Raw genomic sequence first — 111,433 nt, forward strand, 5'->3', positions numbered from 1 at the left:
CTCGTGACCTTCGGAGGCGTCTTCGAGTTCCTGCGCCTCCTCCTCGAGCCGGGCGATGGTTTCGCCGGCGTCGCGGTTGAGGCTCTCCTCGCGCTCGATATCGCGGGCGAGCTGGGTGATGCGGGATTCCAGCGTCTCGATGCGGGTACGGGCGGTGGCCTCCTGCTCGTCGAGCGAATCGATGGCGACCTGCACGCGCTGCATGATGGCGGCGGCGATGGCCTCCTCTTCGCGCAGGGGCGGCAGTGCGGCCTCGGCCGTGGCGCGGAGGCGGTCGGCCTCGCGCGCGGCGGCCTCGGCGCGGGAGGTGTCGGCGGTGCGCTCGCGAAGCTGCGCCTCGGCGGCGGCGCGGGCCTCGTCGGCCTCCTTCCAGCGACGGTAGAGGAGGAGACCCTCGGCATGGCGCAGCTCCTCGCCGATCTTGCGGTAGCGGGCGGCCTGCCGGGCCTGACGTTCCAGCTGGGCGAGCTGCGCGGCGAGCTGTTCGATGACGTCGTCGACGCGGGTCAGATTCTGCTCGGCGCCGTTCAGCTTCAGCTCGGCCTCGTGACGGCGCTGGTAGAGGCCGGAGATGCCCGCGGCCTCCTCGAGGATGCGGCGGCGGGCCTTGGGCTTGGCGTTGATCAGCTCGGAAATCTGGCCCTGGCGGACGAGCGCCGGGGAATGGGCGCCGGTCGAGGCGTCGGCGAAGAGCATCTGCACGTCGCGGGCGCGAACATCCTTGCCGTTGACCTTGTAGGCGGAGCCCACGTCGCGGGTGATGCGGCGGACGATCTCGAGGTGATCGGCCTCGTTGAAGCCGGCGGGCGCGAGGCGGTCGGAATTGTCGATATGGATCGACACTTCGGCGAAGTTGCGGGCCGGGCGGGTGGCGGCGCCGGCGAAAATCACGTCCTCCATCCCCGAGCCGCGCATCGAGGTGGGGCGGTTCTCGCCCATGACCCAGCGCAGCGCCTCCAGCAGGTTCGACTTGCCGCAGCCATTGGGGCCGACCACGCCGGTCAGCCCGTTCTGGATATAGAGGTCGGTCGGGTCGACGAAGCTCTTGAAGCCGGTCAGCCTGAGTTTTGAGAACTGCACTGTGCTTGCCCCTTGTGGCCGGTGACGCGCCGGTGATTCCGGTCTTGGGGGTCAATGAGAGAGACGCGAACGCCACCTGTCAACGGGGTTTGCCCCGGATATGGGTCATTCTGCACCGTTATCCACAAGATATTGCGATTTGCGCGGCCGGATCGGCGGCGTTCGGCCCATCATCGCGGCGCCCGGCGCACAGGCCCGCCATGCCGCCGGCCCGCGCCGCGATGTCGCAATCGGCCTTGACGCAACGGCGGCCGGGCCTCATACCGGAGGGTGCAAGGGTCCCCATATGGGTGCAAAGCACTCGGGGATAAATCGGGAATGACGTGACGGCGGACCCACTTCGGGAGCCCAGGCGTCAGCCGCCCCCGCGACTGTAAGCGGTGAGCCCCCTGCCACATGCCACCGGGCCGGAAACGGCCTCGGGAAGGCGGCAGGACAGGCTATGACCCGCGAGCCAGGAGACCAGCCTTTGCGTGATGCAATCCACGCCTCGGGTGAGAGGCAAGGAAGGAGAATAGACTATGACCGCACTGGTTCAATCCGCCTCGAAATCGGCCGTTCTGCCGGCTGTTGCCGCCATCGTTCTGGGTTTCGGGATCATCACGCTGGCCGGCCACGTGCAGGCCGCGGCGCTGCATGACGCCGCCCACGACGTGCGCCACGCCACCGGCTTTCCCTGCCACTGAGCCATGTTTCAGCGTATCCTGACCAGCGCGCTGTTCGCTGGGTTCTGCGCGGGGCTGATCGCCGCCGCGCTGCAGTTCGCGTTCGTCCAGCCGGTGCTTCTGCATGCGGAGCTGTACGAGGGCGGTGAGCTTGTCCATTTCGGCGCCGAAGCGGTGTCGGCCCATCCCGAGCTGCCCGGCTTCGACCCGGTGCGCGACGGGATGAGCGTGCTTTTCTCGGCGTTGATCTACGTGGGCTATGCCTTCGTCCTCGTCGCCGGAATGGCGATGGCGGCCGAGCGCGGCGTGCGGATCGACGCCCGCACCGGGCTGATCTGGGGCATCGCGGGCTTCATCGCGTTCCACTTCGCGCCGGCCTTCTCGCTGCCGCCGGAAGTGCCGGGCGTGGCCGCGGCCGATCTGGCCGCGCGGCAGGTCTGGTGGTGGGGTACCGTCGCCGCCACCGGGATCGGCCTTGCGCTGATCGGGCTGGCGCGCGGGCTGGCCGCGACGGGCGCGGGCATCGTGCTGATCCTCGCCCCGCACGTGATCGGCGCGCCGCATCCCGCCAGCTTTGCCGGGCCGGTGCCGCCGGAGATCGCCGCGCTGTTTGCCAGCCGGGCGCTGGGGACGGGTTTTGCCGTCTGGGCGGTGATGGGTTGCCTTGCCGGGTATTTCTGGCAGCGCGAAGGCGCGGGCGAAACTACCACCGCGTGATCGCTCACAATGTCATCCTGTCCGGGCGGCCATCGCGCCGCCCGGCCGTACGACAGGGGATTACCGCATGCCGAAGACCTTCATATTCCTGATCATCGGCCTGTTCTTCGGAACCGGCGCGGGGTTCCTTCTGGCGGCCAGCACCGGTGCGCAGGTCGAAGGGCACGCGCACGGGGCCGAGGTGCACGACCATTCCGCGCACGATCATGGCGAGGGGACAGAGGGACACGACCATTCGCAGCTGACCGAGGCGGAGGGCCCGGCGCCGGAGTTGTCGATCGCGCTGCACCCCGACGGGCGGCAAAGCCGCAACCTCGAGATCATCGCGCGGAACTTCATCTTCGACCCGGAGGCGGTGAACGGGGAGCACATACCGGGCCACGGCCACGCCCATGTCTACGTGAACGGCGTCAAGATCGCCCGCGCCTACGCGCCGTGGTTCCACCTCTCGGCGCTGCCGGTGGGCGAGCACGAGGTGCGGGTGACGCTCAATGCCAACGACCACACGCAACTGGCCGTCGAGGGGGAGCCGATCGAGGTGACCGAGACGCTGGTGATCGAATGATGGCGCTTGTGGCTGGCGTGGGTTTGGGGGGCGCTGCCCCCGACGTTGAAACCCCTTGGGTTTCAACGCCTCCCCCGGGATATTTCCGGCCAGAAGAAGCGCCAGTGGTGCGCCCTGTTTCAGGCCGGGACTCGGCCGATCAGGCAGAAGCGCAGGCGGCCGGCGGGCCGGGCGTCATCGATCCAGCCGTCGGGCGTATCGGCGTAGAGCGCCGCGAAGGCCAGGGTGTCGGCGAGGTCGCTCTCGGGCGCGATATCGCCGAACAGATAGGTGGCCTTGCCCGGCGCGGTGAAGGCCATCGACAGGGGCCGGGCGCAGTTCGACATGCAGTCATGCGCCTGCACCTCGAATTCCATCGCGCGCGTCGCAAGTGCCGCGCGCAAGGTGGCGGCAAAGCCCTTGCCGTCACTTCCCTCGCATGTTGAACAGACCACGATCCGGTGCATGGGGTTCGCCTAGGCGATCGCCGCACCGCTGACAAGCTTTTCGGAAGGAGCTTCACGAATGCCCGCCAAGATCCCCGCAACCGTGGTGACCGGTTTCCTCGGCGCCGGGAAGACCACGCTGATCCGGCACATGCTGGAGAATGCCAACGGCAAGCGCATCGCGCTCATCATCAACGAGTTCGGCGACCTGGGCGTCGATGGCGGCATCCTGAAGGGCTGCGGCATCGAGAACTGTGCCGAGGATGACGTGATGGAGCTGTCGAACGGCTGTATCTGCTGCACCGTGGCCGAGGATTTCGTGCCGACGATGCAGAAGCTGCTCGACCGGCCGGACGCGCCCGATCATATCGTGATCGAGACCTCGGGGCTGGCGTTGCCGCAGCCGTTGGTCCGCGCCTTCAACTGGCCCGAGATTTCCACCCGGGTGACGGTGGATGGCGTGGTGACCGTGGTCGACGGCAAGGCCGTGGCCGAGGGGCGCTTTGCCCATGACGTGGCCGCCGTGGATGCACAGCGGGCGCTGGATGAGAACCTCGACCACGAAACACCGCTGTCGGAGCTGTTCGAGGACCAGATCGCCTGTGCCGACATGATCGTGGTGAACAAGGCCGACCTGCTGGGCGAGGAGGAGGCCGGCGCGCTGGTGGGCCGCCTGCGCTCGGACAGCCGGGCGGGCGTGCAGGTGGTCAAGGCCACGATGGGCGCGCTGCCGGTCGACGTGCTGCTGGGACAGGGGATCGGCGCCGAGGCGGATATGGAGGCGCGGCACGAGGTGCATCACCACCATCACCACGACGATGACGAGGATCACGACCATCACCACGAGCATGACCATGACGAGTTCGAAAGCTTCGTGGTGGCGCGCGACGAGATTGCAGACCCGGCCGCCTTTGCCGAGCAGGTGGCGGGCATCATCCGCCAGCATGACATCCTGCGCCTGAAGGGGTTCGCCGCCGTCTCCGGCAAGCCCATGCGCCTGACGCTCCAGGCGGTGGGGCCGCGGATCGACACCTATTTCGACCGGCCCTTCGGCGCGGACGCCCGCGAGACGCGGCTGGTGGTGATCGGGCAGGCAGGTCTCGACCGGGCGGCGATCGAAGCCGCGCTGCAGGCGTGATGCTCATCGTCGAGCGGGCCGATCCGCTGGCGCCGGGGCCGAAGGCGCTGCTGGAGGCGAGCCACGCGCTGATGCGCGAGATGTTCGAGCCCGAGGAGAACTATTTCCTCGATTTCGAGGCGCTGCGCGGCGACGATATCCGCTTCTTCGCCGCGCGCGAGGGCGGCGAGACGCTGGGCACCGGGGCGCTGGCGCTGAAGGACGGCTATGGCGAGGTGAAGAGCATGTTCACCGCCCCGCAAGCGCGCGGCCGGGGCGTGGCCGCCGCGATCCTGCGGGCGCTGGAGGACGAGGCGCGAACCCTCGGCCTGCCGCTTCTGCGGCTGGAGACGGGCGACCCGCTGGACAGCGCCGTGCGGCTGTATGAACGCGCCGGCTTCACCCGCTGCGGCATCTTCGGCGACTACCGCCCGAACGACAGCTCGGTTTACATGGAAAAGCCGCTGGAAGAGGCGTGACCCCCATGCTTCTTCTTGGCACAAATATCCAAGATCCCGACGCCCGCCACGGGCGGAAAGGCCCGATGTAATGCACCTGCTCGCCGCCACCCCCGGCACGATCGACGACGGCAAGGAACCGGTCGACCTTGGCCAGAGCCCGTCCGACCTCGTCTTCATTTCCGCCGCCGATACGGAGCTGGCGAGCCTGAGCGCCGCACGGGCGGATATGGGCGCGCCGCCGGGATTGCGGCTGGCGAACCTGACGCATCTGCAGCACCCGATGTCGGTGGACCTGCACCTTGATAACTGCGCCACGAAATCGCGGATGGTGGTGGCCCGGGTGCTGGGCGGCGTGGGCTACTGGAAATATGGGGCCGAGCAGTTTGCCGCGCGCTGTCACGAGGCGGGCGTGCCGCTGGCGCTGTTGCCCGGCGATGACAAGCCGGATGCGGAGCTGCGGGAGCTGTCGACGGTGCCGGACGAGGATTACGACGCGCTTTGGGCCTATCTCGTCGAGGGCGGGCCGGAGAACGCGGTGAATTTCCTCGCCTACGCGCAGGCGATGCTGGAGGGGGGCGAGAAGCCCGCCGCCGCCGCGCCGCTGTTGCGGGCGGGCGTTTACTGGCCGGGCGCGGGCGTGGCCGACCTGGCCGCCGCCCAGGGTGCGTGGACCGAGGGCCAGCCGGTGGTGCCGCTGATCTTCTACCGCGCGCTGGTGCAGGGGGCCGGGCTGAACCCCGTGAACCGGCTGGTGAAGGCGCTGCTCAGGGCCGGGCTGAACCCGTTGCCGGTCTTCGTGGCCTCGCTGAAGGATCCGGTGTCGGTGGCGACGCTGGAGCATCTCTTCACCGCCGCGCCGCCTTCGGTGATCCTCAACGCCACCTCCTTCGCCGTGGGCTCGCCCCATGCCGGTGACCAGAGCCCCGACAACCCGCTGACGATGAGCGCGGCGGCGCAGGCGCCGGTGATGCAGGTCGTGCTGGCCGGCTCGTCCGAGGAGGCGTGGAAGGAGGGGCTGACCGGCCTTTCCGCCCGCGATATCGCCATGAACGTGGCCCTGCCGGAGGTGGATGGCCGCGTGCTCTCCCGCGCGGTCAGCTTCAAGGGCGAGGCGTTCTTCGACGAGGCGACGGAATGCCCGGTCGCCACCTACCGGGCGCAGGGCGATCGGATCGATTTCGTGGCGCAGCTTGCGGCGAACTGGGCGCGTCTGAGGCAAACGCCGGAGGCCGAGCGCAAGGTCGCGCTGGTGATGGCAAACTATCCCAACAAGGACGGGCGGCTGGCCAATGGCGTGGGGCTCGATACGCCCGCCGGCACGGTGCATGTGCTGGGCCTGCTGGAACAGGCCGGGTACCGCGTGACCGGCGCGCCCGAGGACAGCGATGCGCTGATGCAGGCGGTGATGGCAGGGCCGACCAACTGGCTGACAGACCGGGCAGAGCGTGGCGGCGGGGTGGAGATGAGCCTCGCCGACTACATGATCGATTACGGCCAGCTTCCGTGGGAGCTGCGCGAGGCGATGGAACGGCGCTGGGGTCCGCCGGAGGCCGACCCTTTCTTCACCCCCGGCGAGGTGGATTGCGGCCGGTTCAGCCTGTCGGTCCTGCAGTTCGGCAACGTGGTCGTCGGCGTGCAGCCCGCGCGCGGCTACAATATCGACCCGACCGATACCTACCATTCCCCCGACCTCGTGCCGCCGCACAATTACCTCGCCTTCTATTTCTGGCTGCGGCACCAGTTTCGGGCGCAGGCGATCGTGCATATGGGCAAGCACGGCAACCTCGAATGGCTGCCGGGCAAGGCGCTGGCGTTGAGCCAGGACTGCTGGCCCGAGGCCGTCTTTGGCCCCACGCCGCATGTCTACCCGTTCATCGTCAACGACCCCGGCGAGGGCACGCAGGCCAAGCGGCGGGCACAGGCGGTGATCATCGACCACCTGACGCCGCCGCTCACGCGGGCCGAGACCTATGGCCCGCTGAAGGATCTCGAGGCGCTGGTCGACGAGTATTACGAGGCGGCTGGGGTCGATCCGCGGCGGATCGACCATTTGCGGCGCGAGATCCTGACGCTGGCCTCGGCCACGGGGCTCGACCGCGATGTCGGCATGGGCGGCGCGGACGAGGAGACCGATCTGGCCAAGCTCGACGCCTATCTCTGCGAGTTGAAGGAGGCGCAGATCCGCGACGGGCTGCATATCTTCGGGCAATCGCCGGAGGGGCGGCAGGCGCTGGACCTGACAATCGCGCTGGCCCGCGTGCCGCGCGGTCAGGGAAAGGGCGGCGACGCCTCGATCATCCGGGCGCTGGCCGATGACCTGAAGCTCGGCTTCGACCCGCTCGATTGCGAGATGGCGGCGGCGTGGGAGGGCCCGAGGCCGGAAGCGCTGGCGCAGGTCGCGGACGATCCGTGGCGCAGCACCGGCGACACGGTGGAGCGGCTGGAACTGCTGGCCGTCGCGATGGTCGAGGGCGCCACCCCGCCCGGCCCCGCGTCGCAGGCGGTGATGGAGGAGATCGGCGGCGCGATCACCCCGACGCTGGCCCGGTGCGGGCCGGAGGAGGGACGCGGGTTGCTCGACGCGCTGGCGGGAAGGTTCGTGCCCCCTGCCCCCTCGGGTGCGCCGACGCGCGGGCGGCTCGACGTGCTGCCCACGGGGCGGAATTTCTTCTCGGTCGACAGCCGGGCGGTGCCGACGCCGACCGCCTGGGCGCTGGGGTGGAAATCGGCCAACCTGCTGATCGAGAAGCATTTGCAGACCCATGGCGACTGGCCGCGCACCATGCTTCTGACGGCCTGGGGCACCGCCAACATGCGCACCGGTGGAGACGATATCGCCCAGGCGATGGCGCTGATGGGGGTGAAACCGAAATGGGACGCGGCGAACCGGCGCGTCACCGGGTTCGAGGTTTTGCCGCAGGGGGTTCTGGGGCGGCCACGGGTGGACGTGACGCTCCGGATCTCGGGCTTCTTCCGCGATGCCTTCCCGCAGCTGATTGCCTTGTTCGACAGCGCCGCGCGGGCGGTGCAGGCGATGGACGAGCCCGAAGATCTCAACCCCGCCGCCGCGCGGGCGAAGGCCGAGGGCACCGGCGCGCGCATCTACGGGGCAAAGCCGGGCGCCTATGGCGCCGGGTTGCAGGCGCTGATCGACGAGCGGCTGTGGTCGGGCAAGGCGGACCTCGCCGAGGCCTATCTCACCTGGGGCAGCTATGCCTATGGCGCCAAGGACGAGGGCACGCCCGACCGGGCGGGGTTCGAGGCGCGGCTGAAGCAGACCGAGGCAATCGTCCAGAACCAGGACAACCGCGAGCACGATATACTCGACAGCGACGATTACTACCAGTTCGAGGGCGGCGCGGCGGCGGCGGTTTCCACCCTTCAGGGCAAGGACCGACCGATCTATCACAACGACCATTCCCGCCCCGAACGCCCCGTCATCCGGACGCTGGAGGACGAGATCGGGCGCGTGGTGCGCAGCCGCGTGGTGAACCCCAAGTGGATCGAGGGCGTGAAGCGCCACGGCTACAAGGGCGCGTTCGAGATCGCGGCGACCGTGGATTACCTCTTTGCCTTCTCGGCCACCACGGGCGCGGTGAGGGATCATCATTTCGACATGGTCGAGGCGGCCTTCCTCGAGGATGACGAGACGCGCGACTTCATCGCCGAGCACAACGCCCCCGCCCTGCGCGAGATGGCCGAGCGGTTGCAGGAAGCCATCGACCGGGGGCTCTGGATGCCGCGCTCGAACTCGGCGCGGGCTCGGATCGAGGCGGCACGGCAGGGAGTGGCCGTGCCCTGACGAAGGGAGACGGAAACGATGACGCTGAAGGGACATTGCCTGTGTGGCGCGGTGCGGTTCGAGCTGGACGGCCCGCATAACTGGGTCGGGCATTGCCATTGCGACAGTTGCCGGCGGGGCAGCGGGGCGCCGCTCGTCACGTTCGTGGGGCATCCGGACGGGAAGTGGCGCTGGACGGGGCAAGAGCCTGCCGTCTACGCCTCCTCGCCCGGGGCCCGGAGGACGTTCTGCCCCACCTGCGGGGCGTCGGTGAGTTACGCCACCGACAGCGCGCCCGGCGAGACGCATTTCCACGCCGCCCTGCTCGACGATCCGGCGGCGGTGCAGCCCACCGAGATCGACCACGCCGACGAGCGCCTGCGCTGGATGCCGGCGGATTACCCCGGCTGCGGGAAGGTCTGATCGGCGGGGACGCAGTAGAGGCTGCCGGTGTCGCCGTTGTCGTGCAGGTCCATCTCGCAGAAGAGCTCCCCGCTGGGCGGGCGCGGCGGCGGCGGGCCGGAACCGCAATCGAGCCGCGCCTCGACCAGCGCGGCATCGCCCTTGAGGCGCGCCACCTCGCAGCCGCTGACCTTCTCGATGGCCAGTACCGCCTTTTCCCCCACCGAGGATAGCCGCGGCGCCCATTCCATGTTGAGGCGGATCGCCTCGGCCCGCCGGCCCTTCACGCGGATGTCGAAGGTGCTGCCGCCAATATGTATCCGCACCGGCTCGACCCCGTAGAATCCGGGGCTGGGCGTGTTGCAGGCCGCGAGCAACAGGAGAAGGGGGAAACAGCGCATGACCCCGAGCGTGGGCGCGGGTTGGTTAATGTCGGGTTAACGGGGCTCTGCCCCACGTCGAATGCCTTGCAGGCATTCGACGTTCCCCGGGATATTGCCGGCCAGAAGAAGCCGGCCGCGCGCGTGACGGCCGGCCGGCGAAAAACCCCGCTTGCACCCTGCGCCCCGCTCGCCCAAAGTCGGACGCCAAAGGGAGAGCCAAGATGACCGACGATCCAGACCGCCACGCGATGAAGATGGCCAAGAAGAAGGCCGCGCGCGACAAGATCATGGCCACCAAGACCGACGAGAAGGGCCTGATCATCATCCATACCGGCAAGGGCAAGGGCAAATCCTCGGCCGCGTTCGGGATGATCTTCCGCTGTATCGCGCACGAGATGCCCTGCGCCGTGGTGCAGTTCATCAAGGGCGGCATGAGCACCGGCGAGCGTGACCTGATCCTGTCGAAATTCTCCGACGCCTGCGCGTTTCACACCATGGGCGAGGGATTCACCTGGGAAACCCAGGACCGCGAGCGCGACACCGAGATGGCGCAGGCCGCGTGGGAGAAGGCGAAGGCGCTGATCCGGGACGAGACAAACCGGATGGTGCTGCTCGACGAGATCAACATCGCGCTGCGCTACGATTATCTTGACGTGAACGAGGTGGTGGAATTCCTGGTGGAGGAAAAGCCCGACATGACGCACGTGGTGCTGACCGGGCGGAACGCCAAGGACGAGCTGATCGAGATCGCCGACCTGGTGACCGAGATGGAGCTGGTGAAGCACCCGTTCCGCTCGGGCGTGAAGGCGCAGATCGGGGTGGAGTTCTAGGCCCCCCGCTCGCCGCATTGACCGCCGGCACCGGCGGGGCCATCATGCGCCATCGCCTGCCCTGCCGCCGCCCGGAGCGCCCGAATGCCGTTTCACCGTGTCACGCCCGAGAAGCTGTCGACCGCCGTCACCCGGCAGGTCGAGAAGCTGATCCTGCGCGGCATCCTGCGCCCCGGCGAGCGCCTGCCGGCCGAGCGGGAGCTGGCCGACCGGCTGGGCGTCTCCCGCCCCAGCCTGCGCGAGGCGATCGGCGAGTTGCAGGAGAAGGGGCTGCTGAAGACGCGGGCGGGGGCCGGGATCTACGTGGCCGACGTGCTGGGCAGTGCCTTTTCCGATGCACTGATCCAGCTGTTTTCCGAGCATGACGAGGCGGTCTTCGACTACATCGCCTTCCGCCGTGACCTCGAGGGGCTGGCGGCGGAGCGGGCCGCCAGGCTGGCCTCGGATACCGACCTGAAGGTGGTGGGCGAGGTCTTTGCCAAGATGGAGGCGGCGCATCGCAAGACAAACCCCGAGGACGAGGCCCGGCTCGATGCCGAGTTCCACATGTCGATCATCGAGGCCAGCCACAACGTGGTGATGCTGCACATGATGCGGTCGATGTTCCAGCTTCTGCGCGAAGGCGTGTTCTACAACCGGCAGGTCATGTTCAAGCAGCGCACCACGCGGGGCGCGCTGCTGGATCAGCACCGGGCGATGAATTCCGCCCTCCAGGCCCGCGACCCCGAAGCGGCGCGGGCGGCGGTCGAGACACATCTGAGCTATGTCGAGACCTGTCTCGAAGACCAAAAGAAGGCCGACCGCAACGAGGAGATCGCCCGCCAGCGGCTGGCGCACGAACAGTCGCGCTAAACCGCGCGACCGTCGCCTTCACTTACTGTTTCTGCTTTTCCGCCGCCACTTTTTCCGCGGCGCGCGCCTCGGCCCATTTGGCTTCCTCGGCCTCGCGGATCTTGCGGTAATAGGCTTCGGCCGCCTCCTGGATGCCGGCCTGCGGCACGGCGAAATCGACGTAGACCGGGTTCGGCACGTGATCGAGCGTCGCGCCGGAACCGGCATCGACCGCCACCCCGATAATCCCGCCGGCGATAAAGTTGCCGGCCGTCGCCGCGGTACCGTCGGAGGAGGATTTCACCGTCACGTGCACCTTGCGCACGTCGCGCCCGTGCTTGAACGTGGCCCAGAAGGATTCCTTTCGGTCGATCCGCATGGCGCAGGGGGTCTGGCAGCTTTTGCCAAGGCCGGTGGTCACCACGGCGCCCGCGGGCTTCGAGGTGAAGGTCACCGCTTCGGTGCTGCCGCGGGTCACGGTGGCGCAGCCGCCGAGGGCGAGGATGCTCGCCGCAAGCAGCGGCGCGACAAGTCTGGAGGACATTTTCCGTTATTCCTTCGTCATATTCTTTTGCTTTTGGGCCAAAACGCCGAGGCGGGGCCTGCCGGGAGGTAAATGGCTGGGGCCACCGCTCGCAAGCCGAAGGCCGCACAATCCTGACGTGCGTGCCGTTTGTTGCCGGCAAGTCACACGTGCCGGAGGCACTGGCTTCGCCCCGTGCCGAAAAGCCGGGCCCGCGTGCTGAAATTTTACCATTTGATAAAAAATAATCCTGTGTCATACTCCTCCGAAAAACACGGCCAACACGTGGAGGACATCTTGACCCACAACGCCCTTTCGCCGGGGATCGTCTCCGGCAGGCTGCAGGCACAGGATTACGAAGAGAACTTCGCCGACCTGCATGAACCTCTCGACGATCACGAAGCGCTGGTGGCGGCGGATCGCTGCTATTTCTGCCATGATGCGCCCTGCATCACCGCCTGCCCCACCGATATCGACATTCCCCTCTTCATCCGGCAGATCGCCACCGGCACGCCCGAAGCGGCGGCCGAGACGATCCTGGGCCAGAATATCCTCGGCGGCATGTGCGCCCGGGTCTGCCCCACCGAGACGCTGTGCGAAGAGGTCTGCGTGCGCGAGGTGGCCGAGGGCAAACCGGTGCTGATCGGCCAGTTACAGCGCTACGCCACCGACACGCTGATGGCGGCGGGCAAGCATCCGTTCCAACGCGCCGAACCCACCGGCAAGCGCGTCGCCGTCGTCGGCGCCGGCCCTGCCGGCCTGTCCTGCGCGCACCGGCTGGCCATGCACGGCCATGACGTGACGCTTTTTGACGGGCGCGAGAAGCCCGGCGGGCTGAACGAATACGGCATCGCCGCCTACAAGACCGTCGGCGGTTTTGCCCAGGCCGAGGTCGACTGGCTGCTGAAGATCGGCGGCATCACGGTGCAGACCGGCAAGCGGCTGGGCCGTGAGCTGTCGCTCGACGCCTTGCGCGACGAGTACGACGCGGTGTTCCTCGGCGTGGGGCTTGGCGGCGTGAACGCGCTCGGGCTCGAGGCCGAGGACAAGGACGGCATCGCCGACGCCGTCGATTTCATCGCCGAGCTGCGGCAGGCCAGCGACCTGTCGGCCCTGCCCGTGGGCCGCGACGTGGTTGTCATCGGTGGCGGCATGACCGCCGTCGACGCCGCCGTGCAGGCCAAGCTGCTGGGTGCGCTCAACGTCAGCCTCGTCTACCGCCGGGGCCGCGACCGGATGAACGCCAGCGTTTTCGAACAGGATCTGGCCGCCTCCAAGGGCGTGCGGATCATCACCAACGCCACCCCCGTCGCCATTCACGGCAACGGCGCGGTGCGCGAGGTCGAGTTCGAGTATACCGACGACGACCTGAAGCCCACCGGCGAACGCTTCCGCCTGCCCGCCGACCAGCTGTTCAAGGCCATCGGCCAGGCGCTGGAGGGCGACGGCCTGCCGAAACTCGACGGCCGCAAGATCGCCGTCACCGGTTCCGGCCGCACCAGTGTCGAGCGCGTCTGGGCCGGGGGCGACTGTGCCGCGGGCGGCGACGACCTGACGGTGACCGCCGTGGCCGAGGGGCGCGACGCCGCCGAAGATATCCACGCAAGCCTCGTTTCGTGATAGGTTTGGCCGACATGGTCATGACCCGCGAAAGGGATACCGCGATGGAGAGCCTCGAAACCCGTGTGGCCGATCACTACGCGGTCGACCGGATCGTCGACGTGATCAGAACGGCGCTGGAACGGGCGGGCGTCGACCCCGAGGCGCCCACGCCGGACGACCTCAAGCCGGTGGACGAGTTCCACACCGGCGGGCAGGAGGCGACGGACGAGCTGTTGAACCAGCTCGACATCACGAAGGACACGCGCGTGCTCGATATCGGCTGCGGCATCGGCGGCACTGCCCGGCACGTGGCGGCGCGGGCGGGCTGCCATGTCACCGGGGTCGACCTGACGCCGGATTACGTGACCGCCGCCAAGACTCTGAGCACGCTGGTCGGGCTCGACGGGCTGACGACGTTCAAGACCGGCAGCGCGCTCGACCTGCCGGTGCCGGACAAGGCCTTCGACCTGGTGCTGATGTTCCATGTCGGCATGAATATCGACGACAAGAAGGGTCTGTTCGCCGAGGTGGCAAGGGTACTCGCCCCCGGTGGCACATTCGCCCTCTTCGATGTGATGCGGCTTTCCGATGCGCCATTGAACTTCCCCTTCCCGTGGGCCGAAACCTCGGGCTTTTCCTTCGTCGACCCGCCCGAGATGTACCGCGAGGCCGCCGCGAAGGCCGGGCTCGGCCAGCTCGAGGAACGCAACCGGCTCGACTTCGCGCTCGACTTCTTCAACCGGGTCTTCGCACGCATGGAAAAGGCCGGCGGCCCGCCGCCGCTGGGCATCCACCTTCTGATGGGCGGCACCGCGAAGGAAAAGCTGCAGAACTACGTCACCCATATATCCGCCGGCGACATCGCCCCGGTCGAAATGATCTTCCGCGCGCCGAACTAGGGCGTGCAGGCAACAGGGAAAGGACCAGACAACATGGCCGATCTGACATCCAACTTCATCGGGATCAAATCCCCCAACCCGTTCTGGCTGGCCTCGGCCCCGCCGACCGACAAGGAATACAACGTCCGCCGCGCCTTCGAGGCCGGCTGGGGCGGCGTGGTCTGGAAGACGCTGGGCGAGGAAGGCCCGCCCATCGTCAACGTGAACGGCCCACGCTACGGCGCGATCTGGGGCGCCGACCGGCGGCTTCTGGGGCTCAACAATATTGAACTCATCACCGACCGCCCGCTGCAGACCAACCTCGACGAAATGACGCGCGTGAAGAAGGATTACCCCGACCGTGCGATCATCGCCTCGCTGATGGTCCCGGTGGAGGAGGAGAGCTGGAAGGCCATCCTCGAAAAGGTCGCGGCCACCGGCTGTGACGGGGTCGAGCTGAACTTCGGCTGCCCCCACGGGATGAGCGAGCGCGGCATGGGCTCGGCCGTGGGCCAGGTGCCGGAATACGTCCAGCAGGTGGCCGAATGGTGCAAGAAGCACACCGACCTGCCGGTGATCGTCAAGCTAACGCCCAACATCACCGATATCCGCAAGCCCGCGCAGGCGGCCAAGGATGGCGGCGCCGATGCGGTGAGCCTCATCAATACGATCAACTCGATCACCGGGGTCGACCTCGACATCTTCGCCCCCGAGCCCACGATCGACGGCAAGGGCGCCCATGGCGGCTATTGCGGCCCGGCGGTCAAGCCCATCGCGCTCAACATGGTGGCCGAGATCGCCCGCACGCCCGACCTTCAGGGCCTGCCCATCTCGGGCATCGGCGGGGTGACCACGTGGAAGGACGCGGCCGAGTTCATGGCGCTTGGTGCCGGCAACGTGCAGGTCTGCACCGCCGCGATGACCTACGGTTTCAAGATCGTGCAGGAGATGATCTCGGGCCTCTCGCATTACATGGACGAGAAGGGCTTCACCTCGGTCGATCAGCTCGTGGGCCGTGCCGTGCCGAACCTTTCCGACTGGCAGCACCTCAACCTCAACTACGTCACCAAGGCCCGCATCGACCAGGACGCCTGCATCAAGTGCGGCCGCTGCTACGCAGCCTGCGAGGATACCAGCCACCAGGCCATCTCGATGTCCGAAGACCGGGTGTTCGAGGTGATCGACGAAGAATGCGTGGCCTGCAACCTGTGTGTCAATGTCTGCCCGGTCGAGGATTGCATCACCATGGAGCGGCTCGCCCCGGGCGAGGTGGACAAGCGCACCGGCAAGGTCGTCGAGGAGGAATACGCCAACTGGACGATGCACCCCAACAACCCCGGCGCCTGCGCGGCGGAGTGATCCGTCAGCCCAGACGCGAGAGCAGAAAATCGGCGCGCGCCCGCACGCCGATTTTCGGCAGGATGACGGTGTCGTAGCCCAGCGCCTCGTAAGCGGCGAGCAGCCTGCGGTATTCGCCCTCCGCCTCGGCGATGCCATGCCGCCGCTCGGCATCGGCGGCGTAGATCTCCGGCCATGGCGGGGTCAGGAACACCTGGCGGTGAAAGCGGGGCACATCGCCCAGCGTCTCCGCCACCGGCACCCCCGCCGCATGCTCCAGCGCCACCGCCGCGTCGATCAGGCCGCGGTCGAAGACCACCCAGCCCGTTTGATGCGCGACTGTCGCCCGGTCCTGCGTCGCAAGGTCGAGGGCGCGGCGGGCGAATGCTTCCATGTCCACCCAAGGCAGGGCTTTTCCCTCGCCCCGGCTCTCCTCGGCCACGATGCGGCGACCGGGTTCGGGAACGGTCGCGACGCCCCGCCGCGCCAACTCATCGAGCAACGTGGATTTCCCGCCGCCGGAGCAGCCGGACAGGATGACGTGGTTGGAGGGATTGGGCATGGGAAGCTCCTTAACGGTCAGGCCCTAACATCAAGCGGCAACAGAAAGTGGGCGGGCCAACATTAACACGCCAGTTGCCCACCCGCGCGGGATCAAGACCTGCACGAGCAAGCCGGGCCCTTCCCGCCCCGGGCTTGACCCGGGGCCTCTGTTTCTCGGCCAACAGGCCCCGGGTCAAGCCCGGGGCGCGACGATCTCATATTGCCCGCCACTCGCAAAACTCCACCGCCCGACCTTGATCCCACCCCCAATCGGATCACTTCCCCTTGAATGAAACACCTGATCCTCCTCTCCCTCCTCCTCCTCCTCGCCGCCTGCGGGCGCGGCGTTCCCGATCAGGCCCGCATCGTCGTCGCCGGCGACTCGGTCATGGCGTGGAACCGCTCCGCCGGGGCGTCGGTGGCGGATCGGCTCGAGGCACGGCTGGGCGAGCCGGTTGGCGATGTCTCTCTCCCGCTGGCCAGGGTGACGGGCGGCGCCGGCCCCCTCAACATCCCCAACCAGCTCGAGGGCATCACCGTCAGCCACGTCGTCCTGAACGGTGGCGCCAATGACCTGACCAGCTGTGAATGCGGCCGGTGCGGCGCCGTGCTCGACCGGCTGATTTCCGAGGACGGTACGCAAGGCGCGATCCCCGCGCTGGTGGCCGATCTGCGGCGGCGCGGGTCACGGGTGATCTGGGCCGATTACTATACCTCGCCCAAATATGCCGGCACGGTTTGCGAGCCGCGCTACAAGGTGCTCGAGGCGCGGCTCGGCCGGATGGCGGCACGCGATGCCGGGGTGACTCTGGCCGATATGGATGACGCGTTGCGGCCTGACGACCTGACCTTCTTCGCTTCCGACAGGACCCACCCCTCGCAGAAGGGCTCGGCCCGCATCGCCGGCCTGATCGCCCCGCTGCTGGCGCGATGACGAATTTTTGACCGCCCCCCTTGACCCTCCAGTGACTGGAACCCCTATCTGGGGGGCATGACCCAGACCCAACACCTCCGAATCGAGATCGACGGGATGACCTGTGCCGGCTGTGCCGGGCGGGCGGAACGTGCGATCTCAGCCGTGCCGGGCGTGGAAAACGCCACGGTGAATTTTGCCAACCGCAGTGCCGAGCTGGATGCAGCGCGCGGCGCCGAGGGGGCGATCGTCGAGGCGCTCGACCGGGCCGGATACCCGGCCCGCCTCGACACGGTGACGCTCGAGGTGTCGGAGATGACCTGCGCCTCCTGCGCCTCGCGCGTCGAGAAAGCCCTGACGGCGCTGCCCGGCGTGGTCGATGCCGCGGTGAACTTCGCCGCCGGGACGGCGACGGTGCAGATCCTCGCCGATGCGGTCACGCCCGCGGAACTGGCCCGCGCCGCATCCGATGCAGGCTACCCGACCGTGCCCGCCGAGGACGGCCCGCGCGCCGACCGCGAGGACGAGGCCACCCCGGCCCTCCGCCGCACGCTCATCGCCGGCGCCCTCACCCTGCCGGTCTTCATCGTCGAGATGGGCGGCCACCTCGTCCCGGCCTTCCACCATTTCGTGCACCAGACCATCGGGCAACAGGCATCGTGGCTCCTGCAATTCGTGCTGGCAACCGTTGTGCTGCTGTGGCCCGGCCGCGAATTCTTCCTCAAGGGCGTGCCCGCCCTCCTGCGCGGCGCGCCCGAGATGAACTCGCTCGTGGCCCTCGGCGCCTCCGCCGCCTGGGCCTTCTCCACCGTCGCCCTCTTCGCCCCGTCGCTCCTCCCCGAAGGCACCCGCGCCGTCTATTTCGAGGCGGCGGCGGTGATCGTGACCCTGATCCTCCTCGGCCGCTGGCTCGAGGCGCGCGCCCGCGGACAGGCCGGTGAAGCGATCCGCAAGCTGGTGGGCCTCCAGCCCAAGACGGCGCGTGTCGAACGGAATGGAGGTTACGAGGATATCCCGCTGGAGAACGTCCAGCCCGGTGACATCCTCCTCGTCCGCCCCGGCGAGAAGATCGCGGTGGATGGCGAGGTGACGAAGGGCGGATCCTACGTCGACGAAAGCATGATCTCGGGCGAGCCCGTCCCCGTCGCCAAATCCCCCGGCGACCGGGTGATCGGCGGCACCGTCAACGGCGACAGCGCCCTCACCTTCCGCGCCACCCATGTGGGCCGCGACACCATGCTCTCGCAGATCGTGGCCGAGGTGCAGCGGGCCCAAGGCACCCGCCTGCCGATCCAGTCGCTGGCCGACCGCGTCGTCGCCGTCTTCGTACCCATCGTCATCGCCATCGCCGTGCTGACGGTGCTTGTGTGGCTGGCCGTCGGCCTCAGCCCCGCCCTCGGCCTCGCGCTGGTCGCGGGCGTCTCGGTGCTGATCATCGCCTGCCCCTGCGCCATGGGCCTCGCGACACCCACCTCGATCATGGTCGGCACCGGCCGCGCCGCCGAACTGGGCGTGCTCTTCCGCAAGGGCGACGCCCTGCAACGGCTCGACGAGGCGCGCGTGGTGGCCTTCGACAAGACCGGCACCCTGACCGAGGGGCGGCCCCGCCTGACCCGGCTGGAAACGGTCGAGGGGCAGGACGAGGACACCGTGCTGCGCCTCGTCGCGGCGGCAGAGGCGCAATCCGAACACCCCATCGCCCGCGCCATCGTCGAGGCCGCCAGCGAACGCGGCCTGACACTCCCACAGGCCGAGCAGATGCGCGCCATAGGCGGCCACGGGCTCTCGGCACAGGTCGACGGGCATGACATGCTGATCGGTACGGCGCGGCTCATGGAGCGTGAAGGCGTCGCGTTCGACACGCTGAACGAAACCGCTGCAGACGTTTCCGACAACGGCCAAAGCCCCGTCTTCATCGCCATCGACGGACAACTCGCCGGCCTCATCGGCGTCGCCGACCGGGTCAAGCCCACCACCCGCGCCGCGCTCGACGCGCTGCGGCGGGAGGGCCTGAAGATCGCCATGATCACCGGTGACACCCCGGCCACCGCCCATGCCATCGCCGCCGATCTGGGCATCGACCATGTCGAGGCCGGCGTCCTGCCCGCCGACAAGCGCCGCACGGTGCAGGCGCTGCGCGACACTCATGGCGCCGTGGCTTTCGTTGGCGACGGCATCAACGACGCCCCCGCCCTGGCCGAGGCCGATATCGGCATCGCCGTGGGCACCGGTACCGACGTGGCCATCGAATCCGCCGACGTGGTGCTGATGTCGGGCGACCTGACCGGCGTGGCCACCGCCCGCCACCTGTCGCACCGCACCATGCGCAACATCCGGCAGAACCTGTTCTGGGCCTTCGCCTACAACGCCGCGCTGATCCCGGTGGCGGCAGGCGTGCTCTACCCGCTGACCGGCACGCTTCTGTCACCGATGCTGGCCGCCGGCGCCATGGCGCTCAGCTCGGTCTTCGTGGTCACCAACGCGCTGCGCCTGCGGCGCGTGGGCAGGGGCGTGACGAAACAGGGGGCCGGGCCCGCCCCGGCGCTGCACCCGGCAGCAGCAGAATGAGGAGATCGCGATGAATATCGGCGACGTATCGGAACGCACAGGCCTCCCGGCCAAGACCATCCGCTATTACGAGGATATCGGCCTTGTCCGCCCGGCGCGCGACACCAATGGCTACCGCGTCTTCCGCGACACCGACGCGCACAAGCTGGCTTTCCTCGGGCGCGCCCGCGCGCTGGGGTTCTCCATCGAGGATTGCCGCACCCTTCTGGCGCTCTACGAGGATGACGACCGCGCCAGCGCCGACGTCAAGGCCGTGGCGACCGAACACCTGCACCAGATCGAGGAGAAGATCGCCCAGCTTCAGGCGATGCGCGACACGCTCAACGAGCTGGTGCGCTGCTGCGCCGGCGACAACCGGCCCGAATGCCCGATCCTGAAGGACCTCGCGCGGCAGTAGTCCTCACATCTCCCGCCCGGCCTTCATCTCGCCCCAGCGGATCACCGCGTTGGCCCCGAGAAACGTCACCGGCCCCGGCGGCAGCCGCTTCGGCGGATCGAGCGCCAGCACCTCGGCCAGCAGCTCCGTCCGGTGACCCGCCGCCAGATCGGCCGTCACCATCCCCAGCATCGTGCCCTTCGCCGTGCCCAGCCCGTTCTGGCAGCACGCGGAATAAAGCCCGGTCTCGACTTCCCCCGTCGCCGGCACGCTGTTCCAGCTCAGGCACAGCCGCCCGCCCCAGCGATATTCCATCCCGACACCCTTCAGCATCGGGAACCGCGCCGCGAAGGCCCCGTCGTGATCCCGCCCCACCCGCGCGATCCGCGCGGCGCTCACCTCCATCGAGGGGTCACAGGTAAACCGGTTGCGGATCACCAGCCGGTCGCCCCCGGTGCCCGAAATCCGCCGCACCGTGGTGCCCATCGGATCGGCCGGCGTCACCCCCCAGCGCGGGCTGCCGCCCAGCCTTTGCGCCTCCTCTCCGGTCAGGGCCCGGGTCATCGAGGCATAGGTGAACACGTGCAGCAACTGGCGTTTGAAATACCCGAAACTGTTGGCGTGCCCGTTCACCGCCAGGATCACTTTCGGCGCCACCACCCGGCCCTTCGGCGTGCTGGCATTCCACGCCCCGTTGCGCTTCAGCTCGGTCACCGGCGAGTTCTCGAAGATCCGCACCCGGTTCGACCGCAACCCCCGTGCCACGCCCCGCACGAACAGCGCCGGCTGGATCATCGCCGCGCCGGGGGTGAACAGCCCGCTCCGGTAATATTCCGTCCCGGTCAGCTCCCGCATCTGCGCGGCATCCAGCATCTCGTGCGCCTCACCCATCGCCGTCAGGTGCTTCGCGTAATCGAGGTTGTGCCGGTGCCCCTTGTCGCTCGCCGCCGCGTTGATCTTGCCCGACCGCGCGAACGCCTCTTCGCCCAGCCCGAACGCCTCGGCCATCTGGCCGGCAAAGTCGATTCCGGCCCGGTTGGCGCGGGTCTGTGCCTTGTCGGCCTCCACCGCCCCACCGTAATCGTCGGAGGCAAGGTCATGCGGCAGGTCGATCATGAAACCACTGTTGCGCCCCGCCGGCCCCTCGCCGATCCGCCGCGCTTCCAGCAGGACGATCCGCGCGTCGGGGTGCAACTGCGAAAGCCGCCGCGTTGCCGCCAGCCCCGCGTACCCCCCGCCGATGACAAGGAAATCCGCCGTCGTCCGCTCCTCCAGCACGTCCGCCGCCGCCGGGTCGGGCAGGATCTCGTTCCAGCCGGACAGGCCGGGATCGACAGGCAGGCGCGTCACCTTCATGGCAGGCTCAACTGGGCGGTGCGGCCGCCGTCGATGGTGTAGATTTGCCCGGTCACGAAACTCGCCTCGTCCGACGCCAGCCAGCAGATCAGCTGGGCCACCTCCTCCGGCGCCCCGGTGCGGCGCAACGGGTGGATGCGCCCGATCCCCTTTCGAAATGCCTCCGGGTCGCCAAGGCTCTCGATGAACGCCTCGTTCAGCGGCGTGTCGATCCAGCCCGGCGCCACGGCGTTGCAGCGTACCCCGTGCTGGCCCTCGTCCACCGCCACCGCCCGGGTCAGCCCGTGCAACCCGGCCTTCGACGCGCCATAGGCCGGGTGGCGGGGGTTGTTGCCCAAGCCTTCGATCGACCCGGTATTGACGATGGCGCCCCGCGCCGCCTTCAGAAGCGGCATCGCGGCGCGGATCATCAGGAAGGGAATGGTCAGGTTCAGGTGAAGCTGCGCGTCCCAGTCTTCCTCGCTGGTCTCCTCCACCGTCCCCTCGCGCATCATGCCCGCGTTGTTCACCAGGATATCGAGCCGCCCCGCCGCCTGCCGCACATGCTCCACGACCCGCGCCGGCGTGGCCCGGTCCGAGAAATCCGCCGCGATGCTCTCATGCGCCGTGCCCCCACGCTGCGCGGTGAACACCCGCGCGCCACCCTCGGCCAAAAGGTCCACCGTCGCCGCCCCCATGCCCGAGGACGCGCCGGTCACCAGCGCCACCTTGCCCGCGAACCGTGTCATATGACGGGCTTGCCTCCATGCACTTCCAAAAGCGCCCCGGTCATGTACCGCGCCGCATCCGAGGCCAGGAACAGGATCACGTCGGCAATCTCCTCCGGCTCGGCAATCCGGCCGATCGGCACGGTCGCGTTCAGCTCGGCAACCGCTTTGTCGGGGTCGAACCCCCGCGCCGCGAAGCCGCTGCGCAGCATCGGCGTGTTCACCTCGTTCGGGCAGACGGCGTTGACCCGGATCCCCTCATGCGCGTGATCCCGGCCAAGGCATTGCGTCAACGAGGCCAGCGCCGCCTTCGACATCACGTAAAGCGGATGGTTCGGCCCCGGCCGCAGACCCCAGCAGGACGCGGTGTTGACGATGGCACCACCGCCCTGCCCCGCCATGATCGGGATCGCCGCCCTGCACAGGCGAAAGGGCGCGGCCACGTTCACCGCCATGGTCAGCGCGTAATCGGCATCCGTCACCTGCGTGATCGGCCCCCGCGTGATCACGCCGGCATTGTTGCACAGCAGGTCGATACCGCCCAGCGCCTCCGCCACCCGCCCGGGCAAGGCATCACAGAACGCGCCATCGCACAGGTCGCCGTCGAAATGCGCCTCGGCCGCCAGATGTGCGGTCTGCCGGTCGGTCACCGCCACGCGCGCCCCCTCGGCCTGCAGCATCGCGACCACCGCCGCGCCGATCCCGCCGGCGGCCCCCGTCACCAGCGCCCGCTGCCCCTCGAACCGCATCAGCCGACCTCGTACCTGATGGGCAGCCGCCGGGCGCCCGTGTTGCCGCTATCGGGCAGCCATTCCGGTGCCCCGTCATAGTCCACCGTCACAAAGGTCTGCCGCAGGGCATCCAGCGCGCAGGCCGTATCGGTGCGGGCCACGAAATGCCCGATGCAATGATGCGCCCCGCCGCCGAACCCGAAATGCTTCCGCCGCTTGGCGGTGATGTCGAACGCCGGGTCGTCGCAATACTCCGGATCGCGGGCCGAGGCATGCACGAAGAGATGCAGGATCGTGTCCTTCGGGATCACCTGCCCGTTCATCTCCACATCCTCCACCGCCTCGCGCGTGGCCCATGTCGTCGTCGGCCGCGCACGGATGAATTCGTCCACCGCGGCAGGGATGAGCGAGGGGTCTTTCCGCAGCAACTGCCATTGCTCTGGGTGCTCGATGAACAACGACAGGCCCAGCCCCAGCAACGCCCGGGTCGTATCGACCCCGCCGAAAATGGAAATCACGATGGTGTTCAGCAGCTCCTCATGACTGCAATCGCCATTGGCGTCGAACTCGGCCACCATCCGCGCCACGTAACTCTCGCCATCCTCCCCCCGCCGCACCCGCGACACCAGCTCGTCGGCAAGGTTGAAGAGCCGCGTGCAGGCCGCGTTGAACCGCTCCTGATGCTGCGGCGCCTCGATCCCCATCGCCAGGCCGAGGTCGCTGGCATCATGCGCCACCTCGGGCCAGCGTTCCCGCGACAGGCCCAGCAGGGTGGTAATGGCCTGCCCGGCAAACGGCTCGCAAAAGGCGCTCTGGAACTCGCAACTCCGCGTCTGCCGCAACCCGTCGCACAGGTCCCGCGCGATCTCGTCGAACGCCGGCTTCAACCCCAGAACGTAGTCATCCGACAGCGCCGGCACCGCCAGCGCCCGCAGCTTGCGATGGTCATCCCCCTCGCGCCCGATCACCGAATCCCGCCAGAAATCCGCGAACCGCCCCTCGATCCCCACCGTGTCGGGCCAGGCGTGGCTGCCCTGCCGGAACCGACGGTCGCGCAGGATGCGCCCCACCTCCATGTAACGCAGCACCGCCAGCCCATAGGGCGTCTCGGCACACCAATGCGCGTCGCGCGCCGCCATCACCTCCGGCCCCCGGGTGGAAAACCCCGGATCGGTCAGGTCGAGATAGGGCAGCGCGGACATGGATCAGTACTCCTGGTTCAGCGCGTCGGCGGCCGGAATCTCCCTCTCGCGGCGCGCGATGTAATCGAGCAGCGCCTCGTTGACGCCTGCGTCGAGTGTCGGCTCTTCATAGGCTTTCAGCAAGTCCCGCGCGTGGTTGATGGCGCGGATGTTCGTATCGATCCCGCCTTCGGCCACCCATTGCTCATAGGCGTTGTTGTCGAAGAGGTCCGGCATGAAGAACGCCCGCTGGAAATTCGCCAGCGTGTGCGCATGGCCAAGGTAATGCCCCCCCGGCCCGATATCGGCGACGGCCGCAACCGCCTCGTCGAAATCGTCCCAGCGGATGCCCTCGGCCATCCGGTAGGCCATGGCGCATTGCTCGGCATCCACCACGAACTTGGCCATCGAACAATGCATCCCCGCCTCGTTCCAGCCGGCGGCGTGCCACATGTAATTCGTGCCCGCCATCTGCAGCGCCATCAGCGTGGTCGCACTTTCATACCCCGACTGCGCGTCCAGCACCTTGGCCCCGCCAAGGTTGGTCGAGGACCGCCACGGCACGCCATAGAACCGCGCCATCTGGCCGATCATCAGGTTCATCAGGGAAATCTCCGGCGTCCCCGCCATCGGCGCCCCGGATTTCATGCTGACGGTCGACAGGTAATGACCGTAAATCGCCGGGCACCCCTTGCGGATGACTTGGCTGTAGGCCAGCGCCGACAGCGCCTCGGCATTGAGTTGCGCCACCGACGGTGCCACCGACGCGGGCGTGTTCGCCCCGCCCAGCACGAAGGGAGAGCACAGCACCGGCTGGTTCTTCCGGCAGAACGCCCGCATCGCCCCCAGCATCGTCTCGTCCCACACCAGGGGCGAGTTGCCGTTGCAATTCCCGGTCGCGACCGGGTGATCCTCCATGAACGCCTCCCCGAACAGGATCGCGCACATCTCCATCACGTCCTCGGCGTTCTTCGGGCTGGTGGTCATGCCCATGAACGTCTTGTCCGAATGCTTCATCGACGAATAGGTGATCCGCAGATGCCGCTGGCTGATCGGGTGGTCATAGGGCTCCACGATATGATGCGCCGAGCTGTGCAGCGCCGGCAGCATATGCGCCAGCTTGTGGAAATTCGCGAGATCCTCCAGCGTCGGGTTCCGCCGCACGTCATCGAGGTCGCGCAGATAGGGCGCGCCCGTCATCGGCACGAAGATCGCGTGATCCTTCCCGAACGGCAGGTTATTGGCCGGGTTCCGCGCGTGGTAGGTGAAGGTCTCCGGGATCGTCTTGATGAGTTCCCGTACCAGCCCGCGGTCAAGGTACACGGTCTCGCCATCCACCTTGGCACCCGCCTTGCGCCAGTCCGCCAGCGCAATCTCGTCGCGGAACACCACGCCCACGTTCTCGAGGATATGCATCGAGGCTTCGTCGATCCGCTCGACCTGCTCCCGGTCCATCGGCTCGGTCAGCGGTATCCCCCGCTTCAGCGCCGGCAGCATCGTGAAATCCCGCTTCTGCCGCGCCGAGGTCCGCGCCCCGCGGCCCCGCCGGGCCGCCCGTTTCTCTGCCACTTCAGTCATCATGCGCCCTCTTGTAGGGTGGGTGCCAACCCACCGTTGCGCGAAAGGTGGGTTCACACCCACCCTACCCCACGTTGTCCCCGTCCTTCGGATCGGTCAGGTCGATCCAGATCGTCTTCATCTCGGTGAACTGGTCATGGGCATGGATGGAATTGTCCCGCCCGCCGAAGCCCGATTGCTTGTACCCGCCGAAGGGCGTGGAAATATCGCCCTCGCCGTAGCAATTGACCGTCACCGTCCCCGCCCGGATTTCCCGCGCGGCACGGATCGCCCGGCGCACGTTCCCGGTAAACACCGACGCGGCCAGCCCGTACTCGGTATCGTTGGCAAGCTGGATCGCCTCCTCCGTGCTGGCCACCTCCACAACCGACAGGATCGGACCAAAAATCTCCTCCTTCGCCTTCGCGTCGGTCTTCTTCACCTCGTAAACGGTCGGCTCCACGAAGTTCCCCTTGGGCTTGCCACCGCCCGCGACGGCCTTGCCCTTCAGGTACTTGGAAACCTTCTTGCAGTGCTCGCCGTCGATCAGCGCCCCCAGGTGCATTGCCGGGTCCAGCGGATCGCCCGTCTTCCAGTCGCGCATCCGCGCCACGACCCGCTCCAGCAGCGCGTCCTTCACCGCCTTGTGCACGATCAGCCGGCTGGTCGCCGAGCAGTTCTCGCCCATGTTCCAGAACGCCGCGTTCACCACGTGGCTTGCCACATGATCGAGGTTCTCGGCATCCTCCAGCACCACCGCCGGGTTCTTGCCGCCGCATTCCAGCGTCACCTTCTTCATGTTGCTGTCAGCCGCATAGCGCAGGAACCGCTTGCCGGTCTCGGTCGAGCCGGTAAAGCTCACCATGTCGACGCCCATGTGCAGCCCCAAGGGCTCGCCCACGCCCGGCCCGTCGCCCGGCAGCACCTGCAGCACACCGCGCGGAATGCCCGCCATGTGCGCCACCTCGGCCAGCCGCAGCGCGGTCAGGCTGGTCTGCTCGGCCGGCTTCACGATCACCGAGTTCCCGGCGGCCAGCGCCGGTCCGATCTTCCACGCCATCATCAGCATGGGGAAGTTCCACGGCAGCACGGCGGCCACCACGCCCAAAGGCTCGCGCACGATCATCGAAATCGCGTCATCGCCGGACGGCCCGGCCTGGTCATAGATCTTGTCGATCAGCTCGCCATGCCACTTGATCGTGTGAATGGTCTCCGGCACGTCGATCATCTCGCAATCCCGGATCGGCTTGCCGCTGTCGAGGCTCTCCATCACCGCCAGCTCGTGCCGCCGCCGGGTGATCAGCTTGCAGAACCGGATCAGCACGTCCTTCCGCTCCGACGGGTGCGCGCGCGACCACTCGCCCCGGTCAAACGCCTCCCGCGCCTTCCTGACGGCAAAATCCACGTCCTCGGCATTGGCGGTCGAGATTTTCTTCAGCACTTCGCCGGTGGCCGGGTTCACCGTCTCCATCACCGGGCCGTTCCCCTTGCGGAACTTGCCGTCGATGAAGGGCGCGGCGGGCAGGTCGAGGTCGGCGGCGATGGCGGCATATTCCTCGCGGGTCAGTAACTCGGTCATTTTGCCTCTCCCGTGATGGCGGCGATGGAGGTGTCGAGCGTGCGGATCACCTCTTCCAGCGCGCGCTTGTCGTCCTTGTTGAGCGGTTGCAGCGGCTTGCGGGGCGGCCCGCATTCGATGCCGCGCATGGTGACGCCGTGCTTGATGCACTGGATGAACTTGCCGCCCTGTTCCAACACGCTCATCAGCGGCATCATCGCCGACATGATCCTGCGGCCCTTGGTGAAATCGCCCTCCACCACGCAGGCCCGGTAAAGCGCCACATGCGCCTGCGGTGCAAAATTCGACCCGGCACAGACCCAGCCCTTCGCGCCCCAGGCAAAGAACTCCAGCGCCTGGTCATCCATCCCGCACAGAAGGCCCAGGTGCGGATATTCCCGCGCGATCATATGCAGCCGGTTGATATCCCCGCTGCTCTCCTTGATCCCGCAGAAATTCGGGCTCCGGCCCAGCCGGTCGAGCGTTTCCTCGTCCATGTTCACGCCCATCCGGCCGGGGTAGTTGTAAAGCATCACCGGCATGTCGACCGCCCGGTCGATCGCCAGCGCATGCAGCGCGATCTCGCGCCCCGTCGGCACCGAATAGGGCGGCGTCGCGACAAGAATGGCCTCGGCCCCCACATCCTTCGCCATCTTCGCGAACGCGATGCTGTCCTCCGTGCGCAGCGCGCCGGTGCCCACCACCAGCTGCACCCGCCCGCCGATCATCTCCTTCGTGAGCTTCGCCAGGTGCGCCCGCTCCTCGAAACTCTGGGCGTAATACTCCCCCGTGGTCCCGGCCGAGATGATCCCGTTCACGCCACCGGCGATCAGGTACTCCACCACTTCGGCCAGCGCCGCCTCGTCGACCGAGAAGTCCTCCTTCATCGGCGTCACGATGGGCGTCCAGATCCCTTCAAACTGCATTGGTGCGATCCTCTTTGGAAAGCACGTCCAGCGGCAGCGGGTCAGGGGTGACAAACCGCTCCAGCCGGTCGCGCGACAGGTTCCAGTGTTCGATGGTCAGGTCGACGATGCCTTCGGCGTCATGCGCCTCGATGGCGGCGATCATCGCGTCGTGATGGTCGATGGCCGCCCGCACCCGCGCCGTCTCGTCCTCCGAGGCCGGGCGATAGAAGGTCTGGCTCAGCCTCGTATGGTCGATCAGCATCCGGTTGAGACTGGCCAGCAGATAGGGGTTATGCGCCATCTCGCCGATCTGCCGGTGAAACCGGTGATTGAGCAGCGCGGCCTGGCCTGCATCCCCCGCCTCGGCCGCCGCGCGAAACTCTTCCTGCGTGGCCTTCAGCGGCCCGATCTCGTCCGCCCGCCGGTTCTCGGCCGCCAGCCTTGCCACGTTCGCATAGATCATCGGCGCGGTCTGGAAGAACATCCGCATCACCGGAAGGTCCATCGACGCCACCTTGGGCCCGCGGTTCTGGCCCTGCGTCAGGTACCCCTCGCCCGCCAGCCGCTGGAAAATCTCCCGCACCGGCGTGCGCGACAGCCCGTACTCTGCACAGATCGCCGCCTCGTCGAGGTCGGCGCCGGGCGCAATCTCCTGCCGCAGGATGCGCATCCGCAGGTCTTCGAGGCACTGGGTCTTCCGGTCGGGGGCCATGGCGAATCCTTTCTGAATACGCAATGTATACATTCTGTATTCACGTGTCGAGAAGATTCAAACGACGCGCCCGACCGCAGGGCCGGACGCCTTCGGCGAGAGTATTTTCGGAACAGTGAAAGCACAGGAGCCACGCCCCTGCTTCTTCTGGCTGGAAGTATCCCGGGGAGTTTGAGGGGCTGGCCCCTCAAGGCCTGCGTGGCCCGAACGCAAACCAACCGGCCGCGCCGCACGGGCGCGCCCGTCAGGTCAGGCGATCTTCGGATCGGAAGTGCAGTTTTCCCAGTCCGGCTCGAAGCCCAGAACCACCGTGTCCCCCGGAATGCCGGGGTTGAACAGCCGGTTATGCGCCATCGTCGCCTTGTGCAGAAGGTTGTGCGGCGCCAGCCGCCAGACCTTGCAGTCAAGCTCGAACCGCTGGGAATAGGCCTCGAAGACCAGCGTACAGCGCCCGGCCTCGTGGATCTGCGCCGCGCCGGGCGACTCCGGCGGGAAAGTGGCGGTCAGGATGTCCGAGAACTCCGCCGCCTGCTGGTAATACCCCGCCGCGAGGAACCGGATCGCCTGCTCGCGCCGCTGCGCCGGGTCGTTGGTCTTGGCCGCCATGTGCTCCAGCTCCGGCGTCACCGAGTAGCCCGGCGTCTTGCTCATCACCGTGATCACCGCGCCCAGCGGCTCGCTTTCCCCCGGCAGGAACACCTCAGGCATGATCGCGTCATCCGGCCGCCCGTCCTTGTCGCGCATCGCCATCTGCCGCACCCGGCATTGCCAGCGCAGGAACCCCATGCGCAGCGGGTGGTCGGAAAAGCTCTGCCCGAATTGCGAGGCCAGCGAACTCATGCAACGCTCCTGTGCGAGGAATTGGAAAGGGTGAAGGGCCGGTCGTTCATCAGACTGGGCACGCGCCCCTCGGCCTCGGCCACGGCGTCGAGGTCGATCCGCGCCTGCACCACGCCCGGCAGGGTGCCGCCATCGCAGATCACCTCGCCCCAGGGGCTGATCACCAGCGAATGACCGTAACTCTCCCCCCCGCCCGGCACCGGGCCGATGGCACAGGCGGAAATGACGAACCGCGTCGTCTCGATCGCCCGCGCCCGGTTCAGCACGTGCCAATGCGCCTCGCCCGTCTTCTTCGTGAACGCCGCCGGACAGATCAATATCTCCGCCCCCGCCTGCGCCAGCGTCCGGAACAGCTCCGGAAAGCGCAGGTCGTAACAGATCGTGTGCCCGATCCGGGCATAGGGCGTGTCATGGATCACCGCCTTCGACCCGGGGCTCACCCTTGCGCTTTCGCGATAGACCTCGGTCTCCGACAACTGGATGTCGAACATGTTGATCTTGTCGTACCGCCCGCGGATCTCGCCAGCGTCGTCCAGCATGAAACCGCGGTTGATGATCCGCCCGTCCGGCCCGTCGACGGCGATGGACCCGAGGTTGACCCATTTCTTCCGGTCCCGCGCGAACCCCTGCATCTCCTGCAGGAACGGGTGTTTCTCCTCCGGCGCGGAGGGCGGCGCCACCGCCGCCCCCTCGGTCGCCAGCCCGCCGCAATATTCCGGCAGGAAAAGGATATCCGCGCCCGCCCGTGCCGCCGTGTCGGCCAGCGGCAAGGCCTCGTCCAGCGCCGAACGGAAATCGGGCCGGGGCCGTGTCTGCAGACAGGCGATATCGAGCGGGCGCGGCATCAGGGCTTCAGAACTTCATGTACGCCTTGCGCAGCGCCACCAGCGGGTGCCGGTCGGACATCTGGAACTTCAGAAGAAGCTCCCGCGCGATCATGTCACGGTCCTGCTGGTTGTCGGGCAGCTCGAGCGTGTCGGGCACGCGGATCCAGCCATTGTTGTTCCGGTCGAACACGGCAGGGGCGCCTTCCTCATAGCCCATGTGCACGTCTTCCAGCCAGTTCAGGTCGTCCCAGCCCATGACCTCCATGTATTTCTGAAGATAGGGCGTGATCCGGTCGTAATCAGGCACGAGGTTCACGTCGTAGCGATAGCCGATATGCTGGCCGATTTCCTTCTCACGCTCCGAGCCGAGCCCGTCGGCGTCTTTCAGGAACTGGTCGACATCGGTGATCTCCGAGCCGCGGTACTGTGTTCCAGCCATTGTCTGTCTCCTTGTCGGAAAGGTGGGCCTGCCCACCCCCACGGTCAACCCGCGGGGTGGGCGATACCCCGCTTAGAAGTGGTGATAATCCGCGATGCCCACGGTATGGTTGGTGCCCGCAAGCGGCACACCGGCCATGGCCGAGGCTTCCATCGTCAGCGCGGCAATATCCTCCGGCTCCAGCGAGTGGATGTAGGTCTTGCCACAGGCACGGGCGAAGAGCTGCGCCTCGATGGTCAGCGTATGAAGGAAGTTGTAGACCCGCTCCGCCGCCGCATCCGGGTCGAGCCGTTCGCGCAGCTTGGGATCCTGCGTCGCCACGCCGACCGGGCAGCGGCCCGTGTGGCAGTGGTAGCAGTAACCGGGCTCCGCGCCGATCTCTTCCGGGTAGTTGGCCTCGGGGATGTCCTTGTTGCAGTTCAGCGCCATCATCGCCGAGTGGCCGATGGCGATGGCATCCGCGCCCAGCGCGATGGCCTTGGCCACGTCGGCCCCGTTCCGGATACCGCCCGCGTAGACAAGGCTGATCTCGCCCCGCTTGCCAAGGTCGTCGATCGCCTTCCGCGCCTGGCGGATGGCGGCCATGCCCGGCACGCCGGTATCCTCGGTGGCAAGGTGCGGGCCGGCGCCGGTGCCGCCTTCCATCCCGTCGATATAGATCGAATCCGGGTCGCATTTCACCGCCATGCGCACATCGTCATATACCCGCGCCGCCCCCAGCTTGAGCTGGATCGGGATCTGCCAGTCGGTCGCTTCGCGGATCTCCTGGATCTTCAGCGCAAGGTCGTCCGGGCCCAGCCAGTCGGGGTGACGCGCCGGCGAGCGTTGGTCGATGCCCGCGGGAAGCGAGCGCATCTCGGCCACTTGGTCGGTCACTTTCTGACCCATCAGGTGCCCGCCAAGGCCAACCTTGCAGCCCTGCCCGATGAAGAACTCGCAGCCATCGGCCAGCACCAGGTGGTTCGGGTTGAAGCCATAGCGCGACTGGATGCACTGGTAGAACCATTTCGAGCTGAAGCGCCGCTCGTCGGGGATCATCCCGCCCTCGCCCGAACAGGTCGCCGTGCCTGCCATCGTGGCGCCCCGCGCCAGCGCGGTCTTGGCCTCGTAGCTGAGCGCGCCAAAGGACATGCCGGTGATGTAGACCGGAATATCCAGCTCCAGCGGCTTCTTGGCGCGCGGGCCGATCACCGTCTTGGTCTCGCATTTCTCGCGATAGCCCTCGATCACGAACCGCGTCAGCGTGCCGGGAAGGAAGGTCAGGTCATCCCAGTGCGGGATCTTCTTGAACAGCGAGAACCCCCGCATCCGGTAGCGGCCAAGCTCCGACTTGATGTGGATGTCGTCCATCACGTTGGGCGGGAAGATGAAACTGTCGCCCAGCCGGTAATTGTCGCGGCCCAGGGGCTTTTTCTGTGGCAGATCGCCGTCAGCCATTGTCGTGTCTCCTTATCCGTGTGCGGCGGTTGGCGCCCTTGACCCTGCCGTAGGGTGGGTGCCAACCCACCTTGTTACAGGATCAATTTCTTCTCGGTCGGTTCGAGGTTGTCGTAGTTCCACAGCTGCTTGCCGGCCACGACCTTGGTGAAGTGATCCACCCCCTTCTCGGGCATCAGCCCGTACTGGGTCAGCTTCCGCTTCAGCCATTTCCTGTCGAGATCTGTCAGCTCGGCGGTAACGGCATCGACCCCCAGCGAGCGGATTTCGCCACCCACGTAGATCGTCCCGTCATACATCGAGTCGCCGAGGTTCTTGCCGGCATTGCCACAGACAACCATCCGCCCGCGCTGCATCATGAAGCCCGACAGCGCGCCGGTGTCGCCACCAACGATGATCGTGCCGCCCTTCTGGTCGATCCCCGTGCGCGAGCCCACCGAGCCCTTGCAGACAAGGTCACCGCCCCGCATCGCCGCCCCGAAGGTCGAGCCCGCGTTCTTCTCGATCACCACGGTGCCCGCCATCATGTTCTCGGCGCAGGACCAGCCGACCCGGCCGGTGATCCGCACGTTGGGCCCGTCGATCAGGCCGACACCGAAATACCCCGTGGAGCCTTCGATGATCAGGTTCAGCTTGCTCAGGATCCCCACGCCAAGGCTGTGCTTGCCGCGCGGGTTCTGCAGCACGATCGTGCCATAGCCCTCGCGCATCAGCTCGCGGATGCGGCTGTTCACCTCGGTGGTGGTCATCTTGTCGGTATCAAGCTCGGTGCGCTTGTTGAAATCGACATCCGGCGCCCAGGGATAGGTGAACCGCTCCTCGGCATCGGGGTCGAACTCGACATACAGCGACTTGCCCGTCAGCTGTTCGGTGCGCATGCCCAGGGCGGTCACCCGCTCCTCCTGGGTCATCTGCTTGAGGTCTTCGTCGCTTACCGCCATGTCTGCACTCCCTTTACGACTGTTGTGCTGCCCGCCCCGGACTTGATCCGGGGCCTCTGGCCTACGAGGTCCCGGGTCAGGCCCGGGACGGGGACACCCGTTACGCCTGCCATACCCGAACCTCCTCGTCATAAGGGTCTGTCGTATCGATTTCCTGCGGAAGGATCGCCCGGATCGCCACCTCTTCCGAGGCCATGGCGATCAGGTCGTCGGATTCGTAGAGAACCAGCGGTTTCGCCGCCATCGTGTCCTTGGCCATGCCAAGCTGGTCCTTGGTCGCCACGAGATAGGTGAACACCCCGTCGATCTCCTCGATCGACTGCCGCAGGCTGTCCTCGAGCGAGACACCATTGGCCAGGTTGTGCGCGGTGTAGACCGCCAGCAGCTCGCTGTCGCAGTTCGACATGAACCGGTGGCCCTTGCGCTCCATCTGGCGGCGCATGATCCAGTAGTTGGTGATCTGGCCGTTATGCACCACGCTCACATCGTTATAGGGGAAGGCCCAGTAGGGGTGCGCCGACTTGATGTCGACATCCGACTCGGTTGCCATCCGCGTGTGGCCGATGCCGTGCGTGCCCTTGAACTCGTTCAGGCCGTACTGGTTCGACACGACCGTGGCATCGCCCAGGTCCTTGATCAGCTCCAGCCCGTTGCCGAAGGACAGGATCTCGACGCCCTCGGTCTCCTCGATCCGCTCGGCCAGCTTGCCGGTGTCGTCGATATCGCTCAGCACGTAGCGCAGGGCGTACTCGGTCGCCGCGTCCTTCGACTTCACGGTGACATTGTGTTCGGCCAGGATCTCGTCGACCGAAGCGATCCGGTCGGCGATCAGCTTGTGAACGCTATGGCCGCGCGCCCGGTCTTCGGCCTCGGCGACCTTGAGGCGCATGATAAACTCGCCTTCCTTGGGCTCGCCATAGACCGCGTAACCGGTGCTGTCCGGGCCGCGATGTTTCAGGGCCTGCAACATCGCGGTCATTTCCGACCCGACGTTTGCGCTCTTGCCCTTGTGGATCAATCCAGCAATTCCGCACATCTGGATGCGCCTCCTTTGGTTGTCTGGTTGTCGCGTTGCTGTTCAAGAAAGGCGGCAGGCAAGAGGGTCACCTGCCGCCCTGAGAATGGAATGCCTCAGGGCAGACACTCCATGTACATTTCGTTGTCCCACTCGGTGACGGTCGACATGAAGCGGGCGAACTCGTCCCGCTTGTACTCGTCGTAGAGGCGGTACATCTCGCCCGGCAGGCCGCGCTGGACGACCTCGCTCGCCGCCAGCTTGTCGAGCGCCTCGCCAAGGCTCATCGGAAGCTTCTTCACTTCCTTGCCCTGCTCCATCGCCTCGTAGATGTTGCGCTCCTCCGGCTTGCCGGGGTCGAGATTGTTCTCAAGCCCGTCATCCATCGCCGCCAGCAGGGTCGAGCCCATCAGGTAGGGGTTCACCATCGAGTCGACCGAGCGGTACTCGAACCGCCCCGGCGCCGAGACGCGCAGGCCCGTCGTCCGGTTCTGGAAGCCCCAGTCAGAGAAGACCGGCGCCCAGAAGCCCGTATCCCAAAGCCGGCGATACGAGTTCACCGTCGAACAGCCGATCGCCGTCAGCGCCTGCAGGTGATGCACCACGCCGCCGATCGCCTTCAGCCCTTCCTTGCCCGGCATCTGCGGGTCATCCGTGTCGGGCATGAAGGTGTTCTCGCCGCCTTTCACGTACATGTAGTTCTCGGCCATCCCCGGCAGGTCGTCGGGATTGTTGCCGCACTTGACGAACTCGTCCTCGCCGCCGCGCCACAGGCTCATGTTGTGGTGACAGCCGCTGGCCGACACGCCCATGAACGGCTTGGTCATGAAGCAGGCGAAAATCCCGTTCTCGCGCGCCACCTGGGCACAGATCTGGCGATAGGTGGTCAGACGGTCCGCGTTGCGCAGCACGTCGTCGAACATCCAGTTCAGCTCGAGCTGCCCGGGCGCGTCCTCGTGGTCGCCCTGGATCATGTCGAGGCCCATCTTCCGCGCGTAGCGGATCACTTGGAGCGACACCGGCCGCAGGCTCTCGAACTGGTCGATGTGATAGCAATAGGGCTTGGAATAGCCGTCCTTCGGCTTGCCGTTCTCGTCGAACTTCAGCCACATCATCTCGGGCTCGGTGCCGATCCGCAGCTTGGTGCCGTGCTTCTTGGTGAACTCGTCATGCAGCCGGCGCAGGTTGCCGCGGCAATCCGAGGTCAGGTAGCCGCCGGGATCCTTCTTTTCCTCGCGGTTGCGGAACAGCGTGCAGTAGAACCGCCCGATCTCCGGCGCCCAGGGCAGCTGCATGAAGGTTTCCGGCTCGGGGATACCGACCAGCTCCGCCGCTTCCGGGCCATAGCCGAGATAGTCGCCGCCGCGGTTCAGGAACAGGTTCATCGTCGCGCCGTAGACCAGCTGGAAGCCCTTCTTGGCCACCTGCTCCCAGTGATCGGCCGGGATGCCCTTGCCCATGATCTTGCCGGTGACCGAGACGAACTGCAGGTAGAGATATTCGATGCCCAGCTCGTCGATCTTCTTCCGGACTTCCTTGATCTTTTCGTCGCGGCCCGGTGCTTCGACGAACTTTTCAATATCCATTTCAGCCACTTTGCTTGCTCCCTGATGTGTGTGCCGCCTCTGGTCTGATGCCGTTCAGCGGCGTTCTGGCCCTATGTCGCGTGAACCAATCCTGTCATGTCCGGTACATGTCCCGGTCAATCCGAAAGGCGCGCAGCTTCCCTGCGGCACGCTTCGCGTGTAAACATGGGTGCATGACCCGTCCGATCGTTTGTTCCAGATGTGCCAACACGAAGCACTCCCAAACAAAGGTGTTGCCGTCCGCGATACGTCCGGCGCGGAGGTCTACCGCGTGATCCAAGCTTTCCGTTGCGTTGGCCAAAAGTCAACCACTTTTGATCCAATAGGTACGTTTCTGCTGGATATTTCATCATTTTGGTATAATTTTGGACTAGTCGAGGGAGGGCAGCCATGACCGCACCGGCCGAGCAGAAACTGGGCGCCGCCGATATCGCCGCGCTGGTAAGGCGCGAGATTTCCAAGGGAAATCTTCAGTTGCACGACCGCCTGCCGCCCGAACGGGTGCTGGCCGAGACCTATGGCGCCGCCCGCGGCACCATCCGCAAGGCGCTCACCCGTCTCGAACAGGAGGGCTATGTCGAGATTCGCGCCGGGAGCGGTACATATGTGGCCCACAAGCCCGACCGGACCACCACCGACGCCATCGAGAACGCCACCCCGCTCGAACTGATGGACACCCGATTCGCCCTCGAACCCCATGTCTGCCGCCTCGCCGTCCTCCACGGCCGGCACACCGATTTCGACCGCATGGAAGAGCTCTGCACCCGGATGGAGGCCTGCACCGAGGATCCGGTCGGCTTTTCCGAGGCCGATACCGAGTTCCACCGCGCGCTGGTCGATTCGACGCGCAACGGCCTGCTCATCTGGATCATCGACCAGATCGGCAATGTCCGGAGCGAGGATGACTGGACCCGGATGCGCCACCTGACGCTCGATGCCCAGACCATCCGCACCTACAACGTCCAGCATCGCCAGATCATGAACGCGATTCGCACGCGCGAACCCGAGCGCGCGGCGAACATCATGAAGGAACATCTCGAAACCGCCCGCCTGTCGCTCACCCGCGCGTCGGAGACCTGAGCGAGGCCCGCCCGCAGGGGCGTGACGGGCAGACATTTCGACAATCCTCGAAATAACTCTTGCCGGCGGGGCATTATTTCGATATTTCTAGAATCATGAAACAGTCACCCGTCTCCGATCACGACCTCGCCCTCGCCGCTTCCACCTTTGCCGCGCTCGGCAGCGAACAGCGCCTCGCCGTCCTGCGCGCCCTCGTCCGCGCCGGCACCGACGGGCTGACGATCGGCGAGCTGGGCCAACGCACCGGCGTCACCGGCTCCACCCTGACCCACCACATGAAAATCCTCGCCCAGTCCGGCCTCGTCACCCAGGAAAAGCAGGGCCGCAGCATCATCTGCGCCGCCGTCGCCTATGACGAGCTGCGCGCGCTTGCCGATTTCCTCCTGCGCGAATGCTGCGCCGATAGCCCCAACCCCGCGGACCACGCCCATGACTGACATCTCCCTCCCCGCCGCCCGCCTCTGGTGGCAGCGCACCGACAAGGCCTGGCTCGCCCTCGTCATCATCCTCGCGCTGACGGCCTATTTCGACCCCGTGCAATTCCGCCCCACCGTCAGCTTCACTGCCACCGCGCTCTGGCACACCGCGCCCTTCATCGCCTTCGCCGTCCTCGCCGTCGCCTACATGAAGGCCACCGGCGCCGAGACGCTGCTGGCCCGCGCTTTCGAAGGCCGCCAGACCCGCATGATCGTCCTGGCCGCCCTCCTCGGCGGCCTCTCCCCCTTCTGCTCCTGCGAGGTCATCCCCTTCATCGCCGCCATGCTCGCCCTCGGGGCGCCGCTCGGCGCGGTCATGGCCTTCTGGCTCGCCTCGCCGATCATGGACCCGGCGATGTTCCTCATCACCTCCGGCACGCTCGGCTGGGATTTCGCCATCGCCAAGACGCTCGCCGCCGTCGGCCTCGGCCTCTTCGGCGGGTTCGTCACCATGGCCGCCGCCCGCTCGGCCGTCTTCGCCGACCCGCTGCGGGAAAAACCGCAGATCGGCGGCTGCTGCGGCGTCAGGAAACCCTTCCAGGGCAAATCCGTCTGGCGCTTCTGGCAGGAGGCCGACCGCCGCGACACCTTCCGCGAAAACGCCCTCGAAAACGCCGTCTTCCTGGTGAAATGGCTGGCGCTGGCCTATGTCATCGAAGCCCTGATGCTCGAATACGTCCCCGCCGACATGATCGCCCGCCTCCTCGGCGGCGACGGGCTGGGCGCCATCATCCTCGGCGCGCTCGTCGGTGCCCCTGCCTACCTCAACGGCTATGCCGCCGTGCCGCTGGTCGACGCGCTGCTGGCCCAGGGCATGAGCGACGGCGCCGCCATGAGCTTCGTCATCGCCGGCGGCGTCAGCTGCATCCCCGCCGCCATCGCCGTCTGGGCGCTGGTCAAACCCCGCGTCTTCGCCGCCTATCTGGGCCTCGCCATCACCGGCGCGATCCTCGCGGGCATCGCCTGGCAGGCCGTCGCCTGATCCCCCGCACCGGGCCACAATCTTTCCGCAGCGGAAACAAAACCCGGTGCACACCGGTCATTTTTGACGCATAATGACCCAAAATGGCCACGATTTATTGAAACATTCACCCGAATTCGGACATACTGAAACACGAGGTTGCCTTATCAGGCCTTAACGCAGCCCTGCCAAGAACAGGGCCGTCAGAGCAGCACCGGAGCTTTGGATGCTCGAATTCGAGAACGTGAGCAAGTCTTTCTGGACGGGAAGCCAGCGCAAGGTCATTCTTGACCGGGTGTCGTTCCGCGTCGAGCTTGGCCGCAGCCTCGGCATCCTCGCGCCCAACGGCACCGGCAAGACCACCCTGATCAAGATGATGGCCGGTTTGGAGAAACCCGACGAGGGCGAGATCCGCCGCGGCTGCCGCATCAGCTTTCCGCTGGGCTTCATGGGCGGCGTCATCACCAAGGTCTCGGCGATGGAGAACTCCCGCTACATCGCCCGCCTCTACGGGCTCGACCCCGATTATGTCGAGGCGTTCTGCCGCTGGCTCTGCGGCCTCGGCGAGTATTTCGACCAGCCCCTGGGCACCTACTCCTCGGGAATGCGCGCCCGCTTCACCTTTTCGCTGATGCTGGCGCTTGACTTCGATATGTACCTGATCGACGAAGGCATGCCGAGCTCGACCGATGTCGAGTTCAACCGCAAGGCCGGCGAGATCCTGAAAGAGCGGCTGGCGACCACCACCGTGGTGATCGTCTCGCACCAGCCGCAGACTCTCGAGAAATTCGCGCGCTCCGCCGCCGTCCTGAAGAACGGCAAGCTTCACATGTTCGACACCTTGGAAGAGGCAAGACAGCTTTATGACTACGAAACCCAAGGCTAGGAAATTCCGCATCCGCCGCACCCCGGCCACACAGGCCGGGCCGGTGTCGGACACCGCCCGCACCCCTTCGGACGGGGCGCAGGACGACGAGCGCGCGCATTACGAGCCGCCCGTCACCCCGCGCACCGAAACCCCCGACACCTCCGACTACCACGAGGCGTCGGAAACCGCCTCCAGGTCCGGCATGGTCTCCAGCGCGTCCGAGATGAGCGCCTCGCAGGATATCGACGCCATCCGCAGCGAAGGCCTCACCGGCCGCCAGCTTCGCATGGCCCGCCGCATGGCCCAGAAACACGGCCTCGCGCCCACCTCCGATTTCGACGCCGTCCGCCTTCTCCGCGCCAAGGGCATCGACCCGTTCCAGCGCTCCAACATCCTCGAGCTGGTCACCACCAACGGCCACCAGCCCGCCGAGAGCGGCGGCGAGCGCATCCAGCTCCCCCAGACGGTGCCCGCGCAACAGTTCCACCTTCCCTCTACCGAGGTCACCCCGGCCGAACGCCGCGCCTCCGAGATCATGCAGATCCAGCGCGACATCGGCCGCCGCCGCCGCCGCAAGCTGGCGCTGCTCATGTCGCGGCTGCTGGCCTTCGTCTTCCTGCCGACCTTCATCGTCGGCTACTACTATTTCAACATCGCCACGCCGATGTACTCCACCAAGTCGGAATTCCTGATCCTCACCGCCGACGGCTCCGCCGGCTCCTCGCCCGCCTCGGGCCTCTTCAGCGGCACCGCCTTCGCCACCGGGCAGGATTCCATCGCCACGCAGTCCTACCTGCAGTCCAAGGACGCCATGCTGCGCCTCGATCAGGACGTGGGCTTCCGCGACCATTTCAGCCAGTCCTGGATCGACCCGATCCAGCGGCTCGACCCCGGCGCCACGAACGAGGCCGCCTACGGCATCTACAAGAAATACGTCAAGCTCGGCTATGACCCGACCGAGGGCGTGATCCGGATGGAGCTCTCCACCGCCGACCCCGAGGTCAGCCAGCAATTCTCGCAGAAGCTCATCGAATATGCCGAGGAACGCGTCGACCACCTCAGCCAGGAAAAACGGCAGGACGCGGTCAAGACCGCCGTCGCCAGCCTCGAGGATGCCAAGGCCGAGCGCCGCGCCGCGCAGGAACGGCTCGTCACCCTTCAGGAAGGCTCGATCCTCGACCCCGAGGGCGAGGTCGCCAATATCCGCGCGCTGATCCAGAACGTCGAGCTGCAGCTTCAGGAAAAGCAGCTGGCGCTGAACACCCAGCTCAACAACTCCCGCCCCAACGCCGCCAAGGTCGAGGCGTTGCGCAGCCAGATCGAGGTGCTGGAGCGCGAGCTTGCCAAGCAGAACGCCCGCCTGACCGATGCCACCGAAAGCTCCACCTCGCTCGCCTCGCAGGCCGCCGAGATCCAGATGGCGCAGGCCGACCTCGCCACTGCCGACCTCGTCCTGCAATCCGCGCTCGAGGCGAAACGCGCCTCCGAGATCGAGGCGAACAAGCAGGTCCGCTACCTCACGGTCAGCGTCACGCCCGTCGCTTCGCAAGATCCCTCCTATCCGAGGGCTTTCGAGAACACGATCGTTGCGTTCCTGATTTTTGCCGGTATCTACCTCATGGTGTCGCTCACCGCGTCCATTCTGAGAGAGCAGGTATCGTCCTAACCCATGACGCATGTTGAAGTTTCCGACCTCACGATCGGCAATGACCGCCCCCTGACGGTCATCGCCGGCCCCTGTGCGCTTGAAAGCACCGACCACGCCCAGATGATCGCCGGCACCATGGCCGAGGCCTGCAAGGCTGCCGGGGCCCAGTTCATCTTCAAGGGCTCCTTCGACAAGGCCAACCGCTCTTCCATGTCCGGCAAGCGCGGCCTTGGCATGGACGAGGGGCTCAAGGTCATGCAATCGGTCAAGGACACGCTCGGCGTGCCGGTACTGACCGATGTCCACCTCCCCGACCAATGCGCCACCGTGGCGGGGGTCGTCGATGTCCTGCAAATCCCCGCCTTCCTCTGCCGCCAGACCGACCTGCTGCTCGCGGCCGGCGAAACCCGCGCGGCGATCAACGTCAAGAAGGGCCAGTTCCTTGCCCCGTGGGACATGGCCGGCGTCATCTCCAAGCTGGAAAGCACCGGCAACACCCGCCTGATGCTGACCGAGCGCGGCACCACCTTCGGCTACAACGCGCTTGTCGCCGACATGCGCGCGCTGCCGCAGATGGCGAAAACCGGCTACCCGGTGGTGATGGACGCCACCCATTCCGTGCAACAGCCCGGCGGCCTCGGCGGCTCCTCTGGCGGACAGCGCGAATTTGCGCCGGTCATGGCAAGGGCCGCGGTTGCAATCGGCGTCGCCGCCGTGTTCATAGAAACCCACGAAGACCCCGACAGCGCCCCCTCCGACGGGCCCAACATGATCCACCTCGCGCAGATGCCCGCGCTGATTTCGACGCTCATGAAATTCGACAGGCTGGCCAAGGAAAACCCCCTCGGCCTCTGACTTCCAGAAGGAGTCCCCGTGACCAAACCGCTGCCCGACGTCACCCCCAATACGTGGTCCTTCCTGCGCGACCCGATGATCAAGCCCACGGGCTTCCGCGAATACGACGCGCGCTGGAAATACCCCGACGAGATCAACCTGCCGGGCATGACCGCCCTCGGCCTCGGCCTCGGCACCCAGATGCACAAGCGCGGCATCGCCCCGGTCATCGCCGTCGGCAACGACTACCGCGACTATTCGCTGTCGATCAAGAACGCCCTGATCGTCGGCCTCATGCAGGCCGGCATCCAGGTCAAGGATATCGGCCCGGCCCTCTCGCCCATGGCCTATTTCTCGCAGTTCCACCTCGACGTGCCGGCCGTCGCCATGGTCACGGCCAGCCACAACCCCAACGGCTGGACCGGCGTGAAGATGGGCTTCGACCGCCCCCTGACCCACGGGCCTGACGAAATGGGCGAACTGCGCGACATCGTCCTGAACGGCGAGGGCGAGAAGCGCGACGGCGGCAGCTACGAATTCGTCGACGGCGTGCGCGAGGCCTATCTCGACGATTTGATCGGCGATTTCCGCATGTCCCGGAAACTGAAGGTGGTCTGCGCCACCGGCAACGGCACCGCCTCGGCCATCGCGCCCGAGCTCTTCGAACGCCTCGGCGTCGAAGTCGTGCCGCTCCATACCGAGCTCGACTACACCTTCCCCAACTACAACCCCAACCCCGAAGCCATGGAAATGCTGCACGACATGGCCGACGCCGTGCGCGCCTCCGGCGCCGATTTCGCGTTGGGCTTCGACGGCGACGGCGACCGCTGCGGCGTGGTCGATGACGAGGGCGAGGAGATCTTCGCCGACAAGGTCGGCGTCATCATGGCCCGCGACCTGTCGAAGCTACACCCGAATTCCATCTTCGTGGCCGACGTGAAATCCACCGGCCTCTTCGCCGCCGATCCCGAGCTACAGAAGAACGGCGTCACCGCCGATTACTGGAAGACCGGCCATTCCCACATGAAGCGGCGCGTGAAGGAAATCGGCGCGCTGGCCGGTTTCGAGAAATCCGGCCACTACTTCCTCGCCGAACCCGTGGGCCGCGGCTATGATTGCGGGATGCGCGTGGCGGTGGAAATCTGCAAGCTGATGGACCGCAACCCCGACATGTCAATGTCCGACCTCCGCCGCGCCCTGCCGCAGACATGGTCGACCCCCACCATGTCGCCCTACTGTTCCGACACCGAGAAATACGAGGTGCTCGACCGCATCGTCGAGAAACTGGTCACCAGGGCCGAGGATGGCGAGACATTCGCCGGCCGCGAGGTCAAGGAAGTGGTCACCGTCAACGGCGCCCGCGTGATTCTCGACAACGGAAGCTGGGGGCTGGTCCGCGCCAGCTCCAACACGCCCAACCTCGTGGTGGTCTGCGAAAGCGCCGAAAGCGACGCCGAAATGCGCGCCATCTTCGAAGAGCTCGACACGGTCATCCGCACCGAGCCCTCCGTCGGCGAATACGACCAGAAGATCTGATCGCAGATAAAACACGCCCCGGGCTTGACCCGGGGCCTCTCATCCGCTCACCAAGATCACCAGAAGCCCCGGGTCAAGCCCGGGGCGCCCCCACCGTCACTCCGCCAGCCCGTCCATCTTCCGGGCCAGCTTGACGTCGAGCGAGCTCAGCCCGTCGACATCATGCGTGGTCAGCGTCACCTTCACCGTCTTGTAGACGTTCGACCATTCCGGGTGGTGGTTCCACTTCTCCGCCCACATGGCGCATTTCGTCATGAAGCCGAACGCCTCGACGAAATTGCCGAACTCGTAGGTCTTGTTGATCGCGTCGCGTTCGCCATCCATCTCCCAGCCGGCCTCGAGCAGCGGCTCCAGCGTGGTCTTGCGGGCGGTATCGCTGAGTTTTTCGGTCACTGGCGTTCCTCTCTGTTGTCCTTGCGGAACGGGCCGTAACTGGTGAGGATCTCAATATCCTCGCTGACCGCGTTCCTCTCCGCCTCTAGATAATGCGCAATCGCCTCGGCGAAACCCGCATCGCGCATCCAGTGCAGGGAATATGTCTCTGCCGGCAGGTATCCGCGGGCCAGCTTGTGCTCCCCCTGCGCCCCCGCCTCGACCCGGTCGAGCCTCTGTTCGATGGCGAAATCGATGGCCCGGTAATAGCACAGCTCGAAATGCAGGCAGGGATGATGCTCGGTACAGCCCCAGTACCGCCCGAACAGCGCGTCGCGCCCGATCATGTTCAGCGCACCTGCCACCGGCCGCCCCTCGCGCTCGGCCAGGACCAGCAGGATATCGTCGCGCAGAACCTCGTGGGCGATTTCGAAGAACTCCCGCGTCAGGTACGGCACCCCCCATTTCCGCGCGCCGGTATCCTGATAGAAGGTCCAGACCGCGTCCCAATGCTCCGGCTCGATATCCCCGCCCGTCAGCATCCTGACCTCGCCGCCGAAACCATTGGCCTCCCGCCGCTCCTTGCGGATGTTCTTGCGCTTGCGCGACGACATCGACGCCAGGAACCCGTCGAAATCCTCATACCCCCGGTTACGCCAGAGGAACTGTTGCGAGGCCCGCGGCATCAGCCCCATCGCCTCCCCCGCCTCCGATTCTTCCCCGGTGCAGAAGGTGATATGCAGCGACGAGATGCTGTTCCGGTCCGCCAGCTGCACGGCTCCCTGCACCAGCGCCGCCTGCCCCGCCTCCTCGTAACCCGGCCGGGTCAGCAACCGCCGCCCCGTCACCGGCGTGAACGGCACCGCCACCTGCAGCTTCGGATAATACCGCCCGCCCGCGCGCTCATAGGCATGGGCCCAGTTGAAATCGAAGATGTACTCGCCCTGGCTGTGGGTCTTGGCATAAAGCGGCGCGCAGGCGATCACCTGCCCGTCCATCTCGGCGGCCATGTATTGCGGATGCCACCCGGTGCCGGGCCCGACCGATCCGCTGTCCTCCAGCGCCTTAAGAAACCGGTAGGTCGTGAACGGATCGCGCGGCCGCCCGCCATCCTCGGCCTCCGGACAGGCGCAGCCATCCCACGCCGCCTGACCGATCTGGTCAAGCCGGTCATGCACCGTGATGGTGACCGCCTGCCCGTCCATTACTTTGCTGCCTTCGCCGTGAATGTCCCGCCTAGACTTGTGCCCCCCGGGCCCGAGTTCAAGCCGGAATGGCCGCGCGGTACCCCTCGAAGGTCACGTTATCGGCAACCTTGCGCGCCTCTGCCTCCGCTTCGGGCGTCCGGATTGTCCAGCACAGAACCGCCGCGCCCCCGGCCTTCAGCCCGGCCACCCGCTCGCGGCCAAGATCCGGCGCATGATGGCTGATGAAGGCACAGCCCGCCGCCTCGTAATCCGGGATATCCCGCAGCCGCGCCCGCGTCTCGTCCTTCAGCAGCGGCCAGTCCTCCGCCTCGTACCCGCAGGACACGATGCCCCGCGGCCAGCCCGGCGCCAGCTCCGCCATCCGCCGCACCATGTGCGGGTTGAACGACATCAGCGCCAGCGGCCCGTCATACCCCTGCAAGTCCGCCGCCGCCGCCCGTTCCAGCGCCCCGTCCGTCTCGCCCATCTGCCCGTGCTGGTCCTTCAGCTCCACCAGCAACGGCACCCGGCCCCCGACAAGCTCCAGCACCTCGGCAAAACCCGGGATCCCCTCGCTGCCTCCTAAAAGCCCGATCTGCGACAGCTCCGCCGCCTCGCGCTGGCGGATCGGCCCCTTGTCGCCGGTCAGCCGCCCGAGGTCGTAGTCATGAAACACCATCGCCCGGCCATCCCGGCTGAGCTGCAGGTCGATCTCGATGCCATAGCCCGCCTCGATCGCCGCCTCGATCGCGGCGCGCGAGTTTTCCGGTCGCCCGTCGCCCACGTCATGCAAGGCACGGTGCGCGATGGGCAGCCGCAGGAAATCTTCAGGAAGCCCGCTCATCCGATCTGGAAGATGCCTTCGATCTCGACCGCCACGCCGAAAGGCAGCGACGCCGCCGAAACCGCCGAGCGCGAATGCCGCCCCGCCTCGCCCAGCGCCTCGGCCATGAAATCCGACGCGCCGTTCACCACCATCGGCTGCTCGCCATACTCGGGCGTCGAATTGACGAACCCGGTCAGCTTCACCACCCGCTTCAGCCGGTCGAGGTCACCGCCACAGGCTGCCTTGACCTGCGCCAGAAGCGCGATGGCACAGACCTTCGCGGCCTCAGCCCCGGCGGCGGTGTCCATGTCATCGCCCAGCTTGCCGGTGATCAGCTTATCGCCCGCCTTGGGAATCTGGCCGGAAACATACAGCGTGTCGCCCACTTGCACATACGGCACGTAATTGGCCGCCGGCGCCGGCGCGTCGGTCAGGCTCACGCCCATCTCGGCCAGCTTCTTCTCGAACTCTCCCATGGTGTCCTCCTTGCCCATGTCCCGTCGCGGCGGACGCTATCCGCGCGGGCCGTGGTTGAAAACCCGAAACATGCAGGCATCCGCCGGTTTCCGCTGCCCGTCATTCGCCGGCCCTGCCGGTCCGGCCGCTCTTTGCACTGGACAAACATGTCCAACAATGCTCCACCATTGGACAGAACTGTATAATATCCGCCCGCGAGTCGGCGAACCCGCGGCGGCACCGGCCAGGGGAGCGTGCCATGAAATCTCACTACCGCGTCGTTGTCATCGGCGGGGGCGTCGTCGGCGCCTCCGTGCTCTACCACCTCGCCCGCGAAGGCTGGTCCGATGTCTGCCTGATCGAACGCTCGGTCCTGACGGCCGGCTCAAGCTGGCACGCCGCCGGCGGATTCCACGCACTCAATGCCGACCCCAACATCGCCGGGCTGCAGGCCTACACCATCGACCTGCTCTCCGAGGTCGAGAAGGAATCCGGCCAGTCCATCGGCATGCACATGACCGGCGGCATGACGCTCGCGGGCACCCCCGACCGCTGGGAATGGCTGCAATCGGCCTACCGCACCTTCCAGTCGATCGGCATCGAGGATGTCCACCTGATCACCCCCGAGGAGGCGGGCGAGCTCTGCCCGATCATGTCGACCCACGGCATCCTCGGCGGCATGTGGGCCGAGCGCGAGGGCTATATCGACACCACCGGCACCGTCCACGCCTATGCCGGCGCCGCCAAGAAACGCGGCGCGCAGGTGATCGAACACAACCGCGTCCTCGAGCTGAACCAGACCGCCGAGGGCTGGGAAGTCGTCACCGAAAAGGGCACAATCACCTGCGAACACGTGGTCAACGCCGCTGGTCTCTGGGCCAAGCAGGTCGGCCGCATGGCCGGCATCGAACTCCCGGTCTCGCCGCTCAACCACCACTACCTCATCACCGACTCCATCCCCGAGATCGCGGCGCTCGACAAGGAAATGCCCCTCGTCGTCGACCTCGAAGGCTTCACCTACATGCGGCAGGACCAGAAGGGCCTGCTGCTCGGCATCTACGAGATCGACCACCAGCACTGGATGATGGACGGCGCCCCCTGGGAATACGGGTTCGAGCTGCAACAGGAAGACCCCGACCGCATCGAGAACGAACTCACCCTCGGCTTCCAGCGCTACCCCGTCCTGCAGGAGGCCGGCATCAAGTCCTGGGTCAACGGCGCCTTCACCTTCTCGCCCGACGGCAACCCCCTCGTCGGCCCCGTGCGCGGCAAGCCCGGCTACTGGTGCGCCTGCGCCGTGATGGCGGGCTTCCTCCAGGGCGGCGGCGTCGGCAAGTCGCTGGCCGAATGGATCGTCCACGGCGAGCCCGAGGCGGACGTTTTCGGCATGGATGTCGCCCGCTACGGCGACTTCGCCGAGAACAAGGAATTCATCCGCCAGACCACGGGCCAATTCTACACCCGCCGCTTCGTGATGACCTACCCCAACGAACAGCTTCCCGCCGGCCGGCCGCTCAAGATGGCCCCGGCCTATGCCGACATGACCGCCGCCGGCGCCCGCTGGGGCGCAAGCTGGGGGCTGGAACTGCCCCTCTACTTCGCGCCGTCGGAAGACTTCGAGGAAAAGCCCACCCTCAAACGCTCCAACGCCTTCCCCATCGTCGCCGAGGAATGCAAGGCTGTCCGCGAAACCGCCGGCCTCCTCGACATCTCCGGCTTCTCCCGGTTCGAGGTCGCGGGCGACGGTGCCGAAGCCTGGCTCGACCACCTCCTCGCCTCCAAGCTCCCCGCCCCCGGCCGCGCCAAGCTCGCCCCCATGCTGGCCCCCGACGGCCGCCTCAAGGGCGACCTCACCGTCTTCAACTGGGGCGACGGCACGTGGTGGATCATGGGCTCCTACTACCTGCGCGAATGGCACATGCGCTGGTTCCACGACCACATGGGCGAGGGCGTCTCCGTCCGCGACATCTCCGACGCGACCGTGGGCTTCGGCGTCTCCGGCCCCAACGCCCGCAAGATCGTCGAGACACTCACCGATGGCCCCATCGGCGAGCTGCCCTTCATGGGCTGCGGCACCTTCGATATCGGCCTCTACCGCTGCAAGGTCGGCCGCCTCTCCGTCGCCGGAGAACTGGGCTACGAGATCCACTGCTCCGCCGCCGAACACATCGGCCTCCGCAAGCTCCTCCTGCAAGCCGGCGCCGATCTCGGCCTGCGCGAGGTCGGCTTCAACGCCCTCCTCAGCCTCCGCCTGGAAAAGAGCTTCGGCATCTGGAGCGCCGAGTTCACCCAGGGCTACACCCCCGCCCAGACCGGCATGGACCGCTGGATCGCCTGGGACAAGGGTGACTTCATCGGCAAGGGAGCGGCCCTATCAGAGCGTGACGCGGGCGGCCCCTCCACCCACATCGTCCCCCTCGAGATCGACGCCGACGACGCCGACGCCTCGGGCTTCGAACCCGTCTGGCAGAACGGCAAACGCGTGGGCTTCGTCACCTCCGGCGGCTACGGCCACACCACCGGCAAATCCCTCGCGCTGGCCATGCTCGACCGCGCCGCCACCACCGAAGGCACCGAGCTCACCGTCCACATCGTCGGCGCCGAACGCCCGGCCAAAGTCATTGCCCCCTCGCCCTACGACCCCTCCGGCAAGGCCATGAGAACCTAGATGGAACAGGAATCCCGAGGCCGCACCTCCCGCCGCCGCCGCGCCCGTGACGGCGGCGGCGAGGCGCCCAGGCGCGAGGTCAACTACCGCCAGCTCCGCAACCCCTTCCCGCAGATGGCCGTCTTCTCCGACGACCAGGTCGCGGCGATGCACGACGCGGCCCTGCAAATGCTCGAAGAGCTCGGCATAAAGGTCCTCCTCCCGGAAGCCCGCCAGATCTTCGCCCGTGCCGGCGCCCGCGTCGACGAAACCACCGAGATGGTCTACCTCGGCCGCGATATCGTCGCCGAGGCCCTCTCCACCGCCCCCAAATCCATCACCGCCCGCGCCGCCACGCGCGAGCGTGACCTCCTCCTCGAACTCGGCTCCCTGACCTTCCAATGCGGCGCCGGCGCCCCCCACGCCACCGATCTCGAACGCGGCCGCCGCCCCGGCTCGGGCCGCGACTTCCGCGAATTCACCCGGATCGTGCAGCATTACGACGTGCTCCACATGATGCCGCCCGTGGTCGAGCCGCAGGACATCGCCACCAACGTCCGCCATTACTTCACGATGGAGGTGCAGCTTTCCCTCTCCGACAAGCTGCCCTTCGTCTTCTCCCGCGGCACGCCCCAAGTCACCGAAAGCTTCGAGATCCTCGCCGATTTCCGCGGCCTGACCGACGATGCCTTCCAGTCAGACCCCCACTGCTACACCATCATCAACACCAACAGCCCCCGCGTGCTCGACACGCCGATGGCGCAGGGCCTCATCGACTTCGCCAAGCACCGGCAACTCTCCATCGTCACGCCCTTCACCCTGATGGGCGCCATGGCCCCGATCACCGTCGCCGGCGCCGTCACCCTCTCCCATGCCGAGGCGCTCGCCGCCATCGCGCTCACCCAGATGACCAACCCCGGCGCGCCGGTCATGTACGGCACCTTCACCTCGAACGTCGACATGAAGTCCGGCGCCCCGGCCTTCGGCACGCCCGAGCATTTCAAGGCCTCGCTCGCCGCCGGCCAGATGGCCCGGCTGATCGGCCTGCCCTGGCGCTGCGCCGGCGGCTCGGCCGCCAATGTCAACGACGCGCAGGCCGCCAACGAAAACCAGTTCGGCCTCTGGGGCTGCCTCATGGCCGGCGCCACCACGATCATCCACGCGGCGGGCTGGCTGGAAGGCGGGCTCACCGTCTCCTACGAAAAGCTGATCACCGACCTCGAAGTCCTGCAGATGGTGGCCGAGATGTGCGCCGCGACCCAGGCCGGCCCCGACGAGATCGCGCTCGACGCCCACCGCGAGGTCATGCCGTCGGGCCATTTCTTCGGCTGCGCCCATACCATGGCCCGCTACCAGACCGAGTTCTACCAACCGATCGTCGCCGACTGGTCGAACTACGGCACGTGGGAGGAGAACGGCAGCCGCACCGCCAGCGACCGCGCCACCGATATCTGGAAAAAGATTCTGCGTGACGACGTGCGCCCGGCGGTGGACGAGGCTAAACTCGAGGCGATGCACCGTGACATCGAGAAACGCACCGCCGCCGGCGGCGCCCCGCCGGAGAGCTGAATGAGCAAAAGAGAGCTGCCGATCCTGCACCGCGACGACCCCGAGAAGGAACCACTTGTCGGTCATATCAAGGTTACGCGGGAAGATTGGCTCAACGTCGCCCGCGAGGTGCTGGTCAGCGATGGCGTGGCCGAGGTCAAGGTGCTCGCCCTCGGCCTGCGGCTCGACGTTTCGCGCTCCAGCTTCTACTGGTACTTCAAAAGCCGCAAACACCTGCTCGAGGCCCTGCTAGAGGACTGGGAGGCGCGCAATACCCGCACGCTCGTCAGCCATTGCGACCTGCCCGCCGCCTCCATCGCCGAGGCGGTCGGCAACTTCTTCAAATGCTTCCTCAATCCCGACCTCTTCGACCGCGGGCTCGATTTCGCCGTGCGCGAATGGTCCCGCCGCGACGGCACCGTGCGCCAGCGCATCGACCAGGCCGACCGCGAACGCCTCGCCTCCGTGACGCAGATGTTCGAACGCCACGGCTTTACCCCCTACGAGGCCGACGTGCGCGCCCGCATCCTCTATTACATGCAGCTGGGCTACCACGCCCTCGACGTGCGCGAACCGATGCAGGCCCGCTGCGACCGGCTGGCGGGTTACCTCAAGGGCTTTACCGGGCAGGAGGCCACCGACGAGGAACTGACCGCCATGATCGCCTATGCGCTCGAGCAGGACGGCAAGCAGTGACCCGGCCCACGGCCCGGCTCCGCTATTCCCGGAACGCCTTGTTGAAATAATCCGTCAGCGGCTTCACCAGGTAGGCGATCGGCGTCCGGTCCGCCGTGCGGATATAGGCCTCCACCGGCATGCCGGGAATTAGCGCCACGCCCTCGGGCAGCTTCGCCTGCTCCCCCTCGCTCAGCGCGATCTCGGCGCGGTAGAAGCTCCGCCGCGTCTCCTGCTCCTGGAAGGCATCGGCCGAGATCTGCATCACCGTCCCGGTCAGCTCGGGCGTCGTGCGCTGATCCAGCGCCGGAAAGCGCAGGATCACGTTCTGATCCAGGTACAGCTTGTCGATATGGATCGGGTCCACCTCGGCATTGATGATCAGCGGCCGGTCCTGCGGCACGATATACAGCAGCGGATCGGCCGGGCGCACCACGGCCCGCAGGGCGAACACCGTCAGGCCATAGACCACCCCGTCCACCGGCGCGCGGATATCCAGCCGGTTGAGCTGTTCCAGAAGCGCCCGCCGCTCCTCCAGCAGTTCCAGCTCGCGGTACTGGATGTCACGCAGGTTGGTGATCGCCTCCTCCCGCCGGCGCGAGCCCAGCTTGAGGATCTCCACCTCGATCTCGGTGATCCGGCCCGCTGCCTGCGCCTTCGAGGCGGCCAGCTCGCCCACCTGCCCGCTCAGCCGCGCCTGCTCGCGCTGCAGGCCCAGCACGCGGGTCGCCTGCGCCAGCCCCCGGTCGAGCAGCGATTGCTGATCTTCCAGCTCGCTCTCGATCAGTTCCAGCTGTCGCGCCAGCGCCTTTTCCTGCGCGGCGATCCCCTCGATCTGGTTGGCGATCTGCCCGCGCCGCTTCTCCAGCTGGTCGATCTCCTGCGCGATCGATTCCGACCGCGCCGCCATCAGCCGCGCCTGCCCCTGCATCAGCCCGGCCATCTCGGGCCGCTTCGCCGCCACCTCGACCAGAAGCGGATCGAAACTGATCTCTTCCGCCTCGTCGCGCTCGGCCTCCAGCCGGCCGCGCCGCGCCATGATCTCGAACAGCTCGTTCTCGGTGATCGCCAGCTTCGAGGCCAGCGCCGTCTCGTCCAGCCGGATCAGCACGTCGCCGGCCTTCACCCGGTCGCCCTCGTCCACCTCGATCGCGGCCACGACGCCGCCGTCGGGGTGCTGTACCACCTGCCGGTTCTGGTCCACCTCGATCCGCCCGGGCGCGATGATCGCCCCGGAAATCGTCGTCACACCCGCCCATGTCCCGAACCCGCCCACCAGCAGGATCAGCCCCACCAGCCCCACGGTCATCGGGCCACGCACCGACCAGCTGCGGCTTTCGGCGGCGCTCATTGCACACCCCCCGTGCCGCGCGCCTTGGCGATCTGTTCATGATTGTGAACGACCTGCTTCAACACCTCCTCCTTCGGCCCGAAGGCGCGCACCAGCCCGCCATCCAGCATCAGGATCCGGTCGCATTCCTGGATCGCGGCGGGCCGGTGCGCCATCACCAGCACCGACCGCTCCTGCGCCTTGAACCGCTTGATCGCGGCGTTCACGGCGGCGTTCCCTTCGTTGTCGAGGTTCGAATTCGGCTCGTCCAGCACGAGGATCACCGGGTCGCCATACATCGCTCTCGCCAGCCCGATCCGCTGCATCTGCCCGCCCGACAGCCGCGCGCTCGAGGCGGTGACGCGGGTGTCATACCCCTGCGGCAGCTTGAGGATCATCTCGTGCGCATCGGCCATCTTCGCCGCCGCCACCACCTGCGCGGCATCCGGCGCCTCGGCCAGCCGCGCGATATTGTCGGCGATCGTGCCGTCGAAAAGCTGCACCCGCTGCGGCAGGTAACCGATATGCTGGCCCAGCACCGCCGGCTCGTACTGGTCCAGCGCCGCGCCATCCAGCCGGATCGACCCGCCCGCCGGGCGCCAGACGCCGGTGATCGCTCGCGCCAGAGACGACTTGCCCGCCCCCGACGGCCCGATCACCCCCACCGCCTGCCCGGGCTCGACGGTAAAGCTGACGCCCCGCAGCGACGCCTGGCTCTCGCCCGGCGGGGCCACCGACATCCGCTGCACGTCCAGCCGCGCCATCGGCCGCGGCAGCGGCGTCTTCGGCGCCTCCGGCGGCACCGCCGACAGAAGCTCCTCGAGGTTCTGCCACCCCCGCATCGCCCGCTGCACCAGCGGCCACTGGGTGATCGCCTGTTCCACCGGCGCCAGCGCCCGGCCCAGCAGGATCGACCCGGCGATCATCGCCCCCGGCGTCAGCTCGCCCAGAAGCACCAGGTAGGCGCCCAGCCCCAGCATCGCCGATTGCAGGAACAGCCGGAACGCCCGCGTCGAGGTGGTGAAGGTGCCGCCAAGGTCCGACGCCTCGATCTGGCCGCGCAGCGCCCGCGACCGCGCCTCCTGCCACCGGCCGAAGGCCGCGTCGCGCATCCCCATCGCCTGCACCATTTCCGATTCGCTGCGGATCTGCTCGGCCACCTGCTCGGCCTGCACGACCGAGGCGTTGGCCTCCTGCAGCGGGTCGCGCGTCATTCTCTGGTTGACCACGGTGATCAGGACAAGCACGGCCCCGCCGACCACCGCCAGCGCGCCCAGCCACGGGTGAAAGATCCAGATGCCGGCAAGAAAGAACGGCGTCCATGGAATATCGAACACCGACATCAGCACCGGCGACGACATCAGCCGCTGCACCGCTTCCAGGTCGCGCAGCCCGGTGGCGCTGTTGGCATCCGGCGCCACCGCCGACTTGCGGATCACCGCGTCGAACACCCGCCGGTCGAGCCTTGCCTGGAACCGCGCGGCCACCCGCCCCATGATCCGCCCGCGGGCATAATCCAGCAGGCCCATCATGCAGTACAGGAACAGCACCAGCACCGACAGCGCGATCAGCGTCTCGACCGACCGGCTGCCCAGAACCCGGTCATAAACCTGCAGCATGTAAAGCGGCCCGGTCAGCATCAGCAGGTTGACGAAGAAGCTGAACAGCCCGACGAACCAGTACAGCCCCCGGCTCTCGTTCCGCGCGGCCCGAAGTTCCGCCCGCCCCCGCCGCACATCCTGCGAATGACTGGTCATGAAATCATGGCCCTCTTCTCGTCGGCCGATCTTGCAAAATACATCTATCCTGCCATAGACCTGATGTCGCCCGAGCGCCACATCTGTCTCGATCCTGCGGGGCGACTTCCGGGTGGAATGATCCTATAGTTTATGTACCGTTCTATTAACACGGTGGCTGCCAGTTCTTGACCTATCATCTTTCTCTCTCGCCCTCCCGCATCCTGCGCGCCGCGCTGGCCTTCCTGCTGGCCGCCGGCCTCGCCGCCTGTTCGGCGCCCGGTCCCGACCATCCGCAAGGCGCGCCCTGGGACCCGCATGAAGAGCGCAACCGCAAGATTCACAAGTTCAACAAGGGGCTGGACCGCAACCTGCTCCGCCCGGTCAGCCGCGGCTACAGCGCCTTCGTGCCCGATGACATCGAAACCGCAGTGTCGCGGTTTTCCTTCAACCTGTCGATCCCGCAGGCGGTGGTGAACAACATCCTCCAGGGGAACATGCGCGGCGCCACCGAAGACACCTACCGATTCGTCGTCAACACCACGATCGGGCTCGGCGGCTTCTTCGATCCGGCCACCGAACTGGGCATGCCGAAGGCCACCGACACCGATTTCGGCGAAACCCTGCACGTCTGGGGCGTGCCCGAGGGCGCCTATGTCGAGGCCCCCGTCTTCGGCCCCTCGACGGAACGCGACTATGCCGGCCGCTGGGTCGACCTGTTCACCAACCCGTTCAGATACATGCTCGAATCGCCCGAATCCTACATTCCCCCCTCGGCGCGGCTGTCCTCCACCCTGTCCCAGCGCGGCCGCTACGGCGACTCGATCGACGCGCTGCTCTACGACAGCGCCGACAGCTACGCGCAGGCCCGCTCACTTTATCTCCAGAATCGCAGGTTCAAGCTGGGCGGCACCTCGGGCGAGGCCTATGTTGATCCCTACGAAGACCCGTATGGCGCGACTTATGAGGACCCCTATGACGATCCGTATGCCGAGTGACCTGACCCGCCGCCGCCTGCTCGGCGCCGGCCTCGCCGCCACCACGGCGCTCGCCCTGCCACTGCCGGCCATGGCGCTGACCGACGCGTCGGCGAAGGCCCTCATCGACAAGGTCGTGGCCGAGATCAACAACGTCATCGCCTCGGGCAAGTCCCTTGGCGCCATGATCCAGGATTTCGAGCGCATCTTCGCCCGCTACGCCGACGTGAACATCATCGCCCAGTCCACCCTGGGCGCCGATTCCCGCCGCGCCAGCCCGGCCCAGATGCGCGCCTTCACCGACGCCTTCCGCGGCTACATCGCCCGCAAGTACGGCAAGCAGTTCCGCCAGTTCATCGGCGGCCGGATCGAGGTGACGGGCGTCCGCCAGGTGAAATCCTGGCACGAGGTCATCTCCACCGTCTACCTGCGCGGCGAGGCCCCGTTCGAGGTGCGCTTCCTGGTCTCCGACCGCTCCGGGCGCGACCTGTTCTTCGACATGCTGATCGAGGGCGTCAGCCTGCGCCTCTCCGAACGCACCGAGATCGGCGCCATGCTCGACGCCCGCCGCGGCAATATCGACGCCCTGATCCAGGACCTCCAGCGCGCCGGCTAGAGGGCTGTGCCTGCGCGGAATCCAGGGCGAAGCCCGCCGCGCATCGCCGGGCCGTCGCCACGGCACGGCGATTTGGTGAGGCAGGCGCAGCATCGGTAGGTCAGAGGTGCTTTGCGGGCATAAAGTGGCAATAGCAGCGTTGGTTCGCCGCACCACGGCCCGGCGATGCGCGGCTCCGGATCGCAAATGGCGGCCTGCGTACAGTGGATCGCCACGCCCCCTACCGGTTCCCCCCGCCCAGCAGATCCCGCAGGATACGCTCCACCGCGCTTTCCCCCCGGCCCTGCTGCGGCTGCTGCTGGGGTTGCTGCGGGCGCGGGTCGATATCGCGGTCGCTGGCCACGGGCTGCCCGCGCAGCATCGGCAAGGGCTTCGGCTCCAGCCCCTCATGCACCCGGATCATCACCTCGCGCCAGATCTCGGCCGGAAGCCCGCCGCCGGTCACCCCCTGCAGGGGCGAGTTGTCGTCGTATCCCATCCAGACACCCGCCACGTAATCCGCCGAGAACCCGAGGAACCACGCATCCCGCGCCGCCTGTGTCGTGCCGGTCTTGCCCGCCACCTCGCGGTCGGGCAGCTTCGCCCGCCCGCCGGTGCCGGTCGTCACCACCTGGTTCATCATGAACATCAGCTCCTTCGCGGCCTCCTCGCGGATCACCCGCTCGCCGATGCCGCCGCCGGCGCCCATCATCGGCTCCTCCTCGCCCAGAAGCGACAGCTCCACCAGCCCATAAGGCGTCACCGACGACCCGCCGTTCAGGATGCCCGCATAGGCCCCGGTCATCTCCAGAAGCGTGCTTTCCGACGCCCCCAGCGCCAGCGCCGGGCCGTCGGCCAGGCTGCTCTCGATCCCGAAATCCGAGGCGACCTTGCGCACCTGCTCGCGCCCCACCGCCTCCGACACCTTCACCGCCGGCACGTTGAGCGACCGCCTGAGCGCATCGGCCAGCGTCACCCGGCCGTAATGCTTGCGGGTATAGTTCTCCGGGCACCACCGGCCCGAGCCGGGGATGTTCAGGCAGTAGGGCTCGTCCACCACCGTCGAATTGTAGCTGTAGCCCAGCTCGAGCGCCGTGGCATAGACGAAGGGCTTGAAGGCCGAGCCGGTCTGCCGGTTGGCCATGGTCGCCCGGTTGAACGCCCCCGTCACCTTGGTCTTGCGCCCGCCCACCATGGCGCGCACGGCGCCGTCGGCCGACATCACCACGATCGCCGCCTGCGCCTTGGAACCGTCCTTCACCTTCTCGTCGAACACCGCCTGAAGCGCCTCCTCGGCGGCGCGCTGGATGCGCTGGTCGAGCGTGGTGCTGATCAGCACGTCCTCGGTCGTGTCGCGGGTGAAGAAGTCGGGCCCCGATTCCATCACCCAGTCCGCGAAATACCCGCCGGTCTGGGCCTCCGCCGCCTCCGACAGCATGGCGGGGTTGTTCTGCGCCTCCTCCATCTCGGCCTCGCTCAGGTAGCCCTGCTGGTACATCAGCCGCAGCACCGTCGCCGCCCGGTCATGCGACCGCTCGAGATTCGTCGTCGGCGCCAGCCGCGTCGGCGCGGTCAGCAACCCGGCCATGATCGCGGCCTCCTGCGGGGTCAGCTCGGCGGCGTGCTTGCCGAAATACCGCTGCGCCGCGGCCTCGGCCCCGAACGCCCCGCTGCCCATGTAGGCCCGGTTCAGGTAGATCGAGAGGATCTCGTTCTTGGTGTACTTGGCCTCCATCGCCAGCGCATAGATCGCCTCCTTCGCCTTCCGCCAAAGCGACCCGCGGCGGCAATCCTGCACGTAATCCTGCTCGCTCTCCCAGAGGTTCTTGTCGTATTTCACCCCAAGGCACAAAAGCTTCGCGGTCTGCTGCGTGATGGTCGAGCCGCCATGCCCCGACAGCGGCCCCCGCCCCTCGCTCAGGTTGATCCGCACCGCCCCGGCCACGCCGCGCGGGCTGATCCCGAAATGCCGGTAGAACCGCTTGTCCTCGGTGGCGACCACGGCGTTCTTCAGGTGCGGGCTCACCGTCTCGGCGGTCACCACGCCGCCGAACTGGTCGCCGCGCCAGGCAAAGACCTCGCCGTCGCGATCCCGCAGGGTGACCGAGCCGCGCGCCCGCCCGTCCAGCAACTCGCGCACATCCGGCAGGGTCGAATAGGTATAGAGCACGGCCATGCCGATGATCAGCACCACCACCGCCGTGATCCGCCAGGTCGCGGCCCAGATCAGCCGGAAGATCCAGCCGAAAAGGCCCCCGAACAGCCGCACGACCAATGGCGACCGGCGCCCGCTCTTGCGTTTCGGCGCCGCCTTGCGCCTTGTTGACTTGGTGGCCTGCGGCTTCGCCGTCTTTTTCCTGCGCCGATCGTCCGCGACAAGACGCGGATTCTTCCGACCATTATTGCTCATGCTCGCCCCATTCGGATCTTGCCCGATGTCCGGATATTAAACCGCCTTCCGGACAAAGTTGACCCCTGCTTTGTCTTTTTGAACAGCCTATTTTCTAGGCATACAGATTTTACCGCTCATTTTTTGAGCACCCTGCCCGTTTCCATCGCGCCTCACCGCCCGAGTCATCTTCCGCACCCCCGGCCAGGCGGCTTTTCTGCAGGTGCAAAACTAACCCTTGCACTGAGAATCCGAAAGGGGTGTCCTGTGAAACTCATTGTAGCAACCATCAAGCCGTTCAAGCTTGAGGATGTTCGCGAAGCGCTGACCGAGATCGGCGTCCGCGGCATGATGGTGACCGAGATTAAGGGCTTCGGCGCCCAGTCCGGCCACACCGAAATCTACCGCGGCGCCGAATACGCCGTGAACTTTGTCCCGAAAATCAAGCTCGAGGTCGCCGTCTCCGCATCGATGGCCGACCAGGTGATCGAAACCATCGCCAAGACCGCCCGCACCGGCAAGATCGGCGACGGCAAGATTTTCGTGCTCGACATCGGACAGGCCATGCGCGTGCGCACCGGCGAAACCAACGAAGACGCGCTGTAAACACCGCGTGCAGGGAAAGGAGCTCTATCAAATGAAACGTCTTACCAAACTCGGGCTTGGGGCCGCGGCACTGACCGCGCTGCCGTCACTCGCCCTCGCCCAGGACGCCGCGGCGCCGGGCTTCGACGAAATCGGCCCGTACATCATGACCACCCTGCTGTTCTGCATGGCAGGCTTCCTGGTGTTCTTCATGGCCTGCGGCTTCGCCATGCTCGAGGGCGGGCTGGTCCGTTCCAAGAACGTCACCATGCAGATGACCAAGAACATCGCCCTCTACTCCTTCGCGGCGATCATGTACTGGCTCATCGGCTTCAACCTGATGTACCCGGGCGACAGCTGGATCATGGCCGGCTGGGTCGGTCCCTTCTTCTCGACCACCGTGCTCGATCCGGTGGGCGTGGCCGCGGCCGACGCGGCGCTCGACTATGCCTCGATTGGCTCGGACTTCTTCTTCCAGCTGGTCTTCGTCGCCGCCACCGCCTCGATCGTGTCGGGCGCGCTGGCGGAACGCATCAAGCTGTGGCCCTTCCTCGTCTTCACCATCGTGCTGACCGGCGTGCTCTACCCGATCTCCGGCTCCTGGCAGTGGGGCGGCGGCTGGCTGTCCGAGATGGGCTTCTCCGACTTCGCAGGCTCCACCGTGGTCCACTCCGTGGGTGGCTGGGCCGCGCTGGCCGGTGCCATCGTGCTGGGCCCCCGGATCGGCAAGTACAGCAAGGACGGCAAGGTCATCCCGATCCCGGGCTCGAACCTCGCGCTCGCCACGCTGGGCACGTTCATCCTGTGGCTGGGTTGGTTCGGCTTCAACGGCGGCTCGCAGCTTGCCATGGGCACCGTGGGTGACGTGTCGGACGTCTCGCGCATCTTCGCCAACACCAACATGGCCGCAGCAGCCGGCGCCGTCACCGCGCTGATCCTGACCCAGGTCATGTACAAGAAGCCCGACCTGACCATGGTGCTCAACGGCGCCCTGGCGGGCCTCGTGTCGATCACGGCCGAACCCCTCGCGCCCTCGCTCTTCGGCGCGCTCTGGATCGGGGCCATCGGCGGTGTCATCGTGGTGCTGACCGTGCCGATGCTCGACAAGATGAAGATCGACGACGTCGTCGGCGCCATCCCGGTCCACCTTTTCGCGGGCATCTGGGGCACCATCGCCGTGGTCTTCTACAACGGTGAGGCCAGCATCGTGACACAGATCACCGGCATCCTCGCCTACGGCGTGTTCACCTTCGTCGCCAGCCTCGTGCTCTGGCTTGTCCTCAAGGCCGTGATGGGCCTCCGGGTGAGCGAAGAGGCCGAGATCGCCGGCCTCGACATGAGCGAGCTGGGCATGGAAGCCTACCCCGAGTTCTCCAACGCTTGATAAAGCGTCTTTCCTGGAGCAACTTCCCCCGGGCTTCGGCCCGGGGTTTTTTTATGCCGGTCCGCGCCTGCCGCGCAAACCCGCGCATCCTCCCCGACGACGGAACGCAAGGCGGGGGATGCGCGTTGCCTTCAGAAAGAAAGGCACATCACATGACCAGGATTTTTCTCGGCACCGCCCTCGCACTCGCCCTCGGGTCCACCTCCCTGACCGCCGCCCCGATCCACGGGCAAGCCCCCCTGAACGGCATCGACACCGCCCCCGACCAGCAGATCTGGCTGGCCGACGCCAAGGGCAAGGGCAAGGCCAAGGGCCCGGCAAAGGCCAAGGGCAACGCCAAGGTCAAGAAAAAGCAGGTCAAGGCCAACGGCAATGCCGACAAGGCCAAGGGGAAACCCGAACAGGCCGTGCAGAAATCGAATGGCAACGCCGACAAGGCCAAGGGCAAGCCCGAACAGGCCGTGCAGAAATCCAACGGCAACGCCGACAAGGCCAAGGGCAAGCCCGAACACGCCGCGCAGAAATCCGACGGCAACGCCGCCCAGGCGTCGAACGGCAAGAACAAGAACATGCGCGTCAAGGCCTTCACCCCGGACGAACGCGAAAATGCCGTCACCCGCCTGCTCTCGACATCCGCGCCCGACGGCCGCGACATGACGCGCGTGCTGGCGGCCACCGGTCTTGCGCTGGCCACCCCGCAACTCGTCATCGCCGACGTGCCCCGGAACGAGCTGATCACCTACGCCAACTGCCCGCCGGGCCTGGCCAAGAAGAACCCGCCCTGCGTGCCCCCCGGCCTCGCCAGGGACGGCGTCAGCTACGAGGACTGGGTCTCCTACGACCCGGACCGCTATGATTCCCTCTGGATCGACCGCCGCGACTCGTGGCTCGGCTCCGGCTACGATGTCGATCCGAACCCCGACTACCTGCTGCTGCAATCCGACCAGATCGCCTCGCTCTACGGCCTCTCCCCCGCCCCGGGCGGCCAGCGCTACGGCCTGATCGACGGCATGCCCGTGCTGCTGGACGATGACGATTACACCTCGCTCATGGTGGTCAACCAGCTCGCCCAGGTGCCCAACCTCGGCGGCGTGCCCATCGCCCCGACAGCAGCCCTGACGCAGGACGAGCTGATCAGCCTCTACCGCCTGCCCCAGCCGGGCCCGGACCAGAGCTACGCCGTGCTGAACGGCCAGCTCGTGCAGCTCGACAACTCGGAATACGACCTGCTCCAGATGCTCCGCGTCGCGCGGGCGGTTCTGTAGGGGATCGGGCGACGCTGCCCGCCCCCAGGGCCTCGCAACGGTTACAGCCGCCGGTCAACCGGCGGCTGTTTGCGGTTTGACCGGCTAAAGCACGTGAATATCGTCAAGGACCAACACCAGACGACCGTCATTCTGAAGGATTTCAAAGGTCGCGGTAAGATCGGACCACTCTCAGCACCCTGAGGATTGGGCCCGAACCGGACCTCCGCCACGCCGTGAAAGAAGGTCGGTAACGCGGACAGAATGGTCAGTGATTCCCGACGGTGCGAAGCCGCGCATCGACGGGCCGTGGTGCGGCGAACCAACGATGGTAGCTGCCACTTTATCCCTGCCAAGCACGTCCAACCCACGAGCGTGGCACTCCAACTGCCAAATCGCCGTGCCGTCGGGGCGGCCCGTCGATGCGCGGCGGGCTTCGCCCTGGATTCCGCGCAGGCGCTTCATCGGTAGGTCGATTTGGGCTCAAGACGAACCTCCACCGCGCCCCGCATGAAGCTCGGCAACGCCGACAAACCTCCCGTCCGAACCGTCGGCTAGAATGCCCGCTATCAAAGCCGGCTACACGTCCAAAACAAGCGGGCAGTGATCTGACACTTCCGGATCATACACCACGTCAAAACTCTTCACCGCGTCCTCGCGGTCGATCAGCATGTAGTCGGCAAATCGCCCCGGTTTCCTGTAATGTGAACTCCGCGTGCTGTCGAAGCCGCGCCCCGTCACCAGTTCGGTCAGCCCGGCACGCCTGAGGATCGAAAGCGTTTCGCTGCCCGGCTCGACGTTGAAATCACCGCAGATCACCGTGAGATCCTCCGGCCCCGTCAGGCTGCGCGACATGTCGAGCAGCCTGTGCGCCTGCGTCGCCCGCTCTGGCGTATCCATCTTGCCGTTCAGGTCGCGCAACCCGTGCATATGCGTGACGCTCACGGCTCGACCGGCGTCGTGATCCCACACCCTGACCCCATGAGCGCTGCGTGAACGCGGGTGATCGCCGTAACCGGCGGGGGAATAATCCTTGTGAACGAAGCCCTGCACCTGTCCGATGATCGGAAAAGAGCGATGTACGAAAGTCGCAAGCCCCCATTGCGACGGGATCGAGTTCTCGCCGTCCCAAAGCACCCCTTGCGCGGCCGGACAAAAGATCGCGACATGCTCCGGCAGCGCGGCGCCGACATCGCGAAACAGGTTGGCGCGTTGCGGCAGATCGTGATCGCCGTCCCGATAGGTCAGCCAGTCCTTTCGGGACGCGGGGCTGTGGATGACCTCCTGCAAGCACAGAATGTCGGGAGATGTCGCAGAGAGGTATGAGAGCAGCGCCTCATGGAGTCTTCCACCCCAGCCATTCAGACACATCACCTTCAATCCCGCACCCCAACCTTTCCCGTCAACTGATACCGGCACGTTGGCAGATAATGCGGATTTCCACCAATGTCCCCTCGGTGATCAACTCCGTCGTACCGATGCAGGACCAGGCGGGATAGGGCGCGGCGATGAAGGCGTCCTTGACTTTGACGAACGCGTCGAGGTGCTTCCGAAGATCGACGTGATAGGTCATCATTTCGACGATGTCCTTCCAATCCAGACCTCCGGCGCCGAGCGTCTCTCCCAGGAACGTGAAGGCGTCGCGGAACTGTTCCTCCGGGTCATGCGCAACGGTGCCATCGGGCCGACACCCCGTGACCCCTGAAAAGAAGACATACCCGCCAGTGTCGAGCCCGGGCGCCAGATGCCATTCATCGTGGAAACGGGAAAACGCGGGTGCCGAGAAAATCTTTCGCATGTTGCCTCCAGATCCCTTTGTACTCCCGTCCACGCCATGTTTGGCAAGTTTTCGAACAGGCCTTCCAGGGCAACTCTCAGGCTGGGGAGTAAAGCGTCTGTGACCTCGTGCGCATTGACGTAAAAGGCCGACGAAAACAGCACAGTCCTAACCGCCCCGCAGCCGGGCAACGGGGCATTGCACGTTTCGTGGCCACGTACATGCTTCAGCCCTGACGCGTTTCGATGGACATTCCTCCGTAAATGTTCCGGCGGATGGATGGGCGGACAAGGAAGTCATGGGGAAAACCCATGGGCACAGCACTGACGGCCTCCAGACGGCGAAGGTGTTCCGGGCTCAGCTCCACCTCAAGTGCCGTCAGATTGGCGTCCAGTTGCTGCGCTGTGCGTGCACCAATGAGAGGCGCGGCCATTCCGGGCCTGGTAAGCAGCCAGGCCAGTGCGACAGCCGACGGTTGAACTTCCAGTTCTGATGCGACGGCTTTGACAACATTCACGATGTCAAAGCTACGCTTCCTCACAGGTCCGGCCTCCAATACGATTGAGGCACGGCCTGCTTCGTTCGTATCGTTATGGCTCAGATCCTGAGGATTGTACTTTCCGCTTAGCAGCCCGCTTGCCAAGGGCGACCATGGAACGATGCCCATCCCCATTTCGCAGGCCATCGGCACGAGATCACGTTCGACCGTTCGCTCGATGAGATTGTATTCGAGTTGCATGGCGATCAGCGGGGCCCATCCGCGAAGGTCCGAGATGGCCTGCATGCGACTTGCCTGCCAGGCGGGAATATCGGAAAGACCCAGGTAGATCACCTTTCCGGCCGAAACGAGATCGTCCATGGCGCGCAGAACCTCTTCCACAGGTGTGGTGAAGTCCCAGGCGTGAAGGTAGAGCAAATCGATGTAGTCTGTCTCCAGGCGGCGCAAGCTGTCTTCCACCGCACGGACCATCGACAATCGACTGTTCCCACCCGAGTTCGGATCGCCCGGCCGCATGGCCAAAGTGTATTTCGTTGCGATGACCAGGCGTTGGCGACGCCCTTTTGCAAACTTGCCGAGCATCTTTTCGGAGGTGCCGCCGGTATAGTAATTCGCGGTATCGAGGCAGTTCCCACCGCGATCGACGTACATTTCGAAAAGTGCCCGCGCGTCCTCCTCCCTTGCGCCGAATCCCCACTCGGTTCCGAAGGTCATTGTGCCAAGGGCCAGTGGCGAGATCTTCAGCCCGGAACGGCCAAGTAAACGATAATCATCCAGTTTCATTCGATTTCTCCCAGCGCTGGAACGTTCGAAAAGCAGTCGCGTCTGGACTGGAAGATGCAACTCATGCACTCTGTCTTGAATACTTTCATTTGATCATTGAGCATGAAGTGAGGCTTCACAATGGATCCGAGGGACATCGCCGAACTACAAGCGCTTCTGGCCATTCTGGATGAGGGCAACTTCGCTCGCGCTGCCAGTAGGATCGGCGTCACTCCTTCTGCAATGAGCCAGACCATCCGGCGCCTCGAAGATCGTCTTGGGCAACGCCTGCTAAACCGGACGACGCGAAGCACGCAAGCCACGGAAGCTGGCTTGCAGCTGGCCGAGCAGGTAAGGCCGGCGCTTGCTGCCATTGCCGCGGCTCAAGCGGAAATCGCCTCGCGTTCAGGCAGGGTCACCGGCCGGCTACGGATCAATGTTTCCCGCGCGGTGGCCGTCCATGTCCTGGCGCCACTTTTGCCGGCCTTTGCCGCACAACACCCCGGCATCGAGACTGTAACCATGATATCCGAGCACTTGGACGACATTGTCGCGACCGGCTGCGATGCGGGTATCCGGCCGGGTGGCGCCATCGAACGCGACATGGTGACGGTTCCGATGAATCCTTCACTTCGATGGATAGCAATCGCATCTCCGGGCTACCTCTCGACCGCCGGTGTCCCACAGCACCCGCGCGACCTTGTTCACCACCAATGCTTGAACATGAGCTGGCCGAACGGCGGGCCGGTGTATCGCTGGGAGTTTCGGCGCGGAAAAGAGCAATTCACGATCGCAGTTCGGGGACCGCTTTGTACCGATGATGCGACGATGCGTTTATCCTCGGTGGAGGCCGGGCTGGGAATAGGCTACTTTCTCGACATTGAGGCTCGCGACTTGCTGCAACAAGGTAAGGCGGTTGAGGTCCTCTCCGAGTGGTGCCCCAGGGAACCGGGGTTCAGGCTGTACTTTCCCGGGAACCGATTGGTAACGCCACCGTTACGTGCATTCCTCGATTTCATTCGAACGAAATAACCTGTTCCGACGGACTATCTGAACATGCACTCCGTCCTTCGGGGACGCTCGTCGGTCACCGGTGCCGTCACGGCCCTGCCCCGGTCGGATCATGGGAGAGCGTATCGAGCGCCGTTGACGAACCAAGACCTTCCAGCCGCGAATTATGTTCGCAGTACTATCTCAGTTAATGAAATCCGAAATGTGTGGAGCACCCAAGCAATGATCACAGTTGAGATTGTCGACAACGAGATGGCTGAAATGCATCTGGATAGACTGGGGATCCAGCAATTGATACATCATCTCGAACAACTGAAGGATCGAGAAACCGACGACCATGTCCACCTGATGACCGCTGAATGGGGCGGCGGTGAACTTGGCAGCGACCTGCAGAACACCGACCCTTCGGCACAACTCGTCCAGAAACTGACTGTGTACTACTGGACTCGCATACCAGAGTCTTGAGCCGGAATGGGGCCTTCAACGCCAACCCCTCCGCTCATACCAGTTCCGGATAGTCCAAGCCTATGCCAAAGGCAGCGGCTATGATGAGGAACTGAATCGCGTCCTGCCTGGGCGGCAGCGTGTCATTGGGAGGCCAATATGCAGTGCTTGTATCGCTTGATTTTTGCCGGGTTTCTGACCGGCCTTCCGGCCGGTGATCTTGCATTGGCGGCAGAGGAGCCCGACTGCACGGACTACCGGGACAAGCGTGGCCTCGACGCGCGCGAAATTCAGTTCTGCGAGGCTCTATCGATCAAGCAGCGCTATCTGGAAGGCGTGACTTTCGTGGAAGCACTGCCGGCCGTGTCCGATGGCCGGGCTCTTGACGTCCGCAAAAAAACGACCAGCCGCTTCTCGAGCGGCGGAACGACCGAAATCGGTGGAACGGTATCGATCGGCAAGTTGACCGGCATGCGGCGCTTCACCTTGGCGACCACGAATAACACGCTCTACTATGACAGGACGGTGCGGGTTTCGGGCACGGTCTCGGCCAGCGAAGGCCGCCTGGCAATCTACGGTCCGGTCGATGTCAATTTCTGGGAAATGGCCGCGTTGTTCGTGGATGATCCCATCAGGCGCGAGCCCGCACCCGACAGCCTCGTGCTGAAAGGCTACGTCGTTACCGAAGTTGCCCCCGGCCCGGCGATGCCGTTTTCCACCGAGTTGATGGCGTTTGGCGGCGACTACAGTCTCCTGCTCGGCGCACTCGACGGGGAAGCTTCCGGCATCGAGATCGAGTTGGAAGACGAGTGAACATCGCCCGGTCAGGGTGTTGGGGTCCGCCGCGATGCAATCATGTTCAGGATTGGCAGACCGAGGACAACCAATAGAGTGACGCTGATGTGGGCCAACAAATACCAGGAACCAGCGGAGTCGAATGCCCGCCAGAACGCGAACAGCATTGTCCAGACGATGAGCGCCCAGGCCAGGGGGATAGCAGCCAGCAGAACGCACAGGATGCCCCAGCGCTGCCCCAGCAGAAGGCCGACACATCCCAGCACGCCCATCACACCGCCCAACCGGGTCGACCAGAGGGTCAGCCCGTCAACGCCGGAATGAACGAGCAACCGGATGGGATCACCGGCTTGCGGCGTTTCGGCGGCGATGGTCCTGAAGCCATGAACGAGTTGACCGATCCCGTACCCGCTGAGCAGCAGCAGATACCACCCCAGCGCAGCGAGCACGGCTGCATGAAAGAGGGATATGTGCCGCCAACTGCTTAACAATCGGACGGCACCAACGCACCAATGAAGCCGGAATCCATGATTGTCTCCGGCCCCGACGAGACACGCCAGGCCTCATCGACCCGCCCCTGCCGCCGCTCGATCCAGCCAAGCGCGAGAGAACGGATATACGCCGGCCCGGTCATTGGTTTGCGTGGGGCACGCATCAAGCTTGCGTCTCACCGGCATTCGCCGCGCTGTCGCGCCCGGTCGTCCTCTTTCGGCTGACGAACCAAAGCCCGGTGGCCAGGACGAACCCGACCACGATGATCGCGCCGCCCAGGAGTGGACGCACCGCGAACCAGGCGATCCCGATGGTCAGCGGTGCGAGTATCAAGGTCAGCGCGAAAGCAGCGAAACCGACCGCAATGCGAGTCAGGCTTCCGACAAACGGAATGACGTCGCCGATCACGCCGAAAATGTTGAGCATCATAAGGAACCCGACGAACATGGCGCCAATGCCCATCAGGCGAAGGATCCATGTGAACTGGGCGTTGCTCTTCTGCTCCTGCTCGAACATGGCCGGCGCCGAAACGACGCCATCGCGGACCAGGAAGATCTCGCGCCCGTTGGACGAGGACCACGGCACCATCCTGCTTCCGCCATCCGCGGCCACGACCGAAGCCGTGTCGGAGGTTGTCACCGTGTAGGATATGCGCAAATCGCCAATGCGCGGCCGCGACGGATCGTAGCCGAAATAAGCCGTACCGGCGGCGTTCCTGACAGGCAGGTACGTGCCCAGCGTATCGGCGATTGCCTCGGCTTGTTCATCGGTGATCGGCAGCGGTCGTTCGGCCCCGATCCCGCCAACCCGGCTGGCAGGAATCGCCAGGCTGCGCTCGCCGACGACAAGTGTGCGATCTACCTCGAAGGTGTGTCCCCGGACAGGCATTGACGGATTCTGATGTCCGGCGGTTTCCGCGAAACGCGCGGAATTGATGGGGTCGGCACTCCATTCCCGTGAATAGCTATAGTGCGTCACGGTTTCGGTCCCGCCACCGAGCTTCTTGCGGGTCTCGCTCCGGCTTTCTTCCTTCCACTGATACATTTCGACGATACGCACCAGGCGTGTCGTGTTCTCGGGCACGACCGGACCGCCGAGCTGGGTATCGGAGGGGACCGGCCCCGACAGATCACCGGTCGCGTGGACGAGCAAGCCGCCGGTGTCCATCCGCCGACCATCGGGACCGATCGCAGCACCCTGATCGTCGAGCACGATAACCGCGCCGGCGCCTTCCGTCAGCGACCTTGCGGTCTCGACGGCACGGTTTTCGTTCCAGGCGAGCCCGGCAATGGAGGCGATGACCAGCAGAAAGCCGATGCCGATACCGGCAAAGGAATTGCCAATACGACTGAACCATGACTCGCTGGTCACCCTGGTAAAATGATTGGCCATCGGTATGCCTCCTGTTAATCAATGCAATCGGCGGGAACGGCCGTGCCGAGGTCGTTAACGGTGGTAGCGAGACGGCTATCGCCCGCCGGCCGGTTCTGCTTGTCGTCGATCCATGCGAGCGCTTCGGTGACGCCGGCAAGCGGGAAGGACAAAGTGATCTCCTCGACCCCGCTGCAATCGGGGAAATCGATATACATAAGGGGGAACCGAACACCGCTGGCGGGGTCCGAACGCAGCCGCTCCACGACGCGCTCGACCGCCGCACCTTCCGGCAGGATGTAGTAAGGCGTCACGGTCCCGGGGATAAGCTCGCCGCGGCGAAGGGAGACCTCCCCGGCCACCACATGTTCCACCTCGTCGACGACACCCATTTGTATTCCATAGGCAAGATCGGGCCTGGGTCCCGACAGCGAAATCGAAACCATCCAGCCCAGATCGCCGGCCCGCCGCGACAGAGAGAACATCCCATTCCGGGTCCCTTCGAATTCTTCCGCATAGGCCTCGCAGGTCAGGCTCTCGTCGCACAGCACGAACCAGTCGCCAAAGCGCGAACTGTCCGCCTTGCTGTTGAACCAGTCGGAGGCGGCCACTGTTGAGGCCGGCAACCACATGGCGAAAAGCATGATGCCGAGGCCGGCAAGAGAGGCGCACCGATCGTACAGGTGTAGTGATGTCAGCCGCGTCAGCATTCGGTATCTCCGCCACCGTTCCCGTCGGGCCGCCAGCACCAGACAGGCTCGAAGCCATTGTCTGTGAGCTGGTAGTATTTGGGAAAGATTGTCAGGGGGATCTCGCTCTGGAGGTCGTCGCCACCGGTAAAGCCGACCCGCAGCTCGGCCGGTGGATTGACGATCAGAAGCGCGCTGCCGGCCTCATACTCAACGCCGTGCTCGGCTACGGGACCGACAAAGACCTTTCCCGTGTCCACATTGACGGCCGCAACTGTGAAACAGCCGGATCCGCAGCCTACTTGAACGACAACATGGTAGGCAGCGAAGTCCGGGGCCCGCCCGATTGCCGCCTCAAGGGCAGCGGCGAAGTCAGGCGCGTCCGCGTGGCTTTGCAGGTCTACCGAGACAAGCTCGTAAGGAACCGGTGGACGTGTGGGGTAATCCTCGAATGACGGCGCTTGGTCGGATGGGAAATCGTCAATCGACCAGTATTCGCTTTCCGCTGCGGCGCCGGACACCGTAAAGACCAGGCCGGCGAGCGCGAGGGGAGCCGCGATGTGTTTGCTGGCCCCCCTCATGACTCTCGTCTCGGCAAGCGGCTGACGGTGCCGCGCATCGGACCAGGCCCGATCTCCACGGACTGCATATCGTCACCCTTGTGTCTGGCCCTCGGCTTCTGCATCGTGATGTGCCCGTAATCCCTAGCGGTTGACGAAGGCACAGTCGTACAGATTCACGATGTTCCGATCCGGCTGGCCGACGGTGCCTGTCATCACGACGCCGTCCCGGTTCTCGCTCAGGCCCTCGGGCACCACGTCCTTGCCGGGGATGTGACAGTTGACCACGGTTTCGCCACCCTCCCCGGCGCTCAGATTGACCGCCGTCAGGTCGTTGGCGCTGGAATGTCCGCTGCCGTGATAATACCCGCTCACCGAAATCTCTGTACCAACGCGGCCGGTGATGGCGGTGTAAAGCGTGCCGAGCGGGATCGTCTGATCGGAACCCGGCTCCGCCGGCACACTCTCATCGAAGGGCTCGTTGACGGAGACCACCTCGCAATCGGTCATCTGCATTTTCGGCGTTCCATCGGGTGTCGCCGTGTCGAAATGGGTGAAGGTACCCCTGACGACGACCGGATGTTCCCGTCTGACCCTCTCCCCGGAAGGATCGGGCAGTGTGCAATTGACCATGCTGATCTCGCCCTCCGGCTCCGACGTGAACGAGAGGCGCGAATTGATCTTGCCGCGCGACGTCGCGATGTCCAGGTACCCACCGAAGGTCACCTGCTTATCCTTCCAGGCGAACATGTCCGCATGCAGGTCGGCGACCGGGATCGGCGCGTCCTGCGCCACGGAATGTCCGGCGCCGGCCAGAAGCGCCAATGCACCGGTAACGCTCAATGCCACCAGCGGGTGCGATCTTTTCTCTTCATTCATGTCACTATTCCTTACCTTGAGTTTTTCGATGCGTGTGGACGGCTTCGTTGACCGGCACCGCCGGAGCGGGAGGTTTCTATTCGCCGTCCGGTTTGATTCCGCAGGACGCCATGGCATCCTCGAAGGTCTTCCTGTCGGCTTCGACCCTGGTCCCCTCAAGGCCCATCAGGCGACGCCAGTCTTCGCCCAGGGCACCAAGCAGGCATGCCGCCTGCTCCGGATCGGCGCCGTTGGCGACCATCGTTTCGATCACGGCTTCCTTGGTCGGCGTTTCTGTCGGCATGTTTTCATCCTGCGCGGTTGAATGTCCTGCACCGGCCAAAACGGCCACGGCACCAGCCAGGGCCAATGCAAACAGACGGTAAGAAGACTTCCGGTTTTTCATTTCACGTATTCCCGTTCGGGTTTCTCCGACGAAAGCGATCCAGCTCATTCGCCTGAATCGACGTCACTGCAGGCATCCATTGCAGCCAGGAAAATCTGCTCGTCTTCATCGGTGAGATCCTCGTCCTTGGCGGTGAAGATGCGCCTGGCATCGTCGCCAAGTTTCTCGACAATACAGGCCGCCTGGGCGGGCGCCGCACCCTCACCGATCATGACCTCGGCGATGTCGTCACCTTCGGCTGCAAGCGCTATCGGCAAAAGGCAAAGGCTTGTGGCGGACGCGATCGACAGTGGAACTTTCATCCAAAGCATCTCCCTTGCGATTTTCCCCAACGTTCACGCGGGCGGCGAAACGACACGCCACTCGTCTCCTTCCCGCATGACCTCGAATTCGTCCTCTCCCTCGTCCGAGCGGCCATTGAACGAGATCTCGAAATACACCCGGATCCACGCTGTCCCGTCGTCTTTTGCCTTGCGGGCGCGCAGCTGGAAGCTCTCAAGCGTCCATTCTTCCCATTGCTGGAGTTGCCGCATTGTGCGGTCCGACGGATCGGCGACCATGGCGCCCTTCCACTCGCCGTCACCGCGTACACGGCTGGCGAGAAATCTGACCACGGCCCCTTCCGGCGTATCCATCGTGGGGTTGATCGACTTGGCCGTTGCGGCGTCGACGACGGGTGCGTCCTCGTAGGCTTCCCACCCGCGTTCGTCCGGCGTTGCAGCTGCAGGCGGCGTATAAGGGATGGTCGTCAGTGCAGCCAGGCCGGCAACATTCCAGAAGCTGATCGAAAGCACAGCAACGACTGCAACCTTTGTGGAACCATGCATTCCCAACACCCTCCAATGACGCGAATCGTGATCAACAGTAGAGCGAGGAAAGGGATCGGGCTTGGAGTCATCGGCACTGCAACTAGGACCATACGGAACCGACTGTCGCTGATCGGAAAGGCTTGCAACAGCAACCCAGGCACGGTCCCCATGCGGAGCGTCCAAGGGTTGGCCCGATCAGAGGTTGAGCCCTGAACCTGGGCCACTTTCGCCGGTTTCCCCTTCAAACGAACGGGGCATCCCGAGAAAACCCACCATAATATTTCTTCAGCGTAGCGGGTATGCGGCTTTCCGGCACTGGAAGGATGCAGCAGGCGCAAGTCTATTCGCATTCTGCAGGCCACCCTCGCAACCCGGTCGCCATTGGAGATGAAGCGGCAATTGCCGTCGCATGTACCGCAAACGAAGTGAAGCCAACTACATCGGGTTTACAGGATCATGAACATGCCGATGACATCCGCTGGCGGGCTCGCGAGGTCGCGTTTCTCTGCCAGCCTTTTGCCCGAACGGGACCGTATAGCCATCTGGCGCGAAGTTTTCGGTCGTACGAACATCCGCCTCGAGATGAATACGTTGAACGACGAACCGTTCTATTGCGAGTGCGAAACTCTCTCTTTCTCCAACATCGCCGTCCTGCGGGCAACCTCCAGTGCAATTTCAGCAGCAAGAACTCGAGAACTGCTCTCGGACAACCGCCACGATATCTCTCTGGTGATGCCCTTGAAAGGAAGAGCCCACGCGGCCCATGCGGGCAAGGAAGCCGAGATCGCCGAGGGCGAAGCCGTAGTGCTGGACACGTCGCGACCCGGGCCGGTTTATTTCCCCACCCGCTCGGAATACATCAATATATGCGTTCCGCAGGCCGCGCTGGCGCCCCTGGTGCCCAATCTCGAGGACGCGGCAATGACGGTCATACCGGCAGGCAGTGAGCCCTTGCGGTTGATCCGTGGCTATTACCAACTCTTGTGCAGCGAAGATGCGCCCAACACGCCCGAAACCGCCAGGATCGTGTCAGCGCATTTCCATGACCTGCTTGCGGCGGCGATCAACAGTACGGGCCATCAATCACGGCTCACCGACAGTCAGGGCATCCGTGCCGCGCGCCTCAAGGCGCTCAAGGCCGACATAGTTCAACATGCCTATTCTGCCGATATGTCAATTGACGAAGCCGCAAGGCGTCTCAACATCTCGCCCCGGTACATCCGGAAATTGCTGGCAAGCGAAAACACTACCTTTTCCGAGCTCGTCCTGAATGAACGCCTGACACACGCTTATCGCATCCTGGGCGATCTGCGGCACACGGATCGCAGCATCTCCGATATCGCCTTCAGCGTCGGTTTTGGGGATCTTTCATATTTCAACCGTACTTTCCGCCGCCGCTTCAACGCGACCCCGTCTGACGTTCGAGGCGGGATGTATGATGAACGACCCCCCGCATCAGCGCAGCTACAATAACGAACAGGGAACCGCCGTTGCGTTGTTCGGTCTCCGCCTGGGGCCCGGGTGTGACATCGGCTCGATTCTCAGGGTTTCCGGCATTGGAATCGCAACCATCGTCGCTGCATATGGTCTCAGGCAGGTTCCGCGACAGACGAGGCGGCCCATTCATCCGAGAGCTTGAGCGTAAAGACCGATCCGATGCCTGAGCGGCTGGAAAATTCCAATTCACCGCCGAGAAGCTGCGCAAGCTGGTGTGAGGTTGAAAGCCCCACGCCGGTTCCCGGCACACCCTGCGCCGTGCTGGCGCGGAAAAACCGGCTGAAGAGCTTGTCCTGTTCCTCGTCCGGAATCCCGATCCCCCGATCTTCGACCGCAAAGCAGATTTGCCTGTTCTGGGCGCGCACTTTGACGGAAATCGGCTCGGTGTCCGGAGAGTACTTGACCGCGTTGGAAACAAGATTGGCCAGTATCTGTTCGGCGAGGACAGGATCGGTCGTGAGGAAGGGCGGGACTTCGTCGCCGATGCTCACATCGATCACCCTGTCAGGCGTTTCTCTGGATTGGCAGTCCTTGACCCGTTTCAATAGTTTATCGATTTCGCAACGCGCGGGCGTTGCGGTGACCTGGCCGGCATCGAGACGGACAACATCGAGCGTGGCGTCGAGCAGGCCGGTCAGTCCCTTGATTTCGCCGCGAACCTGCTTCGCCCTTTGATCGATCTCCGCGCGTGGCATGGCTTTTCCGCTGCGCAGCACACGTTGCATGGCGGAATCGATCACCGCAAGAGGTGTACGGAACTGGTGCGACACCAGCGCCACGAACCCACGGTAAAGCTCTGCCGTTTCGCGCTCGCGCGCCAGGAAATGCCTGACGCGCTGCCGCTCGATCATGGCGCGCAACAAGGTGAACGAGAGGAATATCCCCAGGGCAATGATCGCCGCAATCGAAATGATGACCTGGCTGATAGCCAGGCGTTGCCGGTCCACTTGCGCGCCGGTCGCCTCCCATTGCCTGACCATGGATTGATTGCCGGCGCGCCCCAGGCCCTTGACCATGGGGGCAAGGACGTCGTGAATTGATGTCGCGGCCTCGGTGTCGCCGAAGGACAGGTCCAGGATCTGAGGTTCTAGGGCTCGTATGGCGCGCATCGCGGCGTCAATTTCATCGTCGAAACCCAGCTCCTGCATGTAGCGCAATTGCGGCCCGTCAGAGAGCAGGGTCAGCCTGCTGAGCACCACATTGTAGCGCCTTTCGACGTCCGCGGTGACTTGGGGAATGCCTGCTTTCCGGGAAACCGCGGAATCCAGCAGAAGCGCGGCAGACTGCGCTCTCGATATCGCCCAGAGCATGTTGTCGCCTTCGTTCTCGCGCATTTCGGCTTCGGTCTCGGCCAGCCTCACAAGCGCAAAGGCAAGCAGGATAGCGAACGCGACAACGGCGACCCCGGCCACGGCATAGGCTGCGAGGTCGCGTCTCCGGTTCATTTCACATCCAGTTCGATAAGCTGCCAGACCCAGCGATAATCATAGCGGATGTCCTGCAATTCGGCATGGTCGTCGCGCGGATAGACAATCCAGAGTGGCCCCTTGTCGCTGGGAAGCAGTCGTTCGCCGTCCATATGGGTTGCGACAAGCACATCGAACCGATGGAAATCCTCCATCGGGATCTCGATGACATAATCATTGAGCGCGGTCGCCGTTACGGTCTCACCCTCGGCGCCGACATACTCAAGCAGGTCGCGCATCAGGAAACCGTCGAAATGCCTCACGCCGTCGGTTACCACGGTCGTCGTATCGATGGCGGTGGCGGGCAGAGCCCCGAGCATTGTTTCGTCGAAGGCAGCCGCACCATCAAGGTTGGTCTGCGCGATACTGCCTGTAACGGTGAGAATGATCTTACCCGCCGGAACCGCCAGTGTTTCCTCGTCGGCCCGCGCAGCGGACAGGCTGACGAAAAGCAAAACTGCCGCGCACGCTATCCGTAGTATTGCCGGAACCGTCAATCTGATCGGGCGCGCCCCAACTGGCCCGTTGCCCCGACAATCTTCGGCAAATCTACTTTGAAACATCGAACAGCCCTCGCTCCATAGACCATGTAACAGGAAAGCGGACGCACGCAGCCCTGTGTGACCGATGCCGGAGGTCTCAAGTCTCACCTCCGCCGTTTGCCTTTCCATATCGCTATCGATGGTGCCCCGATCATTTGAGCGGGGCAAGCGATGAGCAACGCCGACAGCGCCGGCGCGGACGAACGTCTCGGAGACGCGCGGGATCGCCGCTCAGCGCCTCGGGCACCACGGCCGGCTTCTTGGATCATCTCCAAATGGCCGGGCCCGACATGGATCAGCCAGGTACGGAGTCGGGGTCTGCCGCCCGGGGCGGCTGATACGTCGCCGCCTTTTCCTTGAGGGTCTTGAACTTGCCTGACAGGTTATCAAGCTTGGCTTCCCACGCCGGATCGGGAACCTGCCCCTCGATGGTCCGGAAATAGACGTCCATCATGCAGGTGATCGCGAAGGGCTCGAGCAAAGCCGCCTTGACAGCCCACGCAAACAGGAGCGCGAACACCACGCCCCCTGCCGACCAAGCGCCGGGAATGAGGTAGACAGCCAATGCCGCCGGCGCCAGCATGACCAGAAAGACCACGAAAGACAGGCCATAGACGATCAAGGCCAGCCACGCGGCATTCTTGAGCATGGGTTTGTAGTTCTGGGCATAAAGGATCAGCCCGGTCCGCGCGGATGCCCAGGCATTGTCCGATCTGTTGCGGATGGCGTAGGCGAGGATGACCTCGTCAATGAAGCCGACCGCGATGCGCAGGAACGCCTGAAGGATCGAGACCAGTTGCCGTGCGCCCGGGATTGGCAGGATACTGATCATGCCCCGCACCAGCCCGGTGATCGCGCGCAGCACGCCCTTGACGAGTTGATCCACGCCGAAAAGCACACTGGCTTCCGCGAAGCGTCCTGCCACTTCTTCACGCGCATAGGCGATCTGCGGACGCCCCTTTGGCATCTGTTCCCCGTCAAGCAGCTTGATCAGCACGGCGATGTGGCCGGCTTTCACGACATAGAGGATGTATTCGCGAAGCAGGTACATGACCGCGGCCGTGAGGCCGAAGCCGATAACACCGCCCCACAAGGTCGTGCTTGCCCTGAATCCCTCGTCGCCGAAGCCGCCGATCCCCCAGCCGATGCCGGCGCCGGCTCCCGTGGCAAGCACATAGGCGACCGCCACGCCGAAATAGACCGCGACGCGCAAAATGACGAAGGGTAGCGTCTTGAGCATCAACCCCAAGGCGCGCCCGACCGAGAAATCCCACATGGGCCATAACTCCATTTCCGGTTTGATCCGACGCCACCATATTGCAGGATCACCGGACTGGCCCCGTTCGTTTGAAGGGGGTGAGGCGCTTGGAATCCCGCTACAGTTCGTGTGAACTGGCCTTGGGCGTGGTCCATCGCCGTCAGGGGAGGCAACTACCGGTGCGGGAGTCCGGCAAAAAACGGAAAAGGACCATCCTGTGCGTGGAGGATGAACATCACTTGCGCCAGGACATTATCGACGAGCTGTCATCGGCGGGCTACGAGGTGGTTGGTGCGGCGGACGGGCGCAAGGCTCTGGCACTGCTCGAATCCGAACGGCCCGATCTCATCCTGTGCGATATTTCGATGCCGGACCTGGACGGGTTCGGGTTCCTTGACACGGTCCGCGCCAATCGCCCCGATCTGGCCGATGTGCCCCTGGTCTTCCTGACGGCGCTCCATGAACGCGAGGCCGTCATCGCCGGCAAACTGGCCGGCGCAGATGATTACCTCGTCAAACCCATCGATTACGACCTCCTGCTTGCCACCGTGAAGGCCCGCCTCGGGCAGGTCGAGCGAATGGGAAGCAAGGCCGAGAAGGACATTGCGGCACTGCGCAATGCCCTGGGCCGCCCGGCAGGGGAGAGACGTTCCGGTATCGAACGCATCCTTGACATGTTGTCCTTCGGCGTCGTCATCGTCTCGCAATCCCGTATCACCTTCGCAAACCGGGCGGCCAGGGCCGTCGACGAGGCAGACGACGGCCTCGACCTGGGAGTGACCTTTCGCGTTGGTGTGCGCGTGTCGAACGCCAAGCTGAAATCCCTCGTCGAGACAGCGTGCGCCGCGACGGCACGTGGCGACGACTACCTGGCAAGCCTTTGTATCCCGAGGCAATCGAGCCATCATGATCTTCTGCTGACCGTCTGCTCACTTCCCGAACAGTCCGACGCCAACCCGCCGGAACACCTTGCCGTCCTCTTTGTTTCCGATCCCGCGCGGCGCCCGGAGGTGTCCAACGTGATCTTGTCGGACCTGTTCGGCCTGACACCAACCGAAGCCGAGGTTGCCCGCGCCCTCGCAGGTGGTCAGCGAACAGACGAGATCGCCCGGAACCTCGCAATCTCGGCAACCACCGTGGCGTTCCACCTGCGGAACCTGTTCGACAAGACGGGAACGCATCGCCAGGCCGACCTGATCGCGCTGATCCTCACGGGGCTCGCCTCGATCGATCCGGCCCAGGCGGCGGCGAGCCGGGCTTCCGTCGCTTGAGATTACCTCGCTCCTTCACGACCTTTCAGGCAGCCCCGATACTGGTTCGATACGCAGAGCATCGGTCTTCGTTTGATACGCTGCCAACGTTACGAACGAGCTCATTTGGACATTCGGCATTCCAAGACAATTATTGCAAGTTTTAGATATTAGTGCTGTGCTCGACCAACGTCAGTCTGGAGGGGGCTGCAGACAGGATAACTAACCGGGAGGATACAACAATGAATCGAATTTCGACCTATGCGGCGACCTTATCTGCCGTGATCGCGCTGACTGCCGGCGCGGCATTCGCTCAGGCGGAAGAGACCGCGCAACTCGACAGCCAATACACCGATGCGGACGGCGATCTCGTGGCCGACGCACCCGAGGATGAAGGCGCCCTGCGCGATCCCGACACGCTCGTCTTCGCCTATACGCCGGTCGAGGATCCGGCGATCTACGAGGATATCTGGACGCCTTTCATCGAGCATCTGGAAGAACAGACCGGCAAGGACGTTCAATTCTTTGCCGTACAGTCAAACTCGGCCGAAGTGGAAGCCATGCGCTCGGGCCGCCTGCATATCGCGGGCTTCTCGACCGGGCCGACGCCCTTCGCCGTGAACCTGGCGGGCGCTGTGCCGTTCGCGATCATGGGCGCCGACGACGGGCAGTTCGGATACAAGCTGCAGGTCTATACGCAGGCCGACAGCGACATCAAGGAACTGGCAGACATGGCTGGCAAGCGCATCGCGCACACGTCGCCCACGTCGAATTCGGGCAATCAGGCACCGCGCGCGCTGTTCCCCGATCTGGGCGTCGTTCCGGACGAGGATTACGAGGTGACGTATTCCGGCAGCCATGACCAGTCGATGCTGGGCGTGGTCGCGGGTGACTATGACGCCGCCCCGGTTGCCTCCGAGGTGGTCGACAGGATGGCCGAGCGCGGCCTTTATGACCCCGCGGATGTTCGCATCGTGTGGGAAAGCGACCCGTTTCCGACGACCTCCTACGCCTATGCGCATGACCTGACACCCGAATTGAAGAAGAAGATCGAAGACGCGTTCTTCAGCTTCAAATTCGAAGGCACCGCGCTGGGTGAAGAATTCGCGGGAGTGTCGAAGTTCATCCCGATCACCTACAAGGATCAGTGGCGAGTCATCCGCCAGATCCAGAAGGCCAACGGTGTGGAATACACGCCCCAAGGGCTTGCTGCGGAATAAGCCGCAGATCGTGGGGGCCGGCGCGAACCGCGCCGGTCCTTGCCCAGAGGAACCAGTCAATGCTGAAGATTACCGAACTGGTCAAACGTTACGATAACGGCAACCCGGTTTTGAAAGACCTCGACCTGACGATCGAGGGCCAGACCGTCGTGTCGATCATTGGCTCGTCCGGCGCGGGCAAGTCGACGCTCTTGCGCTGTATCAATCGGCTTGTCGAGCCGACGTCCGGCAGCATCATTCTGAACGGAACGGAGTTGACCAGCCTTCGGGGTGCCAAGCTTCGCGCGGCGCGGCGCAAGATCGGAATGGTGTTCCAGGGCTTCAACCTGGTGGATCGACTGACAGTGATGGAAAACGTCCAATCGGGACGGCTTGGCTATATCTCGACATGGTCCGCGATCATGCGCCGCTATCCCAAAGCGGACATCCGCCGTGCCTACGAGTTGATGGAGCGCGTCGGGATCGCGCATTACGCCGACAAGCGCGCCGATCAGCTTTCGGGGGGTGAGCGACAGCGCGTGGGCGTCGTGCGCGCCCTCATGCAGGACCCCGATATATTGCTGGCGGACGAGCCGACGGCCTCGCTCGATCCGAAGACGTCCGAGCAGATCATGGGCCTTCTGCGTGACCTCGCGGGAGAGTTGAAGCTGCCGGTGCTCATCAACATTCACAACGTGGCCGAGGCCAGGGAATACACCGACCGCGTCGTCGGCATGCGCTACGGGCGGATCATCTTCGACGACGTGCCCGACCGGCTTGATCAGGAGGCGATGGACAAGATCTATTCCGGCAGCCCCTACGCGGATCGCAGTGAAAACTCGGTGGCCGCGCAATGAGCGACCATCCCGACACCTGGAGCCGCCCGCCCTTCATCGCCAACCGGTGGCTTCGCTGGGCTGTCTATATCGGCGTGTTGGTCTATATCGTTTGGGTGATCGCCACGATCCCCATCGACTGGCAGCGCGTCATCGAAGGGGTGGAACGTGCAAGGCGCATCTTCGGCGGGGCCTTCCCCCCGAGTTTCGAGCGAAGCGGCCTGCTGATAGACGGCTTTCTCGAAAGCATGAAGATCGCCATCCTGGCAACCGCCGGTGGCGTGGCGCTGTCGATCCCGATTGCCTTCATGGCCGCGCGCAATGTGGCCCCGTTGCCAATATTCTATCTCGGGCGGGGCATCATTATCGTGGCGCGCAGCTTCCATCCCGTGATCGTGGCGATCATCTTCGTCAAGGCGGTGGGTTTTGGCCCCTTTGCCGGTGTATTGACGCTGGTGGTCTATTCCATCGGCTTCGTCGCCAAACTGCTGGCCGAACGGATCGAGGAAATCGACATGGGCCAGGTCGAGGCGACGCGCGCCGCCGGTGCGCCCTTTGTCTCGACCCTGTTCTACGCGATCTTCCCGCAGATCATACCGCGCCAGATCGGACTGACGATCTACCAGCTCGACTCGAACCTGCGGGCGTCGGCGGTGGTGGGCATCGTCGGCGCGGGCGGCATCGGGGCGACGCTCGCCAACGCGTTCGGGCGGTATGACTATGATTTCGCCTTTGCGATCACCATCGTCATCGTTGCCGCGATCCTCGTGTCGGAAGGTGTATCGGGCTATATCAGAAAGCGGGTTGGATGAGCAGCATATCCCGGCAATTCGGACGAGAGGACTGGTCACGTCACACGCCGAAGCAAAAGGCCAGCCGGTTCGCCGCCTTCGCCGCTTGCGCCGCCGCAATCGCCTGGGCGCTGTCCTCGATCGAGGTCGTCTGGGCCTGGGTCTGGGATTCTCCCGCACAGATGGGCGATCTTTTCGGGCGCATGTATCCACCCGATCCGACCAATCTCGGCACGATCCTGAGGGTGTTGATCGAGACGGTCAACATCGCCACCATCGCCACCGCCATAGCCGTCTTCATGTCGTTGCCGGTCGCCTATATCGCCGCCCAGAACACGACCCCCAACCGGGCGACGCTCTGGCTGGGGCGATTGATCCTTGTCACGTCGAGATCGGTCAACACGATCATCTGGGCGTTGCTCTTCGTGGCGATCTTCGGACCTGGCGTACTGGCCGGCATCGTGGCGATCATGTTCCGCTCCATCGGGTTCATCGGGAAATTGCTTGGCGAGGCCATCGAAGAGATCGACAGGCGCCCGGTCGAGGCCCTGGAGGCCACCGGCGCGTCACGATTCAAGGTCATCGCCTACGCCATCGTGCCACAGGTCATGCCCACCTTCTGGGCCGTGGCGATCTTGCGCTGGGACATCAACCTGCGCGAATCCACGGTGCTGGGCCTTGTCGGCGCGGGCGGTATCGGCATCATATTGCAGGGTGCCATCGATACGTTCAACTGGCCCGAGGCCGCGACCGTGCTCATCGCGATCCTGGCGCTGGTGATCCTGGGCGAAATCGTCTCGGCCTTCCTGCGCCGTCGCATCCTCTGATCGAAAGGGCCGGCGAGGCATTCGACATCCGCCACCGCCATACCAGCTTGCGGCACGTCACGGCCGGGATCTTTCCGAGTGGTCAGTGAATGCCAACGGTGCGTAGCCGTGCATCGACGGGCCGTGGCGCGGCGAACCGATGGTGGTGCTGGGCACTTTATGTCTGCCAAGTACATCCATGATCTGAGCGTGGCAGTCCGATTGCCAAATCGCCGTGCCGTCGGGGCGGCCCACCTCTCGGCGATTGCAGGCAATCGCCTGCCGGCCAACGGTCGATGCGCGGCGGGCTTCGCCCTGGATTCCGCGCAGGCGCTTCATCGGTAGGTCGATTTGGGCTCGAAGCAGACCTCCACCGCGCCGTCCAATAAGGTCGGTGCAGCGGACGAAGTTGACTTTCGCCGCGTCTGCGCGAATGGCTTTTTAAATATTTGGCGTTTTTGGTGAAAGAGGTTCGATGACAGCATTTCCGTATGATGACCCTGTTTGGGACCAGGCGCCTCACTGCTATGGGGTTGGCGCCAATGTGCTGTTGGCAGAATTGGAAAAAGAGTGGAGCGACGATGCCGCCGACTACCTTTTTTTCTCGGCGCTTCTCCATCAAGGCACGACCTATCCCGCAAGTTATCTCTCGATCCCGCATCTGTTACGCCTCGCCGAAAACAAGACCGGTGAACCGCTACTTATGATTGCAAATCTACTGGGTGGCTTAGCCTTGGCGGGACACCAGCCAGCACATACCAGTTATTCTGGTGTTTCCTGCACCCCGGACAGCGCATGGCTGAAAACACCTATTGGCCAGGCGGCAGCGTCAGAATTCAAAAACAGCCTTCCGCAAATTGGAGCTTTATCCATCAAGGCCTTCAAGGCGCATCCATCATCATACTTCGCATCCGGCCTGGCTGCGGCCGAAGGCGAGATCGATCTTGCTGAGTGGCTTGCGCACGGAGAGAATGGTGGCTTCCAATGCCCAACCTGTAGTGGCGATCATGAATGGTGGTTGCTTGGCACCGAAATGGGCATCTACCGAAACGACGATGTCTTTGGTTACTCAGAAGATTTGCTCGCCGACTACAAGAAAAAGACCTTCGAGAACGCCAATAGTATCGCCAAACCTCGAACCCAACCGCAAACGATTACACGCCTGAAATCGCGCCTTGGGCCACTTGATTCCACAACCGATGCTCTTTTCAGAAACTACAAAGCCACTGTTGTCTGTGCTCATTGTGCTTGGACCGGGGAACACCCGCAAACCCACCCTGGTTGAAGCCGCAGCATCTCAGGGACCCGAAAGCTGCCATCCGTGCACAGCGCCGCATATGTAACTCCGGGCTCGAACCGATCACTTCGCCGCGCCGTGCATGAAGCTCGGCAACGCGGACCGAGCCTCCACTGTTTGCCTCATCTTCACGGCCTGCTTTTCTTTTTCGCCTGGATGAATAACGTGTCCCAGGGACAAAGCCATGGAGCAGGAAATGATTGATTGGATGGGACTAGCTTCAATCCTTGCGGCTTTCTTCGTCGTCGCAGCTTCGCCTGGGCCAGCGACTTTGGCCGTTAGTACGGTGTCTGCTGCTTCTGGGCGCAAGAGCGGAATGATCTTCGGCGCAGGTCTTGCAGTCGGTCTCGCGTTCTGGGGGCTGGTCGCCGCAACAGGCCTCGGGGCCATTCTTCAAGCATCCACCCACCTTCTGATCGCGCTGAAAGTAGCTGGAGGGGTCTATCTGCTTTGGCTGGCATATGGATCGGCTCGCTCTGCAATGCGTGTGGCCCCTGAAAAGCCGGGTCTGGACAGTCACATACGACCCAGCGAGAAGCGTCTGTTCGCCAGAGGACTTGCACTCAACCTTTCCAATCCCAAGGCTGTCGTCGCCTGGATGGCCGCACTTTCGGTTGGCCTTGGAGCTGATGACGGCTTGGTGGGCGTGGTTTTGGCCACGCTTGGATGCGCGTTGATCGGGCTCCTCATCTACGCGGCCTATGCAACTGCATTTTCGCTCTCAGTTATCATGAACGGATACGTGAAGTTCCGTCGTTGGATCGATGGAATGGTATCGGCTCTCTTCGCAATTGCCGGAATCGCACTCATCCGCTCGGCGTTTGCAAGAAGCTGACGTCTCGCGCGGGCGGGACACCTTCGAAAGCGGCCATTTGTGCAGCAGTCGGCAAAGTGCGCTCGAACCGGACCTTCGCCGCCCTTCGCGGCAACCACCCCGCATCACCCCAATCACCCGTTCACCACCTTCGGCGCCCCTGTCGCCATATCCGTCCCCACGTACCGCTTCTTCGCCGCCTTCCACGCGCCGAAACCGCCCTCCAGGTGCGCCACCCGGTCCATTCCCGCCTCCAGGCACAGCCGCGCCACCTTCTCCGAGCGCACGCCCGAGCCGCAGTGGAACACGATCCGCTTCTCCGCCTGCCCCGGCAGCTTGCGCGCCTCGAAGAACGGCAGCGGCATCAGCAATGCACCACCAATATGCTCGAAGGAATATTCCTGCACCGTCCGCACGTCGATCAGGACGATCTCGTCGCGGTCGAAGGCGCCTGCCACCTCCTCCACGTCCCATGTCTCCAGCACGGCTTGGCCCACGTTTTCCGTCTTCATCTCGCTCTCCTCTCAGAACCTGTTCGCCGGGACCTTGAAATACCGGTGCCCGTCGCTTTCCTTCTCCGGAAGCCGCCCGCCCCGCAGGTTCACCTGCAGCGCGTACAACATCCGGTCCGGCAGCCCGAGCGTCGCATCCCGCTCGTCCCGCAGCTTCACGTAGTCTTCCCGCGACACGCCCCCGCCCACATGCGGGTTCCTCTCCCGGTGCTCGGCCACCGTGGCCTCCCACGCCGGGTCTTCGCGGTCACCCACCGGCGGATAATCATGCCCGATGAAAAGCCGCGTGGCGTCCGGCAGCTCCAGGATCCGCTGCAGGCTGTCATACAGAACGCTCGACGACCCGCCCGGGAAATCCGCCCGCGAGGTGCCCACATCCACATGCATGAACGTGTCATGCACGAAGGCTGCGTCGCCAACGACATAGGTGATCGAGCCCAGCGTATGCCCCGGCGACAGCATCACCCGCACCTCCAGCTCGCCGATGCGAAACCTATCGCCATCGGCGAAGAGCCGGCTGAAATCCTTCTCCGGGTCGAACACACCCGGCATGTTGTAGAGATCGGCCCAGAGGTGGGCGATTTCCACCACCTTCTCGCCAATCGCGTTCGGCGCGCCGGTCCGCTCCGCCAGCCAGCTCGACGCCATCAGGTGATCGGCATGCGGATGCGTGTCCAGCACCCATTCGACCTCCAGCCCCTCGGCCTTCACGAAATCCAGCACCTCCCGCGCACTCTCCGTCCCGGTCTTCGCGCTCGCCGGGTCAAAATTTAGCACCACGTCGATCAGCGCCGCCTTCCGCGTGGCCGGGTCGGCCACGACATACTGGATACTGCCCGTATCGGCCTCGTAAAACCCGGTGACCTCCGGCGATCCTGCCCCGTTCGACGGGCTCCTGCGGCTGAACATCTCGACCCTCCGTTCCTGAGTTCACATACAGATAATTGAATATGTTTCGTTTCCAACCCCCCGGCCCTGCAATTCTCGCGGCACCGCCGTTCCCGTCTGGCAGAATCGTCTCCACCCATGCTAGGTTTAGCGGAATGAACACGATCAGCCCCAATATAAGCCAAAATCGGCCCGTCATCCGCCAGCTCGACGAAGCCGCGGTGAACCGTATCGCGGCCGGCGAAGTCGTGGAACGCCCGGCCTCGGCGGTCAAGGAACTGGTGGAAAACGCCCTCGACGCCGGCGCGCGGCACATCGATATCGCCTATGCCGACGGCGGAAAAACCCTGATCCGCGTGGCCGATGACGGCTGCGGCATGGCGGCCGACGATCTCCCCCTCGCCCTCACCCGCCACGCCACCTCCAAGATCGACGGCACCGACCTGCTGAACATCCACTCCTTCGGCTTCCGGGGCGAGGCGCTCCCCTCCCTCGGCGCGGTGGGCCGGCTCACCATCACCTCCCGCCCCCCGGGCGCCGACGGCGCCGAGATCGCCGTCACCGGCGGCCGCCTCGGCCCCGTCAAACCGGCGGCCCTCAACACCGGCACCATCGTCACCCTGCGCGACCTCTTCCACGCCACGCCGGCGCGCCTCAAGTTCATGCGCTCCGACCGGGCCGAGGCGCAGGCCATCACCGACACCGTCAAGCGCCTCGCCATGGCCGAGCCCTTCACCGGCTTCGCCCTCCGCGACGTCTCGGGCGGCGGCGAGGGCCGCGTCACCTTCCGCGCCGATGCCGAGACCGGCGACCTGTTCGACGCCCTCCACGGCCGCCTCACCGGCATCCTCGGCCGCGACTTCACCGACAATGCCATCCGCCTCGACGCCAGCCGCGAGGGCCTGCACATGACCGGCTTCGCGGCGCTGCCCACCTACTCCCGCGGCTCCTCGGTCACGCAATACCTCTTCGTCAACGGCCGACCCGTCCGCGACAAGATGCTCTACGGCGCCCTCCGCGCCGCCTACCACGACTTTCTCAGCCGAGACCGCCACCCGGCCGCCGCCCTCTTCATCGACTGCGAACCGGTGCTGGTCGACGTCAACGTCCACCCCGCCAAGTCCGAAGTCCGCTTCCGCGACCCCGGCCTCGCCCGCGGGCTGATCGTCTCGGGCCTCCGCCATGCGCTGGCCGAGGCCGGGCACCGCGCCTCCTCCACCGTCGCCGGCGCCACCCTCGGTGCCATGCGCCCGGAACAACCCGCCCCCCGCATCTACCAGATGGACCGCCCCTCGCCCGCCGCCCGCGCCGCCGCCTACCAGGCCCAGGCGCCCGGCTTTGCGGAGATGCAGGATACCTACTCCGCCCGCGTCGAACCCACCCGCGAGGCCGTCACGCCAGAGACGGACGAGCAGCCGCAAGAACCACGCCCGCAATCCCTCCCCCTCGGCGCCGCCCGCGCGCAGGTGCATGAAAACTACATCGTCGCCCAGACCGACGACGGCATGATCCTCGTCGATCAGCACGCCGCCCACGAACGCCTCGTCTACGAGAAACTCAAGCGCCAGATGGCCGAAAACGGCGTCCGCGCCCAGGCCCTCCTGATCCCCGAGATCGTCGACCTGAGCGAGGCCGACGCCGCCCGCCTCCTCGACGAGGCCGAGGAACTGGCCAAACTCGGCCTCACCATCGAACCCTTCGGCCCCGGCGCCATCGCCGTGCGCGAAACCCCGGCCATCCTCGGCCCCTGCAACGCCGGCGCCATGCTCCGCGACATCCTCGACGAGCTCTCGGACGAGGGCCAGTCCCTCACCCTCCGCGCCCGAATCGAGGCGATCCTCTCCCGCATCGCCTGCCACGGCTCCATCCGCTCCGGCCGCCGCATGTCCGCCGACGAGATGAACGCCCTCCTCCGCGAGATGGAGGCGACCCCCCATTCCGGCCAGTGCAACCACGGCCGACCCACCTATGTCGAACTCAAACTCGCCGATATCGAACGGCTCTTCGGGCGCACATGATCCAGATCGGCGACACCACCCTCAACCTCTCCGACCCGCTCACACTGGCCGCCATCGGCGCCGGCGTGCTGCTCCTCCTCATCACCATCCTGCTCTTCGCCGCCATCCGCGCCGCCTCCCGCTCGGCCCGCCTCACCGAGCCCCTGATCCGCCAGATGGGCGACCTCGGCCAGCGCGTCCAAGGCCTCTCCGACGGCCAGCACCAGCTCTCCGGCGGCCTCACCCACGTGGCCGAGGCCCAGTCGAAGGCCCAGACCAACATGCTCCACCTGATGGAAAAGCGCCTCGCCCAGGTGCAGGAGCAGATGAACGAGAACCTCCACGGCGCCGCCCGCCGCACGGCGCAATCCCTGGGCGAGCTGCAACAACGCCTCACCGCCATCGACAAGGCGCAGGAGAACATCACCAAGCTCTCGGGCGACGTGCTCACCCTGCAGGACATCCTGTCCAACAAGCAGACCCGCGGCGCCTTCGGAGAAATCCAGCTCCACGACATCGTCTCCAAGGCGCTGCCGTCCGACAGCTACACGCTGCAATCCACCCTCTCCAACGGCAAGCGCGCCGACTGTCTCATCCACCTGCCCAACCCGCCGGGCCCGATCTGCATCGACAGCAAGTTCCCGTTGGAGGCCTACGAGGCCCTCCGCAACGCCGCCGATGACCGGCAGGTGCAGGAGGCCGCCCGCTTCCTCAAAACCTCCGTCCGCAAGCACATCCGCGACATTGCCGAGAAATACATCCTCGACGGCGAAACCGCCGACGGCGCGCTGATGTTCCTGCCCTCGGAAGCGGTCTATGCCGAGCTCCACGCCAACTTCCCCGAGCTCGTCCGCGAGGGGTTCGAGGCCCGCGTCTGGATCGTCTCGCCCACCACCTGCATGGCCACGCTCAACACCATGCGCGCCATCCTCAAGGACGCCCGCATGCGCGAACAGGCCGGCGCCATCCGCCGCGAACTCGGCCTGCTCTTCGCCGATGTCGACCGGCTCGGCAACCGCGTCGAGAACCTCGACCGCCACTTCCACCAGGCGGCCAAGGACATCTCCGAAATCAAGATCTCCGCCGACAAGGCCGGACGCCGCGCCAAGCGCCTCGACAATTTCGACTTCGAGGAATTGGCGCCCGAAACCGAACCGACCATCGTGAAGCTGACCAAGCCCGACACCCAGGGCGGCTGAGATACCGCCCCCGTCCGGCCCGGCTCAGGGCATCGGGATCAGCCGTTTGCCCCCGGCAAACACCTGCCGCCACTCGATGATCGCATAGGATTTGCGAAGCCCGGTCGGCCAGAACGGATCCTCCCGCACCAGCCGCTCGGCCTCCTCCATCGTGCCCGTCACGATCCACAGCCCGTCGCGCCCCGCCCCCTGCGGGTCCGCAAGCGGCCCCGCCGCCGCGATCCGGTCCGCGTTCCTTTCGAGAAACTCCAGGTGCCGCGCCATGTGGGTCCGGCGGATATCCGGGTCGGCATCGGGGGCATCTTCAAACAGGATGACATAGGTCATGGGGGCGCTCTCCTTCTCTGGCACGTTCCACCATCGCACATCAAATCTGCAGATTGTGCCGGCAATAATGCCGCCTTACTCTGCATTCATGCAGAGCCTCGACTGGAACGATCTCAGGTACTTCCTCGCCCTCCACCGCGCCGGCAAGCTAAAGCCGGCGGCCCGCGCGACCGGCGCAAGCGAGACCACGGTGACACGCCGGATCAGGGCCCTCGAACAGGCGCTCGGCGCTCCGCTGTTCCTGCGCGGCGCCGCCGGACGGTACGAGCCCACCGACACCGCCCTCCGGATCCTGCCCCATGCCGAAGCGGTGGAAAACGAAACCCGCACGATCCGTGAAACGACCGGCGCGGCGGCCCACGACATTGCCGGCACCGTCCGCATCAGCGCGGTGCCCATCATCGTGAACCGCGTGCTCGTGCCGCATCTTCAGGCCCTCGCCCGAACCCACCCGCAACTCACCGTCGAACTGGTCCCCGACGCGGACAATCTCGACCTCTTCCGGCGCGAGGCCGACCTTGCCCTGCGCTTCGCGCGCCCGGACAGCGGCGGTTTGCGCACCAAGGCCCGGAAACTGGGCGAGATGGCTTTCGGCCCCTACGCCGCCCGCGCGGCGCCGCCCGACGATAGGGATGCGCCCGGCTGGATAACCTATGACGACGCCCGGTCCGGCCTGCCCCAGGCGCGCTGGCTCGACACCGCCGCCAACCGGCCCGCCGCCACGCGCACCGGCCTGAAGGTCGCCGATGCCGAGACCGCGCTCGAGGCCGTCGCCCGCGGGCTGGGGCAGTCCCTCCTCCCCCGGATGATCGCCGACACCGATCCGCGCCTGCGCGCCCTGGACGTGGATGGCACCGAACGGCTGCCCGTCCGCGAGCTCTGGTTGCTCTCCCACGCCGACCAGGGCGCCCGCGCCTCGGTTGCCGCGGCGGTCGACTGGCTGGCCGCCCTGCCATGGCGCTGAGCCGTCGCGTGCCTTCCGGGGCAACGCCACGACAGCGGGGGCATCCTGGGGGACAAACCCTGCGATTTCCCTACCCCCAACGCCCGCCCCGTTCACGAACCGGCCCTCTCGCCCGCCCCGGGCTCTGACACCGCAAAAAACACCGACAAAATACCGACGTTATACCGACGCGATACCGACATCGGCTTTTCCCGGTGATTTCAGCTGGTTAACGCGGATTTCTCCGCCGACCCGACAGCCACCGCCGACCCGCCCATTTTCCCCGCCCGTAAACCTTTCCGTAGGGTGGGTGCCAACCCACCATCGCGCCTGAAAATCGATCACGACCGAAGCGTTCTTCAATCCCCCGGTGAAAAGCCGCGCATCGACGGGCCGTGGCGCGGCGAACCAACGCTCGTGATGGGCAGTTTATGCCAGCCAAGCCCCTCCAACCTACGAACGCGCCACTCCATCTGCCAAATCGCCGTGCCGTCGGGACGGCCCGTCGATGCGCGGCGGGCTTCGCCCTTGTTCCGCGCAGCACAACCCTCAACCCCGTCACACCGTCCCGGCCCCCGAGCCGGGACCTCGCCCCCGCAGAGCTCCCGGATCAACCCCGGGGCGGGAACCACCACCACCATCCCCAAAAACAAAAAGCCCCGGGAACCCCGGGGCCTTGCCTTCAAGCTCTCGCGAAACGCCTACCCGCGGCAGTGCTTCGCAATCTCGCGGTTCAACAGCCCCGTCTCGACAAGCTGGCACCGCTTCTTGGCCTCGTAGTAATAGCCCCGCGCATACCACATCACCGCCTCGTCCATGTTCCCGTCGGAAACAAGCCACGCGCCGCGCAGGTACTTCACCGCCCATTTCAGGTTGGTCTCGGCATCCAGCAGATCGCTCGCCTGCCCCTGGAAACCGATGCCCCGCGCCGTCGCCGGCAGGATCTGCATCATCCCGTAATATGGGCCGTTGCGCGCCTTGGGCCGGTAATCGCTTTCCCGCTGCACCACCTTGTGAACCAGCGGCCGCGGCACGTCGTAATGATCGGCGTACTTGTTGATCAGAACGCGAAGCTCCGGCGTCTCGTTCGGGAAAAGCGGCATCGCCGCCCGCGAAACTTCCGGTTCCCGCGCCTCGCCACACGCCGCCATCGCGACCATGCCGAGGCACAGCAAAATATTCTTGAGATTCATTCGGTGCCCTGTCCCAAAACCCCGTGGTGACCGCAGGAAGGGGGAAAACACCCGAATCGGCAACCGGAAAGCCGAATCAGGGGCCGTTCCGGCAAGAATCTGCCCGTCACCGACCAGGGCGAAACCGCCTCACCTCGTCTCCAGGCAATGCCGCCGGAAGGCCCGTTTCAGCATGTCCAGCTCCTCCCGCAGAAGGGTCACCTCGGCCCGGATATCATAGCTCAGCGCATCCCCCGACATCAGGGCGAAATCGCCGATCTTCTCGCCCGTGACCCGGTCGAGGATCAGGAAGGTCTGCACCCCGTCGGCGATCACCTCCGCCGGGATCGGCACCCGCAGCACCCAAAGCTTTTCCTCTGGCTTTTCAATGATTTCGACGCCGTCCAGCGGGGTCTGCAGGTGGGTGACGTCGACCTCCGGCGCGGCCGTCCCGCCGCTCTCCCGGGTCAGCACGCCTTCCCATACGCCCTCGAACAGCCGCGTCTTGGTGAGTGTCAGATCGGTCATGGAAACTCCCTCAGAACTCCGCCCTCGGCCGCCGGCTCAGCGTCAGGTCGCGCACCGTCACCTGGCTCATCTGCGGGTTCTCGAAGATCAGGTCGATCCAGGCCCGCTCGACCCTTTTTTCATTGATGTTCGAATAGGCCAGGTCAAACTCCGCCATGACCATTTCCTCCTTCAGGGGAAGCTCCCTGACAAGCTGCTCGGTATTGGGTCCATGCTTGATATTCAGCCGCACGAAGATCTCCAGCGGCTTCTCCAGCTCGGCGATCGTATCCACCCTCACAAGGTGCGACCGGGTAAGCCCCTGCACCGCCCCGTCCGGCAGATCCAGCGCCAGCGACAGGAAGGATCCGTCGAAGTTGAACACGTCCATCCGCAACCCGAACGGCGCCAGGTCGGCCTCCCTCAAATTGCGCACCTGCCGCAGCGTCAGCTCGGAATGCTTGCAGTCGTGGAACAGCACGATCTCGTCGCCCAGCCGCGCGTTGCTCTGCGCCGACGACACCCCCGGCACCGCCAGCGGATTGCGCCACAGCGACGGCCGCCAGGCCCAGTCGGTGCCATGCGGTTTCGGAAACACCGCCGACCCGATCACCGGAAGCGCCAGCCGGTGATCGGCCACAGCGATCAGCTCGTTCAGCTCGTGCCGAAGCTTCCGCGCCGCGGCCCGTTCCTTCCGCAAGTCCTTGAAAGAAAACGAAGGCGCCTGCCGCGCCGCCGTCCGCCACCGGCGCAGCGACCGCCGCTGCGCGATCCAGTCCAGAACCGAATTTCTCAACACTGCCATTCCGGGTCCACTCTGTCTGGTCCGCCCTGTCCTGCCTCGGTTAACCCGGCCCCATCATTATCCGGAATCCGTTGACAATCCACTCGAATCCGAACTTTCCGGTTCGGGTTGCGGCGCCTTTTGCGTGGCCGGCGGCGCCACCGGGCGGGCCGGGCTGGCCCGCCGGATCGACCTTGCCAGGTCGGTCAAAAGCGCCCGCCCGTCCTTACCCGCCATCGGGCTGCCCTCGCGGGCGTAAAGCGCCAGCGCGATCAGGTGACCGTTCAACAGCATCCCCCCGCGCCAGTGCCGCGCATCGCCGCCATCCAGCACCCCGTCGCCGCCACTGGCAAAATGCACCAGCGTCACATCCGTGGTCTCGTGGGCGGCAATCACCTTCGCCGGCGCCATCAGCGCGGCGATCTCGCCCGGCGTGGGCCGCGCCGCGCCGGGGGCGTCGGGCAGCACCGAAATGGTCATCAGCAGCGGCTCCACCCCGTGCCCGCGCAACCCGCTCAGCGACTCGCAGCTGGCCAGCAGGACGAACCCGCCATCGCGGCTCCGCCGCAGCGTCCGCCGGTCGATGCAATAGCCCGCCGGGCCCCGCACGACGACATCGCCGTCATACATCTGGACCTTGCGCAGCGCGTCCCGCGTGGCCGGCTCACTGCCCGAGGCCAGGAACCCGAGCGCACCCGGCTCGCCGCCGATACACCCCGCCAGCGGCAACATCGCCGCCAGCGCCACGGCGCGGAGAACCCCCCGGGCCATGCGCCTGTCAGATATCCATGTACACATGCCGCTCGGCCTTGCCGCCGGGATGGGTCACCGCGCCCTTGTAGGTCTCGCCCACCAGCTGGGCATATTTCCACAGCGCGCCCGAGGCATACATGGTCTCGCGCGGGCCGCCCCAAGCCTCTTTCCGCTTGGCCAGCTCCTCCTCGGAGAGGTCCACCGACAGCGCGCCCTTGATGGCGTCGATGGTGATCATGTCGCCGTTCTTCAACAGCGCGATCGGCCCGCCATGCGCGGCCTCCGGCCCCACGTGACCGACGCAGAACCCCCGCGTCGCGCCCGAGAACCGGCCATCGGTGATCAGCGCCACCTTCTTGCCCATGCCCTGCCCGGAAAGGGCGGCGGTGGTGGCCAGCATCTCGCGCATGCCCGGGCCGCCGGCGGGGCCCTCGTTGCGGATGACGATCACCTCGCCCTCCTCGTAGCCGCGGTTCTGCACGGCGGCAAAGGCGTCTTCCTCGCATTCGAAGACCCGCGCCGGGCCGGTGAAGACTTGGTTCTCGGCGGCGATTCCCGCCACCTTCACGATGGCGCCCGCCGGGGCAAGATTGCCCTTCAGGCCGACCACGCCACCGGTCTTGGTGATCGGTTTGTCGATCGGATAGATCACCCGGCCATCGGCCTCGCGGTCGATCCGGTCGAGCTCCTCGCCGATGGACCGCCCGCTCGCGGTCACGCAATCCTCGTGGATGAGGCCGGCCTTGCGCAGTTCCTTCATCACCACCGGGATGCCGCCCGCGTCGAACAGGTCCTTCGCCACGTACTGCCCGCCCGGCTTGAGGTCGACGAAATAGGGCGTGTCGCGGAAGATCTCGCACACATCGTCGAGGAAGAAGTCGATCCCCGCCTCGTGTGCGATCGCCGGCAGGTGCAGCCCGGCATTGGTCGACCCGCCGGTACAGGCCACCACCCGCGCGGCGTTCTCGAGGCTCTTCTGCGTCACCACGTCCCGCGCGCGGATGTTCTTGTCCAGCAGGTGCATCACCGCGTGGCCCGACGCCTCGCCATACTGGTCACGGCTTTCGTAGGGCGCGGGCATCCCCGAGCTGTTCATCAGCGCCAGCCCGATCGCCTCGGAGACGCAGGCCATGGTATTGGCGGTGAACTGCCCGCCACAGGCGCCCGCGCTGGGGCAGGCGACGCGCTCCAGCATTGCCAACGCCTTGTCCGACAGCTCCTTGTTCTGGTGCCGGCCGACCGCCTCGAACATGTCCTGCACGGTCAGGTCGCGGCTGCGGAAATCTTCCGGAATTTCATCCACCTGCGGCGCCTTGCCCGGCAGGATCGAGCCGCCGTAGACGAAGACGCTCGGCACGTTGAGCCGCACCATCGCCATCATCATCCCCGGCAAGGACTTGTCACAGCCCGCAAGCCCCACCAGCGCGTCATAGCAATGGCCGCGCATGGTCAGCTCGACCGTGTCGGCAATCGCCTCCCGGCTCGCCAGGGACGAGCGCATGCCCTCGTGGCCCATGGCGATCCCGTCGGTGACGGTGATGGTGGTGAACTCGCGCGGCGTGCCGTGGGCTTCCTTCACGCCCCCCTTCACCGCCTGCGCCTGCCGGCTCAGCGCGATGTTGCAGGGCGCGGCCTCGTTCCAGCAGGTCGCGACGCCGACCAGGGGCTGGTGAATCTCTTCCTCGGTCATGCCCATGGCATAGTAATAGGACCGGTGCGGCGCGCGGGCGGGGCCCTCGGTCACGTAACGGCTGGGCAGCTTGGTCTTGTCGAACTTCGTCATCTGGGGGCCTCCTGGAGCGTCGTCTCAACGGTCTAGGATAGAGCCGCCCGTGGGGCAAGCCGGTTGTCCCCTCGAGGCGGGGTCGCGGGCCGCGCTGTCGGATGCCTCCGGCGGGGATATTTGGACCAAGAAGAAGCCCGTGGCGCACACCCGGCTTCTTCTGGCCGGAAATATCCCGGGGGAGTCGCGCCCTTGGCGCGGCGGGGGCAGCGCCCCCTTACTCCGCCGCCTTGAGCGCCGCCTGCGCGCAGAAGCACGACGCCGCCACGGCTTTGTCGGCCCGGGCCTGGGCCAGGTCGAGCCGCTGGCGCACCTGCGCGATTTCCACCGCTTCACCCCGCGCCTTGAGGCAGTCGTGCAACCCCTTCAGGGCCCAGACGTTATCCGGGTGAACCGTCGCCCGCGACAATTGCCCGCCCAGCCCCAGATCCTCGCGGAACACCGCCTCCGCCTCGGCGATCCGGCCCTGTTCCAGCAGCAGAGCGCCCAGCGCGTGCCGCGTGGGCTGCATCCAGCCCCACGGCTCGTCATAGGGCAGACTGTCATCCAGCGCGACCGACCGGCGCAGTGCCGCGAAGGCCTCGTCGAACCGCCCTTCGCGATAGAGGATCTCGCCCCGCAGCATCTCGGCCCCGATGGCCAGCAGGTCGACCACCCTGTTGTTGTGCAGGAGCCGGCTTTCCGGCACCCGCGCCATCGCCGCGTGGTAGAGTTTTTCTTCCGCCAGCGCCTTCTCGACCTCGCCCAGCGCCGCATGGCCGACGCCCCGCGCGTAATGCACATGCGCGGCCAGGGTGCAGTAAAGCTCCGGGTCGTCCGGAAGCCGAAGCTGCGTCGCCTCCCGCCACCGCCCGAACCGCACCAGCACATGCGGCTCGAAGCCCAGGTAGGCCTCGAAGTAATCCGCCATCGGCGGGCTCTCCATCCGCAGCAATTCCTCCGGCACGGTCTCGAACGCCCCGCGCACTGCTCGCAGCGCGGGTTCGATCTGGCCCAGGAACATCGCCCCGTAGATGACGAAGTGATAATTGTGCAGCCGGTAGCCGGAATAGATGTTGTAGGGCCCCCGTTCCCGCCAGAACCGCTCGTCCGCCCGCACCGCCGCCTCGTTCCAGTGCACCACGTTCTGGTAATGCCCGCACAGCACGTCGATATGGGTGGGCATGTGGATGAGGTGGCCCGCATCGGGCACCAGCATCCGCAGCGCGTCGCCGACCTTCAGCGCCTTCTCGGGGAAGGGCGACATCTCCATCAGGTGCACGTAGAGGTGCAGGACGCCGGGATGCCCCATCGCGCCGGGCAACGACATCGCCGTCTCCAGCACCGCCTGCGCCTCCTCGGTCCGCGCGCCGGGGGCGGGCCGGCCGGTCGGCAGGTCCCACATCTTCCAGGGCGTAATGTTGAGCAGGGCCTCGGCAAAGATCGTGCAGATTTCGAGGTTGTCCGAGTGGTCGCCATGGACCGACCGCATCGCGTCGGCGAAATCGGTGTTCCAGCCCTTCATCACCTTCAGATCGGCCGGCTCGCCCTGCGGATACCGCGCCGGCAGCGCCCGGATCAGGGCCGCCTCCCACGCCGTGACAGTATCGACCAGCGCCAGCGCGGCCTGCGCCGCCTCATGCCCCACGGAGAGCGCCGCCGCGCGGCCCGCCTCGTCGAACAGGTCCCACGGCATGTTGTAGTTGGGCCCAGCCGCATACCCCCTGCCCCAATGGGCCATGGCACAGCCCGGATCGGCGGCGATGGCCTTGTCGAAACAGGCGACCGCCTCCTCGTGATTGTAGCCGTATGTCCACAACAGGCCCCGGTCGAACCAGAGCTGCGCCTCGTCCGAGCCTGTCGTTACCGGAAAGCTGTGTGCCCCCAGATCGAAATATCCGTCCATGCCGACTCTCCCCTGTCCGGCGACAGGATACCGGAAGCGGCAGCCTGCGTTGACCCCTTTTCTCCGGGGCGCCATTGCCCCTGCCCCGCCGCGCCCCTAGCTTGGCCGTCATGCGCTATGACGCCCACGACGCCCTGACCGCCCCGGCGCGGCCCTCGGCCCACCCGCTGCGGCTCGGGGCGGGGGTGGTGCTGGTCGTCCTGTTCTACCTGCCGATGGCGTTCGCCTATGCCGGTGTCGCCCCGGCGCTGCTGGGGTACGACGCACCGGCCGCCCTGATCGGGGGGCGTACGCCGCTGGCGGTGCTGATCCTGCTCTTCGAGTTCACCTTCCTGATCGTCGCCCTCGGGATGGTCCTGCGACTGATGCACCAGCGCGGCCTTGCCAGCCTGATCGGCCCGGCGGGCACGGCCGCCCGCCAGTTCCTGCGCTGCACTCGCTACCTGCTGCCGCTCTACCTGTTGCTGACGGTGATGCCGATGCCGCCGGAATACCAGCTCAGCGCCAACCTCTCGCCCGGCACCTGGGTGCTCTGGCTGCCGCTCGCGCTGGCCTGCGTGCTGATCCAGTGCGGCGCCGAGGAGATGGTGTTCCGTGGCTACCTGCAAAGCCAGCTCGCCGCCCGCTTCCGCAGCCCCGTCATCTGGATCGGCCTGCCCTCGGCGCTGTTCGGGCTGTTCCATTACGATCCGCTCCTGGCCGGCCCCAACGCCTGGGCGCTGATTCTCTGGGCCGGGCTGTTCGGCGTGGCCGCCGCCGACCTGACCGCGCGCACCGGCACGCTGGGCCCGGCACTGGCGCTGCATTTCACCAACAACGTCTTCGCCATTCTCGTCACCGCCCCGGCCGGCAACCTCGACGGCATCGCGCTCTACACCTTCCCCCTGGCGCTCTATGAACAGGGGCTCGCCTGGTACGTCATGCCGATCGAGATTCTCTTCACCCTCTGCGCCTGGCTCACCGCCCGGATCGCGCTGCGCCGCTAGGCCCTCCTGCAAGTCCGATTGCATTCCGCGCGCCCGGCGCTTATTTCAGGCGCCATATGGCCAAGCCGCAAAAGGGCGACCGGATGAACTGGATCACCAACTACGTCAGACCGCGGATCAACTCGATCTTCTCGCGCCGGGAAATCCCCGAGAACCTGTGGTCGAAATGCGATGAATGCGGCACCATGCTGTTTCACCGCGAACTGAGCCAGAACCTCAACGTCTGCACCAATTGCGGCCACCACATGCCGATCACGCCGCGCGCCCGCTTCACGGCGCTGTTCGACGGCGGCACGTTTTCAGAGGTCGACGTTCCCCTGCCCACCGCCGACCCGCTGCATTTCCGCGACCAGAAGAAATACCCCGACCGCATGCGCGCCGCCCAGAAGACCACGGGCGAGAAAGAGGCGATGCTGGTCGCCCGTGGCGAGATCGGACGCACGCCCATCGTGGCGGCGGCCCAGGATTTCACCTTCATGGGCGGCTCGATGGGCATGTATGTCGGCAACGCCATCATCGCCGCGGCCCAGGAGGCGGTGAAGCTCAAGCGCCCGCTGATCCTGTTCTCGGCCGCCGGCGGGGCCCGGATGCAGGAAGGCATCCTCAGCCTCATGCAGATGCCCCGCACCACCGTCGCCGTGCAGATGCTGCGCGAGGCCGGGCTGCCCTATATCGTCGTGCTGACCCACCCCACGACCGGCGGCGTCACCGCCTCCTACGCGATGCTGGGCGACGTGCATATTGCCGAACCCAACGCGCTCATTTGCTTCGCCGGGCCGCGGGTCATCGAACAGACCATCCGCGAGAAACTGCCCGAGGGCTTCCAGCGGGCCGAGTACCTGCTCGACCACGGCATGCTCGACCGCGTCACCCCGCGCACCGCCATGCGCGAGGAGCTGATCACCATCACCCGGATGCTGCTTGGCCTGCCGCCGGCGGTGAAGGGCGACCTGCCCGCGCCCGCGCCCGAACCGGACACCGCCGAGGCGACGCCACCCGCGCCGCCCCCGGTCGACCCGCCGGAGAATCCCAAACCGGCCGCCAAGGCCGACACGAAAAAATCCGGCAAGGCATGAGCGGCGCCTCCTCCGACGTCATCCTCGAACGGATGATGTCACTGCACCCCAAGATCATCGACCTGACGCTCGATCGTGTCTGGCGCCTGCTCGACCGTCTGGGCAATCCCCAGGACGCTATGCCGCCCGTGATCCACATTGCCGGCACCAACGGCAAGGGCTCGACCCTGGCGATGATCCGCGCCGGGCTTGAAGGGGCGGGCAAGCGCGTCCACGCCTACACCTCGCCCCATCTCGCCCGGTTCCACGAACGCATCTACCTCGCCGGATCACTGATATCCGAGCCCGACCTGACCGCGGTGCTCGACGAATGCTATGCGGCCAATGGCGGCGAGCCGATCACCTATTTCGAGATCACCACCTGCGCCGCCCTGCTGGCCATGTCGCGCACGCCCGCCGATTACGCCCTGCTCGAGGTGGGCCTCGGCGGGCGGCTCGATGCCACCAACGTCATCGCCCAGCCGGCGCTGACCGTCATCACGCCGGTCTCGATCGACCACGAATCCTTCCTCGGCGACACGCTACCCAAGATCGCCGCCGAGAAGGCCGGAATCCTCAAGCGCCGCGTGCCCTGCGTCGTCGGCCCCCAGGCCGAGCCGGCGCTGGAAGTGATCGAGGCCACCGCCCAACGCCTCGGCGCGCCGCTCCTCGCCCATGGCCAGCACTGGCACGTCATCACCGAACGCGGGCGGCTGATCTTCCAGGACGAAACCGGCCTGCGCGACCTGCCCCTCCCGAACCTGCCCGGCGCCCACCAGATCGAGAATGCCGGCGCCGCGCTCATGGCCCTCCGCCACCTTCAGGCCGGCGACACCGCGTTCGAAGCGGCGGTCACCCAGGCCCGCTGGCCCGCCCGGATGCAACGCCTCACCCACGGCCCGCTGATCGACGCCGCCCCCGAGGCCGAGGTCTGGCTCGACGGCGGCCACAACCCTGCGGCGGGCGAGGCGCTGGGGTGCTACCTCGCCAGCCTGCCCGACCGGCCGATGCACCTTGTCTGCGGGATGATGAACACCAAGGACGTCCAGGGCTACATGCGCCCGCTCGCGGCCCACGCCGCCAGCCTCACGGCGCTGTCCATCCCGGACGAGCCCAATACGCTCTCGGCCGAGGACACCGCCGCCGCCGCCCGCGCGGTGGGGATGGAGGCCGGCATCGCCGACAGCGCGCTCGAGGCCATCCGCGCCATCGTGGCCGAAGACCCCCACGCCCGCATCCTGATCTGCGGCTCGCTCTACCTGGCCGGCTCGATCCTGCGCGAAAACGGTTGAGTTACGCCCCCGGAATTTGCGCAAATTCCGGGTAAGAAAATGCGCATTTTCTTACCAGTTTTCCGCGCGGAAAACGCCCCCGAAACCGAGATCTTCAAAAGATTTCGGACCGCGTTCTTTCAAAGAACGCGCCTCACCCCGCCTCGGCCAGAAGCGCCTTCAACCCCGTCCGGTAATCCGGATATTTCAGCTCGACCCCCAGCTCCTCGCGGATCCGCCGGTTATCCACCTTCTTCGACTCGGCATAGAAGGACCGCGCCATCGGGCTCATCTCCGCCTCCTCGAACGGCACCTCCGGCGGCACCGGCAGGCCCAGCAACTCGGCGGCATGGGCGATCACGTCCTGCGGCGGCGCCGGGTCGTTGTCGCAGACATTATAGGCCGCGCCCGGATTCGGCCGGGCAATCGACGCCTCCAGCACCTGCGCGATATCCTCGACATGGGTCCGGCTGAACACCTGGCCCTGCTTGATGATCCGCCGCGCCGTGCCGTTGCGGACCTTCTCGAACGGCCCCCGCCCCGGCCCGTAGATCCCCGCCAGCCGGAAGATGTGCAGCGGCAGCCCGTCGATGTCGCGCCATTGCGTCTCGGCCATGACCCGCAGCTTGCCACGCTTCGTGGCGGGGGTCAGCGGCGCGCTTTCATCCACCCAATTGCCGCCGTGATCGCCATAGACGCCGGTGGTCGACAGGTACCCGGCCCATTCCAGCTTGGGCGCCATCTCCCGGATCCGCGGCTCCAGCTTCGCCAGCACCGGGTCGCCCTCCTCGTCCGGGCCGGCCGACACCAGTATATGCGTGGCCGCCTCGAACGCCTCCGACAGGTCGCCATCCGGCCACATCACCGGGATCACGCCGTCTTCCCGCAGCGCCTCGGCCTTCTCCGCCTTCCGCGTCGTGCCGTAGATCACCCAGCCCTGCGGCAACAGCCGCTTCGCCAGCGCCTGTGCCGAATAGCCGTGCCCGAAGGATATCAGTGTCTTGCCCATGCGCCCGGCCTAGCCAACCGCCGCCTGCTCTTCAATACTCAGCGCCCGCGAAGCCACCCAGGCATAGCCGTTCTCGCACAGGATGAACGTCTCGCGCAGGCCGTGCGGCTTGTTTGCCGGTGCCTGCAGGATGTGCCAGCCCCCGGCCTCCGCCCGCGCCGCCGCCTCGTCGGGATCGCTGCCATACAGCCGGATCTCGATCCCCGCGCCGCGCGGCGGTGTCTCGGGCAACAGGCCCAGCAGCGGGTTCTCCGAATAGGTGTGATCGCCATGCAGCTGAAACACCTGCCCCCCATAGATCATGATCGCGAAATCCCGGCTCGCCCGATGGCTCGCCATCCCGAAAACCGCGTCGAGAAACCGAATTTCCGCCGCCACGTCCCGCACGAGGATGTTCAGCCCCAGCCCTTTCAGCGATGTGCCGAACTCTGCCGCGCTGACCGTTTCGAAATCCATATCCCCCCTCCCAGGCTGCCGGAATACCGGCGCAGGTTGATCCGCCCGCTCCCGCGTGTCAACGTGAGCGGCAAAAGTTGAATGTGACGGGAACAATCCGATGGCGCCGACAGACCTCTCCGGCGGGGTACACTCCCCCGACCTGCCCGCGGCAGAGGATTTTCGCGACCCGGGGAAAGCCGTCGACCGGCTGATCGAGCTTTACGACACCGCCGCCGCCTTCCTGTGCGATACCTTCTCCGACGCGGTCATCAACGGCGCGCCGGCCCACCGCATCCGCGCCTATTACCCGGAAATCCGCATCACCACGACCAGCTTCGCCAAAATCGACAGCCGCCTCAGCTTCGGCCACGTGGCCGAGCCCGGCACCAACGCCACCACGGTTACCCGGCCGCGGATGTTCCGCAATTACCTGCTGCAGCAGCTCAAGCTGGTGATGGACAACCACGACGTGCCCGTCACCATCGGAGTCTCCGACACGCCGATGCCGGTGCATTTCGCGGTGGCCAACGATGCCGGTCTCACCGTGCCGCAGGAAGGCGCGATGGATTTCACCCTGCGCGACTATTTCGACGTGCCGGACCTCACGACCACCAATGACGACATCGTCAACGGCACGTTCCAGCCCGGCCCCGACGGCGCCGGCGCGCTGGCGCCCTTCACGGCGCAGCGGATCGACTACTCCCTCGCCCGGCTGTCGCATTACACCGCCACCGCGCCCGAGCACTTCCAGAACCACGTGCTGTTCACCAACTACCAGTTCTACGTCTCTGAGTTCGAGGCCTATGCCCGCCGCGTGCTGGCCGACCCCGACAGCGGCTACGAAAGCTTCGTCGGCCCCGGTAACGCCACCATCACCGAACCCGACGCGCCGCTCGACCTGCCGCTGAAACTGCCGCAGATGCCGACCTATCACCTGACGCGCCCCGGCGCGGCGGGCATCACGCTGGTCAATATCGGCGTCGGCCCCTCCAACGCCAAGACGGCGACCGATCATATCGCCGTGCTGCGCCCGCATGCCTGGATCATGGTGGGCCATTGCGCCGGCCTCCGGAACACCCAGAGCCTGGGCGACTTCGTCCTCGCCCATGCCTACCTGCGCGAGGATGGCGTGCTCGATGCCGACCTGCCGGCCTGGGTGCCGATCCCGGCGCTGGCGGAAATCCAGATCGCACTGGAAGAGGCGGTCGCGCTGGAAACCCGGCTCAAGGGGTACGACCTTAAGCGGATCATGCGCACCGGCACGGTCGCCAGCTTCGACAACCGCAACTGGGAACTGCGCGACCAGTCCGGCCCGGTGCAGCGCCTGTCGCAATCCCGCGCCATCGCGCTCGACATGGAAAGCGCCACCATCGCCGCCAACGGCTTCCGATTCCGGGTGCCCTACGGCACGCTGCTCTGCGTGAGCGACAAGCCGCTGCACGGCGAATTGAAGCTTCCCGGCATGGCCAGCGACTTCTACAAGACTCAGGTCGCACGGCATCTCATGATCGGAATCCGCGCCATGGAAACCTTGCGGGAAATGCCCCTGGAACGCATTCACAGCCGGAAATTGCGCAGTTTCGACGAGACTGCCTTCCTCTGAAGGGAAAAAATCGGCACAAAATCCGCGAAATACCCTTCTTTTCTTACACTATTCGTTGTGTTCGCTCTCAAGATACAGTTAAATCACCGCACGAGGCCCATAGGAACGGGCAGTTGAAGGAGACCAGAAAAATGGCAAAACCGATGACGAAAACGCAGTTGGTTGCAGCCCTCGCAGACGAGATGGGCGGCGACAAGAAAACCGCAAGCGCGGCACTGGATGCGGTTGTCAACGTGATCACCCGCGAAGTGTCGGGCGGTGGCGCGGTCACCCTGCCCGGCGTCGGCAAGATCTACTGCCGCGAACGCCCGGCGCGGACCGTGCGCAACCCCGCCACCGGCGAACAGATCCAGAAGCCGGCGGACAAGGTCGTGAAAATGACCATCGCCAAGGCCCTCAAGGACAGCGTGAACGACTGACCTTGTAATCGGCACGAGTTTCGGAAAGGGTCGCCCCCGCAAGGGGCGGCCCTTTTCTGTTGCAGTGTCGGGGGACGGGAAAATCATGGATATCCGGGCAATCGTCATGGGGCTGGCCTTCGCCTTCATGTGGTCCAGCGCCTTCACCTCGGCCAAGTTCATCGTCGTCGCCGCCCCGCCCGTCTCGGCCCTGGCGCTCCGCTTTCTCATCTCGGGGCTGCTGGGTGTGCTCATCGCCCGGATGCTGGGCCAAAGCTGGAAACTCACCCCGGCGCAATGGCGGGCCACGATCATCTTCGGGATCTGCCAGAACGCGCTCTATCTCGGGCTCAACTTCGTCGCCATGCAGACGGTCGAGGCCTCTCTCGCCGCCATCATCGCCTCGACCATGCCGCTTCTGGTGGGGCTGGCCAGCTGGGCCATCTTCGGCGAAAGGATCGGCCCGCTCGGGGTGTTCGGCCTCGTCGCCGGGGTGATCGGCGTCGCCATCATCATGGGTTCGCGGCTTCAGGGCGGGGCCGACATGTACGGCGTCATCCTCTGCGTGCTTGGCGTCATCGCGCTGACCTTCGCCACCCTCGCCGTGCGCGGGGCCACCTCGGGTGGTAATTTCCTGATGGTCGTGGGGCTGCAGATGCTGGTGGGCAGCGCGGCGCTCGGCCTCTTCGGCGCCGCCACCGAAACCATCGAGATCGCGTGGTCCTGGCAACTCGTCGCCGCCTTCGCCTATACCACGCTGGTCCCGGGGCTGGCGGCCACGCTCGTCTGGTTCCTGCTGGTCGACCGCATCGGTGCCATCAAGGCGGCGACCTTCCACTTCCTCAACCCGTTCTTCGGCGTGGTCATCGCCGCGGTGATCCTCAGCGAGCGGCTGGGAATGTGGGACATCCTCGGCGTGCTGGTGGTCACCGGCGGCATCCTCGCCGTGCAGCTTTCGCGCCAACGCCAGAAACCGGCCGGGGCGGCGGCACAAACCTGACACCGCCCCGGCCGGCTCCCGGCCTCAGCCGAGGATATCCGTGGCCGCGTGCCCCTCGCCGACCCCGTCGATCAGGATCGCAAGACCTTTCGAATGCCCGGTCCTGAGCGGCAGGATCGCCTTGTAGGCGCGCGAGTCGTACCAGCCCCGTGCCGCCGCAAGGTCGGGAAACTCGATCACGATCAGGTCGCCGGTCCACGTGCCCTCCAACTCCGTCACCGGGCCGCCATGGATGATGAACCGCCCGCCGAACGGCGCCAACGTCTCGTCGATCCCCTCGAGATAGGCCACGATCTCGGGCCCCATCTCGACCTCGTGCAACAGCCCTACGGCATAGGCCTTCGCGGTCCTGTCCTGCATCGCCATGGCTCAAACCTCCTGCCTGTGCGGGCAAGTCGCGCGCAGGGCCAGCTGTTCCAGCCGGGCCAGCACGGCCACGAACGCCGCCTGCCCCAGCACGAAGGCCACGCCCAGCGCGTTCGGCGTGACCACACCCGCCAGCAATGCGACACTTGCGATAACCCACAGCACGTTGCCGAGGATCACCAGCATCACCGCCGGCTGGTTACCGGGCAACCACAGCGCCACCGCGGCCATGTAGGCCGCCACCGGAAACAGGATCGCGCCCGCCCAGAACAGAAGCGGCGCGGGCAGGGCCAGCAGCCCGGCCAGCGGGTCGGACAGTACGACAAGCCCCGCGCCCATGCCGACACAGGCGGCGGCATCGAACAGCAGGATCGGACGAAGAGCATTGCGGATTTGCACAGGTGCCATGGGAAAACTCCTTGTCTGGCATTTCAGTCATGCCCTGGAATCTGCCCATCCCGGGGCACCCCGTCGATTACGCCCAAGGTAATTGGCCTCAGCGCCCGCCGCGGTATGATCCCCCCATGACAACCGCAACCACCCCCTCCCCCGATTTCGGCCCGATGCTCCGCCTCTGGCGCAATCGCCGATCCCTCAGCCAGCTCGCGCTCTCCGCCGACAGCGAGATTTCCCAGCGCCACCTGAGCTTCATCGAATCCGGCCGCAGCCGCCCCAGCCGTGACATGGTCCTGCGGCTGGCGGAAACGCTGTCGATCCCCCTGCGCGACCGCAACGCCCTGCTGGTCGCGGCGGGCTTCGCGCCTGCCTATCGCGAACGCCCCGCAGACGATCCCGAAAGCGCGGCGGCGCAACGGGCCGTGCAGCTCATCCTCAAGCACCACGAGCCCTTCCCCGCGCTCGCCATCGACCGGCACTGGACCATGCTCCACGCCAATGCCGGCATCACCGCCCTGCTCGACGGGATCGACCCGGCCCTGCTCGAACCGCCCGTCAACGCCCTCCGCCTTACGCTTCACCCCAGCGGCCTCGCCCCGCGCATCGACAATTTCCGCGAATGGCGCACGCATATCTTCCACCGACTGAACGGCCTGATCGACCAGACGGCCGATCCCGGACTCGTCACCCTGCTGGAAGAGCTGAAATCCTACCCCGTGCCACCCGGCGCCGCGCCCTACCGGCCTGGCGACATGGTCCACCCGGCCGGCATTGCCATCCCGTTCCGCCTGCGCACCGAACATGGCGTGCTCAGCTTCCTGAGCACCACCACCGTCTTCGGCACCGCGCTCGACATCGCGCTCTCGGAACTCGCCATCGAGACCTTCCTGCCCGCCGACGACCGCACCGCCGCCCTTCTCATACCCGGCGGCTGACCGCGGTCAAAGAAGCCACAGCACCACCGACAGCGTCACGAAGGACGACGCCACTGCCGTCAGCAGCGCGATCGAGGCAATCCCGTCATGCCCGAAGGGCTGCGCCAGGATGATATAGATGCTGAACATCGGGATCGCCGCCGACAGGATCACGGCCTGCCGGAATTCCTCCGGCAGCGCGAACAGCCCGGTCATCGAGCAGACCGCCACCGCCCCCGCCGCCATCAGCGGATGCAGCACCAGCTTGCCCGCCGCAATCCCGCCCGCCAGCGCCCGGTCGCCCCGCATCGGCAGGCCGTAAAGCGTGCCCCCGATCACCACCAGCGCCAGCGCGCTGGCCGACCCGGCCAGGATCGACAGGAACCGCTCCAGCGGACCGGGATACGGCAGGCCCGTCACCGACACCACCAGCCCCAGGATCAACCCGATCACGAAGGGCCGGCTGAAGAAATCCCGCGCGATCCCGCCCAGCACGCCGGCAATTGTCCGTCCCGGCCGCGGCCGGGACAGGTCCAGCAGGATCAGCCCCAGCGGAATCAGGATCACGTTCTCGACAAGGAAATTCAGCACCAGCACCTGCCCGGCGATATCCGGCAGCGTCAGCAACAGCGCCGGGTAGCCCACGAAGGCCGAGTTCGGCACGGCCATCCCCATCACCGCCACCGCCCGCCGCGCCGGCCCGGTGCCCGTCAGCGTCACGGCAACGTATCCCACCAGCATCGTCGCCAGCCCGGCCGCCAGGAACGCCGCCATATAGCCGGGGTGCAGCACCTCGCCCAGGTCCCGCCCCGCCACCGCGTTGAACAAAAGCGCCGGTAGCGCGATGTTCAGCACGTAGCGCCCCAGCACCTTCATGTCGTCGCTGCTGAACAGCCCGAAGGCGACCGTGCCATAGCCAAGCCCGATCGCCGCAAAGAGCGGGAATGTAATCGAAAGAACCTCGATCACGGGCCGATCTGGCCGCGCACTCCGCCGGTCTGGGCTCTGTCGAGCAGCAGGTGGTCGAGGATCACGCAAGCCACCATCGCCTCGCCCACCGGCACGGCGCGGATACCGACGCAGGGGTCATGCCGCCCCTTGGTCACCACCTCCGTCGCCGAACCGTCCAGCCGGATCGACCGGCGCGGCGTCAGGATCGACGAGGTCGGCTTCACCGCGAAGCGCACCACGATATCCTGACCGGTGGAAATCCCTCCCAGAATGCCGCCCGCATGGTTCGACGAATATTCCGGGCCATCCTCGCCCATGAATATCTCGTCGGCATTGGCCGTGCCCGTCAGCCTGGCCGCCGCCATCCCCTCGCCGATCTCCACGCCCTTCACGGCATTGATCGACATGCAGGCCGCCGCCAGGTCGGTGTCGAGCTTGCCATAGACCGGCGCCCCCAGCCCGGCCGGCACGCCCCGCGCGCAAATCTCGATCTCGGCGCCCACCGAGTTCTGGCCCTTGCGGATCTCCTGCAGGTATTTCTCCCACTCCGGCAGCGCCTGCGCATCCGGCATCCAGAAATCGTTCTGCCCGATGGTGGCCCAATCGAACCGACTACGGTCGATCTCCATCTCGCCCATCCGGGTCATGTAGCCGGTGATCTGAAGCCCCGGCACCAGCGCGTTCAACGCCGCGCGCGCCAGCCCGCCGGCCGCAACCCGCGCCGCCGTCTCCCGTGCCGAGGATCGCCCGCCGCCGCGATAATCCCGCAGCCCGTATTTCTGGTGATAGGTGATATCCGCGTGACCCGGCCGGAAGGTCTGGGCGATCTCGCCGTAATCCTTCGACCGCTGGTCGGTGTTCTCGATCATCAGCTGCACCGGCGTGCCCGTGGTCTTCCCCTCGAACACCCCCGACAGGATCTTCACCGCGTCCGGCTCTTTCCGCTGCGTCGTATGCTTGCTCTGCCCCGGGCGCCGCTTGTCCAGCCATTGCTGCAGGAACGCCTCGTCCACCGGCACGCCCGGCGGACAGCCATCCACCGTCGCCCCCAACGCGGGCCCGTGGCTTTCGCCCCAGGTCGTGACCCGAAAGACATGTCCGAACGTGTTGAGGCTCATGGCGCCCTCCTTGCTTTGCCTGAATTAGCCGCGCACCGTCCGGGCCTCAAGCCCAATCCCCACACAAGGCCCCCGCCCTGGCCCCGATCCGTGGCCGCCAGGGGCGTAGGACCGCCTGATTGAACAGTGCTGTCCAATTATCCGGCACACAACACCCACCTATGTCGCAAACAGACATGATCCTGTCGAAAAAATTACAGGCCGACGCCGATGTCGCCCTCATTCTCACCTAACCCCCGGCCAGTTATCGCGGCAACATTCGCGCCGAGGAATCACTGGATCATCATCATGTCTGGGGTAAGGTTGACCCGGGATACGCAACTAGAAACACCTCGCAGATTACCACCAACAGGGAGAACAAGAATGACAGAGGACACACGGACGCAAGCCGTTCGCCCCGTCGTCCGCCAGCTCGCGGAAGACGTGAAGGCCGGCAAGCTCGACCGCCGCGAATTTCTCGCGATGGCCACCACCTTCGGCGCCACCTCGGCCGCGGCCTATGGCCTGATCGGCATGGCCGCCCCCACCCCGGCCCACGCCCAGGAAGAGCCCAAGAAGGGCGGCATCCTGCGTGTCGCCAGCCGCGTCCTGGAAATCCAGGACCCGCGCAAGTTCGCCTGGACCGAGCCGGGCAACCTCGTCCGCCAGTTCTGCGAACCGCTGGTCCGCTGGGACGTCGATTTCAGCTTCAAGCCGATGCTGCTGGAAAGCTGGGAAGTGTCGGATGACGCCACCACCTACACCCTCAATGTCCGCCAGGGCGTCGAGTGGAACAACGGCGACACCTTCAACGCCGACGACGTGATCCACAACATCACCCGCTGGTGCGACAAGACGGTCGAGGGCAACTCGATGGCCTCGCGCATGTCGCCGCTGATCGACCCCGAAACCAACAAGGCCGCCGAAGGCGCGATCGAGCGCGTCGACGACTACACCGTCAAGCTGAACCTGCCGCGCCCCGACATCTCGCTCATCGCGGGCATGTCCGACTACCCGGCGCTGATCGTGCACCGCAGCCATGGCGATGACAGCGACCTGTCGAAATCGCCCATCGGCACCGGCCCGTTCGAATTCGTGTCGATGGAAATCGGCACCGGCGCCGAGGTCAAGCGCCGCGAGAACGGCAAATGGTGGGGCGGCGAGGCCTATCTCGACGGCGTCAAGTTCATCGACTTCGGCACCGACGGCGCGGCCATCGTGGCGGCCTTCGACGGCGGTGAAATCGACATCAACGACGAGACCACCGCCGACTTCATCGACACGCTCGATGGCCTCGGCCTGGTCAAGCAGTCGAAGGCGACCGCCAACACCATCGTCGCCCGGATGCGGGCGGACACCGAGCCCTACACCAGCAAGGAGCTTCGCAACGCCATTCAGATGGCGGTCGACAACCAGATCGCGCTGCAGCTCGGCATCAACGGTGACGGCATCCCGGCCGAGAACCACCACGTCGCGCCGTTCCACCCGGAATATGCCGAGATTCCGAAGAAGGCGCCCGATCCGGCTGCCGCCATCGAGATGGCCAAGGCGGCCGGCCATGGCGACACCGAGCTCGAGCTCATTTCGATCGACGGCGACTGGCGCACGGTGACCACCGACGCCATCGGCGCGATGCTGCGCGAGGCCGGCTTCAACATCAAGCGCACGGTGATCCCCGGCTCGTCCTTCTGGAACGACTGGACGAAATACCCGTTCTCGACCACCAACTGGGGCCCGCGCCCGCTGGGGGTTCAGGTTCTGGCCCTGGCCTACAAGTCGGGCGAGGCGTGGAACGAGTCGGCCCATAGCAACCCCGAGTTCGACTCGACGCTGGAAGAGGCGCTGGGTGTATTCGACGCCGACGAGCGCCGCGAGCTGTCCGCCAAGCTGCAGACCATGCTGCAGGATGACGGCGCGATCGTGCAGCCGTACTGGCGCAACCAGACCAAGCACCACACCGACGCGGTCAAGAACAACTTCGTCCACCAGTTCCGCGAGATGTTCTTCGAAGAAACCTGGCTCGACGCCTGACCCGGGTTTCGACTTCGGACCAATCAAGCCCGGCGGCGCCCCGTGCGTCGCCGGGTTTTCCGTTCCCGCCACTCGCGTTCTGCGAAAAGACGGCCGTTTCTCGAAATGATTCGCCCGAAACGAATCACTTCCTGTTGACCGATTCGCAGCGATTCGCCTATACCTTGAAAGACAGCAAAAGCGCGCCGGGCCAGCCCGGACAGCGCCGCGAAACGGGGAGCAGGCCGTGAAACAATCGGCAAGGGGACACATCGCGGGTACCACGGCAAACCGCCGACGGAACGCCGCCCCCGTCATCGCCTCTCCCACCCGAGTATCCTTCCGCACGGCGCACGCCGTCCGGATATCCTTCGTGCCGAGGGCCTGACCAACAGGCGCCGGCACATCCCAACACGTGGCAGGAGTGATTGAGGGGCCGGTTCAACGGCCTCCTTTCATTTTGCGGGTTGGCGCGTGGGAAGCGGCCGGGCCTCGGCCTTGTTCGCGTACATCCGGCTGTCGGCGATCCGTTTCAACTCGGCATAGCCGGTGGCGTCATCCGGGCAACAGGCGGCGCCGGCCGCGGCGGTCATGCAGATCTCGGTCAGCTGACCGGCGCGCCCCACCAACGCGTAAGGCACCGACACGCGCGCCTGCAGGCTGGCCAGAACCTCGGGCACCGCTTCCGCCTCGGTGCCGGGCATCCACAGCGCGAACTCGTCGCCACCCATGCGGCCCGTCGCCACCCAGCTGTGCGGCGGGAACGTCAGCGCCTGCGCCACGTGCTTGAGCAGCTTGTCCCCCGCCTCGTGGCCATGCACGTCGTTCACATGCTTGAACTCGTTGAGGTCGAGAAAGATCAGCGCCCCGTGCCGGCCCGGCCGGTCGACCAGCGCATGGCGCACCTTCTCCTCGAACGCCCGCACGTTCAGCAGACCGGTCAGCGGGTCGGTCTCGCTCAGCCGCTTGAGCTGTGCCGCCTCCTGCCTCAGGGCCCGCTGCCGCCGCTGGCTGTGGTCGATCTGCTGCCGGAACTTGCGGGAATCCGATTTCAGGTTGAGGAACTTGCCGATCAGCGCGCTGGCATTGTCCGCCACCAGCAGGATCAGCCCGTTGCCGCGCCCATCCGGCCCCCGCAGCATCGACCCCTGGAAGATAACCGGCTTGCCGTCGGCAAACTCGAGCCGCAGATAGGCCGGGGCACTGCTTCGCACCAGTCGGGCAAGCCGATTGCACAGGTGCGATTCCGGGGTCAGCAGAACATCCTGAAGCGGCGTCCCCGCGGTCTTGCCGATCAGGGCCATCGCCCGGGCATTGGCGCAGTGGACGTGACCCGTGGGATCGATCACCATTGCCGGTTGCTTCAGGGCCGTGACGACCGTGCTGATCCCGGCAAGCGTCGGATCGCACTCATCTGAAGAACTCAAACCCGTCTCCCGCGTCATCGTCCTGCAGGCTCACCCGGACGCGACAGCCCGGGTGGCCGGTCGCGATCGCATTGTCGATATTCACCCGCGCATAGCCCCGCGCATCCGACACGATGCGCCCGAACACGTTGGTCGTCATCATGCAAAGCGACGGGCGCCCCTGCACCCGGTCGGCGAAGGGACAGACACTGTTGATCAGCACGATCTCGGAATCGCTTACCGTCTCGACCGTGAAATTCCCGCCGATCCGCCGTTTCAGGTCCGACAGGATCGCCGCCAGCGCCCCCGGCTCCTCGGGAAGCCCGTCCAATGCCTCGGCATATCGCCGGCTGATGGCGGCCCCAAGCTCGTCCCCCACCTGCCCGACGAAAGACGACGCCTCGACC

110 protein-coding genes and 1 riboswitch (1 of these 111 cut by a window edge) are annotated in these 111,433 nt (G+C 65.8%); of the genes, 52 read left to right on the plus strand and 58 right to left on the minus strand.

The annotated features are described in order from the left end of the window. The coding region (locus ACO07J_RS00140) for an AAA family ATPase (protein ID WP_422025142.1) at positions 1–1,080 on the minus strand (1,080 nt) is incomplete at its 3' end. A gap of 259 nt (positions 1,081–1,339) precedes the next feature. Beyond that, positions 1,340–1,565, plus strand: a riboswitch (cobalamin riboswitch). A gap of 36 nt (positions 1,566–1,601) precedes the next feature. Between ACO07J_RS00140 and ACO07J_RS00145 the strand changes: the two genes are divergently transcribed. From ACO07J_RS00145 to ACO07J_RS00155, 3 genes are all read left to right on the plus strand, one after another. After that, positions 1,602–1,766, plus strand: a complete 165-nt coding sequence (locus tag ACO07J_RS00145; RefSeq protein ID WP_422025144.1) for a CbtB domain-containing protein — start codon at positions 1,602–1,604, stop codon at positions 1,764–1,766. 3 nt (positions 1,767–1,769) lie between these two features. Next, positions 1,770–2,462: a CbtA family protein gene (locus ACO07J_RS00150; protein ID WP_422025146.1), complete on the plus strand. Its 693-nt coding sequence runs from the start codon at positions 1,770–1,772 to the stop codon at positions 2,460–2,462. A gap of 67 nt (positions 2,463–2,529) precedes the next feature. Beyond that, positions 2,530–3,027, plus strand: coding sequence for a hypothetical protein (locus ACO07J_RS00155; protein ID WP_422025148.1), 498 nt, complete (start codon positions 2,530–2,532; stop codon positions 3,025–3,027). A 119-nt stretch (positions 3,028–3,146) separates the two neighbouring features. Here ACO07J_RS00155 and ACO07J_RS00160 read toward each other — a convergent pair whose 3' ends face one another. Further along, positions 3,147–3,473 (minus strand): DUF1636 family protein, encoded by a 327-nt coding sequence (locus tag ACO07J_RS00160; RefSeq protein WP_422025150.1) that lies wholly within the window; start codon positions 3,471–3,473, stop codon positions 3,147–3,149. A gap of 58 nt (positions 3,474–3,531) precedes the next feature. On the opposite strand from ACO07J_RS00160, the gene cobW reads away from it, so the two are divergent. From cobW to ACO07J_RS00180, 4 genes are all read left to right on the plus strand, one after another. Further along, on the plus strand, positions 3,532–4,590 hold the full coding sequence (cobW, locus tag ACO07J_RS00165) for a cobalamin biosynthesis protein CobW (RefSeq protein ID WP_422025151.1): 1,059 nt from the start codon (positions 3,532–3,534) through the stop codon (positions 4,588–4,590). Continuing rightward, positions 4,590–5,048 (plus strand): GNAT family N-acetyltransferase, encoded by a 459-nt coding sequence (locus ACO07J_RS00170; protein WP_422025153.1) that lies wholly within the window; start codon positions 4,590–4,592, stop codon positions 5,046–5,048. The genes cobW and ACO07J_RS00170 overlap by 1 nt, the downstream gene beginning before the upstream one ends. Before the next feature lie 70 nt (positions 5,049–5,118). Next, positions 5,119–8,832: a cobaltochelatase subunit CobN gene (gene cobN / locus ACO07J_RS00175; protein WP_422025155.1), complete on the plus strand. Its 3,714-nt coding sequence runs from the start codon at positions 5,119–5,121 to the stop codon at positions 8,830–8,832. An 18-nt stretch (positions 8,833–8,850) separates the two neighbouring features. Beyond that, a complete protein-coding gene (locus ACO07J_RS00180) occupies positions 8,851–9,234 on the plus strand; it encodes a GFA family protein (RefSeq protein ID WP_422025157.1) in 384 nt (127 codons plus the stop codon). Here the strand turns inward: ACO07J_RS00180 and ACO07J_RS00185 are convergent. Continuing rightward, complete coding sequence (locus tag ACO07J_RS00185; protein WP_422025159.1) at positions 9,210–9,614, minus strand: hypothetical protein; 405 nt, start codon at positions 9,612–9,614, stop codon at positions 9,210–9,212. The genes ACO07J_RS00180 and ACO07J_RS00185 overlap by 25 nt on opposite strands. A 203-nt stretch (positions 9,615–9,817) precedes the next feature. Here ACO07J_RS00185 and cobO point away from each other — a divergent pair, with 203 nt between their 5' ends. Together cobO and ACO07J_RS00195 are read left to right on the plus strand one after the other, a co-directional pair. Continuing rightward, entirely contained in the window at positions 9,818–10,426 is a 609-nt protein-coding gene (gene cobO, locus ACO07J_RS00190) for a cob(I)yrinic acid a,c-diamide adenosyltransferase (protein ID WP_422025161.1), read from the plus strand. A gap of 84 nt (positions 10,427–10,510) precedes the next feature. Further along, entirely contained in the window at positions 10,511–11,278 is a 768-nt protein-coding gene (locus ACO07J_RS00195; RefSeq protein WP_422025163.1) for an FCD domain-containing protein, read from the plus strand. A gap of 22 nt (positions 11,279–11,300) precedes the next feature. Here ACO07J_RS00195 and ACO07J_RS00200 read toward each other — a convergent pair whose 3' ends face one another. Beyond that, complete coding sequence (locus ACO07J_RS00200) at positions 11,301–11,801, minus strand: hypothetical protein (RefSeq protein WP_422025165.1); 501 nt, start codon at positions 11,799–11,801, stop codon at positions 11,301–11,303. A 276-nt stretch (positions 11,802–12,077) separates the two neighbouring features. On the opposite strand from ACO07J_RS00200, the gene ACO07J_RS00205 reads away from it, so the two are divergent. Genes ACO07J_RS00205 through preA form a run of 3 tightly spaced genes read left to right on the plus strand, consistent with a single transcriptional unit; the run spans position 12,078 to position 15,619 of the window. Beyond that, positions 12,078–13,400, plus strand: a complete 1,323-nt coding sequence (locus ACO07J_RS00205; protein ID WP_422025167.1) for an NAD(P)-dependent oxidoreductase — start codon at positions 12,078–12,080, stop codon at positions 13,398–13,400. A 20-nt stretch (positions 13,401–13,420) separates the two neighbouring features. Beyond that, positions 13,421–14,281, plus strand: a complete 861-nt coding sequence (locus ACO07J_RS00210) for a class I SAM-dependent methyltransferase (protein ID WP_422025169.1) — start codon at positions 13,421–13,423, stop codon at positions 14,279–14,281. A gap of 33 nt (positions 14,282–14,314) precedes the next feature. Beyond that, the gene (gene preA / locus ACO07J_RS00215) at positions 14,315–15,619 is read left to right on the plus strand and encodes an NAD-dependent dihydropyrimidine dehydrogenase subunit PreA (protein ID WP_422025171.1); all 1,305 of its coding nucleotides are present in this window, start codon (positions 14,315–14,317) and stop codon (positions 15,617–15,619) included. Positions 15,620–15,623: 4 nt separating this feature from the next. Here the strand turns inward: preA and ACO07J_RS00220 are convergent, their stop codons facing one another. Then, positions 15,624–16,160, minus strand: a complete 537-nt coding sequence (locus tag ACO07J_RS00220) for an AAA family ATPase (protein ID WP_422025173.1) — start codon at positions 16,158–16,160, stop codon at positions 15,624–15,626. A 270-nt stretch (positions 16,161–16,430) separates the two neighbouring features. Between ACO07J_RS00220 and ACO07J_RS00225 the strand changes: the two genes are divergently transcribed. Genes ACO07J_RS00225 through cueR form a run of 3 tightly spaced genes read left to right on the plus strand, consistent with a single transcriptional unit; the run spans position 16,431 to position 20,019 of the window. Continuing rightward, positions 16,431–17,075, plus strand: a complete 645-nt coding sequence (locus tag ACO07J_RS00225) for an SGNH/GDSL hydrolase family protein (RefSeq protein ID WP_422025175.1) — start codon at positions 16,431–16,433, stop codon at positions 17,073–17,075. Between the two features lie 57 nt (positions 17,076–17,132). Continuing rightward, positions 17,133–19,622, plus strand: coding sequence for a heavy metal translocating P-type ATPase (locus tag ACO07J_RS00230; protein WP_422025177.1), 2,490 nt, complete (start codon positions 17,133–17,135; stop codon positions 19,620–19,622). A gap of 10 nt (positions 19,623–19,632) precedes the next feature. Then, the gene (gene cueR / locus ACO07J_RS00235; protein WP_422025179.1) at positions 19,633–20,019 is read left to right on the plus strand and encodes a Cu(I)-responsive transcriptional regulator; all 387 of its coding nucleotides are present in this window, start codon (positions 19,633–19,635) and stop codon (positions 20,017–20,019) included. Positions 20,020–20,022: 3 nt separating this feature from the next. Here cueR and ACO07J_RS00240 read toward each other — a convergent pair whose 3' ends face one another. From ACO07J_RS00240 to ACO07J_RS00310, 15 genes are all read right to left on the minus strand, one after another. Continuing rightward, positions 20,023–21,354: an NAD(P)/FAD-dependent oxidoreductase gene (locus tag ACO07J_RS00240; protein WP_422025181.1), complete on the minus strand. Its 1,332-nt coding sequence runs from the start codon at positions 21,352–21,354 to the stop codon at positions 20,023–20,025. Further along, positions 21,351–22,082 carry an SDR family NAD(P)-dependent oxidoreductase gene (locus ACO07J_RS00245; RefSeq protein WP_422025183.1) on the minus strand — a complete coding sequence of 244 codons (732 nt, stop codon included), beginning with the start codon at positions 22,080–22,082 and terminating at the stop codon, positions 21,351–21,353. Before ACO07J_RS00245 ends, ACO07J_RS00240 begins: the two co-directional genes overlap by 4 nt. Beyond that, positions 22,079–22,810 carry an SDR family NAD(P)-dependent oxidoreductase gene (locus ACO07J_RS00250; protein WP_422025185.1) on the minus strand — a complete coding sequence of 244 codons (732 nt, stop codon included), beginning with the start codon at positions 22,808–22,810 and terminating at the stop codon, positions 22,079–22,081. The genes ACO07J_RS00245 and ACO07J_RS00250 overlap by 4 nt, the downstream gene beginning before the upstream one ends. After that, a complete protein-coding gene (locus ACO07J_RS00255; RefSeq protein WP_422025187.1) occupies positions 22,810–23,994 on the minus strand; it encodes a cytochrome P450 in 1,185 nt (394 codons plus the stop codon). The genes ACO07J_RS00250 and ACO07J_RS00255 overlap by 1 nt, the downstream gene beginning before the upstream one ends. 3 nt (positions 23,995–23,997) lie before the next feature. Beyond that, positions 23,998–25,551, minus strand: coding sequence for a trimethylamine methyltransferase family protein (locus ACO07J_RS00260; protein ID WP_422025189.1), 1,554 nt, complete (start codon positions 25,549–25,551; stop codon positions 23,998–24,000). Positions 25,552–25,615: 64 nt separating this feature from the next. Further along, positions 25,616–27,109: an aldehyde dehydrogenase gene (locus tag ACO07J_RS00265; protein ID WP_422025191.1), complete on the minus strand. Its 1,494-nt coding sequence runs from the start codon at positions 27,107–27,109 to the stop codon at positions 25,616–25,618. Then, positions 27,106–28,014, minus strand: a complete 909-nt coding sequence (gene dapA / locus ACO07J_RS00270; protein ID WP_422025193.1) for a 4-hydroxy-tetrahydrodipicolinate synthase — start codon at positions 28,012–28,014, stop codon at positions 27,106–27,108. Before dapA ends, ACO07J_RS00265 begins: the two co-directional genes overlap by 4 nt. Then, entirely contained in the window at positions 28,004–28,732 is a 729-nt protein-coding gene (locus ACO07J_RS00275; RefSeq protein WP_422025195.1) for a GntR family transcriptional regulator, read from the minus strand. Before ACO07J_RS00275 ends, dapA begins: the two co-directional genes overlap by 11 nt. Positions 28,733–28,957: 225 nt before the next feature. Next, positions 28,958–29,548 carry a hypothetical protein gene (locus ACO07J_RS00280; protein WP_422025197.1) on the minus strand — a complete coding sequence of 197 codons (591 nt, stop codon included), beginning with the start codon at positions 29,546–29,548 and terminating at the stop codon, positions 28,958–28,960. After that, on the minus strand, positions 29,545–30,393 hold the full coding sequence (locus ACO07J_RS00285) for a carbon-nitrogen hydrolase family protein (protein ID WP_422025199.1): 849 nt from the start codon (positions 30,391–30,393) through the stop codon (positions 29,545–29,547). The genes ACO07J_RS00280 and ACO07J_RS00285 overlap by 4 nt, the downstream gene beginning before the upstream one ends. 7 nt (positions 30,394–30,400) lie before the next feature. Then, positions 30,401–30,814 carry a hypothetical protein gene (locus tag ACO07J_RS00290; RefSeq protein ID WP_422025201.1) on the minus strand — a complete coding sequence of 138 codons (414 nt, stop codon included), beginning with the start codon at positions 30,812–30,814 and terminating at the stop codon, positions 30,401–30,403. A gap of 72 nt (positions 30,815–30,886) precedes the next feature. Beyond that, entirely contained in the window at positions 30,887–32,251 is a 1,365-nt protein-coding gene (locus tag ACO07J_RS00295; RefSeq protein WP_300891226.1) for an FMN-binding glutamate synthase family protein, read from the minus strand. 74 nt (positions 32,252–32,325) lie between these two features. After that, positions 32,326–33,192 carry a GXGXG motif-containing protein gene (locus ACO07J_RS00300; RefSeq protein ID WP_350128608.1) on the minus strand — a complete coding sequence of 289 codons (867 nt, stop codon included), beginning with the start codon at positions 33,190–33,192 and terminating at the stop codon, positions 32,326–32,328. A 100-nt stretch (positions 33,193–33,292) separates the two neighbouring features. Further along, positions 33,293–34,228 (minus strand): glutamine amidotransferase, encoded by a 936-nt coding sequence (locus ACO07J_RS00305; RefSeq protein WP_422025203.1) that lies wholly within the window; start codon positions 34,226–34,228, stop codon positions 33,293–33,295. A gap of 95 nt (positions 34,229–34,323) precedes the next feature. Continuing rightward, entirely contained in the window at positions 34,324–35,793 is a 1,470-nt protein-coding gene (locus tag ACO07J_RS00310; protein WP_422025205.1) for a glutamine synthetase family protein, read from the minus strand. Positions 35,794–36,183: 390 nt separating this feature from the next. Here ACO07J_RS00310 and ACO07J_RS00315 point away from each other — a divergent pair, with 390 nt between their 5' ends. The 7 genes from ACO07J_RS00315 (at position 36,184) to ACO07J_RS00345 (ending at position 43,196) form a co-directional block, all read left to right on the plus strand. After that, positions 36,184–36,873: a FadR/GntR family transcriptional regulator gene (locus ACO07J_RS00315; RefSeq protein ID WP_422025207.1), complete on the plus strand. Its 690-nt coding sequence runs from the start codon at positions 36,184–36,186 to the stop codon at positions 36,871–36,873. A 95-nt stretch (positions 36,874–36,968) separates the two neighbouring features. Further along, on the plus strand, positions 36,969–37,310 hold the full coding sequence (locus ACO07J_RS00320; protein ID WP_422025209.1) for an ArsR/SmtB family transcription factor: 342 nt from the start codon (positions 36,969–36,971) through the stop codon (positions 37,308–37,310). Further along, positions 37,303–38,331 carry a permease gene (locus ACO07J_RS00325; RefSeq protein ID WP_422025211.1) on the plus strand — a complete coding sequence of 343 codons (1,029 nt, stop codon included), beginning with the start codon at positions 37,303–37,305 and terminating at the stop codon, positions 38,329–38,331. The genes ACO07J_RS00320 and ACO07J_RS00325 overlap by 8 nt, the downstream gene beginning before the upstream one ends. A gap of 205 nt (positions 38,332–38,536) precedes the next feature. Next, the gene (locus ACO07J_RS00330) at positions 38,537–39,196 is read left to right on the plus strand and encodes an ABC transporter ATP-binding protein (RefSeq protein ID WP_300891239.1); all 660 of its coding nucleotides are present in this window, start codon (positions 38,537–38,539) and stop codon (positions 39,194–39,196) included. Continuing rightward, positions 39,174–40,844: a capsule biosynthesis protein gene (locus ACO07J_RS00335; protein WP_422025213.1), complete on the plus strand. Its 1,671-nt coding sequence runs from the start codon at positions 39,174–39,176 to the stop codon at positions 40,842–40,844. The genes ACO07J_RS00330 and ACO07J_RS00335 overlap by 23 nt, the downstream gene beginning before the upstream one ends. 3 nt (positions 40,845–40,847) lie before the next feature. Beyond that, a complete protein-coding gene (gene kdsA, locus ACO07J_RS00340) occupies positions 40,848–41,681 on the plus strand; it encodes a 3-deoxy-8-phosphooctulonate synthase (RefSeq protein ID WP_422025215.1) in 834 nt (277 codons plus the stop codon). Between the two features lie 18 nt (positions 41,682–41,699). Next, positions 41,700–43,196: a phosphomannomutase/phosphoglucomutase gene (locus ACO07J_RS00345; protein ID WP_422025217.1), complete on the plus strand. Its 1,497-nt coding sequence runs from the start codon at positions 41,700–41,702 to the stop codon at positions 43,194–43,196. Positions 43,197–43,292: 96 nt separating this feature from the next. On the opposite strand, the gene ACO07J_RS00350 is transcribed toward ACO07J_RS00345, so the two are convergent. The 4 genes from ACO07J_RS00350 to ACO07J_RS00365 are packed head-to-tail and all read right to left on the minus strand — an operon-like array spanning position 43,293 to position 46,057. Beyond that, positions 43,293–43,589, minus strand: coding sequence for a 4a-hydroxytetrahydrobiopterin dehydratase (locus tag ACO07J_RS00350; protein WP_300896112.1), 297 nt, complete (start codon positions 43,587–43,589; stop codon positions 43,293–43,295). Next, positions 43,586–44,773 carry a GNAT family N-acetyltransferase gene (locus ACO07J_RS00355; protein ID WP_422025219.1) on the minus strand — a complete coding sequence of 396 codons (1,188 nt, stop codon included), beginning with the start codon at positions 44,771–44,773 and terminating at the stop codon, positions 43,586–43,588. Before ACO07J_RS00355 ends, ACO07J_RS00350 begins: the two co-directional genes overlap by 4 nt. Before the next feature lie 58 nt (positions 44,774–44,831). Next, complete coding sequence (locus ACO07J_RS00360) at positions 44,832–45,599, minus strand: glycerophosphodiester phosphodiesterase family protein (RefSeq protein ID WP_422025221.1); 768 nt, start codon at positions 45,597–45,599, stop codon at positions 44,832–44,834. Then, positions 45,596–46,057 carry a RidA family protein gene (locus ACO07J_RS00365; RefSeq protein ID WP_422025223.1) on the minus strand — a complete coding sequence of 154 codons (462 nt, stop codon included), beginning with the start codon at positions 46,055–46,057 and terminating at the stop codon, positions 45,596–45,598. The genes ACO07J_RS00360 and ACO07J_RS00365 overlap by 4 nt, the downstream gene beginning before the upstream one ends. Before the next feature lie 239 nt (positions 46,058–46,296). On the opposite strand from ACO07J_RS00365, the gene ACO07J_RS00370 reads away from it, so the two are divergent. From ACO07J_RS00370 to ACO07J_RS00380, 3 genes are read left to right on the plus strand one after another with little or no spacing between them, the layout of a single operon-like run. Continuing rightward, a complete protein-coding gene (locus ACO07J_RS00370) occupies positions 46,297–48,705 on the plus strand; it encodes a GcvT family protein (RefSeq protein WP_422025225.1) in 2,409 nt (802 codons plus the stop codon). Beyond that, the gene (locus ACO07J_RS00375) at positions 48,706–50,253 is read left to right on the plus strand and encodes a trimethylamine methyltransferase family protein (protein ID WP_422025227.1); all 1,548 of its coding nucleotides are present in this window, start codon (positions 48,706–48,708) and stop codon (positions 50,251–50,253) included. Continuing rightward, the gene (locus tag ACO07J_RS00380) at positions 50,254–50,928 is read left to right on the plus strand and encodes a TetR/AcrR family transcriptional regulator (protein ID WP_422025229.1); all 675 of its coding nucleotides are present in this window, start codon (positions 50,254–50,256) and stop codon (positions 50,926–50,928) included. A gap of 22 nt (positions 50,929–50,950) precedes the next feature. Here ACO07J_RS00380 and ACO07J_RS00385 read toward each other — a convergent pair whose 3' ends face one another. Both ACO07J_RS00385 and ACO07J_RS00390 read right to left on the minus strand, forming a co-directional pair. Further along, positions 50,951–52,258 (minus strand): HlyD family type I secretion periplasmic adaptor subunit, encoded by a 1,308-nt coding sequence (locus ACO07J_RS00385; RefSeq protein ID WP_422025231.1) that lies wholly within the window; start codon positions 52,256–52,258, stop codon positions 50,951–50,953. Beyond that, positions 52,255–53,994 (minus strand): type I secretion system permease/ATPase, encoded by a 1,740-nt coding sequence (locus tag ACO07J_RS00390; RefSeq protein WP_422025233.1) that lies wholly within the window; start codon positions 53,992–53,994, stop codon positions 52,255–52,257. Before ACO07J_RS00390 ends, ACO07J_RS00385 begins: the two co-directional genes overlap by 4 nt. 167 nt (positions 53,995–54,161) lie before the next feature. Here ACO07J_RS00390 and ACO07J_RS00395 point away from each other — a divergent pair, with 167 nt between their 5' ends. Together ACO07J_RS00395 and ACO07J_RS00400 are read left to right on the plus strand one after the other, a co-directional pair. Next, a complete protein-coding gene (locus ACO07J_RS00395; protein ID WP_422025235.1) occupies positions 54,162–54,971 on the plus strand; it encodes an MlaA family lipoprotein in 810 nt (269 codons plus the stop codon). Then, complete coding sequence (locus ACO07J_RS00400; RefSeq protein WP_422025627.1) at positions 54,961–55,566, plus strand: MlaC/ttg2D family ABC transporter substrate-binding protein; 606 nt, start codon at positions 54,961–54,963, stop codon at positions 55,564–55,566. The genes ACO07J_RS00395 and ACO07J_RS00400 overlap by 11 nt, the downstream gene beginning before the upstream one ends. A gap of 220 nt (positions 55,567–55,786) precedes the next feature. Here ACO07J_RS00400 and ACO07J_RS00405 read toward each other — a convergent pair whose 3' ends face one another. Next, positions 55,787–57,955, minus strand: coding sequence for a transglycosylase domain-containing protein (locus ACO07J_RS00405; RefSeq protein WP_422025237.1), 2,169 nt, complete (start codon positions 57,953–57,955; stop codon positions 55,787–55,789). A gap of 246 nt (positions 57,956–58,201) precedes the next feature. On the opposite strand from ACO07J_RS00405, the gene ACO07J_RS00410 reads away from it, so the two are divergent. The 3 genes from ACO07J_RS00410 to ACO07J_RS00420 all read left to right on the plus strand — a co-directional run bounded on the left by ACO07J_RS00410 (position 58,202) and on the right by ACO07J_RS00420 (position 61,168). Beyond that, a complete protein-coding gene (locus tag ACO07J_RS00410; RefSeq protein WP_057812913.1) occupies positions 58,202–58,540 on the plus strand; it encodes a P-II family nitrogen regulator in 339 nt (112 codons plus the stop codon). 31 nt (positions 58,541–58,571) lie between these two features. Further along, a complete protein-coding gene (locus tag ACO07J_RS00415) occupies positions 58,572–59,903 on the plus strand; it encodes an ammonium transporter (RefSeq protein WP_422025239.1) in 1,332 nt (443 codons plus the stop codon). Positions 59,904–60,055: 152 nt separating this feature from the next. Then, positions 60,056–61,168 carry a hypothetical protein gene (locus ACO07J_RS00420; RefSeq protein ID WP_422025241.1) on the plus strand — a complete coding sequence of 371 codons (1,113 nt, stop codon included), beginning with the start codon at positions 60,056–60,058 and terminating at the stop codon, positions 61,166–61,168. A 558-nt stretch (positions 61,169–61,726) separates the two neighbouring features. On the opposite strand, the gene ACO07J_RS00425 is transcribed toward ACO07J_RS00420, so the two are convergent. From ACO07J_RS00425 to ACO07J_RS00435, 3 genes are all read right to left on the minus strand, one after another. Beyond that, the gene (locus ACO07J_RS00425) at positions 61,727–62,518 is read right to left on the minus strand and encodes an endonuclease/exonuclease/phosphatase family protein (protein ID WP_422025629.1); all 792 of its coding nucleotides are present in this window, start codon (positions 62,516–62,518) and stop codon (positions 61,727–61,729) included. Between the two features lie 31 nt (positions 62,519–62,549). Further along, on the minus strand, positions 62,550–62,945 hold the full coding sequence (locus ACO07J_RS00430) for a RidA family protein (protein WP_422025243.1): 396 nt from the start codon (positions 62,943–62,945) through the stop codon (positions 62,550–62,552). A gap of 205 nt (positions 62,946–63,150) precedes the next feature. Continuing rightward, positions 63,151–64,206: an aldo/keto reductase gene (locus ACO07J_RS00435; RefSeq protein WP_422025245.1), complete on the minus strand. Its 1,056-nt coding sequence runs from the start codon at positions 64,204–64,206 to the stop codon at positions 63,151–63,153. Positions 64,207–64,326: 120 nt separating this feature from the next. Between ACO07J_RS00435 and ACO07J_RS00440 the strand changes: the two genes are divergently transcribed. From ACO07J_RS00440 to ACO07J_RS00450, 3 genes are all read left to right on the plus strand, one after another. Next, positions 64,327–65,217 carry a LysR family transcriptional regulator gene (locus ACO07J_RS00440; RefSeq protein ID WP_422025247.1) on the plus strand — a complete coding sequence of 297 codons (891 nt, stop codon included), beginning with the start codon at positions 64,327–64,329 and terminating at the stop codon, positions 65,215–65,217. A 201-nt stretch (positions 65,218–65,418) separates the two neighbouring features. Beyond that, entirely contained in the window at positions 65,419–65,661 is a 243-nt protein-coding gene (locus ACO07J_RS00445) for an Imm32 family immunity protein (RefSeq protein WP_422025249.1), read from the plus strand. Between the two features lie 138 nt (positions 65,662–65,799). Next, positions 65,800–66,453, plus strand: coding sequence for a hypothetical protein (locus tag ACO07J_RS00450; protein ID WP_422025251.1), 654 nt, complete (start codon positions 65,800–65,802; stop codon positions 66,451–66,453). Positions 66,454–66,464: 11 nt separating this feature from the next. Here ACO07J_RS00450 and ACO07J_RS00455 read toward each other — a convergent pair whose 3' ends face one another. The 8 genes from ACO07J_RS00455 to ACO07J_RS00490 all read right to left on the minus strand — a co-directional run bounded on the left by ACO07J_RS00455 (position 66,465) and on the right by ACO07J_RS00490 (position 71,638). Then, on the minus strand, positions 66,465–66,884 hold the full coding sequence (locus ACO07J_RS00455) for a hypothetical protein (protein WP_422025253.1): 420 nt from the start codon (positions 66,882–66,884) through the stop codon (positions 66,465–66,467). 205 nt (positions 66,885–67,089) lie between these two features. After that, entirely contained in the window at positions 67,090–68,319 is a 1,230-nt protein-coding gene (locus tag ACO07J_RS00460; RefSeq protein WP_422025255.1) for a TMEM43 family protein, read from the minus strand. A gap of 14 nt (positions 68,320–68,333) precedes the next feature. Further along, positions 68,334–69,008: a hypothetical protein gene (locus tag ACO07J_RS00465; RefSeq protein WP_422025257.1), complete on the minus strand. Its 675-nt coding sequence runs from the start codon at positions 69,006–69,008 to the stop codon at positions 68,334–68,336. Then, complete coding sequence (locus ACO07J_RS00470; RefSeq protein WP_422025259.1) at positions 69,002–69,568, minus strand: hypothetical protein; 567 nt, start codon at positions 69,566–69,568, stop codon at positions 69,002–69,004. The genes ACO07J_RS00465 and ACO07J_RS00470 overlap by 7 nt, the downstream gene beginning before the upstream one ends. Before the next feature lie 123 nt (positions 69,569–69,691). Beyond that, entirely contained in the window at positions 69,692–70,426 is a 735-nt protein-coding gene (locus ACO07J_RS00475) for a hypothetical protein (RefSeq protein WP_422025261.1), read from the minus strand. Positions 70,427–70,502: 76 nt separating this feature from the next. Further along, complete coding sequence (locus tag ACO07J_RS00480; protein WP_422025263.1) at positions 70,503–70,859, minus strand: hypothetical protein; 357 nt, start codon at positions 70,857–70,859, stop codon at positions 70,503–70,505. Then, positions 70,856–71,113, minus strand: coding sequence for a hypothetical protein (locus tag ACO07J_RS00485; RefSeq protein ID WP_422025265.1), 258 nt, complete (start codon positions 71,111–71,113; stop codon positions 70,856–70,858). Before ACO07J_RS00485 ends, ACO07J_RS00480 begins: the two co-directional genes overlap by 4 nt. Positions 71,114–71,146: 33 nt before the next feature. Beyond that, positions 71,147–71,638 carry a hypothetical protein gene (locus ACO07J_RS00490; protein ID WP_422025266.1) on the minus strand — a complete coding sequence of 164 codons (492 nt, stop codon included), beginning with the start codon at positions 71,636–71,638 and terminating at the stop codon, positions 71,147–71,149. A gap of 444 nt (positions 71,639–72,082) precedes the next feature. On the opposite strand from ACO07J_RS00490, the gene ACO07J_RS00495 reads away from it, so the two are divergent. Continuing rightward, positions 72,083–73,093, plus strand: a complete 1,011-nt coding sequence (locus tag ACO07J_RS00495; protein ID WP_422025268.1) for an AraC family transcriptional regulator — start codon at positions 72,083–72,085, stop codon at positions 73,091–73,093. Positions 73,094–73,209: 116 nt separating this feature from the next. Here ACO07J_RS00495 and ACO07J_RS00500 read toward each other — a convergent pair whose 3' ends face one another. From ACO07J_RS00500 to ACO07J_RS00510, 3 genes are all read right to left on the minus strand, one after another. Then, the gene (locus ACO07J_RS00500) at positions 73,210–74,562 is read right to left on the minus strand and encodes a sensor histidine kinase (RefSeq protein WP_422025270.1); all 1,353 of its coding nucleotides are present in this window, start codon (positions 74,560–74,562) and stop codon (positions 73,210–73,212) included. After that, complete coding sequence (locus ACO07J_RS00505; protein WP_422025272.1) at positions 74,559–75,038, minus strand: molybdopterin-dependent oxidoreductase; 480 nt, start codon at positions 75,036–75,038, stop codon at positions 74,559–74,561. Before ACO07J_RS00505 ends, ACO07J_RS00500 begins: the two co-directional genes overlap by 4 nt. Before the next feature lie 382 nt (positions 75,039–75,420). Beyond that, positions 75,421–76,401: a hypothetical protein gene (locus tag ACO07J_RS00510; RefSeq protein ID WP_422025274.1), complete on the minus strand. Its 981-nt coding sequence runs from the start codon at positions 76,399–76,401 to the stop codon at positions 75,421–75,423. Positions 76,402–76,490: 89 nt separating this feature from the next. Here ACO07J_RS00510 and ACO07J_RS00515 point away from each other — a divergent pair, with 89 nt between their 5' ends. From ACO07J_RS00515 to ACO07J_RS00545, 7 genes are all read left to right on the plus strand, one after another. Continuing rightward, the gene (locus tag ACO07J_RS00515) at positions 76,491–77,654 is read left to right on the plus strand and encodes a response regulator (RefSeq protein WP_422025276.1); all 1,164 of its coding nucleotides are present in this window, start codon (positions 76,491–76,493) and stop codon (positions 77,652–77,654) included. 221 nt (positions 77,655–77,875) lie between these two features. Then, positions 77,876–78,853, plus strand: coding sequence for a phosphate/phosphite/phosphonate ABC transporter substrate-binding protein (phnD, locus tag ACO07J_RS00520; RefSeq protein WP_422025278.1), 978 nt, complete (start codon positions 77,876–77,878; stop codon positions 78,851–78,853). Between the two features lie 59 nt (positions 78,854–78,912). Beyond that, positions 78,913–79,689: a phosphonate ABC transporter ATP-binding protein gene (gene phnC, locus ACO07J_RS00525; RefSeq protein WP_422025280.1), complete on the plus strand. Its 777-nt coding sequence runs from the start codon at positions 78,913–78,915 to the stop codon at positions 79,687–79,689. Further along, positions 79,686–80,480: a phosphonate ABC transporter, permease protein PhnE gene (gene phnE / locus ACO07J_RS00530; protein WP_422025282.1), complete on the plus strand. Its 795-nt coding sequence runs from the start codon at positions 79,686–79,688 to the stop codon at positions 80,478–80,480. The genes phnC and phnE (ACO07J_RS00530) overlap by 4 nt, the downstream gene beginning before the upstream one ends. Further along, positions 80,477–81,286 carry a phosphonate ABC transporter, permease protein PhnE gene (phnE, locus tag ACO07J_RS00535; protein ID WP_422025284.1) on the plus strand — a complete coding sequence of 270 codons (810 nt, stop codon included), beginning with the start codon at positions 80,477–80,479 and terminating at the stop codon, positions 81,284–81,286. Before phnE (ACO07J_RS00530) ends, phnE (ACO07J_RS00535) begins: the two co-directional genes overlap by 4 nt. 454 nt (positions 81,287–81,740) lie before the next feature. Then, positions 81,741–82,550, plus strand: a complete 810-nt coding sequence (locus ACO07J_RS00540; RefSeq protein ID WP_422025286.1) for a hypothetical protein — start codon at positions 81,741–81,743, stop codon at positions 82,548–82,550. 196 nt (positions 82,551–82,746) lie between these two features. After that, on the plus strand, positions 82,747–83,397 hold the full coding sequence (locus tag ACO07J_RS00545) for a LysE family translocator (RefSeq protein WP_422025288.1): 651 nt from the start codon (positions 82,747–82,749) through the stop codon (positions 83,395–83,397). 113 nt (positions 83,398–83,510) lie between these two features. On the opposite strand, the gene ACO07J_RS00550 is transcribed toward ACO07J_RS00545, so the two are convergent. Continuing rightward, positions 83,511–83,888 (minus strand): rhodanese-like domain-containing protein, encoded by a 378-nt coding sequence (locus ACO07J_RS00550; RefSeq protein WP_422025290.1) that lies wholly within the window; start codon positions 83,886–83,888, stop codon positions 83,511–83,513. Positions 83,889–83,900: 12 nt separating this feature from the next. Further along, complete coding sequence (locus tag ACO07J_RS00555) at positions 83,901–84,797, minus strand: MBL fold metallo-hydrolase (protein ID WP_422025291.1); 897 nt, start codon at positions 84,795–84,797, stop codon at positions 83,901–83,903. A gap of 134 nt (positions 84,798–84,931) precedes the next feature. Between ACO07J_RS00555 and mutL the strand changes: the two genes are divergently transcribed. Then, the gene (mutL, locus tag ACO07J_RS00560) at positions 84,932–86,794 is read left to right on the plus strand and encodes a DNA mismatch repair endonuclease MutL (RefSeq protein WP_422025293.1); all 1,863 of its coding nucleotides are present in this window, start codon (positions 84,932–84,934) and stop codon (positions 86,792–86,794) included. Then, entirely contained in the window at positions 86,791–87,972 is a 1,182-nt protein-coding gene (locus tag ACO07J_RS00565; protein ID WP_422025295.1) for a DNA recombination protein RmuC, read from the plus strand. The genes mutL and ACO07J_RS00565 overlap by 4 nt, the downstream gene beginning before the upstream one ends. Positions 87,973–87,996: 24 nt before the next feature. Here ACO07J_RS00565 and ACO07J_RS00570 read toward each other — a convergent pair whose 3' ends face one another. Continuing rightward, positions 87,997–88,299, minus strand: a complete 303-nt coding sequence (locus tag ACO07J_RS00570) for a YciI family protein (protein WP_422025297.1) — start codon at positions 88,297–88,299, stop codon at positions 87,997–87,999. 88 nt (positions 88,300–88,387) lie between these two features. On the opposite strand from ACO07J_RS00570, the gene ACO07J_RS00575 reads away from it, so the two are divergent. After that, positions 88,388–89,263 (plus strand): LysR family transcriptional regulator, encoded by an 876-nt coding sequence (locus ACO07J_RS00575; protein WP_422025299.1) that lies wholly within the window; start codon positions 88,388–88,390, stop codon positions 89,261–89,263. A 680-nt stretch (positions 89,264–89,943) separates the two neighbouring features. Here ACO07J_RS00575 and ACO07J_RS00580 read toward each other — a convergent pair. The 6 genes from ACO07J_RS00580 to ACO07J_RS00605 form a co-directional block, all read right to left on the minus strand. Then, positions 89,944–90,435: a transglycosylase SLT domain-containing protein gene (locus tag ACO07J_RS00580; protein WP_422025301.1), complete on the minus strand. Its 492-nt coding sequence runs from the start codon at positions 90,433–90,435 to the stop codon at positions 89,944–89,946. 129 nt (positions 90,436–90,564) lie between these two features. Then, on the minus strand, positions 90,565–90,942 hold the full coding sequence (locus tag ACO07J_RS00585; protein WP_422025302.1) for a hypothetical protein: 378 nt from the start codon (positions 90,940–90,942) through the stop codon (positions 90,565–90,567). Between the two features lie 10 nt (positions 90,943–90,952). Then, on the minus strand, positions 90,953–91,726 hold the full coding sequence (locus tag ACO07J_RS00590; RefSeq protein ID WP_422025304.1) for a DUF6478 family protein: 774 nt from the start codon (positions 91,724–91,726) through the stop codon (positions 90,953–90,955). Between the two features lie 57 nt (positions 91,727–91,783). Next, positions 91,784–92,476, minus strand: a complete 693-nt coding sequence (locus ACO07J_RS00595) for a hypothetical protein (RefSeq protein ID WP_422025306.1) — start codon at positions 92,474–92,476, stop codon at positions 91,784–91,786. A 7-nt stretch (positions 92,477–92,483) separates the two neighbouring features. Then, the gene (ilvD, locus tag ACO07J_RS00600; RefSeq protein WP_422025308.1) at positions 92,484–94,241 is read right to left on the minus strand and encodes a dihydroxy-acid dehydratase; all 1,758 of its coding nucleotides are present in this window, start codon (positions 94,239–94,241) and stop codon (positions 92,484–92,486) included. A 217-nt stretch (positions 94,242–94,458) separates the two neighbouring features. Beyond that, positions 94,459–96,126: a hypothetical protein gene (locus ACO07J_RS00605; RefSeq protein WP_422025310.1), complete on the minus strand. Its 1,668-nt coding sequence runs from the start codon at positions 96,124–96,126 to the stop codon at positions 94,459–94,461. Between the two features lie 110 nt (positions 96,127–96,236). Here ACO07J_RS00605 and ACO07J_RS00610 point away from each other — a divergent pair, with 110 nt between their 5' ends. From ACO07J_RS00610 to ACO07J_RS00620, 3 genes are all read left to right on the plus strand, one after another. Next, positions 96,237–97,112: a CPBP family intramembrane glutamic endopeptidase gene (locus ACO07J_RS00610; RefSeq protein WP_422025312.1), complete on the plus strand. Its 876-nt coding sequence runs from the start codon at positions 96,237–96,239 to the stop codon at positions 97,110–97,112. Positions 97,113–97,195: 83 nt separating this feature from the next. Then, the gene (gene accD / locus ACO07J_RS00615; RefSeq protein WP_422025631.1) at positions 97,196–98,188 is read left to right on the plus strand and encodes an acetyl-CoA carboxylase, carboxyltransferase subunit beta; all 993 of its coding nucleotides are present in this window, start codon (positions 97,196–97,198) and stop codon (positions 98,186–98,188) included. Further along, positions 98,185–99,459 carry a bifunctional folylpolyglutamate synthase/dihydrofolate synthase gene (locus tag ACO07J_RS00620; RefSeq protein ID WP_422025314.1) on the plus strand — a complete coding sequence of 425 codons (1,275 nt, stop codon included), beginning with the start codon at positions 98,185–98,187 and terminating at the stop codon, positions 99,457–99,459. The genes accD and ACO07J_RS00620 overlap by 4 nt, the downstream gene beginning before the upstream one ends. A 133-nt stretch (positions 99,460–99,592) precedes the next feature. Here the strand turns inward: ACO07J_RS00620 and ACO07J_RS00625 are convergent, their stop codons facing one another. Together ACO07J_RS00625 and ACO07J_RS00630 are read right to left on the minus strand one after the other, a co-directional pair. Continuing rightward, a complete protein-coding gene (locus ACO07J_RS00625) occupies positions 99,593–100,447 on the minus strand; it encodes an SDR family oxidoreductase (RefSeq protein ID WP_422025316.1) in 855 nt (284 codons plus the stop codon). A gap of 9 nt (positions 100,448–100,456) precedes the next feature. Further along, on the minus strand, positions 100,457–100,903 hold the full coding sequence (locus ACO07J_RS00630; RefSeq protein ID WP_422025318.1) for a glyoxalase: 447 nt from the start codon (positions 100,901–100,903) through the stop codon (positions 100,457–100,459). Between the two features lie 100 nt (positions 100,904–101,003). On the opposite strand from ACO07J_RS00630, the gene ACO07J_RS00635 reads away from it, so the two are divergent. From ACO07J_RS00635 to ACO07J_RS00645, 3 genes are all read left to right on the plus strand, one after another. Next, a complete protein-coding gene (locus ACO07J_RS00635; protein WP_422025320.1) occupies positions 101,004–102,488 on the plus strand; it encodes an AMP nucleosidase in 1,485 nt (494 codons plus the stop codon). A gap of 131 nt (positions 102,489–102,619) precedes the next feature. Beyond that, on the plus strand, positions 102,620–102,907 hold the full coding sequence (locus tag ACO07J_RS00640) for an HU family DNA-binding protein (protein WP_300896081.1): 288 nt from the start codon (positions 102,620–102,622) through the stop codon (positions 102,905–102,907). 85 nt (positions 102,908–102,992) lie between these two features. After that, positions 102,993–103,886, plus strand: coding sequence for a DMT family transporter (locus tag ACO07J_RS00645; RefSeq protein WP_422025323.1), 894 nt, complete (start codon positions 102,993–102,995; stop codon positions 103,884–103,886). 24 nt (positions 103,887–103,910) lie between these two features. Here ACO07J_RS00645 and ACO07J_RS00650 read toward each other — a convergent pair whose 3' ends face one another. Then, positions 103,911–104,252: a DUF1330 domain-containing protein gene (locus ACO07J_RS00650; protein WP_422025325.1), complete on the minus strand. Its 342-nt coding sequence runs from the start codon at positions 104,250–104,252 to the stop codon at positions 103,911–103,913. Positions 104,253–104,255: 3 nt separating this feature from the next. Further along, the gene (locus ACO07J_RS00655) at positions 104,256–104,660 is read right to left on the minus strand and encodes a hypothetical protein (RefSeq protein ID WP_422025327.1); all 405 of its coding nucleotides are present in this window, start codon (positions 104,658–104,660) and stop codon (positions 104,256–104,258) included. Between the two features lie 116 nt (positions 104,661–104,776). Between ACO07J_RS00655 and ACO07J_RS00660 the strand changes: the two genes are divergently transcribed. Next, the gene (locus ACO07J_RS00660) at positions 104,777–105,583 is read left to right on the plus strand and encodes a helix-turn-helix domain-containing protein (RefSeq protein ID WP_422025330.1); all 807 of its coding nucleotides are present in this window, start codon (positions 104,777–104,779) and stop codon (positions 105,581–105,583) included. Positions 105,584–105,589: 6 nt separating this feature from the next. On the opposite strand, the gene ACO07J_RS00665 is transcribed toward ACO07J_RS00660, so the two are convergent. After that, a complete protein-coding gene (locus tag ACO07J_RS00665; RefSeq protein ID WP_422025332.1) occupies positions 105,590–106,531 on the minus strand; it encodes an AEC family transporter in 942 nt (313 codons plus the stop codon). Further along, positions 106,528–107,631 (minus strand): chorismate synthase, encoded by a 1,104-nt coding sequence (gene aroC, locus ACO07J_RS00670; protein ID WP_422025334.1) that lies wholly within the window; start codon positions 107,629–107,631, stop codon positions 106,528–106,530. The genes ACO07J_RS00665 and aroC overlap by 4 nt, the downstream gene beginning before the upstream one ends. Positions 107,632–107,994: 363 nt before the next feature. Between aroC and ACO07J_RS00675 the strand changes: the two genes are divergently transcribed. Next, a complete protein-coding gene (locus ACO07J_RS00675; protein WP_422025336.1) occupies positions 107,995–109,641 on the plus strand; it encodes an ABC transporter substrate-binding protein in 1,647 nt (548 codons plus the stop codon). A gap of 434 nt (positions 109,642–110,075) precedes the next feature. On the opposite strand, the gene ACO07J_RS00680 is transcribed toward ACO07J_RS00675, so the two are convergent. Together ACO07J_RS00680 and ACO07J_RS00685 are read right to left on the minus strand one after the other, a co-directional pair. Next, the gene (locus ACO07J_RS00680) at positions 110,076–111,047 is read right to left on the minus strand and encodes a diguanylate cyclase (RefSeq protein WP_422025338.1); all 972 of its coding nucleotides are present in this window, start codon (positions 111,045–111,047) and stop codon (positions 110,076–110,078) included. Then, positions 111,031–111,433, minus strand: partial view of a methanogen output domain 1-containing protein gene (locus ACO07J_RS00685; RefSeq protein ID WP_422025340.1) — the 3' portion only. Its footprint extends 119 nt past the window's final position; 403 of the gene's 522 nt are visible here — the last part of the coding sequence; the start codon falls outside the window, past its right edge — the gene reads right to left on this strand; the stop codon is at positions 111,031–111,033. Before ACO07J_RS00685 ends, ACO07J_RS00680 begins: the two co-directional genes overlap by 17 nt.

Origin of the sequence: Roseovarius sp., from assembly GCF_965228755.1 — a bacterium.
Classification (GTDB): domain Bacteria; phylum Pseudomonadota; class Alphaproteobacteria; order Rhodobacterales; family Rhodobacteraceae; genus Roseovarius.

Bases quoted from the DNA above. Each gene is read 5' to 3' on its own strand.
- ilvD (WP_422025308.1), bottom strand. From the start codon at position 94,241: ATGACGAAGTTCGACAAGACCAAGCTGCCCAGCCGTTACGTGACCGAG.
- ACO07J_RS00320 (WP_422025209.1), top strand. From the start codon at position 36,969: ATGAAACAGTCACCCGTCTCCGATCACGACCTCGCCCTCGCCGCTTCC.
- ACO07J_RS00265 (WP_422025191.1), bottom strand. From the start codon at position 27,109: ATGACCGAGTTACTGACCCGCGAGGAATATGCCGCCATCGCCGCCGAC.
- aroC (WP_422025334.1), bottom strand. From the start codon at position 107,631: ATGAGCCTCAACACGTTCGGACATGTCTTTCGGGTCACGACCTGGGGC.
- ACO07J_RS00185 (WP_422025159.1), bottom strand. From the start codon at position 9,614: ATGCGCTGTTTCCCCCTTCTCCTGTTGCTCGCGGCCTGCAACACGCCC.
- phnC (WP_422025280.1), top strand. From the start codon at position 78,913: ATGCTGAAGATTACCGAACTGGTCAAACGTTACGATAACGGCAACCCG.
- ACO07J_RS00170 (WP_422025153.1), top strand. From the start codon at position 4,590: ATGCTCATCGTCGAGCGGGCCGATCCGCTGGCGCCGGGGCCGAAGGCG.
- cueR (WP_422025179.1), top strand. From the start codon at position 19,633: ATGAATATCGGCGACGTATCGGAACGCACAGGCCTCCCGGCCAAGACC.
- ACO07J_RS00640 (WP_300896081.1), top strand. From the start codon at position 102,620: ATGGCAAAACCGATGACGAAAACGCAGTTGGTTGCAGCCCTCGCAGAC.
- ACO07J_RS00400 (WP_422025627.1), top strand. From the start codon at position 54,961: ATGCCGAGTGACCTGACCCGCCGCCGCCTGCTCGGCGCCGGCCTCGCC.
- ACO07J_RS00450 (WP_422025251.1), top strand. From the start codon at position 65,800: ATGCAGTGCTTGTATCGCTTGATTTTTGCCGGGTTTCTGACCGGCCTT.
- ACO07J_RS00435 (WP_422025245.1), bottom strand. From the start codon at position 64,206: ATGAAACTGGATGATTATCGTTTACTTGGCCGTTCCGGGCTGAAGATC.
- ACO07J_RS00570 (WP_422025297.1), bottom strand. From the start codon at position 88,299: ATGACCTATGTCATCCTGTTTGAAGATGCCCCCGATGCCGACCCGGAT.
- accD (WP_422025631.1), top strand. From the start codon at position 97,196: ATGAACTGGATCACCAACTACGTCAGACCGCGGATCAACTCGATCTTC.
- phnD (WP_422025278.1), top strand. From the start codon at position 77,876: ATGAATCGAATTTCGACCTATGCGGCGACCTTATCTGCCGTGATCGCG.
- ACO07J_RS00160 (WP_422025150.1), bottom strand. From the start codon at position 3,473: ATGCACCGGATCGTGGTCTGTTCAACATGCGAGGGAAGTGACGGCAAG.
- ACO07J_RS00440 (WP_422025247.1), top strand. From the start codon at position 64,327: ATGGATCCGAGGGACATCGCCGAACTACAAGCGCTTCTGGCCATTCTG.
- ACO07J_RS00655 (WP_422025327.1), bottom strand. From the start codon at position 104,660: ATGGCACCTGTGCAAATCCGCAATGCTCTTCGTCCGATCCTGCTGTTC.
- ACO07J_RS00420 (WP_422025241.1), top strand. From the start codon at position 60,056: ATGACCAGGATTTTTCTCGGCACCGCCCTCGCACTCGCCCTCGGGTCC.
- ACO07J_RS00380 (WP_422025229.1), top strand. From the start codon at position 50,254: ATGAGCAAAAGAGAGCTGCCGATCCTGCACCGCGACGACCCCGAGAAG.
- cobW (WP_422025151.1), top strand. From the start codon at position 3,532: ATGCCCGCCAAGATCCCCGCAACCGTGGTGACCGGTTTCCTCGGCGCC.
- cobO (WP_422025161.1), top strand. From the start codon at position 9,818: ATGACCGACGATCCAGACCGCCACGCGATGAAGATGGCCAAGAAGAAG.
- ACO07J_RS00155 (WP_422025148.1), top strand. From the start codon at position 2,530: ATGCCGAAGACCTTCATATTCCTGATCATCGGCCTGTTCTTCGGAACC.
- ACO07J_RS00360 (WP_422025221.1), bottom strand. From the start codon at position 45,599: ATGAGCGGGCTTCCTGAAGATTTCCTGCGGCTGCCCATCGCGCACCGT.
- ACO07J_RS00390 (WP_422025233.1), bottom strand. From the start codon at position 53,994: ATGACCAGTCATTCGCAGGATGTGCGGCGGGGGCGGGCGGAACTTCGG.
- ACO07J_RS00145 (WP_422025144.1), top strand. From the start codon at position 1,602: ATGACCGCACTGGTTCAATCCGCCTCGAAATCGGCCGTTCTGCCGGCT.
- ACO07J_RS00470 (WP_422025259.1), bottom strand. From the start codon at position 69,568: ATGAGGGGGGCCAGCAAACACATCGCGGCTCCCCTCGCGCTCGCCGGC.
- ACO07J_RS00225 (WP_422025175.1), top strand. From the start codon at position 16,431: ATGAAACACCTGATCCTCCTCTCCCTCCTCCTCCTCCTCGCCGCCTGC.
- ACO07J_RS00310 (WP_422025205.1), bottom strand. From the start codon at position 35,793: ATGGATATTGAAAAGTTCGTCGAAGCACCGGGCCGCGACGAAAAGATC.
- ACO07J_RS00200 (WP_422025165.1), bottom strand. From the start codon at position 11,801: ATGTCCTCCAGACTTGTCGCGCCGCTGCTTGCGGCGAGCATCCTCGCC.
- ACO07J_RS00385 (WP_422025231.1), bottom strand. From the start codon at position 52,258: ATGAGCGCCGCCGAAAGCCGCAGCTGGTCGGTGCGTGGCCCGATGACC.
- ACO07J_RS00370 (WP_422025225.1), top strand. From the start codon at position 46,297: ATGAAATCTCACTACCGCGTCGTTGTCATCGGCGGGGGCGTCGTCGGC.
- ACO07J_RS00210 (WP_422025169.1), top strand. From the start codon at position 13,421: ATGACCCGCGAAAGGGATACCGCGATGGAGAGCCTCGAAACCCGTGTG.
- preA (WP_422025171.1), top strand. From the start codon at position 14,315: ATGGCCGATCTGACATCCAACTTCATCGGGATCAAATCCCCCAACCCG.
- ACO07J_RS00610 (WP_422025312.1), top strand. From the start codon at position 96,237: ATGCGCTATGACGCCCACGACGCCCTGACCGCCCCGGCGCGGCCCTCG.
- ACO07J_RS00330 (WP_300891239.1), top strand. From the start codon at position 38,537: ATGCTCGAATTCGAGAACGTGAGCAAGTCTTTCTGGACGGGAAGCCAG.
- kdsA (WP_422025215.1), top strand. From the start codon at position 40,848: ATGACGCATGTTGAAGTTTCCGACCTCACGATCGGCAATGACCGCCCC.
- ACO07J_RS00585 (WP_422025302.1), bottom strand. From the start codon at position 90,942: ATGACCGATCTGACACTCACCAAGACGCGGCTGTTCGAGGGCGTATGG.
- ACO07J_RS00305 (WP_422025203.1), bottom strand. From the start codon at position 34,228: ATGTGCGGAATTGCTGGATTGATCCACAAGGGCAAGAGCGCAAACGTC.
- ACO07J_RS00460 (WP_422025255.1), bottom strand. From the start codon at position 68,319: ATGGCCAATCATTTTACCAGGGTGACCAGCGAGTCATGGTTCAGTCGT.
- ACO07J_RS00150 (WP_422025146.1), top strand. From the start codon at position 1,770: ATGTTTCAGCGTATCCTGACCAGCGCGCTGTTCGCTGGGTTCTGCGCG.
- ACO07J_RS00595 (WP_422025306.1), bottom strand. From the start codon at position 92,476: ATGGCCCGGGGGGTTCTCCGCGCCGTGGCGCTGGCGGCGATGTTGCCG.
- ACO07J_RS00295 (WP_300891226.1), bottom strand. From the start codon at position 32,251: ATGGCTGACGGCGATCTGCCACAGAAAAAGCCCCTGGGCCGCGACAAT.
- ACO07J_RS00660 (WP_422025330.1), top strand. From the start codon at position 104,777: ATGACAACCGCAACCACCCCCTCCCCCGATTTCGGCCCGATGCTCCGC.
- mutL (WP_422025293.1), top strand. From the start codon at position 84,932: ATGAACACGATCAGCCCCAATATAAGCCAAAATCGGCCCGTCATCCGC.
- ACO07J_RS00580 (WP_422025301.1), bottom strand. From the start codon at position 90,435: ATGAATCTCAAGAATATTTTGCTGTGCCTCGGCATGGTCGCGATGGCG.
- ACO07J_RS00315 (WP_422025207.1), top strand. From the start codon at position 36,184: ATGACCGCACCGGCCGAGCAGAAACTGGGCGCCGCCGATATCGCCGCG.
- ACO07J_RS00545 (WP_422025288.1), top strand. From the start codon at position 82,747: ATGGAGCAGGAAATGATTGATTGGATGGGACTAGCTTCAATCCTTGCG.
- ACO07J_RS00195 (WP_422025163.1), top strand. From the start codon at position 10,511: ATGCCGTTTCACCGTGTCACGCCCGAGAAGCTGTCGACCGCCGTCACC.
- ACO07J_RS00465 (WP_422025257.1), bottom strand. From the start codon at position 69,008: ATGCTGACGCGGCTGACATCACTACACCTGTACGATCGGTGCGCCTCT.
- ACO07J_RS00475 (WP_422025261.1), bottom strand. From the start codon at position 70,426: ATGAATGAAGAGAAAAGATCGCACCCGCTGGTGGCATTGAGCGTTACC.
- ACO07J_RS00250 (WP_422025185.1), bottom strand. From the start codon at position 22,810: ATGCGGTTCGAGGGGCAGCGGGCGCTGGTGACGGGGGCCGCCGGCGGG.
- ACO07J_RS00480 (WP_422025263.1), bottom strand. From the start codon at position 70,859: ATGAGCTGGATCGCTTTCGTCGGAGAAACCCGAACGGGAATACGTGAA.
- ACO07J_RS00180 (WP_422025157.1), top strand. From the start codon at position 8,851: ATGACGCTGAAGGGACATTGCCTGTGTGGCGCGGTGCGGTTCGAGCTG.
- ACO07J_RS00280 (WP_422025197.1), bottom strand. From the start codon at position 29,548: ATGAGTTCGCTGGCCTCGCAATTCGGGCAGAGCTTTTCCGACCACCCG.
- ACO07J_RS00405 (WP_422025237.1), bottom strand. From the start codon at position 57,955: ATGAGCAATAATGGTCGGAAGAATCCGCGTCTTGTCGCGGACGATCGG.
- ACO07J_RS00300 (WP_350128608.1), bottom strand. From the start codon at position 33,192: ATGGCGGTAAGCGACGAAGACCTCAAGCAGATGACCCAGGAGGAGCGG.
- ACO07J_RS00645 (WP_422025323.1), top strand. From the start codon at position 102,993: ATGGATATCCGGGCAATCGTCATGGGGCTGGCCTTCGCCTTCATGTGG.
- ACO07J_RS00500 (WP_422025270.1), bottom strand. From the start codon at position 74,562: ATGAACCGGAGACGCGACCTCGCAGCCTATGCCGTGGCCGGGGTCGCC.
- ACO07J_RS00495 (WP_422025268.1), top strand. From the start codon at position 72,083: ATGCCGATGACATCCGCTGGCGGGCTCGCGAGGTCGCGTTTCTCTGCC.
- ACO07J_RS00245 (WP_422025183.1), bottom strand. From the start codon at position 22,082: ATGACACGGTTCGCGGGCAAGGTGGCGCTGGTGACCGGCGCGTCCTCG.
- ACO07J_RS00540 (WP_422025286.1), top strand. From the start codon at position 81,741: ATGACAGCATTTCCGTATGATGACCCTGTTTGGGACCAGGCGCCTCAC.
- ACO07J_RS00575 (WP_422025299.1), top strand. From the start codon at position 88,388: ATGCAGAGCCTCGACTGGAACGATCTCAGGTACTTCCTCGCCCTCCAC.
- ACO07J_RS00675 (WP_422025336.1), top strand. From the start codon at position 107,995: ATGACAGAGGACACACGGACGCAAGCCGTTCGCCCCGTCGTCCGCCAG.
- ACO07J_RS00415 (WP_422025239.1), top strand. From the start codon at position 58,572: ATGAAACGTCTTACCAAACTCGGGCTTGGGGCCGCGGCACTGACCGCG.
- ACO07J_RS00425 (WP_422025629.1), bottom strand. From the start codon at position 62,518: ATGTGTCTGAATGGCTGGGGTGGAAGACTCCATGAGGCGCTGCTCTCA.
- ACO07J_RS00620 (WP_422025314.1), top strand. From the start codon at position 98,185: ATGAGCGGCGCCTCCTCCGACGTCATCCTCGAACGGATGATGTCACTG.
- ACO07J_RS00625 (WP_422025316.1), bottom strand. From the start codon at position 100,447: ATGGGCAAGACACTGATATCCTTCGGGCACGGCTATTCGGCACAGGCG.
- ACO07J_RS00375 (WP_422025227.1), top strand. From the start codon at position 48,706: ATGGAACAGGAATCCCGAGGCCGCACCTCCCGCCGCCGCCGCGCCCGT.
- ACO07J_RS00325 (WP_422025211.1), top strand. From the start codon at position 37,303: ATGACTGACATCTCCCTCCCCGCCGCCCGCCTCTGGTGGCAGCGCACC.
- ACO07J_RS00485 (WP_422025265.1), bottom strand. From the start codon at position 71,113: ATGAAAGTTCCACTGTCGATCGCGTCCGCCACAAGCCTTTGCCTTTTG.
- ACO07J_RS00260 (WP_422025189.1), bottom strand. From the start codon at position 25,551: ATGACTGAAGTGGCAGAGAAACGGGCGGCCCGGCGGGGCCGCGGGGCG.
- ACO07J_RS00565 (WP_422025295.1), top strand. From the start codon at position 86,791: ATGATCCAGATCGGCGACACCACCCTCAACCTCTCCGACCCGCTCACA.
- ACO07J_RS00365 (WP_422025223.1), bottom strand. From the start codon at position 46,057: ATGGGAGAGTTCGAGAAGAAGCTGGCCGAGATGGGCGTGAGCCTGACC.
- ACO07J_RS00255 (WP_422025187.1), bottom strand. From the start codon at position 23,994: ATGTCCGCGCTGCCCTATCTCGACCTGACCGATCCGGGGTTTTCCACC.
- ACO07J_RS00590 (WP_422025304.1), bottom strand. From the start codon at position 91,726: ATGGCAGTGTTGAGAAATTCGGTTCTGGACTGGATCGCGCAGCGGCGG.
- ACO07J_RS00555 (WP_422025291.1), bottom strand. From the start codon at position 84,797: ATGTTCAGCCGCAGGAGCCCGTCGAACGGGGCAGGATCGCCGGAGGTC.
- ACO07J_RS00510 (WP_422025274.1), bottom strand. From the start codon at position 76,401: ATGTGGGATTTCTCGGTCGGGCGCGCCTTGGGGTTGATGCTCAAGACG.
- ACO07J_RS00490 (WP_422025266.1), bottom strand. From the start codon at position 71,638: ATGCATGGTTCCACAAAGGTTGCAGTCGTTGCTGTGCTTTCGATCAGC.
- ACO07J_RS00355 (WP_422025219.1), bottom strand. From the start codon at position 44,773: ATGGACGGGCAGGCGGTCACCATCACGGTGCATGACCGGCTTGACCAG.
- ACO07J_RS00290 (WP_422025201.1), bottom strand. From the start codon at position 30,814: ATGGCTGGAACACAGTACCGCGGCTCGGAGATCACCGATGTCGACCAG.
- ACO07J_RS00430 (WP_422025243.1), bottom strand. From the start codon at position 62,945: ATGCGAAAGATTTTCTCGGCACCCGCGTTTTCCCGTTTCCACGATGAA.
- ACO07J_RS00220 (WP_422025173.1), bottom strand. From the start codon at position 16,160: ATGCCCAATCCCTCCAACCACGTCATCCTGTCCGGCTGCTCCGGCGGC.
- ACO07J_RS00650 (WP_422025325.1), bottom strand. From the start codon at position 104,252: ATGGCGATGCAGGACAGGACCGCGAAGGCCTATGCCGTAGGGCTGTTG.
- dapA (WP_422025193.1), bottom strand. From the start codon at position 28,014: ATGCAGTTTGAAGGGATCTGGACGCCCATCGTGACGCCGATGAAGGAG.
- phnE (WP_422025282.1), top strand. From the start codon at position 79,686: ATGAGCGACCATCCCGACACCTGGAGCCGCCCGCCCTTCATCGCCAAC.
- phnE (WP_422025284.1), top strand. From the start codon at position 80,477: ATGAGCAGCATATCCCGGCAATTCGGACGAGAGGACTGGTCACGTCAC.
- ACO07J_RS00445 (WP_422025249.1), top strand. From the start codon at position 65,419: ATGATCACAGTTGAGATTGTCGACAACGAGATGGCTGAAATGCATCTG.
- ACO07J_RS00285 (WP_422025199.1), bottom strand. From the start codon at position 30,393: ATGCCGCGCCCGCTCGATATCGCCTGTCTGCAGACACGGCCCCGGCCC.
- ACO07J_RS00335 (WP_422025213.1), top strand. From the start codon at position 39,174: ATGACTACGAAACCCAAGGCTAGGAAATTCCGCATCCGCCGCACCCCG.
- ACO07J_RS00550 (WP_422025290.1), bottom strand. From the start codon at position 83,888: ATGAAGACGGAAAACGTGGGCCAAGCCGTGCTGGAGACATGGGACGTG.
- ACO07J_RS00630 (WP_422025318.1), bottom strand. From the start codon at position 100,903: ATGGATTTCGAAACGGTCAGCGCGGCAGAGTTCGGCACATCGCTGAAA.
- ACO07J_RS00230 (WP_422025177.1), top strand. From the start codon at position 17,133: ATGACCCAGACCCAACACCTCCGAATCGAGATCGACGGGATGACCTGT.
- ACO07J_RS00240 (WP_422025181.1), bottom strand. From the start codon at position 21,354: ATGAAGGTGACGCGCCTGCCTGTCGATCCCGGCCTGTCCGGCTGGAAC.
- cobN (WP_422025155.1), top strand. From the start codon at position 5,119: ATGCACCTGCTCGCCGCCACCCCCGGCACGATCGACGACGGCAAGGAA.
- ACO07J_RS00635 (WP_422025320.1), top strand. From the start codon at position 101,004: ATGGCGCCGACAGACCTCTCCGGCGGGGTACACTCCCCCGACCTGCCC.
- ACO07J_RS00605 (WP_422025310.1), bottom strand. From the start codon at position 96,126: ATGGACGGATATTTCGATCTGGGGGCACACAGCTTTCCGGTAACGACA.